This is a genomic window from Sphingobium algorifonticola, assembly GCF_004005485.1.
Classification (GTDB): domain Bacteria; phylum Pseudomonadota; class Alphaproteobacteria; order Sphingomonadales; family Sphingomonadaceae; genus Sphingobium; species Sphingobium algorifonticola.
In genome coordinates this window covers 168,210-280,783 of the sequence record NZ_RZUL01000004.1, presented here as the reverse complement: position 1 = coordinate 280,783, position 112,574 = coordinate 168,210, and the positions used below count along the sequence as shown (strand labels likewise).

General features: G+C 63.8%; 98 protein-coding genes and 2 tRNA genes (1 of these 100 only partly in view). 61 read left to right on the top strand and 39 right to left on the bottom strand.

Annotation, left to right across the window (positions count from 1 at the left end; translation table 11 throughout):
• Positions 1–94 precede the first annotated feature (94 nt).
• Both ENE74_RS13455 and ENE74_RS13450 read right to left on the bottom strand, forming a co-directional pair.
• Positions 95–1,141: an RcnB family protein gene (locus ENE74_RS13455; protein WP_127691423.1), complete on the bottom strand. Its 1,047-nt coding sequence runs from the start codon at positions 1,139–1,141 to the stop codon at positions 95–97.
• Positions 1,142–1,275: 134 nt separating this feature from the next.
• Positions 1,276–1,812, bottom strand: coding sequence for a (2Fe-2S)-binding protein (locus tag ENE74_RS13450; protein WP_127691422.1), 537 nt, complete (start codon positions 1,810–1,812; stop codon positions 1,276–1,278).
• 244 nt (positions 1,813–2,056) lie between these two features.
• Between ENE74_RS13450 and rpsU the strand changes: the two genes are divergently transcribed.
• The gene (rpsU, locus tag ENE74_RS13445; protein WP_104954164.1) at positions 2,057–2,263 is read left to right on the top strand and encodes a 30S ribosomal protein S21; all 207 of its coding nucleotides are present in this window, start codon (positions 2,057–2,059) and stop codon (positions 2,261–2,263) included.
• Positions 2,264–2,348: 85 nt separating this feature from the next.
• Positions 2,349–2,891: an FKBP-type peptidyl-prolyl cis-trans isomerase gene (locus ENE74_RS13440; protein ID WP_127691421.1), complete on the top strand. Its 543-nt coding sequence runs from the start codon at positions 2,349–2,351 to the stop codon at positions 2,889–2,891.
• A 114-nt stretch (positions 2,892–3,005) separates the two neighbouring features.
• Here the strand turns inward: ENE74_RS13440 and ENE74_RS13435 are convergent, their stop codons facing one another.
• The 6 genes from ENE74_RS13435 to pyrE form a co-directional block, all read right to left on the bottom strand.
• Entirely contained in the window at positions 3,006–3,638 is a 633-nt protein-coding gene (locus ENE74_RS13435; RefSeq protein WP_127691420.1) for a LysE family translocator, read from the bottom strand.
• A 137-nt stretch (positions 3,639–3,775) separates the two neighbouring features.
• Positions 3,776–4,834, bottom strand: a complete 1,059-nt coding sequence (locus ENE74_RS13430; RefSeq protein ID WP_127691419.1) for an AI-2E family transporter — start codon at positions 4,832–4,834, stop codon at positions 3,776–3,778.
• Positions 4,831–5,757, bottom strand: coding sequence for a signal peptidase I (gene lepB, locus ENE74_RS13425; RefSeq protein ID WP_127691418.1), 927 nt, complete (start codon positions 5,755–5,757; stop codon positions 4,831–4,833). Before lepB ends, ENE74_RS13430 begins: the two co-directional genes overlap by 4 nt.
• A 37-nt stretch (positions 5,758–5,794) precedes the next feature.
• The gene (acpS, locus tag ENE74_RS13420) at positions 5,795–6,196 is read right to left on the bottom strand and encodes a holo-ACP synthase (protein ID WP_127691417.1); all 402 of its coding nucleotides are present in this window, start codon (positions 6,194–6,196) and stop codon (positions 5,795–5,797) included.
• Between the two features lie 226 nt (positions 6,197–6,422).
• Positions 6,423–7,154, bottom strand: a complete 732-nt coding sequence (locus ENE74_RS13415) for a pyridoxine 5'-phosphate synthase (RefSeq protein WP_127691416.1) — start codon at positions 7,152–7,154, stop codon at positions 6,423–6,425.
• A gap of 1 nt (position 7,155) precedes the next feature.
• Entirely contained in the window at positions 7,156–7,734 is a 579-nt protein-coding gene (gene pyrE, locus ENE74_RS13410; RefSeq protein ID WP_127691415.1) for an orotate phosphoribosyltransferase, read from the bottom strand.
• Positions 7,735–7,968: 234 nt separating this feature from the next.
• Here pyrE and coxB point away from each other — a divergent pair, with 234 nt between their 5' ends.
• From coxB to ENE74_RS13365, 10 genes are all read left to right on the top strand, one after another.
• Positions 7,969–9,012, top strand: a complete 1,044-nt coding sequence (coxB, locus tag ENE74_RS13405; RefSeq protein ID WP_127691414.1) for a cytochrome c oxidase subunit II — start codon at positions 7,969–7,971, stop codon at positions 9,010–9,012.
• A gap of 20 nt (positions 9,013–9,032) precedes the next feature.
• On the top strand, positions 9,033–10,709 hold the full coding sequence (ctaD, locus tag ENE74_RS13400; RefSeq protein ID WP_127691413.1) for a cytochrome c oxidase subunit I: 1,677 nt from the start codon (positions 9,033–9,035) through the stop codon (positions 10,707–10,709).
• Positions 10,710–10,829: 120 nt separating this feature from the next.
• Entirely contained in the window at positions 10,830–11,765 is a 936-nt protein-coding gene (locus tag ENE74_RS13395) for a heme o synthase (protein ID WP_127691412.1), read from the top strand.
• Positions 11,762–11,890: a hypothetical protein gene (locus ENE74_RS18675; RefSeq protein WP_277601376.1), complete on the top strand. Its 129-nt coding sequence runs from the start codon at positions 11,762–11,764 to the stop codon at positions 11,888–11,890. The genes ENE74_RS13395 and ENE74_RS18675 overlap by 4 nt, the downstream gene beginning before the upstream one ends.
• Positions 11,890–12,459 carry a cytochrome c oxidase assembly protein gene (locus ENE74_RS13390; RefSeq protein ID WP_127691411.1) on the top strand — a complete coding sequence of 190 codons (570 nt, stop codon included), beginning with the start codon at positions 11,890–11,892 and terminating at the stop codon, positions 12,457–12,459. The genes ENE74_RS18675 and ENE74_RS13390 overlap by 1 nt, the downstream gene beginning before the upstream one ends.
• A gap of 56 nt (positions 12,460–12,515) precedes the next feature.
• On the top strand, positions 12,516–13,346 hold the full coding sequence (locus ENE74_RS13385) for a cytochrome c oxidase subunit 3 (protein ID WP_127691410.1): 831 nt from the start codon (positions 12,516–12,518) through the stop codon (positions 13,344–13,346).
• A gap of 21 nt (positions 13,347–13,367) precedes the next feature.
• A complete protein-coding gene (locus tag ENE74_RS13380) occupies positions 13,368–13,877 on the top strand; it encodes a DUF3291 domain-containing protein (protein ID WP_127691409.1) in 510 nt (169 codons plus the stop codon).
• 21 nt (positions 13,878–13,898) lie between these two features.
• Positions 13,899–14,534, top strand: a complete 636-nt coding sequence (locus ENE74_RS13375; protein ID WP_127691408.1) for an SURF1 family protein — start codon at positions 13,899–13,901, stop codon at positions 14,532–14,534.
• A 60-nt stretch (positions 14,535–14,594) separates the two neighbouring features.
• Complete coding sequence (thrC, locus tag ENE74_RS13370; RefSeq protein WP_127691407.1) at positions 14,595–15,995, top strand: threonine synthase; 1,401 nt, start codon at positions 14,595–14,597, stop codon at positions 15,993–15,995.
• On the top strand, positions 15,992–16,861 hold the full coding sequence (locus ENE74_RS13365; RefSeq protein ID WP_127691406.1) for a class I SAM-dependent methyltransferase: 870 nt from the start codon (positions 15,992–15,994) through the stop codon (positions 16,859–16,861). The genes thrC and ENE74_RS13365 overlap by 4 nt, the downstream gene beginning before the upstream one ends.
• Positions 16,862–16,866: 5 nt before the next feature.
• Here the strand turns inward: ENE74_RS13365 and ENE74_RS13360 are convergent, their stop codons facing one another.
• From ENE74_RS13360 to ENE74_RS13350, 3 genes are read right to left on the bottom strand one after another with little or no spacing between them, the layout of a single operon-like run.
• Complete coding sequence (locus tag ENE74_RS13360) at positions 16,867–17,514, bottom strand: heme exporter protein CcmB (RefSeq protein WP_127691405.1); 648 nt, start codon at positions 17,512–17,514, stop codon at positions 16,867–16,869.
• Positions 17,511–18,122 carry a heme ABC exporter ATP-binding protein CcmA gene (ccmA, locus tag ENE74_RS13355; RefSeq protein WP_127691404.1) on the bottom strand — a complete coding sequence of 204 codons (612 nt, stop codon included), beginning with the start codon at positions 18,120–18,122 and terminating at the stop codon, positions 17,511–17,513. Before ccmA ends, ENE74_RS13360 begins: the two co-directional genes overlap by 4 nt.
• Positions 18,119–18,526, bottom strand: a complete 408-nt coding sequence (locus ENE74_RS13350) for a metallopeptidase family protein (RefSeq protein WP_127691403.1) — start codon at positions 18,524–18,526, stop codon at positions 18,119–18,121. Before ENE74_RS13350 ends, ccmA begins: the two co-directional genes overlap by 4 nt.
• Positions 18,527–18,597: 71 nt before the next feature.
• On the opposite strand from ENE74_RS13350, the gene ENE74_RS13345 reads away from it, so the two are divergent.
• A complete protein-coding gene (locus ENE74_RS13345; protein ID WP_127691402.1) occupies positions 18,598–18,891 on the top strand; it encodes a 4a-hydroxytetrahydrobiopterin dehydratase in 294 nt (97 codons plus the stop codon).
• On the opposite strand, the gene ENE74_RS13340 is transcribed toward ENE74_RS13345, so the two are convergent.
• The gene (locus ENE74_RS13340) at positions 18,881–19,117 is read right to left on the bottom strand and encodes a DUF2188 domain-containing protein (RefSeq protein ID WP_127691401.1); all 237 of its coding nucleotides are present in this window, start codon (positions 19,115–19,117) and stop codon (positions 18,881–18,883) included. The two genes, ENE74_RS13345 and ENE74_RS13340, sit on opposite strands and share 11 nt — an antisense overlap.
• Positions 19,118–19,185: 68 nt before the next feature.
• On the bottom strand, positions 19,186–19,812 hold the full coding sequence (locus tag ENE74_RS13335; protein ID WP_127691400.1) for a DNA-3-methyladenine glycosylase family protein: 627 nt from the start codon (positions 19,810–19,812) through the stop codon (positions 19,186–19,188).
• Positions 19,813–19,917: 105 nt separating this feature from the next.
• On the opposite strand from ENE74_RS13335, the gene ENE74_RS13330 reads away from it, so the two are divergent.
• Positions 19,918–20,235, top strand: a complete 318-nt coding sequence (locus ENE74_RS13330; protein ID WP_127691399.1) for a 2Fe-2S iron-sulfur cluster-binding protein — start codon at positions 19,918–19,920, stop codon at positions 20,233–20,235.
• Between the two features lie 95 nt (positions 20,236–20,330).
• Here the strand turns inward: ENE74_RS13330 and rpoZ are convergent, their stop codons facing one another.
• Positions 20,331–20,675 (bottom strand): DNA-directed RNA polymerase subunit omega, encoded by a 345-nt coding sequence (rpoZ, locus tag ENE74_RS13325; RefSeq protein ID WP_127691398.1) that lies wholly within the window; start codon positions 20,673–20,675, stop codon positions 20,331–20,333.
• Between the two features lie 99 nt (positions 20,676–20,774).
• Here rpoZ and ENE74_RS13320 point away from each other — a divergent pair, with 99 nt between their 5' ends.
• Positions 20,775–22,040, top strand: coding sequence for a phospholipase D-like domain-containing protein (locus ENE74_RS13320; protein WP_420902593.1), 1,266 nt, complete (start codon positions 20,775–20,777; stop codon positions 22,038–22,040).
• A 98-nt stretch (positions 22,041–22,138) separates the two neighbouring features.
• Here ENE74_RS13320 and gltB read toward each other — a convergent pair whose 3' ends face one another.
• The 5 genes from gltB to ENE74_RS13295 form a co-directional block, all read right to left on the bottom strand.
• The gene (gene gltB / locus ENE74_RS13315; protein ID WP_420902592.1) at positions 22,139–26,671 is read right to left on the bottom strand and encodes a glutamate synthase large subunit; all 4,533 of its coding nucleotides are present in this window, start codon (positions 26,669–26,671) and stop codon (positions 22,139–22,141) included.
• A 2-nt stretch (positions 26,672–26,673) separates the two neighbouring features.
• On the bottom strand, positions 26,674–27,327 hold the full coding sequence (locus ENE74_RS13310; RefSeq protein ID WP_127691396.1) for a DUF2059 domain-containing protein: 654 nt from the start codon (positions 27,325–27,327) through the stop codon (positions 26,674–26,676).
• Positions 27,324–28,787: an NAD(P)-dependent oxidoreductase gene (locus ENE74_RS13305; protein WP_127691395.1), complete on the bottom strand. Its 1,464-nt coding sequence runs from the start codon at positions 28,785–28,787 to the stop codon at positions 27,324–27,326. Before ENE74_RS13305 ends, ENE74_RS13310 begins: the two co-directional genes overlap by 4 nt.
• 175 nt (positions 28,788–28,962) lie before the next feature.
• Positions 28,963–29,769: an undecaprenyl-diphosphate phosphatase gene (locus ENE74_RS13300; protein WP_127691462.1), complete on the bottom strand. Its 807-nt coding sequence runs from the start codon at positions 29,767–29,769 to the stop codon at positions 28,963–28,965.
• 74 nt (positions 29,770–29,843) lie between these two features.
• Positions 29,844–30,770 carry a complex I NDUFA9 subunit family protein gene (locus ENE74_RS13295; RefSeq protein WP_127691461.1) on the bottom strand — a complete coding sequence of 309 codons (927 nt, stop codon included), beginning with the start codon at positions 30,768–30,770 and terminating at the stop codon, positions 29,844–29,846.
• Between the two features lie 163 nt (positions 30,771–30,933).
• On the opposite strand from ENE74_RS13295, the gene ENE74_RS13290 reads away from it, so the two are divergent.
• The 7 genes from ENE74_RS13290 (at position 30,934) to ENE74_RS13260 (ending at position 37,936) form a co-directional block, all read left to right on the top strand.
• Positions 30,934–31,020: transfer RNA gene (locus ENE74_RS13290), tRNA-Leu, on the top strand.
• Between the two features lie 112 nt (positions 31,021–31,132).
• Complete coding sequence (locus ENE74_RS13285) at positions 31,133–31,951, top strand: class I mannose-6-phosphate isomerase (RefSeq protein WP_127691394.1); 819 nt, start codon at positions 31,133–31,135, stop codon at positions 31,949–31,951.
• Positions 31,952–32,087: 136 nt separating this feature from the next.
• Positions 32,088–32,972 (top strand): hydrogen peroxide-inducible genes activator, encoded by an 885-nt coding sequence (locus tag ENE74_RS13280; RefSeq protein WP_241241994.1) that lies wholly within the window; start codon positions 32,088–32,090, stop codon positions 32,970–32,972.
• Between the two features lie 108 nt (positions 32,973–33,080).
• Positions 33,081–34,820 (top strand): ABC transporter transmembrane domain-containing protein, encoded by a 1,740-nt coding sequence (locus ENE74_RS13275; protein WP_127691392.1) that lies wholly within the window; start codon positions 33,081–33,083, stop codon positions 34,818–34,820.
• Positions 34,804–35,856 carry an efflux RND transporter periplasmic adaptor subunit gene (locus ENE74_RS13270; protein ID WP_127691391.1) on the top strand — a complete coding sequence of 351 codons (1,053 nt, stop codon included), beginning with the start codon at positions 34,804–34,806 and terminating at the stop codon, positions 35,854–35,856. Before ENE74_RS13275 ends, ENE74_RS13270 begins: the two co-directional genes overlap by 17 nt.
• On the top strand, positions 35,846–37,291 hold the full coding sequence (locus tag ENE74_RS13265) for a TolC family protein (RefSeq protein ID WP_127691390.1): 1,446 nt from the start codon (positions 35,846–35,848) through the stop codon (positions 37,289–37,291). The genes ENE74_RS13270 and ENE74_RS13265 overlap by 11 nt, the downstream gene beginning before the upstream one ends.
• A 63-nt stretch (positions 37,292–37,354) precedes the next feature.
• Positions 37,355–37,936: a pseudouridine synthase gene (locus ENE74_RS13260; protein WP_127691389.1), complete on the top strand. Its 582-nt coding sequence runs from the start codon at positions 37,355–37,357 to the stop codon at positions 37,934–37,936.
• On the opposite strand, the gene ENE74_RS13255 is transcribed toward ENE74_RS13260, so the two are convergent.
• The 4 genes from ENE74_RS13255 to ENE74_RS13240 form a co-directional block, all read right to left on the bottom strand.
• The gene (locus tag ENE74_RS13255) at positions 37,914–39,065 is read right to left on the bottom strand and encodes a cupin domain-containing protein (RefSeq protein WP_127691388.1); all 1,152 of its coding nucleotides are present in this window, start codon (positions 39,063–39,065) and stop codon (positions 37,914–37,916) included. The genes ENE74_RS13260 and ENE74_RS13255 overlap by 23 nt on opposite strands.
• A gap of 120 nt (positions 39,066–39,185) precedes the next feature.
• Positions 39,186–41,453: an NADP-dependent malic enzyme gene (locus ENE74_RS13250; protein WP_127691387.1), complete on the bottom strand. Its 2,268-nt coding sequence runs from the start codon at positions 41,451–41,453 to the stop codon at positions 39,186–39,188.
• Between the two features lie 164 nt (positions 41,454–41,617).
• Entirely contained in the window at positions 41,618–42,889 is a 1,272-nt protein-coding gene (locus tag ENE74_RS13245) for an alkaline phosphatase PhoX (protein WP_241241993.1), read from the bottom strand.
• 247 nt (positions 42,890–43,136) lie between these two features.
• On the bottom strand, positions 43,137–44,282 hold the full coding sequence (locus tag ENE74_RS13240; RefSeq protein ID WP_127691386.1) for a DSD1 family PLP-dependent enzyme: 1,146 nt from the start codon (positions 44,280–44,282) through the stop codon (positions 43,137–43,139).
• A gap of 268 nt (positions 44,283–44,550) precedes the next feature.
• On the opposite strand from ENE74_RS13240, the gene ENE74_RS13235 reads away from it, so the two are divergent.
• The 5 genes from ENE74_RS13235 (at position 44,551) to ENE74_RS13215 (ending at position 52,123) form a co-directional block, all read left to right on the top strand.
• The gene (locus ENE74_RS13235; protein ID WP_241241992.1) at positions 44,551–47,184 is read left to right on the top strand and encodes a TonB-dependent receptor plug domain-containing protein; all 2,634 of its coding nucleotides are present in this window, start codon (positions 44,551–44,553) and stop codon (positions 47,182–47,184) included.
• Positions 47,185–47,308: 124 nt separating this feature from the next.
• Entirely contained in the window at positions 47,309–48,559 is a 1,251-nt protein-coding gene (locus ENE74_RS13230; RefSeq protein ID WP_206517718.1) for a sarcosine oxidase subunit beta family protein, read from the top strand.
• A gap of 15 nt (positions 48,560–48,574) precedes the next feature.
• A complete protein-coding gene (locus ENE74_RS13225) occupies positions 48,575–48,847 on the top strand; it encodes a sarcosine oxidase subunit delta (RefSeq protein WP_127691383.1) in 273 nt (90 codons plus the stop codon).
• Positions 48,844–51,639, top strand: a complete 2,796-nt coding sequence (locus ENE74_RS13220) for a 2Fe-2S iron-sulfur cluster-binding protein (RefSeq protein WP_127691382.1) — start codon at positions 48,844–48,846, stop codon at positions 51,637–51,639. The genes ENE74_RS13225 and ENE74_RS13220 overlap by 4 nt, the downstream gene beginning before the upstream one ends.
• Positions 51,623–52,123 (top strand): aminomethyltransferase family protein, encoded by a 501-nt coding sequence (locus ENE74_RS13215; protein WP_127691381.1) that lies wholly within the window; start codon positions 51,623–51,625, stop codon positions 52,121–52,123. Before ENE74_RS13220 ends, ENE74_RS13215 begins: the two co-directional genes overlap by 17 nt.
• Before the next feature lie 122 nt (positions 52,124–52,245).
• On the opposite strand, the gene ENE74_RS13210 is transcribed toward ENE74_RS13215, so the two are convergent.
• Positions 52,246–52,860, bottom strand: coding sequence for a TetR/AcrR family transcriptional regulator (locus ENE74_RS13210; protein WP_127691380.1), 615 nt, complete (start codon positions 52,858–52,860; stop codon positions 52,246–52,248).
• 218 nt (positions 52,861–53,078) lie between these two features.
• On the opposite strand from ENE74_RS13210, the gene ENE74_RS13205 reads away from it, so the two are divergent.
• Complete coding sequence (locus ENE74_RS13205) at positions 53,079–54,215, top strand: alpha/beta hydrolase (protein WP_164847475.1); 1,137 nt, start codon at positions 53,079–53,081, stop codon at positions 54,213–54,215.
• On the opposite strand, the gene ENE74_RS13200 is transcribed toward ENE74_RS13205, so the two are convergent.
• The 4 genes from ENE74_RS13200 to ENE74_RS13185 all read right to left on the bottom strand — a co-directional run bounded on the left by ENE74_RS13200 (position 54,212) and on the right by ENE74_RS13185 (position 60,464).
• Complete coding sequence (locus ENE74_RS13200) at positions 54,212–55,819, bottom strand: class I adenylate-forming enzyme family protein (protein ID WP_164847474.1); 1,608 nt, start codon at positions 55,817–55,819, stop codon at positions 54,212–54,214. The two genes, ENE74_RS13205 and ENE74_RS13200, sit on opposite strands and share 4 nt — an antisense overlap.
• Complete coding sequence (locus ENE74_RS13195; RefSeq protein ID WP_241241991.1) at positions 55,816–57,540, bottom strand: N-acyl-D-amino-acid deacylase family protein; 1,725 nt, start codon at positions 57,538–57,540, stop codon at positions 55,816–55,818. The genes ENE74_RS13200 and ENE74_RS13195 overlap by 4 nt, the downstream gene beginning before the upstream one ends.
• A 19-nt stretch (positions 57,541–57,559) precedes the next feature.
• A complete protein-coding gene (locus ENE74_RS13190; protein ID WP_206517713.1) occupies positions 57,560–59,527 on the bottom strand; it encodes a serine hydrolase domain-containing protein in 1,968 nt (655 codons plus the stop codon).
• A gap of 142 nt (positions 59,528–59,669) precedes the next feature.
• A complete protein-coding gene (locus ENE74_RS13185) occupies positions 59,670–60,464 on the bottom strand; it encodes a TetR/AcrR family transcriptional regulator (protein WP_164847473.1) in 795 nt (264 codons plus the stop codon).
• 209 nt (positions 60,465–60,673) lie between these two features.
• Here ENE74_RS13185 and ENE74_RS13180 point away from each other — a divergent pair, with 209 nt between their 5' ends.
• From ENE74_RS13180 to ENE74_RS13125, 12 genes are all read left to right on the top strand, one after another.
• The gene (locus ENE74_RS13180; protein ID WP_206517712.1) at positions 60,674–61,744 is read left to right on the top strand and encodes a dipeptidase; all 1,071 of its coding nucleotides are present in this window, start codon (positions 60,674–60,676) and stop codon (positions 61,742–61,744) included.
• Between the two features lie 32 nt (positions 61,745–61,776).
• The gene (locus ENE74_RS13175) at positions 61,777–63,795 is read left to right on the top strand and encodes a serine hydrolase domain-containing protein (protein ID WP_164847472.1); all 2,019 of its coding nucleotides are present in this window, start codon (positions 61,777–61,779) and stop codon (positions 63,793–63,795) included.
• A gap of 29 nt (positions 63,796–63,824) precedes the next feature.
• Positions 63,825–64,847 carry a dipeptide epimerase gene (locus ENE74_RS13170; RefSeq protein ID WP_127691374.1) on the top strand — a complete coding sequence of 341 codons (1,023 nt, stop codon included), beginning with the start codon at positions 63,825–63,827 and terminating at the stop codon, positions 64,845–64,847.
• Positions 64,847–66,148 carry a peptide MFS transporter gene (locus ENE74_RS13165; RefSeq protein ID WP_127691457.1) on the top strand — a complete coding sequence of 434 codons (1,302 nt, stop codon included), beginning with the start codon at positions 64,847–64,849 and terminating at the stop codon, positions 66,146–66,148. Before ENE74_RS13170 ends, ENE74_RS13165 begins: the two co-directional genes overlap by 1 nt.
• Position 66,149: 1 nt before the next feature.
• Positions 66,150–67,364, top strand: coding sequence for an alpha/beta fold hydrolase (locus ENE74_RS13160; RefSeq protein ID WP_164847471.1), 1,215 nt, complete (start codon positions 66,150–66,152; stop codon positions 67,362–67,364).
• 35 nt (positions 67,365–67,399) lie between these two features.
• Complete coding sequence (locus ENE74_RS13155) at positions 67,400–69,136, top strand: CocE/NonD family hydrolase (RefSeq protein ID WP_164847470.1); 1,737 nt, start codon at positions 67,400–67,402, stop codon at positions 69,134–69,136.
• A gap of 16 nt (positions 69,137–69,152) precedes the next feature.
• Complete coding sequence (locus ENE74_RS13150; RefSeq protein ID WP_241241990.1) at positions 69,153–71,075, top strand: CocE/NonD family hydrolase; 1,923 nt, start codon at positions 69,153–69,155, stop codon at positions 71,073–71,075.
• 153 nt (positions 71,076–71,228) lie between these two features.
• Positions 71,229–73,583, top strand: a complete 2,355-nt coding sequence (locus ENE74_RS13145) for a TonB-dependent receptor (protein ID WP_127691371.1) — start codon at positions 71,229–71,231, stop codon at positions 73,581–73,583.
• Between the two features lie 89 nt (positions 73,584–73,672).
• Positions 73,673–74,719, top strand: coding sequence for an N-acetyltransferase DgcN family protein (locus tag ENE74_RS13140; protein ID WP_127691370.1), 1,047 nt, complete (start codon positions 73,673–73,675; stop codon positions 74,717–74,719).
• On the top strand, positions 74,707–75,840 hold the full coding sequence (locus ENE74_RS13135) for a hypothetical protein (protein ID WP_127691369.1): 1,134 nt from the start codon (positions 74,707–74,709) through the stop codon (positions 75,838–75,840). The genes ENE74_RS13140 and ENE74_RS13135 overlap by 13 nt, the downstream gene beginning before the upstream one ends.
• Entirely contained in the window at positions 75,837–77,414 is a 1,578-nt protein-coding gene (locus ENE74_RS13130) for a serine hydrolase (protein WP_127691368.1), read from the top strand. Before ENE74_RS13135 ends, ENE74_RS13130 begins: the two co-directional genes overlap by 4 nt.
• The gene (locus ENE74_RS13125; RefSeq protein ID WP_127691367.1) at positions 77,411–78,343 is read left to right on the top strand and encodes a pyridoxal-phosphate dependent enzyme; all 933 of its coding nucleotides are present in this window, start codon (positions 77,411–77,413) and stop codon (positions 78,341–78,343) included. The genes ENE74_RS13130 and ENE74_RS13125 overlap by 4 nt, the downstream gene beginning before the upstream one ends.
• Positions 78,344–78,403: 60 nt before the next feature.
• Here ENE74_RS13125 and ENE74_RS13120 read toward each other — a convergent pair whose 3' ends face one another.
• Positions 78,404–79,531 (bottom strand): serine hydrolase domain-containing protein, encoded by a 1,128-nt coding sequence (locus tag ENE74_RS13120; protein ID WP_127691366.1) that lies wholly within the window; start codon positions 79,529–79,531, stop codon positions 78,404–78,406.
• 160 nt (positions 79,532–79,691) lie between these two features.
• On the opposite strand from ENE74_RS13120, the gene ENE74_RS13115 reads away from it, so the two are divergent.
• On the top strand, positions 79,692–80,174 hold the full coding sequence (locus tag ENE74_RS13115; protein ID WP_206517711.1) for a MaoC family dehydratase: 483 nt from the start codon (positions 79,692–79,694) through the stop codon (positions 80,172–80,174).
• Between the two features lie 41 nt (positions 80,175–80,215).
• On the top strand, positions 80,216–82,477 hold the full coding sequence (locus ENE74_RS13110) for a S9 family peptidase (protein ID WP_127691365.1): 2,262 nt from the start codon (positions 80,216–80,218) through the stop codon (positions 82,475–82,477).
• Between the two features lie 343 nt (positions 82,478–82,820).
• Here the strand turns inward: ENE74_RS13110 and trmB are convergent, their stop codons facing one another.
• Positions 82,821–83,516: a tRNA (guanine(46)-N(7))-methyltransferase TrmB gene (trmB, locus tag ENE74_RS13105; protein WP_127691364.1), complete on the bottom strand. Its 696-nt coding sequence runs from the start codon at positions 83,514–83,516 to the stop codon at positions 82,821–82,823.
• 75 nt (positions 83,517–83,591) lie between these two features.
• Here trmB and ENE74_RS13100 point away from each other — a divergent pair, with 75 nt between their 5' ends.
• Complete coding sequence (locus tag ENE74_RS13100) at positions 83,592–83,969, top strand: hypothetical protein (protein ID WP_127691363.1); 378 nt, start codon at positions 83,592–83,594, stop codon at positions 83,967–83,969.
• Between the two features lie 36 nt (positions 83,970–84,005).
• On the opposite strand, the gene ENE74_RS18535 is transcribed toward ENE74_RS13100, so the two are convergent.
• From ENE74_RS18535 to ENE74_RS13085, 3 genes are all read right to left on the bottom strand, one after another.
• On the bottom strand, positions 84,006–84,836 hold the full coding sequence (locus ENE74_RS18535) for an FG-GAP repeat domain-containing protein (protein WP_241241989.1): 831 nt from the start codon (positions 84,834–84,836) through the stop codon (positions 84,006–84,008).
• 103 nt (positions 84,837–84,939) lie between these two features.
• Positions 84,940–85,110 carry a hypothetical protein gene (locus tag ENE74_RS13090; protein ID WP_241241988.1) on the bottom strand — a complete coding sequence of 57 codons (171 nt, stop codon included), beginning with the start codon at positions 85,108–85,110 and terminating at the stop codon, positions 84,940–84,942.
• A gap of 139 nt (positions 85,111–85,249) precedes the next feature.
• A complete protein-coding gene (locus ENE74_RS13085; protein ID WP_127691362.1) occupies positions 85,250–85,465 on the bottom strand; it encodes a circumsporozoite protein in 216 nt (71 codons plus the stop codon).
• 218 nt (positions 85,466–85,683) lie between these two features.
• On the opposite strand from ENE74_RS13085, the gene ENE74_RS13080 reads away from it, so the two are divergent.
• The 5 genes from ENE74_RS13080 (at position 85,684) to ENE74_RS13060 (ending at position 92,360) form a co-directional block, all read left to right on the top strand.
• Positions 85,684–86,664 carry an ArsR/SmtB family transcription factor gene (locus ENE74_RS13080; protein WP_127691361.1) on the top strand — a complete coding sequence of 327 codons (981 nt, stop codon included), beginning with the start codon at positions 85,684–85,686 and terminating at the stop codon, positions 86,662–86,664.
• Positions 86,661–87,608: a methylenetetrahydrofolate reductase gene (gene metF / locus ENE74_RS13075; protein WP_127691360.1), complete on the top strand. Its 948-nt coding sequence runs from the start codon at positions 86,661–86,663 to the stop codon at positions 87,606–87,608. Before ENE74_RS13080 ends, metF begins: the two co-directional genes overlap by 4 nt.
• Positions 87,605–88,651 carry a homocysteine S-methyltransferase family protein gene (locus ENE74_RS13070; protein ID WP_127691359.1) on the top strand — a complete coding sequence of 349 codons (1,047 nt, stop codon included), beginning with the start codon at positions 87,605–87,607 and terminating at the stop codon, positions 88,649–88,651. The genes metF and ENE74_RS13070 overlap by 4 nt, the downstream gene beginning before the upstream one ends.
• Positions 88,652–88,693: 42 nt before the next feature.
• Positions 88,694–91,354, top strand: coding sequence for a methionine synthase (gene metH, locus ENE74_RS13065; RefSeq protein ID WP_277601375.1), 2,661 nt, complete (start codon positions 88,694–88,696; stop codon positions 91,352–91,354).
• Between the two features lie 67 nt (positions 91,355–91,421).
• Positions 91,422–92,360, top strand: coding sequence for a right-handed parallel beta-helix repeat-containing protein (locus ENE74_RS13060; protein WP_127691358.1), 939 nt, complete (start codon positions 91,422–91,424; stop codon positions 92,358–92,360).
• Positions 92,361–92,363: 3 nt separating this feature from the next.
• Here ENE74_RS13060 and ENE74_RS13055 read toward each other — a convergent pair whose 3' ends face one another.
• Positions 92,364–94,058, bottom strand: coding sequence for an alkaline phosphatase family protein (locus tag ENE74_RS13055; RefSeq protein WP_127691357.1), 1,695 nt, complete (start codon positions 94,056–94,058; stop codon positions 92,364–92,366).
• A gap of 95 nt (positions 94,059–94,153) precedes the next feature.
• Here ENE74_RS13055 and ENE74_RS13050 point away from each other — a divergent pair, with 95 nt between their 5' ends.
• From ENE74_RS13050 to proC, 8 genes are all read left to right on the top strand, one after another.
• Positions 94,154–96,202, top strand: a complete 2,049-nt coding sequence (locus ENE74_RS13050; RefSeq protein WP_127691356.1) for a protein-disulfide reductase DsbD family protein — start codon at positions 94,154–94,156, stop codon at positions 96,200–96,202.
• Positions 96,202–96,957: a TlyA family RNA methyltransferase gene (locus ENE74_RS13045; RefSeq protein ID WP_127691355.1), complete on the top strand. Its 756-nt coding sequence runs from the start codon at positions 96,202–96,204 to the stop codon at positions 96,955–96,957. The genes ENE74_RS13050 and ENE74_RS13045 overlap by 1 nt, the downstream gene beginning before the upstream one ends.
• Before the next feature lie 57 nt (positions 96,958–97,014).
• Entirely contained in the window at positions 97,015–98,088 is a 1,074-nt protein-coding gene (locus ENE74_RS13040) for an efflux RND transporter periplasmic adaptor subunit (RefSeq protein WP_241241986.1), read from the top strand.
• Between the two features lie 15 nt (positions 98,089–98,103).
• Positions 98,104–101,223: an efflux RND transporter permease subunit gene (locus ENE74_RS13035; protein WP_127691354.1), complete on the top strand. Its 3,120-nt coding sequence runs from the start codon at positions 98,104–98,106 to the stop codon at positions 101,221–101,223.
• Positions 101,224–101,280: 57 nt separating this feature from the next.
• On the top strand, positions 101,281–101,829 hold the full coding sequence (locus tag ENE74_RS13030) for a TspO/MBR family protein (protein WP_127691353.1): 549 nt from the start codon (positions 101,281–101,283) through the stop codon (positions 101,827–101,829).
• Between the two features lie 62 nt (positions 101,830–101,891).
• On the top strand, positions 101,892–102,179 hold the full coding sequence (locus tag ENE74_RS13025) for an accessory factor UbiK family protein (protein ID WP_127691352.1): 288 nt from the start codon (positions 101,892–101,894) through the stop codon (positions 102,177–102,179).
• Between the two features lie 137 nt (positions 102,180–102,316).
• Positions 102,317–102,823 (top strand): type III secretion system chaperone family protein, encoded by a 507-nt coding sequence (locus ENE74_RS13020; protein ID WP_127691351.1) that lies wholly within the window; start codon positions 102,317–102,319, stop codon positions 102,821–102,823.
• Between the two features lie 49 nt (positions 102,824–102,872).
• A complete protein-coding gene (gene proC, locus ENE74_RS13015; RefSeq protein ID WP_127691350.1) occupies positions 102,873–103,685 on the top strand; it encodes a pyrroline-5-carboxylate reductase in 813 nt (270 codons plus the stop codon).
• On the opposite strand, the gene ENE74_RS13010 is transcribed toward proC, so the two are convergent.
• The 3 genes from ENE74_RS13010 to ENE74_RS13000 all read right to left on the bottom strand — a co-directional run bounded on the left by ENE74_RS13010 (position 103,678) and on the right by ENE74_RS13000 (position 105,555).
• A complete protein-coding gene (locus ENE74_RS13010) occupies positions 103,678–104,601 on the bottom strand; it encodes a DMT family transporter (protein ID WP_127691349.1) in 924 nt (307 codons plus the stop codon). The two genes, proC and ENE74_RS13010, sit on opposite strands and share 8 nt — an antisense overlap.
• A gap of 69 nt (positions 104,602–104,670) precedes the next feature.
• Entirely contained in the window at positions 104,671–105,015 is a 345-nt protein-coding gene (locus tag ENE74_RS13005) for a hypothetical protein (RefSeq protein WP_241241985.1), read from the bottom strand.
• 45 nt (positions 105,016–105,060) lie between these two features.
• Positions 105,061–105,555 carry a MarR family winged helix-turn-helix transcriptional regulator gene (locus tag ENE74_RS13000; protein ID WP_127691347.1) on the bottom strand — a complete coding sequence of 165 codons (495 nt, stop codon included), beginning with the start codon at positions 105,553–105,555 and terminating at the stop codon, positions 105,061–105,063.
• A gap of 107 nt (positions 105,556–105,662) precedes the next feature.
• Between ENE74_RS13000 and ENE74_RS12995 the strand changes: the two genes are divergently transcribed.
• From ENE74_RS12995 to ENE74_RS12985, 3 genes are all read left to right on the top strand, one after another.
• Positions 105,663–106,757, top strand: coding sequence for a branched-chain amino acid aminotransferase (locus tag ENE74_RS12995; protein ID WP_127691346.1), 1,095 nt, complete (start codon positions 105,663–105,665; stop codon positions 106,755–106,757).
• Between the two features lie 58 nt (positions 106,758–106,815).
• Positions 106,816–106,890, top strand: a tRNA-Gln gene (locus ENE74_RS12990).
• Positions 106,859–107,584, top strand: coding sequence for a peptidylprolyl isomerase (locus ENE74_RS12985; protein WP_420902591.1), 726 nt, complete (start codon positions 106,859–106,861; stop codon positions 107,582–107,584). The genes ENE74_RS12990 and ENE74_RS12985 overlap by 32 nt, the downstream gene beginning before the upstream one ends.
• Positions 107,585–107,690: 106 nt before the next feature.
• Here the strand turns inward: ENE74_RS12985 and ENE74_RS12980 are convergent, their stop codons facing one another.
• Entirely contained in the window at positions 107,691–109,313 is a 1,623-nt protein-coding gene (locus ENE74_RS12980; protein ID WP_127691345.1) for an NAD(P)/FAD-dependent oxidoreductase, read from the bottom strand.
• Positions 109,314–109,471: 158 nt separating this feature from the next.
• Between ENE74_RS12980 and ENE74_RS12975 the strand changes: the two genes are divergently transcribed.
• Together ENE74_RS12975 and bktB are read left to right on the top strand one after the other, a co-directional pair.
• Positions 109,472–110,968 (top strand): diguanylate cyclase domain-containing protein, encoded by a 1,497-nt coding sequence (locus ENE74_RS12975; RefSeq protein WP_127691344.1) that lies wholly within the window; start codon positions 109,472–109,474, stop codon positions 110,966–110,968.
• A 165-nt stretch (positions 110,969–111,133) separates the two neighbouring features.
• Positions 111,134–112,312, top strand: a complete 1,179-nt coding sequence (gene bktB, locus ENE74_RS12970; RefSeq protein ID WP_127691343.1) for a beta-ketothiolase BktB — start codon at positions 111,134–111,136, stop codon at positions 112,310–112,312.
• A gap of 68 nt (positions 112,313–112,380) precedes the next feature.
• On the opposite strand, the gene ENE74_RS12965 is transcribed toward bktB, so the two are convergent.
• Positions 112,381–112,574 carry the end of an aromatic ring-hydroxylating oxygenase subunit alpha gene (locus ENE74_RS12965; protein WP_338142992.1) on the bottom strand. The gene runs 1,021 nt beyond the window's last position, so 194 of the gene's 1,215 nt are visible here — the last part of the coding sequence; its start codon lies off the right edge, out of view; the stop codon is at positions 112,381–112,383.

Here is a 112,574-nt window from a genome sequence, read left to right as displayed (position 1 = left end):
GGCCTTTGCCAGCGATTTTTGCAAGGAGGGTTGGGGCTTCATCTTCGTTCCTTCGTCACTGCGACGAAGCCCCAACCCTCCTTAAATCACAACCTCAAATCTGTGCCATTGGTGCTGACGGGGAACAGACGTCGACGACATAGCCGTCGCGCACATCGACCAGCAGCGCATCGTCGAAATAGCGGATCCAGCGCAGCGACCCGTAAGCAGGCGGCAGGCGATAGCGATAGGGATCGTCCAGCCAGTAATTGTTCGAATAGAGCAGGCTGTTCAGGAAAATCCCGACCGAGAACCGCTGATAGCCATAGCCCCATCCGCGCGGCGCATAATAGCGGCCGGGCCGGTATATCTGCCCGTAGCTGCGGCGATAGCTCTGCCAATCGTAACGGCGGTCGTTACGCCAGCCATTGTCCCAGCGCCGCTGGTTGGACCAGCGGGTGCGGCTGTCCAGGCGGACGCGGTTGTCGAAACGGCGTCCGTCGTTCCAGTTGCCGTTGCGATTCCAGTTGTCATTGCCGCGCCAGTTGCCGTTGCCCCGACCGTCGTTGCGCCAGTCGTTGCCGCGCCAGTCGTTGCCGCGCCAGTCGTTGCCGCGCCAGTCGTTACCTCGATAGTTGCGGCTGTCACGGCGGACTTCCCTTGCATCTTCGCGCACGTCGCGGCGATCCTCGCGCCAGTCACGGCGATCTTCGCGAATATCGCGGCGGTCCTCCGCCCGGTCGCGCCAGCCGTTGTCGCCGTTGCGGATGTCCCGCCGGTCTTCGCGCCAGTCGCGCCGGTCTTCACGCACGTCGCGACGATCCTCGCGGACATCGCGCCGGTCCTCGCGCCAGTCGCGGCGCTGGGCTGGCGTTGCCTGCTGCTGCGCGATTTCGGGACGGCGGACATTCTGCCGGGCATCGACGCGGATGTCAGGACGTGCCTGACGCATCTCCTGCCGCGCCTGCTGCCGCTCCTGCCGCATTTCCGGGCGGGCCTGGCGCATCTGCTGGCGCTGTTCCATCCGCTGCTGCCGCATTTCACCACCGCGACCGCGTTCGCGCCCGCCCATATTGTCATTCTGCTGTGCAAAAGCGGGGACCGTCGCGCCGAGCGCGGTTGCGGCCATCAGCCCGGCAAGCACCATCTGTCTTATCGTCATGTGCGTCGTCCTCACCGCAGGGCCGGGCTTGGCCCTGTGTGCACTCCTGATAGGGCCAGTGCCATGTCGCATCGCTGAATTACTGTGTCAGCATTGCGAAAGGATTCGCGCGCGCAACGATGGGTGATCCGGCATCACGGCGCGCGCAGAGCTGGAACGGCCCGGGCGGCATCCTGCGGCGTGATGCCGGGCGGCGGGGCGGCGGCCACCTGCTCGTCACCGCGCAGGATACGGGCCGCGCGCTTGATCGCTTCGTGAATCCGCGGATAACAGCCGCACCGACACAAATTGGTGATCGCCGCGCTAATCTGCGCATCGGACGGATCGCGGTTCTTTTTCAGCAGCACGGACGCCGCCATGATCATGCCCGGCGTGCAGAATCCGCACTGCGGCACATTATCCGCCACAAAGGCCTGCTGCACGGGATTGCTGCGATCAGGCGAAAGGGCCTCGATCGTCGTGACGAAGCGGCCCTCTGCCTGTGCAATGGTAATCTGGCAGGACCGGATCGCCTCGCCGTCGATGTCCACCGTGCACGCGCCGCAATCGCCGGTGCCACAGCCATATTTGGTGCCGGTGAGGTTGGATGCATCGCGCAGCGCCCATAGAAGGGGCGTATCCGGGTCCATCCGATACTGGACAGGGCGGTCGTTGACGGTAAAACGGGTCATGCCTCCATGCTGTATCGCAGGGGCAGGCTTTGCGGAACCCTGTGCTTTCGGGGCATCGCTTTCGGCTTTTCCTTGGGCCGGATCGCCGCCGGGGCTTGAAATATCGCGACTCTGCTGGTAACGCGCCCGACACACGGCGCAGACCCGCTCTGCGGCGACCCCTTATTGTTGCTTACGGCCGGCCCGGTGGGGCATCATGATGTCCCGGCGTCCGACCGTTGTTTGATTGGAGTTTGAAGGCCTCATGCAAATCATCGTCCGCGATAACAATGTCGACCAGGCACTGCGCGCCCTCAAGAAGAAGCTGCAGCGCGAAGGTGTCTATCGCGAGATGAAGCTGCGCCGTCATTATGAGAAGCCGTCCGAAAAGCGTGCCCGCGAAAAGGCTGCCGCCGTTCGCCGCGCGCGCAAGATGGATCGCAAGCGGGCGGAGCGTGACGGCGTCCGGTAAGGGCACCGCATGATTTCTTCAGGCGGGGTGCTTCTATGTCCTCGCCCTGCCGTTGCCCCGTCATTGCCAGAATAAAGGTTCGCTCATGTCGACCACCGCCGTTCCGCTGCGTCCCATTGCCAAGGGTTCCTTGACGAAGTTGTGGATCGGCGTCGCGACGGTCGTGCTCGCGGCGGCCGGTCTCGCTTATGCGGGCACCGGTTCGGTCGAGACGCTGGGCTTCGAAGTGCAGACCGAAGGGCAGGGGCCCAGCCCGACCGTGACGGACGTGGTGCTGATCTCCTACGTCGGCAAGCTGAAGGACGGGACGGTGTTCGACCAGAACCCGCAGGCCGCTCTGCCCGTGGACGGTCTTGTCCCCGGCTTCACGCAGGCGCTCTTGAAGATGAAGAAGGGCGGCAAATACCATATCAGCATCCCGCCCCAGCTTGGCTATGGCGCGGAAGCGAAGGGGCCGATCCCCGCCAATTCGACGCTGGAGTTCGACGTCGAACTGCTCGACTTCAAATCGCGTGCGGAAATCGAGGCGATGCAGCAGCAGATGCAGATGATGCAGGGCGGTCCCGGCGGACCTCCCGCCGGTGGCGCACCGATGCCCGGTGCCCCGGCGCCCGCGCCCGGCCAGTAGATTTCGCCAATTTCCGGGGGGAAAACGCCCTGCCGTTCATGCGGGCGGCAATATTCTCCGCCGGATTGTGATCTCAAAACGACGGGGCGCCAGCAGGCGCTATGCGGTTCGCTGTTACCCGGCTTTTTCTGTTGCCATTTTGACGGCCAGAAGGCCGAGCACGGTTCCCATGATCCACCGCTGAACGCGGGCGAAAGTCGGACGGCGTGTCAGAAACACAGCGATCGACGCAGCGGACAGGGCGATCATCGCATTCACGATCACGCTTATCGCAATCTGGACGCTCCCCAGTACGAGGGCCTGGGTCAGAACGCTGCCTTGTGCGGGATCGATGAACTGCGGCAGGAGCGAAAGATACATGACCGCAATTTTCGGATTAAGAAGGTTGGTGAGGAAACCCATCAGAAACAGCTTGAGCGGCCCGTCCCGCGGAAGATCCTGCACTGCGAAGGGCGATCGCCCGCCCGGCCTTACGGCCTGCCAGGCCAGCCAAAGCAGATAGAGGGCCCCGGCAAAACGGATCGCGTCATAGGCATAGGGTATCGCCATCACCAGCGCCGTGATGCCGAAGGCGGCGCATAGCATGTAAACCACAAAGCCCGTTGCCACGCCCCCCAGCGAAATGAGGCCTGCCGCCCGGCCCTGGCAGATGGATCGGGAGATCAGATAGACCATGTTCGGGCCGGGTGTCAGCACCATCCCGAGGGCGATCGCCGCAAAAGCGAACAGGGCAGGCAGGTCGGGCATTCATATCCTCAAACCGGGCGGCGAGCCCGGAAACCGCTCACCATCGCGAGGATGACGCAACAATATCGTCCAGTCCAGCATTTCTGCGGGTTTCAACGCCGCAACTTCCGCAACTTTGTGGCCCTCCAAACACGCCGTTATTCCGTCGCAGCCCCGCTCTTTGCCTTTGCGCGCTCTTCCAGCCACACCTTGATCATCGCCACGATCGGATCGGCCAGCGCCAGCCCCAATATGCCGAACAGGGCGCCCAGCAATATCTGCGCCGCCAGCACCAGCGCCGGGGCAAGGTCAACCGCGCGCTTGGCGACCATCGGCACAATCAGATAGCCGTCCACGATCTGCACCGCCAGATAAACGAATATCGCATAGAGGCCCGCATCCACTCCGCCCGAAAAGCCCACGAGAATGATGAGCACGCCGGAGATGATTGCGCCGATATTGGGCAGGAACGCCAGGATGCCGGTCAATACGCCCAGCAGCGCCGCCATCGGTACGCCGCCTGCCCACAGCAGCAGCCACGTGCCGATGCCTTCCACCAGCATGCCCAGCAGCCGTCCGGCCATCAGGCGACGGAGCGTCCAGCCCATCTTGTCCGATATCGCATAAAAGGCATCGCGCTTGTCGAGCGGCAGCATCCAGGCGACCCCGCGCTCATAGGGCTTCGGGTCGATTGCGATGAAGATCGCGAGCACCAGCATCATCGCAAGGCTCGTTACCGCGCCCACCGCAGTGGTCAGCGCCGCCGTCACTCGGCCCAGCGATCCCATGATCTGCGACCCGATCGACTTGAAGTCCGCTTGCGTCGGCGTGATCCCCATCTGCGTCGCCCATGCGCCGATGCGGTTGATCTGCGTCTCCACGATGCCGCGCATGGCCATTGCCTGCTCGGTCATCTGCGATCCGGTCAGCCATATGGTCCAGACGAGAAAACCGAACACGCCGATGATGACCGCCGCCAGCCGCCATGCCCGTCCGCCCGGATGAATGCGTCCCAGCAGCCGCGCACCGCCGTCAAACATCGTCGCCAGCACGATCGCACCCAAAATGAGCAGGATCGGCTGGATGAGCAGCCATGCGAGCGCCAGCGCGACCGCCAGGCCCAGCCACACGCCTGCCCGCTGCAATTCGGTCCGCACCAGCTTGCTGGTATTTTCCGCCGGGCCTGGTTGCTCGACGTGGGTTGTATCGTCGCTCATCGCGGCGTCTCCGTCGTCGCCATGTCGGGGCGCAGGCTGCTTCCGGCGCGGCCGCCGCGCAGCGCGGTGATCCAGCTGAACGGATTGATGGTGGCGGTGCCATCCAGCGAGAAGGTCACGAACTCCGCCCGGCCACCGATCGATTCCCACGGCACCGGCCCGCCCAGCCCCTTCTCGGCAAGCGTGGCGCGGCTGTCCGCGCTGTTGTCGCGATTGTCGCCCATCAGGAACACATGGTTGGCGGGTATGCGGACCGGCCCGTACCAGTCGAGCGCGCGCGATCCGACATCGATGATCCTGTACGTCTTGCCATTGGGCAGCGTTTCCTGCTTCACCGGAAGCTCGCACCAGCGGTTGCCCGCCTTGTCCTCCACCAGCGCGCCGGGAAACTGGTCAGGCGGGCAGGGGGCATTGGCGTCCACCGGAATGCGCAGCGGCGGGATCCAGACCTGCGGCACCGCTATGCCGTTCAGCACGACGATACCGTCGCGGACCTCCAGAATGTCGCCCGGCAGACCGATGACACGCTTGATATAATCCTCGTTCCGGTTCGGCGGGATGGCGATGACGATATCGCCACGCTCCGGCATCCGCCCCAGGATGCGCCCCTTGGTGAAGGGCAGCGGATGGAAGCTGAGCGATGCATAGGACCAGCCATAGGGATATTTGCTCACCACCAGCCGGTCACCGGTCAGCAGCACCGGCATCATCGATTCGGAAGGAATGTAGAAAGGCTTGGCGATGAAGCTGTGAAAGGCGAGCACCGCGGCGATCAGCACGAAGATGCTCTTGATTTCCTGCCACCAGTCAAATCCGGTGCGCGCTTGCGCGTCGCCCGGCGACGCAGCACCCTCGGGATCGTTTTCCTGCCCGCCGTCCTGCCCCGTTGTCGTATCGTCGGCAGTCATGTTGGTCGCGGTCATATCCGTCCCTGAAGTTTCGTCTGGTGTCACCACGCGCTTAATGCGGCAAGGCTTCGATAATTACAAACGCTTGCGCCCAGGGATGATCGTCCGTCAGCGTCAGATGCACCACGGGCCGGTGACCCGGCGGTATGAGGGCCAGCAGCCGTTCCTGCGCGCCGCCCGACAGTTGCAGGGTGGGCGCGCCCGACGGGCCGTTCACCACCCCGATGTCGCGCATGAACACGCCAGCCTTGAAGCCGGTTCCGACCGCTTTCGAGAAAGCTTCCTTCGCGGCGAACCGCTTCGCAAGCGTTCCGGCCTTGGTGAAGGGCCGCCGCGCCGCCTTGGCACGCTCGACATCGGTGAACACCCGGTTCTCGAACCGTTCGCCGAACCGATCGAGCGACGCCTGTATCCGCTCGATATTGCACAGGTCGGAACCGAGACCGACGATCATGACGGTCCCACCATGCCGTCACCCTGGCGGAGGCGAGGTGTCGGCGAAATTGGCAAACCCATATATGTTTCCGTCATTCCCGCGAAGGCGGGAACCCATCTTGCCAACCGCGCCTTAGCCTTGTGACGGGAGTTGGGTTCCCGCCTTCGCGGGAATGACGATGATTTTTGTTTATTCCTGTTCGCGGAGAACTCGCCTCGGCCAGGGTCACGAGCAAATGCAGGGTTCACCGCGCCGCATCCATCCGTGCGCGCATCTCGCCGATGCTGGCCGCCAGCCCGCCGAAAATCGCCTCGCCGATCAGAAAATGGCCGATGTTGAGCTCGGCAATCTGCGGGATCGCCGCGATCGGCCCCACATTGTCGAACGTCAGCCCGTGTCCGGCATGCGGTTCGATCCCGTTCTTCACCGCCAGCGCGGCGGCGTCCGCAATCCGGCGCAGTTCGTCAGCGCGGCTCTGGCCGTCGACATGGGCATAGCGCCCCGTGTGAAACTCCACGACGGGCGCGTTCAGGCGAATGGCGGCGTCGATCTGCGCGGCGTCCGGCTCTATGAACAGGCTGACGCGGATGCCCGCCGCCCGCAGCGCATCGACCATCGGGGCAAGCAGCGTGAACTGCCGCGCTGCATCCAGCCCGCCTTCGGTCGTGCGTTCCTCGCGCTTCTCGGGCACGATGCATGCGGCATGCGGGCGGTGGCGCAAGGCGATGGCCAGCATTTCCTCCGTCGCGGCCATTTCCAGATTGAGCGGCACGGTCAGTGCCGCCATCAGCGCGCTGATATCCTCGTCGCGAATGTGCCGACGGTCCTCGCGCAGATGCGCGGTAATGCCGTCCGCCCCCGCGTCCACCGCGATCAGCGCCGCTTTCACCGGATCGGGATGCCCGCCACCCCGCGCGTTGCGGATGGTCGCAACATGGTCGATGTTCACGCCAAGGCGGAGATGCGCGGCGCCCATGCTATTTCCGGCTGCCCGGCTTTGTCGTGGGGATCGCAGCCAGTTCGGGCGGGATGCTGCCTTCTTCATAGACCGGGAAGTTGATGCTGACGAGCGGGTAGAAAGGCACGCCCAGATCGGCCTCGCCTGCCGATCGGTCGACCAGCGCAGCCTCCGCGACGATCACGCCGCCATCGGCGATCACGGCTTCCATCGCCTGACGCGATGAGAGGCCCGTGGTCACTACATCCTCGACCATCAGCACCTTCTGTCCCGGTTTCACGGCAAAGCCGCGGCGAAACTCGAAACTGCCGGTCGGGCGCTCCAGAAACAGAGCGTCGACGCCTAGGGCGCGGCCCACTTCATGCCCGATGATGACTCCTCCCATTGCGGGCGACACCACGACTTCGATATCGTTGCGAAGGTCGCGCGGCAGCTTCTGTACCATGGCCCGCGCCAGCTTGCCGGCGCGTTCGGCGTTCATGAGCACGCGGGCGCATTGCAGATAATTGGCGCTGTGGCGGCCCGACGACAGGATGAAGTGCCCTTCCAGCAGAGCGCCTGCCGCCCTGAATTCCGCAAGCACATCTTCGTCGGTCATGCCATTTGGTCCCTTTTTGGCCGGGCGTATGCGGCCTTTGATGCCGTTTCGCGCCCTCATATGCTGGCTGGCAGATAGGGGGGGCAGGGACGCGTTGCAACAGCGAAGAAAATCGGCGTATAGGAGCTTGAGGCGTGGAATAACCATGCCTATAAGCCGCCATGAGCCAGACCATGACGGACCACTGTCCGCGTCGCGTCCGGCTGTCAGGGGTTACGAGGTGTCGAGACGCTTATGAAGATGGTGAAATCGGTCGTTCTTGCAGCTTTGCTGGTGTTTGCGCCTGCGTTCGGCCAATCGGCGCTGGCGCAGGACAATGCGACTGCCGCTGCCGCCGCACCTGCCGCCAATGCCGCCGTTGATTCGGCTGCGGCGACAAATGCGGCCGACGCCGCACCGGTCGCTGCGGCTGTTCCGGCTGTTGCTGCACCGCCGCGGATGAAACCGACCGAAGGCATCGGCATGCCCAAACCGGGCGAATATACGCTCCAGGAACAGTTTACCTCCACCGGTCGCGACGCCCGCTGGCTCCACGACATCATGCTGCTGCCGATCATCACGATCATTTCGGTCTTCGTGCTGGCGCTGATGCTGTGGGTCATGTTCCGCTATCGCCGCGCCGCCAATCCGGTGCCGTCGAAGACCTCGCACAACACCTTCATCGAAATCGCCTGGACGGTAATCCCGGTTTTCATTCTGCTGGCCATCGCCGTGCCGTCGCTCGGCCTGCTGGCTGACCAGTACAAGCCCGCGCCGAAGGATGCAGTGACCGTGAAGGTCACCGGCTATCAGTGGTACTGGGGCTATGAATATCCCGATGCGGGCATTGCAGAGTTCGTTTCCAACATGCTGCCGCCCGAAAAGGCGCTTGCCAATGGCGAGCCAAACCAGCTGGCCGTGGACAATCGTCTGGTCCTGCCCGCCGGGCGTCCGGTCAAGCTCATCATCACCGGGTCCGATGTCATCCACAGCTTCGCGGTGCCGTCGCTCTGGGTCAAGATGGATGCCGTCCCCGGCCGTCTGAACGAAAAGAGCTTCACGATCGACAAGCCCGGCGTCTATTATGGGCAATGCTCGGAGCTGTGCGGCGCGCGGCACGGGTTCATGCCGATCGCGATCGAGGCGCTGCCGCCCGCGCAATTCGACCAGTGGGTGCTTTCGCAGGGCGGAAAGCTGCCCGGTGCGGCGGCACCTGCCGCTGCCGCCGAAGCCACGCCTGCCGCCGCCGCGCCGAAGGTGGCCGCCAAGAGCGCGCCCGTCGCGCCCGCCAAGATTTGATTTGAAGGGGTCAGACTGTCATGACAACCATCACCGCAACCCCAGATGACTTCTCCGGCGCGCATGCCCACCACGACGATCATGCCGATCACAAGCCCGGCTTCTTCGCCCGCTGGTTCATGTCGACCAACCACAAGGATATCGGCACGCTCTATCTGATCTTCGCGATCGTCGCGGGGATCATCGGCGGTGCCATTTCCGGCCTGATGCGCGCGGAACTCGCGCAGCCCGGCGTGCAGTATCTGCAAGGCTGGGCCAGCATGATGATGGGCAGCGAGGCGAACCTCGACCAGGCCTATCACCTCTGGAACGTCCTCATCACCGCGCACGGCCTCATCATGGTATTCTTCATGGTGATGCCCGCGATGATCGGCGGTTTCGGCAACTGGTTCGTGCCGATCATGATCGGCGCGCCGGACATGGCCTTTCCGCGCATGAATAATATCAGCTTCTGGCTGCTGATCCCCGCTTTCCTGCTGCTGCTCGGCTCGACGTTCGTGCCCGGCGGCACGGGGCTCGGCGCGGGCACGGGCTGGACAGTCTATGCGCCGCTCTCGACCAGCGGTTCGGCCGGTCCGGCAGTCGATCTTGCGATCCTGTCGCTGCATATCGCCGGTGCCAGCTCGATCCTGGGCGCGATCAACTTCATCACCACCATCTTCAACATGCGCGCGCCGGGCATGACCCTGCACAAGATGCCGCTGTTCGTCTGGTCGGTGCTGGTCACCGCGTTCCTTCTGCTGCTGGCGCTGCCGGTGCTGGCCGCCGCCATCACGATGCTGCTGACCGACCGCAACTTCGGCACCACTTTCTATGATGCGGCGGGTGGCGGCGATCCGGTGCTCTACCAGCATCTGTTCTGGTTCTTCGGCCATCCCGAAGTGTACATCATGATCCTGCCGGGCTTCGGCATCGTCAGCCAGATCGTCTCGACTTTCAGCCGCAAGCCGGTGTTCGGTTATCTCGGCATGGCCTATGCGATGGTGGCGATCGGTGCCGTCGGTTTCGTCGTCTGGGCGCATCACATGTTCACCACGGGCATGTCGGTAAACGTCAAGATGTACTTCACCGCCGCCACGATGGTGATTGCAGTGCCGACCGGCATCAAGATCTTCTCGTGGATCGCGACCATGTGGGGCGGCTCGATGAGCTTCAAGACACCGATGGTCTGGGCGCTGGGCTTTATCTTCATGTTCACGGTCGGCGGTGTGACCGGCGTGGTGCTGGCCAACGGTGGCGTCGATGACGTGATGCACGACACTTATTACGTCGTCGCCCACTTCCACTATGTGCTCTCGCTGGGTGCGGTGTTCGGTCTCTTCGCCGGTTTCTATTACTGGTTCCCGAAGATGAGCGGCAAGATGTACAACGAGTTTCTCGGCCAGGTGCACTTCTGGGTGTTCTTCATCGGCGTGAACGTGCTGTTCTTCCCGATGCACTTCCTTGGCCTGTCGGGCATGCCGCGCCGCTATCCCGATTATCCCGAAGCCTATGCCTATTGGAACAAGGTGGCCAGCCATGGCTATGAAATCATGGCCGTCGGCATGGGCGTATTCTTCATCAACCTCATCTGGTCGCTGGCCGCCGGAAAGAAGGCAGCCGACAATCCCTGGGGCGAAGGCGCGACGACGCTGGAATGGACTCTGTCCAGCCCGCCGCCCTTCCATCAGTTCGAAACGCTGCCCGTCATCGACTGATTTCGGAAGGCTCTGAAGCGATAGCGATGCCCCGGTACGTTGCCGGGGCATCCTCCTTCCGGGTGGCGTCCCCGGACATATCCCGGCCCCGGTGGTCGGGATGACGCAATTGAGGATTATATGGCCAGTTCGCCGATCGACATGACCAGCATCGCGGCTTCGCAGCCCGTCGCCACCGTGCCTGCGCATTGGCGGGATTTTCTCGCGCTCACCAAGCCGCGGGTGATGACGCTGGTCGTGTTCACCGCGCTGTGCGGGCTGCTGGCGGCACCGGGCACCATCCACCCGGTGATCGCCTTTACCGCCATATTGTGCATTGCGGTCGCCGCGGGCGCGGCCGGGGCGCTTAATCAGTGGTACGAAGCCGACATCGACGGCATGATGAAGCGTACCGCGAAGCGCCCTCTGCCGGCCGGGCGCATGGATCGTCAGTCGGCGCTGCACTTCGGCGTCGGCCTGTCGTTTTTCTCGGTGGTTCTGATGGGCCTGGCGACCAACTGGTTTGCCGCCGCCATCCTTGCAGGATCCATCCTGTTCTACGTCGTCATCTACACCGCGTGGCTCAAGCCGCGCACCGCGCAGAACATCGTCATCGGTGGCGCGGCGGGGGCTTTCCCGCCGGTCATAGGCTGGGCGGCGGTGACGGGCGACGTGACTGCGTTGCCGATCGCCCTGTTCATGCTCATCTTCTTCTGGACGCCGCCGCATTTCTGGGCGCTCGCGCTGTTCGTGAAGCTCGATTACGCCAATGCGGGCATACCGATGCTGCCGGTGGTGTCCGGCGAAGTGGCGACGCGGCGGCAGATATGGTTCTACACCGCCATCATGGCTGTGGCCGCCATGGCACCGGTGCTGCTGCGCCTGACCGGCCCAGTCTATGGAACGGTGGCGTTCGTGTGCACCGCGATCTTCGCGGCCATGGCCTTTCAGGTCGGGCATCGTCGCGAGAGCGATCCGGCAAGGATGCTGCCCGAAAAGCGCCTGTTCAAGTTTTCCATCCTCTATCTGTTCCTGGTGTTCGGCGCGCTGGTGGTCGATCGCTGGTTGTTCGCATGACGCCCGACGAACAGAAGGAAGTGCGCGCCCGGCAGAAGTCCCGAGCCATCGTGACCGGGATCATTCTGGGCGGGCTGGTTATACTGTTCTATGCGATCACCATCGCGAAACTGGGTGCAAGCTGATGGCGACCGCGCCCGACCCGCGCCTCGCGACGCGCAACCGCCGGACGATGGGCATCATGCTGCTCGTTGCGGCGGCCATGCTCGGGCTGGGTTTCGCGTCCGTGCCGCTCTATCGCCTGTTCTGCCAGGTCACCGGTTTCGGCGGCACGACGCAGCGCGCCGACAGCATGGATGGAATCACTGCAGCGGCGGGCCACAGCCTGTCGATCCGCTTCGACTCCAACGTGTCGCCGGGCCTGCCGTGGACTTTCTATCCCGAACGCAAGACCGACACGGTGACCGTAGGCGCCCGCGACATGCAGGTGTTCGTGGCCAAGAATCTCTCGGACAAGCCCATCACCGGGACGGCGACGTTCAATGTCACGCCGACTCAGTCGGGCGCCTATTTCACGAAGATTCAGTGCTTCTGCTTCACCCAGCAGACGCTCCAGCCCGGAGAGGAAGTCCGCATGCCGGTCCTCTATTATGTGGACCCGAAGATTCTGGACGATCCGGACAACAAGGATGTGCAGGAAATAACCTTGAGCTACACCTTCTACCCGGTTGAGAACGGGAAAAAGCCAAGCTAAGGGATTTGCAACCGCCCATTGCCGTCAAGGCCGCAAGCAACAGGGAAGTCGATACAATGGCAGGCGCCAAGAACCACGATTATCATATCCTTCCGCCCGACATCGTGCCGTTCCTCGGCTCCATGTCCGCCTTGGTCATGGCGTTCGGCGGCGTAGCCTGGCTGCATCCGGATTCGATGCCGGCCCATGGCGGCTGGATATTCTTCGCGGGCCTCGCGGGCGTTCTCTACACCATGTACAGCTGGTGGTCGAAGGTGATCGCCGAAGCGCATGCAGGCGATCATACGCCGGTGGTTCAGCTGCATCTGCGTTACGGCATGATCCTGTTCATCGCGTCCGAAGTGATGTTCTTCGTGGGCTGGTTCTGGGCCTTCTTCGACTTTTCGCTGTTCCCCTCGACCTTGCCGCCGATCGACGGCCTTTTCCCGTCCAAGGGTGTCGAAGTATTGAACGCCTTCGAACTGCCGTTGCTCAACACGCTTATCCTGCTGTGCTCGGGAACGACGGTCACTTGGGCGCATCACGCGCTCATCCATGGCGATCGCGAAGGGCTGAAGAAAGGTCTGTGGGCGACCATCCTGCTCGGCGCGCTGTTCTCGTGCATTCAGGCCTATGAATATGCCCATGCCCCGTTCGAATTTGGCGGCACCCCGTACAGCTCGGGCTTTTACATGGCGACGGGTTTCCACGGCTTCCACGTGCTGGTCGGCACGATCTTCCTGATCGTCTGCCTCATCCGGGCCTACAAGGGTGACTTCACCCCGCGGCAGCATTTCGGGTTCGAAGCGGCCGCCTGGTACTGGCATTTCGTCGACGTGGTGTGGCTGTTCCTGTTTGTCGCCGTCTATGTTTGGGGCGGCTGGGGCGCGCCGGTTCACGCAGGTTAGGCCGGGGATCGGGGCCGGTCCGTGCGCAAAGACGAATGGCATCTGGCCCAGATCAACATAGGGCGTCTCGTTGCGCCACATGATGATCCGCGCGTCGCGGGTTTTTTCGACGCGCTGGATCGCATCAATGCTCTGGCGGAGGCGTCGTCGGGCTTTGTGTGGCGGCTGCAAAGCGACAGCGGCAATGCGACGGACATTGCAGTGGCACCCGATCCGCTGTTCATCATCAATATGTCTGTCTGGCAGGATGCCGAAAGCCTGTTCGGCTTCGTCTACCGCAGCGCGCACACCGAAATCATGGCGCAGCGCAAAAACTATTTCGAACGCTTCCCGACGGCCTATCAGGCGCTGTGGTGGATACGGGCGGGCGAACTGCCGACCGTCAACGATGGCTTGTCACGCTTGTGGATGCTCGATCGTTTCGGGCCGGGGCCGGATGCGTTCACTTTCAAGCAGCGGTATCCGCACCCCGGTCAGCCCGGCCCGCCGCGCGATCATGATCCTGATCCCTGGTGCATGGGGCGTGCCTGACCTACGCAGCGTACCGCGCGCATGATCCGTCGGCTGCCCCCGGTGGCGACGATCCTCGTGCTGTTGGCCGTGGCGCTGATGATCGGCCTCGGCTTCTGGCAATTGCAGCGAAAGGCGGAGAAGGCCGCCGCCATCGCTGTCCTGCGCGCCAATCCCGCAAAGCCGCCCGTCGCCTTTCCGGCTTTGCCTCCGGTCGATCCCGATCTCATGTTCCGGCAGTCGACCGTCAATTGCCTGCGCGTCACCGGTTGGCAGCGTGAGGCAGGTCGCGCGGCGGATGGCAGCACCGGCTATCGCCTGATCGCCTCGTGCGCGACGGGCGCCGAGGGGCCGGGGGTGCTCGTCAATATCGGCGTGTCGCCCCGCGCGGAGGGCGTGCCCGAATGGTCCGGCGGGCAAATAGGGGGCTGGATATCCCAGGAACCGGACCACCGTCCGCTGCTGTCCCGCCTGCTTTCCGAAGCGCCGCCCTTGCGTCCCATGCTGATCGCGCGACAGCCCGCAGCGGGCTTGAAGGCGGCGACGCCACCCGATGTCGACGCCATAGCCGACAACCATCTCGCTTATGCCGTCCAGTGGTTCCTGTTCGCGGGCGTCGCCTTGCTGATCTACGCCATTGCCGTTCGCAAGCGGCTTCGCCCGCCCGATCCGTCCTAAATTCCCATCTGTCCTAAATCCTTGCCCTTGGAGCCTGCGCCCGCTACCGACCCTGCCATCATGCATTATGTCAGCACCAGGGGGCGCGCTGCGGCGCTGGGTTTTGAAGATGTGACGCTGGCGGGGCTGGCGTCCGATGGCGGTCTTTATGTGCCGGAGGCATGGCCGCAGTTTTCGGCCGCGGATATCGCCGGGCTTGCCGGCCTGTCCTATGTCGAAACCGCCGTCCGGGTGATGCGTCCCTTTGTCGCCGGGTCGCTGACGGAAGATGAGTTGCGGGACCTGTGCACCACGGCTTACGGCCGCTTCAGCCACCAGGCGATCACGCCGCTGGTACAGCTCGATCATCGCCATTGGCTGCTGGAGCTGTTCCATGGTCCGACTCTGGCGTTCAAGGATGTCGCGCTGCAACTGCTCGGGCAATTGTTCGAGCGGTTTCTGGCCCGCCGGGACGATCATCTGACGATTGTCGGCGCGACATCGGGCGATACCGGGTCCGCCGCCATCGATGCCGTGGCCGGGCGCGACAAGGTCGATATCTTCATGCTGCATCCCGACGGCCGGGTATCGGATGTGCAGCGGCGGCAGATGACGACAGTGCGCGCGCCCAACGTGCACAACATCGCCATTGCAGGCAGCTTCGACGATGCGCAGGCGCTGGTGAAGCGCATGTTCAACGATGCGGATTTCTCCGCCCGGTTCAATCTCTCGGCCGTGAACAGCATCAACTGGGCGCGGTTGATGGCGCAGATCGTCTATTATTTCTATGCAGCCGTCCGCCTTGGCGCGCCGGATCGCCCCGTTGCCTTCTCCGTCCCGACCGGCAATTTCGGGGATGTGTTCGCGGGCTATGCGGCCGCGAAAATGGGTCTGCCGGTTGCCCGGCTGATCGTCGCCACCAATGTGAATGACATCCTGCACCGCGCGCTGTCCGATGGCGACTATAGCCAGGGCACCGTGGTGCCGACCGCGACGCCGAGCATGGACATTCAGGTCAGCTCCAATTTCGAGCGGTTGCTGTTCGATGCAGGCGGGCGCGATGGCGCTGCGCTGGCCACGCAGATGGCCGGTTTCGAAAGCAGCAAGGCGATGCGTCTCACCAATGCGCAGCGCGAAGGGGCGGCCGCCCTGTTCCGCTCCGCGCGGGTGGATGCCGACGGCATGGCGCTGGCGATGCGCTGGGCGCATGAGGCGGCCGGGCAGGTGCTCGATCCGCATAGTGCCATCGGCCTGTCCGCGGCGCGCGCCGATGACCTTGATCCCGCCGTTCCAGTCGTCACGCTGGCGACCGCCCATCCCGCGAAGTTCCGCGATGCGGTGGAGCGGGCGACGGGCATTCGCCCCGGATTGCCCGCCCGTGTCGGCAGCCTGTTCGAGCGGGAAGAAGCCTATGACCGGTTGCCTGCCACGTTCGAGGCGGTGACCGCCTATGTCGCGGACCGCGCGACCCCCCGGGCATGACGCTCCATACATTCGTTGGAGAGCCTTGGTCCGATTACGGGCTGATCGATTGCGGCCAGGGTCGCAAACTGGAACGCTATGGACCCTATCGCTTCATCCGGCCGGAACCGCAGGCGATGTGGGCACCGGCCAATGCCGACTGGGATGCCGACGCAGAGTTTGTTCCGGGATCGGACGATGAAGGCGGCGGCCGCTGGTTCTACGAACGGCCCGTGCCCAAAGAGGGCTGGCCGCTGACCTGGGATGACGTCACCTTTCAGGCGAGCTGCACGCCCTTTCGCCATCTCGGCTTCTTCCCGGACATGGCCCCGGTCTGGACCTGGATGCGCGCGCGGATCGCCGATCGGCCCGAGGCGCAGATCATGAACCTGTTCGGCTATACCGGTGTCGGTACGCTGGCGATGGCGGCATCGGGCGCACAGCTGGTCCATGTGGACGCATCGAAGAAATCAGTCGCCGCGGGGCGCGTGAATGCCGAACTCTCGGGCCTGCACGATCGGCCGATCCGGTGGATTGTCGACGATGCCGCCAAGTTTACGGCGCGCGAAGTGCGGCGTGGACGGCGCTATGATGGCATATTGCTCGATCCCCCCAAATATGGGCGCGGGCCGGATGGCGAAGTCTGGCGGCTGGAGGAGGATCTGCCCCGGCTGATCGCCGATTGTCGGCAATTGCTCGATACGGATAGCCGTTTCCTGTTCCTGACCGTCTATGCCGTGCGCATGTCCGCGCTGGCCATCGGCGAATTGCTGCGTCAGACCTTTGCCGACCTGCCCGGCACGGTCGAGGCAGGCGAGTTGGCGGTGCGCGAAGAAGCGCGCGGCATCGCTTTGCCTACGGCCATCTGGGCGCGCTGGTCGCGCTAGGGAGGCTACTCCCGCCCCGCCCGCATCGCGGCACCGGCAGCGAAGGGGGTGATGCCCACCAGCACGAGCGCACAGGCGGCCAGCAGCTTCAGTGCGCTACCGCTCTGGTCGTCCAGCGATCCCGCGCCGAAGATCAGCAGCGGGATCGCGAGCGGTAGCGCCAACAGACCCGCCAGGGCACCGCTCGACCGCAGGCTCGCCGTCAGTGCGCTGACCATGAGACCCAGCGCCGCGAGCGCCGGTGTGCCGATCAGCAGGCCCAGTTCGAGCGTGATGATCGTCGGCCCGTTCAGCTTGAGCAGAGCGGCGGCAGGCAGCACCGCCAGCATCAGCGGCGGCCCGAAACCCAGCCAGTGGGCGATCAGCTTGGCGATCGCGATCGCCTCGTCGCTCAGGCCGCGCAAGACCAGCTGGTCGAGGACGCCGCTGTCCCGATCCGGCGCGATCAGCCGATCGACCGGAAGCAGGCTGGCGAGCAATGCGGCGATCCACAGCATGCCGCCACCCGCGCGGGAGAGCAGCGCCGCATCCGGGCCAACGGCGAAGGGGAACAGTGCGGCCACGAGCAGCAGGAAAGCAACCGGCAGCCATATGCCGCCACTGCGCCATGCCATCGCGGCATCGCGCCGCACGAGGGCGAGAAGACGCGTCACGCAGCGTCGGCTTCGGCGTCGGGCACATAGAGGCCGATGTCGATGTCGCGCGCCCGGGGCAGCGGCAGTGGCTGATGCGAGGCCGCCAGGATGATCCCGCCCTGGTCCAGATGGCGCGCCATCACCTTATCCAAAAGGCCAAGGGACAGGGTATCGAGGCCGTTGGCAGGCTCGTCCAGCAGCCAGATCGGCGCGCCACTCGCCATCACGCGTGCCAGGACCGCGCGTTTGCGCTGGCCGGTGGAGAGCATCCGCACGGGCACATCGGCGAGCGACGCAAGGCGCAGCGCCGCCATCGCCCCATGCAATTGGTCGTCGGGTTGACCGTCGAGCTTCGTCCAGAACGCAAGCGCCCCTGCCAGCGAGGCCTGCATGTCAAGCGCCAGCATTTCATCGGCCAGAGCCATTGCGCCATGGCGCTCCACCGTTCCGGCATAAACCGGCAGCAGCCCGGCCACAGCGCGGATCAGGCTGGACTTGCCGGTGCCGTTGGGACCGCGCAGGACCACACTGTCACCTGCCCGAAGGTCCAGATCGATGCCAGTGAGCAGCATGCGCCCGCCGCGCACGCACGCCACGCCCGACAGCGTAAGCCGCGCATCGCTCATGCCGCTACCATCGCCTCCAGCGCATGCATGTCGTCATCCGACAGGCCGAAATGATGACCGACCTCATGCACCACGACATGCGCGACGAGGGATTCCAGGCTGACGCCGGTCTCCACCCATTCATCCAGCAAGGGGCGGCGATAGAGGTGAATGGTGGGCGGCAGATCCCCGGTCTGCGGTGCTTCGCCGATCGGACGGCCGGAATACAGGCCGGTCAGCGCGAAAGGATCTTCGATGTCCATTTCGGCAAGCACGGCGTCATCGGCAAAATCCTCGACGAACAGCACGACATTCTGCACATGCGCCGCGAAGGGATCGGGGAGGCGGGAAAGGACATCCAGGGCAATCAACTCGATCCGCGCCGCATCGGGCGCGACGTTCCCCTGTTGACCTTGATCCGCCATTGCTGCGACATAGGACAGTCTTCCGGTCAACGCCAGCGATGCCGTCGACCGCTTCCACAGGTGATGTCACGATGATCGAAAAACTTGACGATAGTGCGCGCGCCGTCGCGCTCAACGCTTTGCCGGAATGGTCCGCCGTGGCCGAACCGGATGGGATAGCCCGCACGTTCTCCTTCGCCAATTTCATCGATGCCTTCGGTTTCATGAGCCGCGTCGCGCTGCTCGCCGAAAAGGCCGATCATCATCCCGAATGGTCGAACGTTTATAATCGGGTGCACATCACCCTGACCACGCATGATGCCGGTGGCCTTTCGCAGCGGGACATCGATCTGGCGGGGCAGATCGACGCGCTGCTTACGGCTTAGGCGTGTCCGCTTTGGCGGGGCTGGTCCACAGCGGTTCGAAAGCCGTGCCTGTCATCAACAGAGCGGAAGAGGGATAGCCTGCCGCGTCGGCCTTCTGCGCGGTGTCGATTGCCATTTCCACGGCGATTTTGCGCGTCGCGAAGGGGCCGTAATAGCGGTTGTCCAGATTGATCTTCCAGGCACCATCATGCTGGATGACGATGTAGCGGGCAGGGGGCAGGGACATCGGGGCACCTTCATCATTACTGCGGTAAAGGTGGTGCCGCATTTCGGGATGGCAAGAGGCAGCGACGGTCAGCCGAGCACGTCCATCTTCGTGTTGTAGTGATGCCAGGCCATTATTGCCGCCGCGCCGCGATGTGGACGCCAGCGTTCGGCGACGGCGCGCACGGCCTTTTCGGAGGGACGCTCGGGCCAGCCCAATATCCGGCCGACCTCGATTTGCACGGCAAGATCACCTGCGGGCCAGATGTCGGGCCGTCCCTCCGCGAACAGCAGATAGATTTCGGCGGACCAGCGGCCGATCCCCTTCACCAGCACCAGCTTGGCGATCGCCGCCTCGTCATCGTGGGGCAGGGCATGCAGATCGAGTGTCCCGTCAAGCACCATTTCCGCAAGGCTGCGGGCATAGCCCTGTTTCTGGCGTGACAGGCCGCACGCGCGCAACGTATCGAAATCGCGGGCGATCAGAGCATCGGCTGCGCAGCCAGTGCCTAGCTCGGCTTCCAGCCTGTTCCAGACCGACGTCGCAGCAGCCACGCTCACCTGCTGCCCCACGATCGTCCGCAACAATGTTTCGTAGCCCGGCTGGCGGATGCGGACGGGGGGATAGCCGACCCGCGCGATCGCGGCGGCGAACCCCGGCTCGATCACCGCGATCGCATCCAGGCTGTCGCGAAGCTGCTCTGCCGTCGTTACCATCTGCGTTCCATTCCGTAACGGCGTGAAAGGCCTAACCTTGCGCGTATCGCTTGATTTTTGCCGCCCGAGCCGCAATAGCCCGGCCAGCAATCTGGGAGAGCGTATATGCCGAAGCTGATCGTGGTCAACCGCGCGGGCGAAGAGACAGAAGTAGAGGGCGATGCCGGCCTGTCTGTGATGGAAGTGATCCGCGACAACGGCTTCGATGAACTGCTGGCGCTGTGCGGTGGATGCTGTTCCTGTGCGACCTGCCATGTCTATGCGGACGAAGACTTCGCCGATCGCCTTCCTGCCGTCAGCGCCGATGAAGACGATCTGCTCGACAGTTCCGACCACCGGCGGGACAACAGCCGCCTGTCTTGCCAGATCGTGATGACCGATGCCCTTGACGGCCTGAGAGTGACGATCGCGCCTGAGGATTGAGCGCGGGCTATTGCCCGCTCTGTTGTGGACAACCAGCAAAAAGCCCGCCTGCGATTATGCAGGCGGGCTTTTGTGATTACGCAATGATGGAAGGATCAGCCGTCGTAATCCCCACCGATGTTCTGGTTGCGCGGCGGCGCAGCGGCAGTGAGCCGCAACGCTTCGGCCGACTGCGCCAGCGATCCGATTTCGTCAGGCGTGTCATCGTCGTCGATCTGCACTTTCTGAAGGCTGCTCAGCAGCGAATCGTGCAGTTCCTCCGGCAGGACTGTCTCCTCGGCAATTTCGCGCAGAGCGACTACGGGATTCTTGTCGCGGTCGCGGTCCACCGTCAGTTCGGCACCGCCGGATATTTCACGGGCGCGCTGAGCAGCAAGCAGTACCAGGTCGAACCGGTTGGTAACCTTGTCGACGCAATCTTCGACAGTAACGCGGGCCATCGGGCCTCCTGAATTGTTGACTATGGCGGAAAGGTGAAACCGCTAGCAGCGGCGGACGTATGTGTCAATGAAACCGGCGGGTACGGGGATGGCAAGGGTATGGCCAGCATGCTGCAAACGGGGCATGAGAGCATGATGGTCGAAAGGGCACTTCCCTCTGATGCCGACGCGCGGCCGTTGGCGGCGACGGCCTCTGGTGCCGACGGCATAGACCATGTGCTGGACGGCAACAGTTTGCGCGTTCTGGAGGACGGAGACGCGATCCAGGCTGCGCTGGTGGCGTTGATCGATGGCGCCAGCATCAGCCTGAAACTCTGTTATTACATCTTCGAAAGCGACCACAGCGGGACTATGATCCGTGATCGCTTGATCGCTGCAAGAGCGCGCGGCGTGACCGTGACGCTGATCGTCGATGCATTTGGTGGGGCAAGTGCAAGTCCGGGCTTTTTCGATCCGCTGGTGGCGGCGGGTGCGCGCTTCAGCTGGTTCGGTGCGCGCCGATCCACGCGTTATCTGATCCGCAATCACCAAAAGCTCGCGATTGCCGATGATGAACGGCTTCTCATGGGCGGGTTCAATGTGGGCGATGCCTATTTCGGTGGACCGCCGGAAATGGTCTGGCGCGACCTTGGTCTTTTGATCGAAGGACCGAACGTTGTGCCCATGGTACGCTGGTTCCGCCAGTTGTGGCGCTGGACGGCCAGCCGCAAGCAGAGCTTCCGCCAGTTGCGTGGCATGGTGCGCCGCTGGCGGTTGCCGCCCGGCACAGCGCCGGAGGCCGCCTTGCAATGGTTGATCGGTGGCCCGACGCGGCGGCTCAGCCCCTGGGCGCAGGTGGTCAAGCACGACATTGAGACGGGGCGACGCATCGACATGATCGCCGCTTATTTTTCGCCTGGGCAGGGCATGCTCCGTCGGCTGAGGCGGCTGGCACGACGCGATGGAGCGCGGATCATCCTGCCTGCCAAGTCGGACAATGGCGCAACCATCGCCGCCTCGCGTCTGCTCTACGGTCCGCTGCTCAAGCGCGGTGTTGCGATCTACGAATATCAACCATGCAAGCTGCATATGAAACTGATCGTGATCGACGACGCCGTGTACATCGGGTCGGCTAATTTCGACATGCGCAGCCTGTTCCTCAATCTGGAACTGATGCTGCGAATCGCCGACGCGGGCTTTGCGCGCGATGTGCGGGCGATGATCGACCGGCGGCAGGCGGAAAGCGAAGCCATTACACCGGCCGTCCATGCCGCCCGCCGCGGTCCGCTGACTCTGCTGAAAGGCTGGATCAGCTACCTGCTGGTTGGCGTGCTGGACTACACCGTGACACGCCGCCTCAATTTCCGTGATCCGAACGCGGACTGAACTGTGCAGCCGTTTTCCTGCGAAAGCAGGAATCCAGAGTTGTAGGGGTCATATCTGCCGCTTTGGACTCCTGCTTTCGCAGGAGAACAAGGTGCCATTTACTCCGCCGCCACCGCCGTTTCCGCATCGCTCAGCGGATGGGGCAGGCGCGTGAGCATTTCCTTGGGGCACACTTGCCAGAAATGGCCGCGCCAGCGATCCCAGTCGTCGAGCACGGTATGTGCCCAGCGACTGTCGGTGCGCACTGCATGTTCGGCGATCAGCGCCTTCAGCACCGCTTCCCAATGCGCGCTGTCGAGCCGCTGCCAAACGATGCTTTCCGGGTTGGCCCGCGCGGGGAAGCTGGCATCCTCGTCTAGGATAAAGGCCATACCACCGGTCATGCCCGCACCGAAATTGGCGCCGGTCCGGCCAAGGATAACCGCCGTGCCGCCGGTCATATATTCGCAGCCATTGGCACCGCAGCCCTCGACAACGACCTGCGCGCCCGAATTGCGGACGGCAAAACGTTCGCCCGCCTGGCCCGCCGCGAACAGCTTGCCCGCCGTAGCGCCATAGAGCACGGTGTTGCCGATGATCGTATTGTCCTTCGTCACCAGCGGGGAACTGACCATCGGCCGCACCGCGATGATGCCGCCCGAGAGGCCCTTGCCGACATAGTCGTTCGCGTCGCCGAACACTTCGAGCGTGATGCCCTTGCACAGGAACGCGCCGAGCGATTGCCCGGCGGACCCGCGCAGGCGCACGGTCAGATGCCCGTCGTTGAGGGCCGTCATGCCGAACTTGCTGGTGACTTCCGACGACAGGCGCGTGCCGACGGCGCGATGCGTGTTGCGCACCGTATAGGTCAGCTGCATTTTCTCGCCCCGTTCGAACACGGCCTTGGCATCGCGCAGCATTTGCGCGTCCAGGCTTTCGGGCACTTCGTTGCGGAAAGTGGACAGGCTGAACCGGCGTTCCTGGTCGCTGGCATCCACCTTGGCGAGGATGGGGTTGAGGTCCAGATCGTCGAGATGGTCCGCGCCGCGGCTCACCTGCTTCAGCAATTCAGTGCGCCCGATGACCTCATCCAGACTGCGGAAGCCGAGCCGCGCCAGGATTTCGCGCACTTCCTCAGCGATGAAAGTCATCAGGTTGATGACTTTTTCCGGCGTCCCGGTGAACTTGGCCCGCAGCCGCTCGTCCTGCACGCACACACCCACGGGACAGGTGTTGCTGTGGCATTGCCGCACCATGATGCAGCCCATGGCGACCAGCGACAGAGTGCCGATACCGAACTCTTCCGCGCCCAGGATCGCGGCGATCACGACATCCCGGCCGGTCTTGAGGCCGCCATCGGTGCGCAGGCGAACGCGATGGCGCAGGCCGTTGAGCGTCAGCACCTGATTGGCTTCGGACAGGCCCATTTCCCATGGCGTACCGGCATATTTGATGCTGGTCTGCGGCGATGCCCCTGTACCACCGACATGCCCCGCGATCAGGATCACGTCGGCATGCGCTTTGGCCACACCCGCAGCGACCGTGCCGATGCCTGCCTGACTCACCAGCTTTACGCAGACACGCGCGCGTGGATTGATCTGCTTCAGATCGTAGATAAGCTGCGCCAGATCCTCGATTGAATAGATGTCGTGATGCGGCGGTGGTGAGATCAGCATGACACCGGGGGTCGAATGGCGCAGCTTCGCAATGAACTCCGTCACCTTGAAACCGGGCAACTGACCGCCTTCGCCGGGCTTGGCGCCCTGTGCGACCTTGATCTCCAGCTCTTCGGCGGCGCCCAGATATTCGGCATGTACGCCGAAGCGGCCCGATGCGATCTGCTTGATGACCGAATTGGCGTTGTCGCCGTTCTGATAGGGCTTGAAGCGATTGGCATCCTCGCCGCCCTCGCCGCTCACTGCCTTGGCGCCGATGCGGTTCATGGCGATCGCCAGTGTCTCGTGCGCTTCGGGCGAGAGGGCACCCAGCGACATGCCCGGTGTCACGAACCGCTTGCGGATTTCGGTGGTCGCTTCGACCTCGTCAATCGCAACGGCTTCGCGCGCGAAGTTGAACTCCAGCAGATCGCGCAGATAGACCGGGGGCAAATCCCGCACGCCGCGTGAGAATTGCAAATAGCTGGAATAGCTGTCGGTCGCGACGGCCGTCTGCAACAGATGCATGAGCTGCGCGGAATAAGCGTGGCTCTCGCCGCCGTTGCGCTGGCGATAGAAGCCACCGATCGGCAGCTTCACGATGCTGGCATCGAACGCCGCCTCATGCCGCAGAATGGCGTTATAGTGGAGCGAGGCATAGCCTTCGCCCGAGATCTTCGTCGGCATGCCGGGGAACAGATCGTTCACCAGCGCGCGGGAAAGGCCGACTGCCTCGAAATTATAGCCGCCGCGATAGGAACTGATGACGGCGATGCCCATTTTCGACATGATCTTGAGCAGCCCTTCGCAGACTGCGGTGCGATAGCGATCCAGCGCCTCGTCCAGACTGATGCCGTCGAAGAGACCGCGCGCATGGCGATCGGCAATGCTTGCTTCGGCGAGATAAGCGTTCACCGTCGTCGCGCCGACGCCGATCAGCACCGCGAAATAATGCGTGTCGAGGCATTCCGCCGCGCGCACGTTGATCGACGCGTAAGACCGCAATCCCTTGCGCACCAGATGCGTATGCACGGCCGCGGCCGCCAGCACCATGGCAATGCCGACACGTTCCCCGCACACGCCTTCATCGGTCAGGAACAGCTCGGTGCGCCCTTCGCGCACGGCCTGTTCCGCTTCCTCGCGAATGCGGGCGATCGCCGCGCGCAGATTTTCCTGCCCGCCGTCGGCCGGGAAAGTGCAGTCGATTTCGGCAACGGCAGCACCGAAATGTGCTTTCAGCTGCGTCCACGCGCCGCATGTCAGCACCGGCGAATCCAGCACCAGCACGCGTCCCTGCTGGGCGTCATCCTCCAATATGTTGGCCAGGTTCGCAAAGCGGGTTTTCAGGCTCATGACATGCCGTTCCCGCAGCGGATCGATCGGCGGGTTCGTCACCTGGCTGAAGTTCTGGCGGAAAAAGTGGCTGATCGTGCGCGGCTTGTCCGAAATGACGGCCAGCGGCGTATCGTCCCCCATCGAGCCGATCGCTTCCTTCGCATCTTCGACCATCGGCGCCAGGATCAGCTCCAGATCCTCCAGCGTCATGTTCGCCGCGACCTGACGCCGTGTCAGTTCCGCCTTGTCCCAGGCGGGCAGCGCATCCGGTGCCGGGGCGGGCAGATCCTGCGCGAACAGGAAGTCTTTCACATAATCGGCATAAGGGCGTTCGGACGCGATCCGGTCCTTGATCTGGCGGTCATCGTACAGTTCGCCCTCGGCCAGATCGACGGCGATCATTTCGCCCGGACCGAGCCGTCCTTTGCGCAGCACCATCGTTTCGGGCACGACGACCATGCCGGTTTCCGATCCGACCACGAGCAGGTTATCCGATGTGAGCGTGTAGCGCAGCGGACGGAGCGCGTTGCGATCGACCCCGGCCACAACCCAGCGGCCATCGGTCATCGCAAGCGCGGCGGGGCCGTCCCAAGGTTCCATGACGGACGCCAGATAATTGTACATGTCGAGATGCGCCTGCGGCATGTCGCCCGTGCTGCCCTGCCAGGCTTCGGGAACGAGCATGATCTTGGCCGTCGGCGCATCGCGGCCGGCCCGGCAGATCGCTTCGAATACCGCGTCGAGCGCGGCGGTGTCCGAAGCACCCGCCGGGATCACGGGCTTGATATCCTCCGACTGCTCACCGAACGCGAGGCTCGCCATCTTGATCTCATGGCTCTTCATCCAGTTGCGATTGCCCCGGATGGTGTTGATCTCGCCATTGTGGGCCAAGGTGCGGAACGGCTGAGCGAGCCACCACTGGGGAAATGTGTTGGTCGAATAGCGCTGATGGAAAATCGCGACGCGGCTTTCGAACCGCTCGTCTTGCAGATCCGGATAGAATACGGACAGCGATTCAGCGAGGAACAGGCCCTTGTAGATGATCGACCGGCACGAGAGCGAGCAAACGTAGAAATCGTTGATTTGCGCAGCGATCACTTTCCGCTCGATCCGGCGGCGGATGAGATACAGGTCCTTTTCGAACTCGGTTATCTCCCGTTCCTCGGGCATCGGCCCGGCAATCATGATCTGCTCGATTTCCGGGCGGGTGCGTTGCGCCTTTTCCCCGATGACGGAGACATCGACAGGTACCTGCCGCCAGCCGTAGATCTTGTACCCGGCGTCGATGATTTCGCTTTCGACGATCGAGCGGCACGTTTCCTGAGCCGAAAGATCGGTCCGCGGCAGGAAGATCATGCCCACGGCCAAGCGGTTGGGCAAAGGCTTGTGCCCGCTGTCGGCGATGCAGTCGTCGAAAAAGCGCACCGGCAGGTCGACATGGATGCCCGCGCCATCGCCCGTCTTGCCGTCGGCATCGACAGCGCCGCGATGCCATACGGCCTTTAGCGCATCGATCGCGGAGGCGACGACGCGACGGCTGGGTTTGCCGTCCGTTGCGGCGACAAGGCCGACGCCGCAGGCGTCGCCTTCGAACTCCGGGCGATACATGCCGGTTTCGGCAAGGCGGTGGCGTTCGGCTTCGGTGGCGATCTGGTGCATCATCGTCATTCCTTGTCGCCAGTTGGCGCGGATTGAGGCTTTGGCGGCGGTGGCAGGTGCGCAGTCGCTTCCTTCACCTTCTCCATAATCTTCGGCATGGCCCCGATCATTTCCGGCACGGCTGCCGCCATTTCCTTCATCATTTCGGGATCGGCAAACAGCAGCAGATATTCGCTGGCAAATGCCTTACCCGATGGTGTCGCGAAAAAGGCGTTCATGTCGCCCAATTGCTCCACCGTGAACTTGCGGGCGAAGGCACGCGCCAGACCGCTGCGCACGCGCGGTTCCATCTTCCCCATGATATCGCCCATCTCTGTGGACATCACCCGCGTCATGATCTTCATCCGCTCGTCAAAGGCGGGGTCCTGTGCGCGCGCGACATCGCCCATCGTCTTGCCTTCGCCTTGCGCCTGGCCGACCTGATCGGGCCGCATCCCCATCATCTGCGCCATCATGGCATCCATCATCGCCGGAAACTGATCGCGCATCATGCGGACATAGACGCCATCAGGAACCAGTGCGGCAACGGCCGTCTGTGAGGCCGCGAGTCGCGCCGGATCAACCGGGGCGGGCGTCGTGGTGGGAGCATCCTGCGCCACGGCTGGAAGCGACGGCATCGCGGACAGCAGGGCGATGCCCAAAGCGAGGGATCGCATCATGCCGCCACCCTTCCGTTCCCCTCGGCACTGGCTTTGGCGCGCGCTTTCGCCTTCAGATACCGGTGCATGTGATCGGTCACATCCCGCCCGTCGCGGATCGCCCAGACGACCAGCGATGCGCCGCGCACGATGTCGCCTGCCGCGAATACGCCGTCCATGCTGGTCATCATCGTCTTGTGATCGACACGCAGCGTGCCCCAGCGGGTGACCGACAGTTCGTCCGCGCCGAACATTGTGGGCAGGTCTTCGGGGTCGAACCCCAGCGCCTTGATGACGAGATCGGCCTCAATGCTGTATTCGCTGCCCGGATCGGGTTCCGGCGCGCGGCGGCCCGACGCATCAGGCTGGCCAAGACGCATGCCCGTCACCTTCACGCCCGTTACATGGCCGGTGCCTTCGAACGCGATGGGGGCGGAGAGCCAGACGAACTCCACGCCTTCCTCCTCCGCATTGGCGACTTCGCGCTGCGACCCCGGCATATTCTCCCGGTCACGCCGATAGAGGCATTTGACGGACTTCGCGCCCTGGCGAATGGCAGTGCGGACGCAATCCATCGCCGTGTCGCCGCCACCGATGACAACGACATGCTTGCCTGCTGCATGGAGCGAACCGTCGGTATGTTCGGGAACGTCATCGCCGAAGCTCGCGCGGTTCGACGCCGTCAGGAAATCCAGCGCCTTCACGATGCCTTGCGCGCCCACGCCAGGCGCGCGAATGTCCCGCGCCTTGTAGACTCCGGTGGCGATCAGGATGGCGTCATGCTGCTTTCGCAGATCGGCCATGCTGGCGTCGCGGCCGACCTCGAACCCTTCGTGAAACACGACCCCGCCATCTTTCAGGCGCTGAACCCGACGCATGACGACATCCTTTTCCAGCTTGAAGCCGGGAATGCCGTACGTCAGCAGGCCGCCTGCGCGGTCATGCCGGTCGTAGACATGCACGTCATAGCCCGCCGCGCGGAGATATTCCGCCGTCGTCAGACCCGCAGGACCCGCCCCGATCACGCCGACCGACTGACCGCGCGGCTGGCCCGGGACCAGTGGCTCGACCCAGCCTTCCTTCCAGGCCGTATCGGTGATGAACTTCTCGACGCTGCCGATGGTGACGGCACCATGGCCCGAAAACTCGATCACGCAATTGCCCTCGCACAGGCGATCCTGCGGACAGATGCGCCCGCAGATTTCCGGCATGGTCGAGGTCGCGTTGGACAGTTCATAGGCTTCGCGCAACCGGCCCTCGGCCGTCAGGCGGAGCCAGTCGGGAATGTGATTGTGCAGGGGGCAATGGGTAGAGCAATAAGGCACGCCGCATTGCGAACAGCGCGAGGCCTGTTCCTCCGCATCGGGGACGGGAAAGCTGCTGCTGATTTCCTGGAAATCCGACGCACGCGTACCTGCATCGCGCTTTGGGGGATAAAGCTGTCCCTTGGTGACGAACTTCAGCATCGGCGTATCGGCCATATATCCCTCGCTCAGGCACCATCGGGGCGCATCGCGAGCGACATAATGCCGAAAATCGCCCGAGTCACGCGCTTTTCGGCATTTAAGTCAGGTAAACTGACCTATATCTCGCTGAGAATGAACGAAACGGGCACGGCGCCGTAACATTATTTCAAATAATGTATCCGTTCCGGTCCTATCTCATGATAAGCCATATCACCGCGGCGGTGCCGGCAATGATTCGATACCAGGCGAAGGGTGCGAAGCCATGCTTTGACACGATGCCGACGAACCATTTGATGACGAGCACCGCGACGACGAACGCGACAACGAAGCCTACGCCGATATCGCCCCAGTTTACGCCCCCGGAAAACAGGACGTCGCGCTTCTTTATCAGCTCCAGCGTGGTCGCGCCCAGCATTGTCGGGATTGCAAGAAAGAAACTGAACTCCGCCGCGGTGCGCCGTTCGACCCCGAGCGCCAGCGCCCCCATGATTGTCGCGCCCGACCGACTGACGCCCGGTATCATCGATATGCACTGGATAAAGCCGATGCCGACCACCCGCAGGATCGGAATGTCGGCGATGCCTACGATGGTTGCCGAGCGGATCAGCCGTTCCAGCACCAATATGGCGACGCCGCCCACGATGAGGGCGACGGCCACCGTCATCGGCGACCCCAGCATGACTTCGATCTGATCGTGCAGCAACAGACCGATGACGGCCGCCGGAATGAAGGCGATCACCAGATTGCGCAGGAATCGCCAGGATACCGGATTGCCCTGAACTAGCCCAACGGCGACGGCCCAGAATGTTCGCCAGTACAGAACGACGACGGCCAGGATCGCGCCAAGTTGAATGACGACGTTGAACATCGCCCATTGTTGCGCATCATAGCCCAGCAGTTCGCTCGCCAGAATAAGATGGCCGGTCGATGATACCGGCAGAAATTCGGTCAATCCCTCGACGATGCCAAGCAGGATGACCGTAAGCAGGTCCGTTATCACGGTTCAGCGGTTCCTTTGCAACGGCTGGGAACGGGGCGGCGTAAGGATAAAGCAGGCGCCATCGGCGCGCGTCAGGCCTCTGCCCGTCCGGCGAAGCGGCCATATTTGCGATATTGCACCAGCCATGCGTCGGCAACGGCGGCCATCGGCGTGGGTGCGATGCCGAGATCGGCGAAACCCTGCGAATCGGCGGCGACAACATTGTCGCGCGCCAGCATCTTGAGCTGGTCGCGAGTGATGGGGCCGCCGGGCACCATCGCCAGCGCCGCTGCTGCGGACGCAGGCACCGGAACGAACAACTTGGACCGGCCGATTGCGGTCGCGAGCCAGCGGTTGATCTGTTCCATGCTGAGCACTTCGGGGCCACCCAACTCGTAAGTCTTGCCGCCATGCGTCGCCGGATCGAGCGTGGCGAGGGCAATGGCGCGGGCGACGTCCACCACATAGACGGGTTGAAACTTCGTACCGCCGCTGATGACCGGCACGACCGGGGCGATGCGGATCAACTGGGCAAAGCGATTGAGAAACTGATCCTCCCGCCCGAAGATGATGGATGGACGGATGATCGTCGCACCGGGAAAGGCCGCCAGTACGGCATTTTCGCCTTCGCCCTTGCTGCGCCCGTAAGCGGACTCACTGGCCGCATCGGCCCCGATCGCCGAAACCTGGACAAACGCCTGCGCACCGCTGTCGGCCGCAGCCCTGGCGACCGTTTCCGCGCCCGCGCGCTGCACCGCGTCGAACTTTCCGTTCAATATGCCGACCAGGTTGATGACGGCATAAGCGCCCTCGACGGCGCGGGCGACACTGATGGGTTTGGTGATATCGGCGGACATCAGTTGCGTCTGGCCGAGGCCACCCAGCGGCTTGATCCGCACGGCGTTGCCGGGGTTGCGCTCTGCAATGCGGACGCGGACGCCGCGCGACAGCAGCTCCTGTGCGACATAGCGACCGACAAAGCCGCCGCCGCCGAATATCGTAACCAGCCTGTCCTGCATCATGGATCCCATATTGCAAATGCGAAAGATGTTGTGCCGGATTTCCCCTTGCCTCAGCCGCGCGCGCGAAACAACCGTGGCGCGCGCCGGACAACGCAAAAATATCGCTGGCGGGCGATTGACAGGATAAGGCCGCCCGACTATCCGCCGCTGCCTACCCCGTGCCCAGATGGCGGAATTGGTAGACGCACCAGCTTCAGGTGCTGGCGATCGCAAGGTCGTGGAGGTTCGAGTCCTCTTCTGGGCACCATGAATGCCGGAAACTGTCCGATGCATCCGGCAGCGAAGAGCAGGTCAAGATCAGAGCATGGGGGCGCGCAACCCAGGACGTTGCGCTGCAAATTAGAGCCGGATACGCTACCATGCCTGCCACGCCGCTGACGACCACATATGTTGCAAAGCCCTGGGGGCGTACGGATCTTCCCGAAGGCTTCGGACCTGTTGCCGGACGTGACAGGATCGGTGAGCTGTGGTTCGACGCGCCGCAGGGCAGGGCGCTCCCGCTGCTCGTCAAATATATTTTCACGAGCGAAAAACTGTCGATCCAGGTGCACCCCGATGATGCCCAGGCGAGGGCGAAAGGCCTGCCGGGAGGAAAATCGGAATGCTGGTACATTCTTGATGCACAGCCCGGCGCGACGCTCGGCATCGGCACGGTCCGTCCGCTCGATGACACGGCCTTGCGCGCCGCCGCTCTCGACGGCAGCATCGAAGGTCTGATCGACTGGAAGCCGGTGAAGCCCGGCGATTTCTTCTACATTCCCGCTGGCACCGTCCACGCCATCGGCGCTGGCGTTACCCTCGTCGAGGTTCAGCAGAACAACGACATCACCTATCGGCTGTATGATTATGGCCGTCCGCGCGCACTGCATCTGGACGAAGGCGTCCGTGTCAGCCGGGCGGAACCCTATCCGCTGCCGAACCGGAACGTCGCACCGGGACAGGCGCTGCGCCTGCTAACCGAAGGTGATGCGCCCTTCACGCTCGACATGATCGCGTGGGACGCCGGTTCGGCGGTGACGCTTCCGCCGACGATGCTGTGGTTCATCCCTTTGTCTGGTGCCGGGCTGGTGGACGGCAAGCCATGGCAGGGCGGCGAATGCTGGCTGCTTGAGGACAACCCCACTATTACGATTGCGAAGCCGACGACCGGATTCATGGCCTGGCAGGCAAACATCTGAGGCTGTTGCGCGGCGTCGCTTGGATGGGTGCTTGCTAGTCCGATGTCGACCGCCTTATGCTGCGGGTGCAGCGTCGCCGGAGCGCCGCCTGCCCATGATTTGAAAGGCACCGGCAATTTCTATTCCCGGCATAACGTTGCGGCAACTTCACTATTTCTGTGAACTTGCGGCGACCGGAAATTTCCGCAGGGCCGCCGATCGCGCGGGGGTTACGCAGCCGTCGCTGTCGGCCCAGATTCAGCTTCTCGAGGCCCAGCTTGGCCAGACGTTGGTGGAGCGTGGCCCTTCGGTTGCGGTGCTGACCCCGGTCGGACGCGAAATCCTTCGCCATGCACAGGCGATACTGGCCGATGTCCGGGTGCTCGGCGACGTCGCGCGATCCGATGTCGATGGTCTCGTCGGGACGATCCGGCTGGGTGCGTCGCCGACGCTTGGTCCTTATCTGCTGCCGCAAGTCGTGGCCCGGCTTCATCGCGACCATCCTGACCTTCGCCTTCATGTGCGGGAGGGCCTGCCCGACGATTTGCTCCGGGATCTGGCGTCGGGCACGCATGATGTGGTGCTGGCGCAGCTTCCGGTGATCGGGGAGCAGTATTTCGTGCGGCCCCTCTTTCACGAACCGCTGCTGCTGGCGATGGCGCAGGACGACCCGCTGGCGCAGCATGCGCGCATTAGCCCGGAGATGCTGGCCGGGCGCGGCTTGCTGACCTTATCGTCGCAATATCGTCTCAGTGACCAGATACAGGCGCTGGGGGAGATTGTCGGCGCGCCGGTATTGCGGGATTATGAAGGCACCAGCCTTGACGCGATCCGGCAGATGGCAGGCATGGGCATGGGCATCGCGCTGCTGCCCGCGCTCTACATCCGGTCCGAAATTCGCGATCATGACGATGTCACGATCCGGCCGATGGCGTCGCGCGTGATCGAGCGTGAAGTCGGTTTGGTGTGGCGGCGCAGCGCGGGGCGGGCGGAAGCCTATCGCCGGCTCGCCGATATTGTCATTGCTGTCGCGCAACAATAATCGATAGGAAAATCCTATCGATTATTGTTGCATTACCGATTTGAACCAATCGTGATTGCTTTATATTCAGGGGCCTGCGCAGGATCATGCGCATTATGTGGGTGATTGATGGCCATATCCTCCGGCGACGTGCGACTGCGTGACTTTTTCGGCTGGGCCGGACCGATCCTGGGTCCGGACAGTGCCTTTTTCCGGCTGATGGTTGTTTATGGCATCGGCATCGGCCTGCTGTCGCTGGCAACGCCGATTTCGGTGCAGATGCTCATCAATTCGGTTGCCAACACGGCTTTGCCTGCACCTCTGTTCACTCTGGCCGCCGTGCTGCTGGTGCTGCTGCTGATCTCCGCGCTGCTGGGAGCATTTCGCACGCATCTGATGGAGATGTTCCGCCGCCGCTTCTTCGCCCGTTTGGTCGCCGAAACGACATTGCGCGCGGTCCACGCACAAAATCCGTTCTTTCACGACGAGCGGCGCGGCGACCTGTTCAACCGCTATTTCGACGTGATGACCGTGCAGAAAGCGATACCTTCGCTATTGATAGGCGGCTTCACGATCATATTGCAGGCGACCGTCGGGTTCATCGTCACCGCATTCTATCATCCCTTTTTTTTGGCGTTCAACCTGGGCTTCATATTCGCCGTATGGCTGATCTGGCGCCTGTGGTCGCGCGGGGCGATGCGCACCGCGGTGGCGCTCAGCCAGCGAAAATATGAAGCCGCGCACTGGCTCGAAAGCGTCGGCGGTTCGAACGGTTTCTACAAGTCCAGCCGCCATCTGGATTTCGCCATGGATCGCTCTGAGGATGTGACCGCAGCCTATGTGAAGGGCCATGCCGCCCATTTCCGCTGTACTTTTCCCCAGAGTGTCGCGCTGCTGATGCTCTATGCTTTTGCCAGCGCCGGGCTGCTGGCCCTGGGCGGTTGGCTCGTGATCCAGGGGCAGTTGTCCATCGGGCAGCTTGTTGCCGCAGAACTGATCCTTTCGAGCATCTTTTACGGTGCCGCGCAGCTTGGCCCCTATCTCGACAGCTTTTATGATCTTGTCGCCGGGGTCGAGGAACTGTCGCAGATCCTTGCCATTCCGCAGGAACAGATACCCGAACCCAAGGCACAGCCGCCGCGGCCGGTCCATGGCGCGCTGGCTTTGTCGTCGGTGCGCGTGCGGCTGGGCAACGAACAGGCGCAGCTTGCCTTTGGCATTCCGGCAGGCAGCCGCCTTGTCGCCTGCGCGGCACCGGGCATGGATCGCCTGCTCTCGGGTCTGCTGAAACGGCATATCAAGCCAGACAGTGGCATCATCACGCTGGGCGGCGCGGACATCACGGCGCTCGATACCTATCAACTGCGCAGCGACGTGATCGTGCTCGACCGGCCGACGATCGTCGAAAGCAGCATCCGCGATTATCTGGCGCTTGCCTGCGCCGGGCAGGAGCCGACGCAGACAATGGACGCCCTGCGGCTGGTGGGCCTGGATCAACGCATCGCGATGCTGGCCGACGGCATGGATACGCGGCTGTCCTCTACCGGCTGGCCGCTGACATTGGTGGAAATGATGCAGCTCAAACTGGCCAGCGCCGTGCTCGCCGAACCGCGCATTCTGGTGCTCTCCGCGCTGTATGACATGGTGCCGGCCGATCGGATGCAGGCCGTGTTTGCCGCTCTGGCGGGCAAGCCGATAACGATCCTGTATTTCTCCGGCCGTCCGCATGACATTTCGCTGGACGGATGGTTCTGGCTCGGGCGCGATAGCCAGCGGATCATGACCGACCGCGCGCAGTTCGACCGTGTCCGCCTGGGTGGCGACCGGCCTGCCGACGATCAGGAGGCAAGTGATGCCCTTCCGCTCTGACCATTTGCCGCATTTCAAGACACTGGCGAGCATCCGGCCACCGCGCGTGACGCGGGTGCTTGCGTGGATGCTGATGCTGGGTATCGTTGGCAGCATCCTCTTCATGCTGCTCGTGCCCTGGGTGCAGACCGCACCGGGCGCCGGAGCAGTCATTGCCCTCGACCCGCGTGATCGGGTGCAGAATATCACGGCGCTGGTACCCGGCCGGATCGAACAATGGTATGTGACCGACGGCAGCATCGTGCGGCGTGGCGATCCGATTGCGCGCGTCAGCGACAACGACCCCAATCTGCTCGATCGCCTGCGTGCCGAACGCGCCCAGGCCGATGCGGAAATCGCGGCGGCGCAGCAGGCGATGCGCGTCGCACAGATGGATGTCGCCCGCATGCAGTCGCTCTATCGCGAGGGCCTGTCGCCACGTCGCGACTATGAACTCGCTCAGATCAAGGTGAGTGATTACGAGGCGAAGGTGGCGCAGGCACGGGCCGATCGGACGCGCATCGACGTCAGCCTCAACCGCCAGTCGGTGCAGATGATCCGCGCGCCGCGTGACGGACGCATCCTGCGTATCCAGGGCGGTGACAATGCCACGATGGTCAGCGCAGGCGATGTCGTGGCGACCTTCGCGCCCGAGGAATCGCAGCGTGTCGTCGAGCTGTATGTCGATGGCCGCGACGTGCCGCTGATCCGTCCTGGTCGTCGGGTGCGGCTGGAGTTCGAGGGCTGGCCCGCTATCCAGTTCAGCGGTTGGCCATCGGTCGCGCAGGGCATGTTCGACGGGCGTGTACGGGCGATCGACGTTTCCGCTTCCACCAATGGATTGTTTCGCGTCCTGGTCGAGGCGGCACCGGACCGGCCCGCCTGGCCACGCGAACCCTATGTGCGGCTTGGCGCCAAGGTGCGGGGATGGGTACTGATGGATACCGTCAGCGTCGGGTTCGAGCTGTGGCGGCAACTCAACGACTTCCCGCTTCAGTTCCAGCGGCCGGGTGACGCTGCCGATACGGCGACGATGAACATGACCGATGCGAAATAGGGCATTTGCGGTCCTCTGCGCCCTGGCGGCATCGCTTGGAACGGCATTCGCGCAGGACATCGCGCCACTTCCGGTCGCGCCGCCAGCAGCAGACGTGCCGTCCGGCCCGTTACGGCTGGAGGATGTTCTCGCTTCGTCACGCCAGCATGCGCCGCAGGTATTGGAAGCACTGGCGCGGGTGCGTGGCGCGCAGGGCAAGCGCCTGTCCGCCGAAGGTGCCTTCGACACGGTTTTTTCCGCCGATGCCGACACGCGCCTGTCCGGCTATTATGATGGGCGTTCGCTCGAAACCAAGGTGCTGCGGCCGCTCGAACAGCTCGGCGGCAATGTCTACGGCGGTTATCGTGTGTCGGACGGGCGCTTCCCGATCTATGAGGACAAGAGCTACACCAACCAGCTTGGCGAGATAAAGGCGGGTGTCGTGCTCGCGCTGCTGCGCGATCGGGCGATCGACGAGCGTCGCTTCAACCGGACGCAGGCTGACGTCGATATCGCGCTTGCCGATGCCGATCGTCTGCTGATCGCCATCGGTGTGCAGCGTCGTGCGCTCGATGCCTATAATCAGTGGGTGGCGGCAGGCCAGCGCCTCTCCGTCGTTCGCGATCTGCTGGGCCTTGCGCAGGATCGGCAGAAGGGGCTGGAACGGCAGGTGTCGGCCGGGTTGCGGCCGCGCATCATCCTGACTGAAAATCAGCAGAATATTCTGCGGCGTCAGACGTTGGTGGTGCAGGCGGAGCAGGCGCTGGCCGCGGCCGCCAACACTCTGTCGCTGTATTGGCGAGACAGTGCCGGACAGCCCATGGTGCCCACGCCCGCGCACCTGCCGCCGGCCTTGCCGACGCCCTTGCCCTTGCCGGCCGATCCCAAGGCGGGCCTGGCCGCCCGCCCGGATCTGCGGACGATCGACCTGCGCATGCAGGTGGCGCGGGAGCGACTGGCGCTGGATCGCAACGCGCTGCTCCCCCGGCTGGATTTCAATGCGGAGGCATCCCGCGACATCGGCGAAATAGGCGAGGGCGGCGTATCGCGAGAGGGCACCGAAACGCGCGTTGGCCTGACCTTCACCGTGCCGCTGCAACGCCGTGCGGCGCGCGGACGGATCGTCCAGACACAAGCGGAAATCGAAGCAGCGATGCGGCGCGGGCAGTCGCTGCGCGAGCAGATCATCGCGGAGATCGACACGATCGGCGTCGCGGTCGATGCTACCGGCCGCCTGCTGACGCTCGCTACCGACGAGCAGGCCCGGGCGCAGGACATGGCCCAGGCCGAACGGCGGCGGTTCGAGATGGGGGCCAGCGATTTCTTTCTGGTGAACCTGCGCGAGGAAGCGGCGGCCGATGCGGCACTGCGCAGGTTGGATACGGCCTATCGCCAATTGGTGGCCCATGCCGATCTTGTTGCCGTCAGCGCGGATGTGGCAACGCTGGGCTTGTAGCGGGATTGCGCACGTTGCGCGCACCTGCGAAAGACGACGGATGCCCGTTCAAAGTGCCCGTTGATGCCGCGCCTGATCCTTTTCAACAAGCCCTACGGCGTACTGTGCCAGTTTTCGGACGACGGCGCAGTGCCCGCCCGACCGACGCTGGCCCAATTCATCCCGGTTCCGGGCGTTTATCCGGCAGGGCGGCTGGATCGTGACAGCGAGGGCCTGCTGCTGCTGACCGATGACGGACAGTTGCAGGCCCGGATTGCCGACCCGCGTTTCAAACTGCCCAAAACCTATCTGGTGCAGGTGGAGGGTGTGCCCGATCCGGCGGCGCTGGACGCGCTGCGACGGGGCGTCATCCTAAAAGACGGGCCGACGCTTCCGGCGCAGGTCGATGCCCTCGCCGATCCGGCGCTGTGGCCGCGCGATCCGCCGATCCGCGTTCGGCAAAGCGTCGCGGACAGCTGGCTGCGCCTCACGATCCGCGAAGGCCGCAACCGTCAGGTCCGCCGCATGACCGCAGCGATTGGCTATCCGACATTGCGGCTGGTGCGCTGGGCCGTGGGCGACTGGACGCTGGAGGGAATCGCGCCCGGCCAATGGCAGGACGCAGACGGTTATACCGCGCGCGTCAGTCGTCCGAACCGAAGGTGACGGCACCCCCGTTGTAAAGCGCCGCAATCAGCGTTGCCACCGCCGGTAGCGTCAACCACTGCGGTTCGATCGGCAGGCTGGTCTGTGCGCACAGGCTGCGCGCGAACACGGCGGCTTCGGCGTGGCATTCGTGACAGTCGCCATCGACGAAAAACAGCACGCCGTTCTCGGCGCGTTCGACAAACGCAAAACGGCTGGCGGCATTGCGCGAAAGAGTCAGTGCGTTTCCCGCCATGCGATGCAACCAGTCCAGATCGACGGGTTCTTCCGGGCTCCAGTCGATATCGGGATAGCGGCGGGTGCTGGTGTAGCGACCGAACCACCGCGCGAACGCATCACGATCGTGCAGCGTCTGCGTGACCATGGCGTGCAATGCCCCGATGGCCTGCTGCGATATCTCGCCCGGATTGCCCGGCACCATGTCGTCGGGATCGCGATAGCGATCATCATCGCTCAGTTCGTCGAGAAGGGCGTCGGCCCAGTGCGCGATCAGTTCGCTGCGCGACGGCGCGCGAAAGCCGATCGAGTACGTCATGCAGTCGTCCCCGATGGCGATGCCGTTATGCGCGAGGCCGGGGGGAACATAGAGCATGTCGCCCGGCTCCAGGACCCATTCCTCAACCGGTTCGAAATCTGCAAGCAGGCGCAGATCGTCGTGCGCGAGCAGCGGGGTGTGCCGGTTGCAGTGCTGGCCGACCTGCCAACGGCGCTTGCCCAGCCCCTGCACCAGAAACACGTCATACTGATCAAAATGCGGACCAACGCCGCCACCGTCGGTCGCATAGCTGACCATCACATCGTCGATCCGCCAGTCGGGGATGAAGCGGAACGGCGCGATCAATGCCGCAACCTCCGGCACATGATGATCGACAGCCTGGACCAGCAGGGTTGAAGGCTGCTTGCCAAGCCGCCCGAACCGGCGTTCGGAAAACGGCCCCTGCTCCACGGCCCACGCGCGCGGCGTCCGCATGATGAGCCGCGCCTCGACATCCTCCTCGCAGGCCAGCCCCGCAAGCTCGTCCGGCGTGACGGGGTTTTCCCATGTCGTCCACGGATTGCGGACGAGCAGCGGTGCCTTCTGCCAGTGGTCGCGCAGGAATGCGGCTGTATCGAAACGGTCAAAATGCATGGAAGCTCGCCGAAGAGGGGCTGATGTGTAGAAGGCATATGCATGGCAAAGGTGCCGGGCACTCTTTCGCGTCAATCGCTCTTATCCGGCAACGTCTGCCCGACATCAAGCGACGGCAAGTCAGCGCCGCGCTTCGGCGGCCGCGATTGCCGAAAGATTGACGATGCCGCGTGAAGTGACCGTCGGCACCAGCACATGGAGAGGCTGCGACAGGCCGGTCAGCATCGGGCCGACGGCCAGCGCCTCGGTCGCGGCATGCAGCGTGGTGAGTGTGATATTGGCCGCATCGAGCGTCGGCATCACCAGCAGATTGGCGGCGTCGCGTAACGGCGAATCGAGCACCAGCCGGTTGCGCAGGGCAGGGGACAGGGCAGCGTCGGCATGCATTTCGCCATCGACGGCCAGATCGGGCGACCGGCTCCGCAACAGCTCGAGCGCAGCGCGCATCTTGCGTGCGCTTGTCGTCCCGGATGCGCCGAAGTTGCTGTGCGACAGCAGGGCCGCCTGCGGCTCTATCCCGAACCGGCGGATTTCCGCTGCGGCCAGTTCGGTCATCTCGGCGATTTCCTCGGCGCTCGGATTGGGCACCATGTGCGTGTCCGTAATGAACAGCGCGCCCGCGGGCAGGATCAGGGCAGTCAGTGCAAACACCCGGTGAATGCCCGGCTGCCGCTCGATGACGGGCAGGATGAGCTGTACCTGGCTCCACCATTCTGAATTGCCGCCCACTAGCGCGGCATCAACATGCCCGCTGCGCAACAGCATGGCCGCGGTGACGGCCGGGCGGCGATAGATGTTGCGCTCGGCCTCCGCCGCCGCGATGCCGCGTCGCGTCACCAGCGCCTGATAGGGGGCGACCATCGCGGCCAGCACGCCGCCGGGCACTTCGGGATCGACGATTTCCACATCGCTATCCAGGCGCCAGCGCAGGCCCAGATCGTCCATGCGCTGTTCGACGATCCGCCGACGCGCGACGATCACCGGCTTGCCCAGTCCCTCGTCAAGCACCGTCTGGATCGCGCGCAGCACCCGTTCGTCCTCACCCTCGGCATAAGCGATGCGGGCGCCTGACTGTCGCGCGGCATCGAACACCGGCAGCATCAATTGCCCCGACCGCCAACTGCTGCGTTCGAGCGCACGGGCATAGCCCGCGATGTCGGCGATCGGACGGCGGGCGACGCCGGTTCGCGCCGCGGCTTCCGCGACGGCAGGCGCAATCCGCAGGATCAGGCGGGAATCGAAGGGTGTGGGGATGATATAGTCTGGCCCGAAATGCAGCGCCGCGCCGCCATAGGCCTGCCGCACGCTTTCGTCAGCGGGCAGGCGCGCCAGATCGGCAATCGCTTCCGCCGCAGCGATCTTCATCGCTTCGTTGATTTCGGTCGCCCCCGCGTCCAGCGCCCCACGAAAAATATAGGGGAAGCACAGTACATTGTTGACCTGATTGGGATAGTCCGACCGCCCGGTCGCGACGATCGCGTCGGGCCGGTGCGCTTTCGCCACATCGGGCAGGATTTCCGGCTCGGGGTTGGCGAGCGCGAAGATGACCGGCTTTGGTCCCATCATCGCCAGCCATTCCGGCTTCAGGACGCGTGGCGCGGAGAGGCCGAGAAAAATATCTGCGCCGGTCAGCACGTCCGGCAAAAGCCGTGCGTCCGTCTTTCGCGCATAGCGGGCCATGTTCGGCAGCATGTCGTCCTGCCGCCCTGCGTAGATCACGCCATCCCGGTCGGTCAGCGTCACATTGTCCTGCCGCAGGCCCATGGACACGAGCAGATCGACGCAGGCCAGCGCCGCCGCACCCGCGCCCGATGTCACCAATCGCGCCTCACTCAGCGTCTTGCCCTGCAGAAGCAGCGCGTTACGCACGGCCGCCGCAACGACGATCGCGGTACCATGCTGATCGTCGTGAAAGACCGGGATGTTCATCCGCGCGCGCAGGCGTTGCTCGATCGCGAAACATTCGGGTGCCTTGATGTCTTCAAGGTTGATGCCACCGAACGTCGGCTCCAGCAACGCCACGGCCTCGACAAATTTGTCCGGGTCTTCGGTGGCGATTTCCAGATCGAACACGTCGATATCGGCGAATTTCTTGAAAAGGACGGCCTTGCCTTCCATCACCGGCTTGCCTGCCAGCGCGCCGATGTTGCCCAGGCCAAGAACCGCCGTGCCGTTCGAAATCACCGCAACCAGATTGCCGCGCGCCGTGTAATCGAGCGCCTTGTCCGGGTCGGCGGCGATTTCCTCGCACGGGGCGGCGACGCCGGGTGAGTAGGCGAGGGCGAGATCACGCTGTGTCGCCATCCGCTTGGTCGCCTCGATCGCCAGCTTGCCGGGCCGTGGATGCCGGTGATAATCGAGCGCACTGCGGCGAAAATCGTCGTCCAAATCCGGTCTCCGGGGGCCTGCGCAGCAACGGCGGGATGCGCTTTGCATGCCACTAGGCGGCTGCGGCCTGCGGGTAAAGAGTGTTTGGCGCGTGCATGGAAATCCGCGATGCGCCTGCGCGGACTTTGCCGGCGCCGCGCCTGTTCGGTGCGTTTCGGATGACCTCAGCCTGTCCTGCGCGGCGCGGCCCATGGTCCGCTGATCGCCAGCGTCATCGCTGGGCTGTACAAATTGACGAACAGCACCGACCCGTCGGGAGAAAAGCAGGCACCGGCCAGTTCCGTCTGCAACCGGCATCGGGCAATGGTGTAGAGGGTGCCGTCCCTGCTCACGCCGCGCAGGTGATTGTCGACGACGTCGGTATATTGATCTTCGCACACCACCAGATCGCCATTGGGCGCTACGGTCAGATTGTCGCCAAAGTTGAACATAGCCGGATCATCCGACTCGACGAAGTTCTGGAGGCTTCCTGGTGCATCGCGCTCGCCCGGCTTGCCCTCCGCACGGCTCGGCCGATAGCGGAATATCTGGCCGAGCTTTGCCGCACCGCCCGACGTGCAGCAGACATAGATTTCGCCATTGCCGAAATGCACGCCTTCGCCTCTGGCAAACAGGGTCGCGCCCGCGCGGTGTCCGCGCTGACGCAAGTCGTCCTGCGCACTGTCGACACCCGTCAGATCGATCCAGCGGGCGGGCAGGGATGTACCGCGTGGTAGCGCCGCGCCGCTCCAGTTGCGGCTGTCGTCCACACCGTCGAGCGCCAGCGCCTGTAGTCGCCCGCCTGCCGCCAGCCTGCCGGGCCTGTCGGGCAGGAAACGGTAGAACAGCGAATCGCTGCGATCCTCGGTCAGATAGACGATGCCGGTGGCGGGATCGACCGCCGCAGCTTCATGGTTGAAGCGGCCCATTGCGGTGAGCGGCACGGGATCGACCAGTCGCCCGGCCGCCGCGGGGACTTCGAAGACCCAGCCGTGGTCACGGCTGACGCCACTCCCGGCGCGCGTCACATCTTCCTCGCACGTGAGCCAGCTTCCCCAGGGCGTTACGCCGCCCGCACAATTGCGGATGGTCCCTGCCAGGCTCTGGTATTGCGCCTCTACCCGGCCCGATCGCAGATCGTAGATCATTGTCGAGGTGCCGCCGGGCAAGGCGCGGCCGTCGGCCGACCGGTCGTAGCTGGTCGGGACCGCGCGGGTGCCGAACGGGCCGGTGTCATGATGGCGGGCTTGCAATTCATGATTGCGGACCAGGATCACGCGACCGTTGCCGCCAGGGAAGCAGCCCATGCCATCGGCGCGGTCGCCCACGACATAGCCGTCATCCATCCGGTCGCCCATGCGCGAAATGATGCGATAGCTATAGCCTTGCGGCAGATCGAGCAGCCCCGCAGGATCGGGCACCAGTGCGGTTGACGGCGCCGCCGAACGCGCAGCCATGCCGCCCATCCGGGCGCATCCGGCGAGCCCTGCAAACGCTGTTGTCGCCATCCCGACCGTGAAACTTCGGCGATCGATCACCATATGCTGCACTCCGGCGCCGGAAACCGAAGACCGGCGGAATCGGCGCTACCCGTCCGGTTCAGGCACCATAGCCTCGCACCATCGGCTCCTGCTACGGCCTTTGCGGGAATCTAGCACGCGAAACATGGCAATGCAGTGACACCCGCGTAGAGGTGCCAAAATGTCAGCGCGCCCGCCCGCGCGCACTGACCGGCCAGATATCGACCAACGTGTCGCCGGACAGCAGGTGATAATGGTCATACAGGTTCACCGTCGGGTCGCAGTGCGGCACGGTTAGGGTCACCAAATCCCCCGGCGCGAGCGGCATCGCTCGCTCATCGCCGATCAGCGCGCCATGTTCATCCCCCATGAAAGCGAATTGCGCCTTGGCCGACGCGCCACCGCGCACAATCGCGACGCCCCCGTCCGTGGAAAGCGACTTGTAGCCGGCGTCGATCGTCACCCGCCCGGTCCGGTTGGCGCTGACGACGCGCGCATCGACGCCCAACGCGGTTTCGAAGGGGGTATCGCCGCGATCCGTCAGCGCACAGGCGAGATATTGTTGATCCATGAAAATGTACGACCCCGCCTGAATCTCCGTGAAGACACCAAGGTCCATGTCAATGCGGTGGGATCCGGTGCCGCCGCCGGTCACCAGCTCGGGAACGAATCCGGCATTGGCGAGCGCCGCCAGCACGGTTTGCAGATAGGCGGTGCGATCGGCAATCGCCGCCCGGCGCGCGGCATAATCCTCGATATGCTGCTCCGTACCGCAATAGAATTGGACGCCGCGGAGAGTGAGGTTAGGCAGCGTCGCGATCGTGTGGGCGAGTGCGACCGCTGCCTCGGGCGACACGACGCCGGTGCGCTTCATGCCCGGATCAACGTCGATCAGCACGTCGATCGTGCAGCCCGCCGCCGCCAGCGCCGCGTCTGTTCGCATGGCGACATCCGCATGATCCATTACCACCGCAAGCCGTTTCGCACGACCGGCGAGCGCGGCGAGCCGCGCGATCGCCGCCGAAGCCGCCACGGGCGAGGTGATGAGCACGCCCGCGATCCCGGCATCCGCCATCACCTCGGCCTCGCCGATCTTGGCGCAACACACGCCGCTTGCACCCGCCGCAATCTGCCGTCGCGCGATATCGACGCTCTTGTGCGTCTTGGCATGCGGGCGCAGCGCAACGCCTGCGCGCGCGGCGCGGTCTGCCATCGCCGCGATGTTTCGGTCGAGCGCGTCGATGTCGAGGACGAGCACCGGCGTATTCAGGTCGGCGCGCGCGCCCTGGCGTCCGATAAGGTGCGCGTGCAGCGCCACATCGTCGTTCATGTCAGCCTTTTCTCCATCCCTCGACGTTCCAGCCAATGCAATCACACCACATGCAGAGCAAAAAATAGAGCCATAGACCACCCTATGTTTTGCGTTGCGCATAAACATTGAGTGGTCTATGTTTATCACTTGCACATGACGGGGGCCAACGGTCAAGGGACGATCAACAAACGGGGGAAACATGATGGGACGGACGCACGATAAACGGGTTTCGTATCGCGTAGGCTGCGCGGCTGCCGCGCTGATAGTCGGGCTTGCACAGGCGCCGGTGGCGATCGCACAGACAGCACCCGATACCCCCGTGGAGGAAACGAAAAGCGACGCCGACATCATCGTCACCGGATCTCGGATCGATCGTCCAGGCTTTGACGCGCCCACTCCCACGACCGTGCTCAGTGCCGAGGATTTAAAGGTGGGCGACCGGCCGACGCTGGCGCAGGCGCTGACCGACCTGCCGCAATTCCGCATCGCCGGAACGCCCGTCACGACCACGGCGTCCAGCGTTTCGAGTTCCGCCTCGATCGACCTGCGCGGCCTTGGCGGCAACCGCACGCTGACGCTGCTGAACGGGCGACGGTACATCGGCAGTGCGGAATTGACGACCATTCCGCAGGCACTGGTCGGGCGGGTCGATGTTGTTACCGGCGGTGCTTCGGCTGCCTGGGGTTCGGGCGCAGTCGCAGGCGTGGTCAACATCGGCCTCAATGACAAGTTCAAGGGGTTGGGGCTGGGCATCAGCTCGGGTATTTCCTCACGCGGTGACACGGCGCGCTACACGTTTGACGCCACCTATGGCGCAAGCTTTGCCGATGGCCGCGGACGCTTCGTCATCGCCGGGGAATATGAACGTGAGGGCGGCGCGGGCGGGCGCAATGGCACCGAGCGGCCCAATCTCGATTCGGCACTGTTCCAGACTGCGACCGGCCAGCTCATCCTCGCCCGCGACGTCAATTTCATCGACGCCTTTCCCGGGGGCGTGATCCGCAGTGGGCCGCTGACCGGTCAGGCGTTCAACCCGGACGGCACGCTTAGCCCGATCGTGCTGGGCAGTCAGACGAACAGCAACTCCACGCTTGGCGGCAACAGCCGCAGCCTGTTCGATTATATTGCAGTGTCATCGCCCTATGACCGTTTCAATGTCTTCGGTCGCGTCACCTATGAGGTGGCCGACTGGGCGACGGTTTGGGCCGACGGTTCCTATGCGCAGATATCGGCCCCGGATCGGGAAAGCCTCGCCGAAAGCATCCGCGCATCGGCGGTCGCCGGCGGTTTCGTGATGTCGATCGATAATCCCTATCTGCGCCCCGAGGTGCGCGCCCAGCTTGCCGGGGGGCCGAGCACATTCCGCCTGGGCCGCATCATCGGCGACGCCGGACCGCTGGGACATATCCGGGCGTCGGGGCTGCGCGATTACATGGACGTCGCAGTCGGTGTGGACGGCGAATTCGGTGGCTCGTGGCGCTACAGCGCCTATTACAACCACGGTACGATATGGAACAACGACGCGCTGGGCAATCAGCGCATCGTCGCCAACTTCAACCGCGCGATCGACGTGGTCAGCAGCCCGACCACCGGCCAGCCGATCTGCCGCGTCGCACTCACCGATCCCACGACGGCCTGCCGCCCGATGAATATTTTTGGCGAGGGCAACATCTCGCGCGAGGCACTGGCCTATGCCTTTGGCGAAGCCCGGTTCCGCAGCGTCAGCAAGCTCGACGCAGTCGCCGCAAGCATAAGGGGTGAGCCGCTGTCGCTCTGGGCCGGGCCGATCTCCGTGGCGTTCGGCGTGGAAGCGCGCTGGGAAAGCCAGTCGAACACCGCCGATCAGGGCTCGCTCGATCGCATCTATTCGGTTGTGAACTATGCGCCGCTCGCGGGGTCGTTCAACGTCAAGGAAGTGTTCGCCGAACTGCTGGTTCCGCTGGTCAAGAACGAAGGGGCGATCGAAGTCGATCTGAACGGCGCGGCGCGCTATTCGGATTATAGCAACAGCGGCGGCATCTGGACTTGGAAGGCGGGCGCAACGGCGCGGATCGCCAGCGACATCCTGCTGCGCGCGGTGCGATCGCGCGATATCCGCTCGCCCAGCATCGGCGAATTGTTCACCACCCGGTCGAGCGCGATCTTCAACGTCTCCGATCCGTTCCGGGGCAATTCGGTCGTCGCGGTGTTCCGCTTCACCGGCGGCAACCCGGCGCTGACGCCCGAAATTGCCAGAACCACGACGCTGGGGGTGACTTATTCGCCGCGTTTCCTGCCCGGGCTGCGCCTCTCTGTCGACGCCTTCGATATCCAGATCGACGACGTCATCGGCGGGCTGAGCGCGCAGGATATTGTTACCCAGTGCTTCAACGGCGATCAGCGGCTGTGCGATGCCACGACGCGGGACGCCAACGGCGTGCTGACCAGCGTGTCCGCAACCAGCCTCAACCTGGCGAGTTACAAGACCCGCGGGCTCGACTTGGAGGCCGCTTATACCAAGACGTTCAGCGGCGACCATCGCGTTTCGGCCCGCGCCCTTGCTACCTTCGTCGATCGGCTTCTGATCGACGATGGCGTTAACGTCTATGACCGGGCAGGCGATGTTGGCGAGGTCAACTTCTCGATGCCGAAATGGCGCGCGACCGGAACGATCGCCTATGGCACCGGGCCATTCGATGCGACGTTGCGGGTCCGCTATGTAGACGGCGGCAATTACAACAGCCTGCTGACGATCGTGAACAACAAAATTGCCAGCCGGACCTATGTCGATCTCGGCTTCGGGGTGAAGGTCGGCAATCTCGATCTCGGCCTGCAAGTCAACAACCTTTTCGATCGCGACCCGCCCTTGGTCAACTATGCCAGCCCGATCTACGAGGTGATCGGTCGCTATATGTCGGCGACCGCGCGCCTGAAGCTCTGACCCGGTCTGGTTGCAGGGATCGTTCCGCCATGTCGATGCAGGCACTAGCCAGCGCCTGCATCGACACCATTTTCCCCACTGCCGGAGATGTCGGCAGCGCAAGGTGTTGCTGACAAAACTGATGATGCAGCGGTATTCGTTCCTCTCACTCGCCGGGCATGCGCTGCGCGGCCATCGTGCATGGCCGCAGGCGTGGCGATCGCCGCAGCCGAAGCCAGCCTATGACGTCGTGATCGTCGGCGGCGGCGGGCATGGGCTGGCAACCGCTTACTATCTCGCCAAAAACCACGGCGTGCGCAACGTCGCGGTTTTCGAAAAGGGCTGGATCGGCGGCGGGAACACCGGCCGCAATACAACGGTGGTGCGATCCAATTACCTGTTTCCGGAAAGCGCCAGATTCTACGATCACTCGCTCAAGCTGTACGAAGGCCTGTCGCGTGAACTGAACTTCAACATCATGTTGAGCCAGCGCGGCATGGTGACGCTGGCGCACAGCCGGCATGATATCGACGCCCAGCGCCGCTGGGCCAACGCGATGCGCATCAACGGCATCGACAGCGACCTGTTGACTCGCGAAGACGTTCGTCGGCTGGTTCCGCGGCTCGACTACGCGCCTGACGCACGGCTGCCGGTGCTCGGCGGCTTCACGCAACCACGGGCGGGCACCGCGCGCCACGACGCGGTCGCTTGGGGCTACGCCCGGGCCGCCGACGCGCTGGGGGTCGACATCATCCAGAATTGCGAGGTGACGGGATTCGACATCGGTGCGGACGGGGTACGCGCGGTCAAAACCAGCCTGGGCTTGATCGGCGTGGGTAGGGTCGGGCTGGCGGTCGCTGGACACTCCAGCGTGCTCGCACGAACGCTGGGCTTTCGCCTGCCGGTCCAGTCCTATGCCTTGCAGGCGATGGTGTCGGAGCCGATCAAGCCGTTGCTCGATACGGTCGTGTTGTCCCCCTCCGCTGGCATATATGTCAGCCAGTCGGACAAAGGCGAACTGGTCATCGGCGGCGGTCTGGATCTCTATGCCTCCTATGCGCAGCGCGGCAACCTGCCGACCGCCGAGCAGGTGATCGCTGGCCTCATCACCCTGTTCCCTTCCTTCTCGCGCTTACGGATGCTGCGGCAATGGGCCGGCGTCGTCGATGTGGTGCACGATTCGACGCCGATACTCGGCCGCTCGCCGGTGCCGGGCGTGTTCCTCAACTGCGGCTGGGGGACGGGCGGGTTCAAGGCGATTCCGGCGGGCGGATGGTGCTTTGCCCATTTGCTGGCAAAGAACGAGTCGCATCCGCTGGCGACCGGCTTCGGGCTGGACCGGTTCACGAGTGGCGCGCTGATCGACGAAGCTGCCGCGTCCGGCATCGCGCACTGAGCAGACGAGGCGACAATGCTTTCCTTGACCTGCCCCCATTGCGGCCCCCGCGACGAGACCGAGTTTTCATGCGGCGGCGAAAGCCATATCGAGCGCCCCGGCGTCGAAGCATCGGACGAAACCTGGGCGGACTATCTGTTCGTGCGGGATAATCCGCGCGGGGTTACCTTCGAACGGTGGCACCATCGCTTCGGCTGTGGTGCATGGTTCAACGTCGCACGCGACACGGTAAGCCACGAAATCAAGACGGTTTACCCGATGGGCGCACCAAGGCCAACGACACCATGACCCAAGTTTTGCGGCTCGCCAACGGCGGTCTGATCGATCGGACGCGCATGCTGCGCTTCCGCTTCGACGGCAGGGACTTCACCGGCCATTCCGGCGACACGCTCGCGTCCGCGCTGCTGGCCAACGGCGTGCACCTGGTTGGCCGCAGCTTCAAATATCATCGGCCGCGCGGTTTTGTAGGCATCGGCCAGGAGGACGCCAACGCGTTGGTCAGGGTCGCGACAGGCGATCAGGTCGAGCCCAATCTGAAAGCCGGGGAAGTCGTGCTGCGCGACGGGCTGGAGGCCTTCAGCATCAACTGCCGCCCAAGCCCGCGCCACGACCTCCGCGCTGTCCATCAGATCGCGGCACCGCTGCTGATCGCGGGCTTTTACTACAAGACCTTTATGTGGCCTAACTGGCACCTGTTCGAGGGCGCGATCCGCCGCGCGGCGGGGCTGGGCACCGCGCCCGAGGGGCGTGACCTGGATCGCTATGTCCACGCTTATGCCGATTGCGACCTGCTGGTCGTCGGCGCAGGCCCGGCGGGCCTGACCGCTGCGCTCGATGGCGCGCGGACCGGCGCACGCACCATCTTGGCGGAGGCGGATTTCGCGATCGGCGGCTCCGCCCTGTGGCGGGGCGGCAGTGACGCGGCGGAAGCGGCCACGGCGGCGGAGGCGGAGTTGCGCGCGCTGCCAAATGTCACGATCCTGAGCCGCACGCAGGTGTTCGGCTATTACGACCATAACGCCTTGGCAGCGGTCGAGTATCTCGCCGATCACGGCGCGCGCCAGCGGCTGTGGAAGCTGCGTGCGGGTCGCGTCATCCTGGCCAGCGGCGCGATCGAGCGTCCACTGGTCTTTGCCGGCAATGATCGCCCCGGCGTGATGCTCGCTTCCGCCGCGCAGGCCTTGGTCGGCCGGTTCGCGGTGCTGCCCGGCCGCCGTGCGGTGATCTTCACCAACAATGACAGCGCCTATGACGCAGCGGCCGCGCTGGCGGTGGCGGGCGCCGAGGTGACGCTGGTCGATTCCCGACCCGCCTCTGCCGCATCCGCGCCCGGCGTCCGCATCCTGCACGACCGTGTCGTTTCCGCCACGAAAGGCGTACGCCATGTGCGTGCCGCTATCGTGGCCGATCGCGCGGGGCGCATCAGCGAGACCCTGCCCTGCGACCTGATCGGCATGTCGGGCGGCTGGTCGCCCATCGTCCATCTATTCTCGCAATCCGGCGGCAAGCTGCGCTTCTGCGAAGAGATCCAGGGCTTCGTCCCCGGCGAGGCGGTGCAGCCGGTCACGGCAGTCGGTGGCGCCGCGGGTGCGCTCGGCACACTGGCGATCGAACCGCTGTGGGAAGTGCCCGGACGCGGCAAGAAGTTCGTCGATTTCGCCAATGACGTGACCGCACACGACATCGCCATCGCGATGCGCGAAAACTATGTCTCGGTCGAGCATCTCAAGCGTTACACGACGCTTGGCATGGGGGTGGATCAGGGCAAGACCTCCAACGTCAACGGGCTCGCCATTGCCGGTGCGCTCACCGGACGCGCGCCCGGAAAGGTCGGCACGACGAAGTTCCGCCCACCCTATTCCCCGATCGCGCTGGGTGCGCTGGCCGGGCCTCTGGTCGGGCCGTTGTTTCGCCCGCTGCGGCATCTTCCTGCCCATGACTGGCATGTCGCGCGCGGCGCATTGTTTGAGGAACATGGTGGCTGGTGGCGGCCATCCGCCTATCCGCATGTCGGCGAGACGCTGGAGGCGGCAGCAGCGCGGGAAGCGCGGGCAGCACGGACCGGAGCGGCGCTGTTCGACGGATCGCCGCTGGGGAAGATCGAGGTGAGCGGCCCGGATGCCGCGCGCTTCCTGGACCGCGTCTATGTGGGCACCGCGTCCACCCTGCGGCCGGGTCGCGCGCGCTATGGCCTGATGCTCAACGAGAATGGCGTGGTTATCGATGACGGCGTCTTTGTCCGCCTGGCCGATGACCGCTATCTGGTCCACACCACCAGCGGCGGGGCCGACCGCATCGCCGCGATGCTGGATGAATGGCTGCAATGTGAATGGCGTGACCTCGATGTCGTCGTCATGAACGTCGGCAGCCAATGGGCGACGTTGACGGTGAGCGGACCCAGCGCGCGCGATCTGCTCGCGGCACTCGGCACCGACATTGACCTTGCCGACTTCCCGCACATGCGGTTTCGCGAGGGGCGGGTGGCCGGGTTGCCGGCGCGCGTCCTGCGCGCGAGCTTCACCGGCGAGGCGAGCTATGAAATCAGCGTCGCCGCCGGCGCGGCCTCTGGGCTGGCGACCGCGATCGCCGCAAAGGGTGCCCCCTTCGGCCTGACGCCGATCGGGGTCGAGGCGATCATGATCCTGAGGATCGAGAAGGGGTATCTCGCGATCGGCGTCGATACCGACGGCACGACACTGCCCGACGATCTCGGCATGGCGGGCGGGGTCGCACGAAAGGGATCGGATTTCATCGGTCGCCGGTCGCTAGACCGTCCCGATGCGGTCCGGCCAGACCGGCTTCAGCTTGTCGGCCTGTTGACGGATGGACCCAGGCTGGCAGTCGGCGCACATGTGCTGCGGGAAGGCGGCGTGCCGGGCGTGTCCGATGGACATGTCACCTCCAGCGTCGATAGCCCGGCGCTAGGCCGACCGATCGCTCTTGCCCTCATCCGCGCAGGCCGCGCCCGCTTGGGCGAGACGGTCACACTGTACGACATGGGCATCCGGCACCGCGCGACGATTGTCGAACCGGTGTTCTTCGACCGGGAGGGTCAGCGGCTCAATGACGGACACAGCTGACATGATGGCATCGCTTGACTGGTCGGGCACCTCGATCCGCGTGACGCCACGTCACGGCCTGTCCGCTATCCGATTGAAGGCAACGAAGCGAGGCAGGACGCTCGCCGTCGATCTCGGCCTGCCTGCGACGGGCGGCGCGACGGAGGATGCGATCTGGATCGGGCCGGACGAATGGCTGTTGCTGGCGCGCCCGGCGGAGGAAGGTGCCATTGTTGCCCGGCTGGCCGCGCAACAGGCGCAGGGCGCGTGCTATTGGTCGGCGATCGGCGACGGGCTCGTCATCCTCGATCTGGGCGAGGCCGGGGGCCTGGTCAGCCAGCTCACCGGCCTGCCGCAAGCCTCATTCGCGCTGGGACGGGCGGCGCGCACGCGTGTCGCGGGCATCGCCGTCCTGTTCGCGGGCATGAGCTGGGGCACCAGGATGATCTTCGACCGGATGTACGATCGGCATATCCGGCGCTGGCTCGATGCGGCGGCGGAATGAGCGTATACCATCGCCCCCGATGCGGCCGGACCATGGCCTTGCCCATGGACAGCATCGCGATGGTACCAAGGCCTCATCCATCTCGAGGAGAGATGCTGACGCTGGGCGAGCAACGGGCGACGCTATGCGTGCCCGGTCAGCAGCTTGATATAAACTGGTCGCAACGCTTTGCGGACCGTTTTCGGCTCGCGCATCCGCATCGCATAATAGCCGACCTGATGATAATAGGCGATCCGCGCGCGAACCATCGCCTCGGGATCGGCATGGCCCATCTCAAGAAAGATGCCGTGCAGGATTTCGAGCCGCATATCATCGATGCGCCGCACGGCCGCCTCGACCATCGGCGAGGCGCGCGCCCAGTCCCGCACTGCGCTGTCATATCGCGGATCGAAATCGATCTCGCCCAGCCAGACCTCGACAACGCGCTCGAATTTCTTGTGCGGATCGATGTCCCCCGCTGCCGCCTCGATGAAGGCGCGGGTGTTCGATACTTCCCAGTCGGCCAGCAGCGCCGCCAGCAGTGCCGGCTGGTCGGCAAAATGCCAATAGAAGCTGCCGCTGGTGATGTTGAGCGCCTTGGCCAGCGGGACGATCTTCACCGCAGCGACGCCGCCTTCAACAAGCGCGCGACGCGCCGCGAGGATCCAGTCTTCGCGGTCGAGTCGCGTGCCGCGAGTGGCGTTGCCTTTGCTCTGCTCAGTCTTGGGGGCGGCCGGGCTTGTGCGGGATCGGGTCATACCCCCGCCAATTCGGGCAGATCGAACACGCCGTCAAGTGGGGCTTGGCAAAGGATGGAAGCGGAATCTCAGACAGGCGCAGCCTGCGAGATGCGCGCTTCAGCGTCGATCGGCCCCGGCGGCTTTGGGCGAATGGGTAACAGATAACGAAGAGGTGACTCGTGAATTTGACGAAACGTCGCAAGCTAAATGGTCGGGGTAAGGCCATCGCCTTGCTGATGCTCGGTTCCGCCACATCTGCCGCCTTCGCGCAGGGAGCGTCGCCCGAAAGCCCGCTCGGCGCCATCCAGACCATGAACCGCGAACTGGGCAAGATCGTTTCTGCCAACGGCATTGATGAAGCGAAATATGTGTCCTTGGGGGGTGCCCGCCAATGGATCACAATCAGGGGACAAGATCGCCGCGCGCCGATCCTCCTCTATCTCCACGGCGGGCCGGGCAGTGTCATCTCCGACTGGTCCTATATGTTCCAGCGGCCGTGGGAGGATTATTTCACGGTTGTCCATTGGGACCAGCGCGGCTTCGGGCGGTCGGAGGTCGATGGAGTGCGCCTCGTCGGCACGATCAACAAGGAACAATATGTCGCCGACACGATCGCGCTGATTGACCTGCTCCGGCGCGATCTGGGGCAGGCGAAGGTGATTGTCATGGGCCAGTCCTGGGGCACGGTGCTTGCGCTTGAGATAGCACGGCGACGGCCGGATCTGGTCCACGCGGTCGTTTCGGTCGGGCAGGTGGTGGATGAAAAACAGAATTTCGTGGAGACCCGGCGGCTCCTGATTGAGGATGCTCGTGCGCGCGGGGACACGGCGCTTGAGCGCAAGCTCAGTGATCTGGGGCCCATGCCGAGCATTGACGACTGGGACCGCTGGCTCGCGTGGTTGCGAGTTGTTCAGACAGAAAATCTGCGCCAGGGCCATTCGTGGCATAGCGCGCGGGAGCCGGCGGCGCTTGGTGCGCGCATCCTTGCCGGAATCTCGGTATCGCCAAACCTGGTGGATCATCCGGTCGAAAAGCCGACTGCACCCTTTCCAGGCGGACGCGCCGCGAAGGACAAGGAGATCAACCTGTCGATTGACGACTGGACCGCCGAAAAGGACATTGGCACGCGCCTTGCGGTCCCGCTCGTCATGATCAGCGGTCGCCACGACTGGCAGACGCCGATCACTCTGGCGCGCGCCTATTTCGACAAGCTGTGCGCGCCTTACAAGAAGTTCGTCGAGTTTCCCCACTCCGCGCATATCGTCCTGCTTGAGGAACCGGGTCGGACCTTGGTCACGCTGGTAAACGACGTGCTGCCTGCGGTGCGGGGCGACGTGCCGGAGGGGGCCACGACCTGCCCGCCGCCGCGCTAGCTTGAGTCAACGGTGGACCCGGCGGCCTCATCGCGCAGCGCGACCTTGTCTATCTTGCCGATCGGCAGCAGCGGCAAGGCTTCGCGGACCGCACACTGTTTGGGGACTTTGTAGTTCGCCAACCGATCGCGGCACCAGACGATAATCTCGTCCGGTGTTGTCGCCATGCCCGGCCGGGGCACGACGAAGGCGACGCCCGCTTCCTGCCAAAGTGGATCGGGCATCGGTACCACCGCCGCCAGCGCGACGGCAGGATGGCTTTCGATCACTTCCTCCACTTCACGCGGGTAGACGTTGTAGCCTCCAGACTTGAACATGTCCTTCAATCGACCAACGATCCGAAGCCGCCCGTCCGCGCGCCGTTCGGCCAGATCGCCGGTGCGAAAAAAGCCGTCCGGCGTAAACGCGGCGGCGGTGTCCTCCGGGCGGTTCCAGTAATGAAGGAAGTTGAGCGGTGAGCGCGCATGGATCTCACCCACCGCGCCATCGGGGACCGCCGCACCCGTCTCATCCGCGAGGCACACCTCAACGCCGGGAAAAGGGTGGCCGACCGAACTGAGCAGCACGTCCGGGTCGTCAGCGGGGGCAAGCGTGATCGGAGCGAGCGCGGTGATGGCGCTGGTCGTCTCGGTCATGCCATAATTTGTCGCGAGCCGGGCGCATTTGGCGGCCAATTGAAGAAGGACGTCGGCGGAGATGGCCGCGCCCTCCCACACCATCAGCTGAACGCTCGAAAAATCGGTCACCGCCCATTCCGGCGTTGCGATCTGGAGCGCGAAGACGCTTGGCACCGAAGCGATGAAGCTGATCCGTTCGCGGGCGATGATGCGAACCGATTCCGCCGCATCAAACTGTTCCATGAAGATCATCGCGCCCCCGGCGACGAGGCAGGGCGTCGCCAGATCGACGGTGCATCCGACATGGTTGATCGGCAGGAAGTTGAGGCTGCGATAGGGCGCGACGGGCCAGAGCCGGTTCTGTTCGATGCTGAAGCGAACGATGCCCTCATGATGCAGCACCGCGCCCTTGGGTCGGCCGGTGGAGCCGGAGGTATAGACGATCAGGCATGGCTGGCGGCCACCTGCTGCGGCGCGGCGCGCAGCGATTTCGGTGTCGCTAACGGCGCGGCCGTCGGCGATGAAGGCATCATAGCCGATGATGTCACCCGTGGTAGCGCCATCGAACGCGACTACCTGCCTCAGTTCGGGTGACGCAGCGCGCATCGCGGCGATTTCCGGTTGATAGTCGCGCGCGCCGACGTGCAGGCGGGTCAGCAGTATGCAGGGGCGAGCGTCACTGACGACATAGTCCAGTTCGGCCGCGCGATATTTGGGGTTCAAGCCCATCCAGATCGCGCCGATCGCGCTCGTCGCCAGAAAGGCGATCAGGTAATCGGGGGACGGCGTCTGGAGTGTCGCGACACGATCGCCGGGTTGGACGCCTGCGGCGATCAGTGCGCGGGACAGCGCGTCTACTGCGGCGTCAAGGTCGGCGTAGCTAAGCCGGCGATCCCCCAAGACCAATGCCTCGGCAGCCGGCGTGGCTTCAGCATACCATGCGACATAGTCACTGATCTTGGCGAGGGGCGGCGGCGTGCCGGTCATTTCGGACAGGCACCGCCGTCGGGCCAGCCGGTCCATCCGGGACCACGTACGACTCGCCCGGCTGCCGCGCCCGTCGGCTTGCCGTCCTTCAGCACGGCGACTCCGTTCACCCAGACACTATCCACCCCTGTCGAATATTGGTGCGGCCGCTCATAGGTGGCATGATCCTGGATAGTGGTCGGATCGAACAGCACGACATCGGCGAAATAGCCAGCCTTCAGAAGGCCGCGGTCGCGCAGCCGCAGGTTGGCGGCAGGCAGCGAAGTGAGTCGCCGCACCGCTTCCTCAAGCGGGATCAGCTTTTCGTCGCGGACATAGCGGCCAAGCAGGCGGGCTACGTTGCCATAGGTGCGCGGGTGCGTGCTCGATTTCAGGAACACGCCCTCCGCGGCCTGCCCTGGCGCATCCGATCCGAAGCTCATATAGGGAAGCTGCACCGCCTTGCGGATATTGTCCTCCGACATGATGCGGAAGGCAGCATCCACGCGGCTGCCATCCTCGACGATCAGGTCCATCGCCGCTTCCTCGACGCTGACGCCGCGGGCACGCGCCGCCTCGGCGAGGGTCTTGCCGATCAGCGGGCGCAGCGCCTCCGACTTGAAGCCGATGAGCAGGATGTTGTCGCCGGTGCCGCCGGTCAGCCGCAGCAGATTTTCATAGCCGGCGTCCTTCGCGCGCATATCGGCGATCACGCGCGCTCGCGTCGCTGGATCGCGCAGCCGCTTCGCCATCGCCTCCGCGCCGTCGGCCTGCACCCACAGCGGCAATGTTGCGGTCAAGCCCGTGGCACCGGCATCGTAGGTATACATATCGGTGGTGATGCGCAGCCCCTCTGCGCGCGCCGCCTCGATCTTGGCAATGACGCTCGCGAACTTGCCCCAATTGTCCTTGCCCGCGAATTTAAGGTGATAGATTTCCGCGCCCGCACCCGATTTCCGAGCGATCTCGATCAGCTCGTCCACCGCCTGCTCGATCCGATCGCCTTCCGATCGCATATGGCTGATATACATGCCGCCGCACCGGCCCGCTTCGGTCGTCAGCGCGATCAGCTCGGGTGTCTCGGCATAGCCTGCGGGCGGATAGATCAGCGACGATCCGACGCCCATTGCGCCGTCGCGCATCGCTTGGGCGACGAGGCCGCGCATCTCTTCGAGTTGCGCCGGAGACGGATCGACATCACCTTCGCCCAGCACCGCCAGGCGAACGGTGGTCGCGCCGATGAAGCTGGCGACGTTGGTGGCCACGCCGCGTTTTTCGACGGTGCGCAGGAACTCGTCCAATGTCGTCCATTCGATCAGATATTGGATGTCGCCCTGGTCCTTCAGCGCGGCCTCGCGCAACTTCGGGGTGAGCGGCCCCATCGACCAGCCTTCGCCCATGACGTTCAATGTCACGCCCTGGTTGATGTCGCTGACCACGCGACTGTCTACGAAGAACGCCTCCTGACTGTGACTGAGCATGTTGACGAAGCCCGGCGTGACTGCCTTACCGCCCGCGTTGACCACCTTCGTGGGGCGGCCCGGTGCACGCGGCCCTACATAGACGATGCGATCACCTTTGATCGCGATCTCGCCGGTATAGGGCTTGCCCCCCGACCCGTCGTAGATGGTGCCGTTCCGGATCAACAGGTCATAGGCTGGCGTGTTGCTGTCCCCGGCCGACACGCTGCCAGTGACAGCGGCGGCGGCAACGACGAACGCGCAGGCGTGGCGGAATTTCACAGGCCGTCTCCCAAGTTGATCAACGCGCCGTCGCGGCGGCTTCGGTAAAGATATAGTCATGCTGGCCCGCGCGGATGGTCAGCACGCGACGCCCTTCACGCTCCCCTGCGAGCAGTTCGAAGCCCTCGGCTCCAGCGTCGATCACAACGAACGAAAATGTGCCGTCGCTGTTGCGGCGCGAGGCCATGCGCGAGGTGAAGCTGGCAAAGGCGAATCGCAGCCCGTCGGCGTCGCGCGTGACGTGAAGCGCGCCAAGATCGGGGCTGACATAATGGTCGGCCAGCTTAGCCGCCTCGACTGGATCGGCTGGTACGGTCAGGCGGGCCTGTTCGGCGAGAAAACCGTTACGGGCAGTCGCCGCGGCAACCTTCAGCTCCTGCTCCGCCAGCGGCTGTCCGTCATAGACCACTTCGACCAGTCGACGCAGAAACTGACGCAGCATATATTGCCCGTAGTCCGAATTGGTCAGCAGCACAGCACCAACACCCGCGTCGGGCAACACGGCGAACTCCGCCTTGAACCCCGCTGTGCTGCCGCCGTGATGGACGATCGGCACGCCCCATTGACGGTCGATCATCAGTCCCATGCCATAATCATGGTTTGCGCCGATCGACACGATGGGCTTGCGCCGTTCCAGCAGGTGCTCGGCCGCCATCAGCCTGCCACCGCTGGGCAGCGCGCCTGCGGACAATTCTACCCCGACATAGCGGATCATGTCATGCGCCGACGACCAGAGCGCCCCCCCGGGGCGATAGGGAATGATCGAATTGTTGAAGCCCGCATCGGCCGGGGCAATGGCGGCGTTTCCGGCGCGGTCATAGGCATGGGGGCTGGCAGAATCGCGGGCACGCGCACGGGTGTAATCAAAGGTGCTCTCGCGCATTTCGAGCGGGTCGAAGACATAGGTCTGCATCGCCCGGTCGAACGCCGCGCCAATCTCCAGCTTCGGATAGGCGGCATGCCCGGCGATGAAGCCGGCGGCCGATGCCATCAGATTATTGTACTGGAACACTTCGCCAAAGCCGGTGGTCGGCTCGGTCGTCGCCAGTTCCCTGAACGAGGCGGAGGCGGGTGTGCCAAGCGGGGTATTAAGAATCCAGGTGACGTCCTTACGCGGCAGGCCGGTGCACGCGCACACCAGATGGCGCACCAGCACCTTGTCGGTTGTTTCGGCGCTGCCCAGGCGGAAGTCAGGATAGACCTTGGTGACCTTATCGTCCCAGCCCAGCTTGCCCGCATCGACCATCTTGGCCAGGAGCAAGGTGGTCAGCGCCTTGGTGTTCGATCCAATCATGAAGCGGGTATGCGCATCGACTGGATCGGGCTTCCCGACCTCGCGCACGCCGAAACCGCCCTCAAAGACCACCTTGCCCTGGTCGATCAAGGCCAGGCTCGCGCCAGGGACGTGCAGTTCGGCCATCGCCGTCTGTACAAAGCCTGTCAGCGCCGCGATCCGCCCCGAATCGAGCCGATGCGCCTGCCGCCCCGCGAAACTTTCCTCGGTGAAATCATGAGTCCGCAGCGTCTGCATCATTAGCCGAACCGCAGCGCCGCGCTTTTCGGCAGCGGCGCTTTGTGCGTCGATCAGCAGCACCGTCCATCGCCCGGCCTTGCGATGCGCGACGGCGTGGCGGAGCATCGCATCGCCGGGCGGGGTATCATAGACGACGGAAACGACCTCGTCCCATCCGGCCCGCGCGGCACCGGCAACGGTGCGTTGGAGCGGTGGCGGCGCGTCGCGGCGATAAGCGCGCCACGCCTTTTCCTGTGCCGCAGCGGCATCGGTGGCGGGCCCGACATCGACCAGCGCGACTCGGGCATCGCCCTCTGGACTGACCATCACGACCAGTCCGTCGCGATCTTCCATCCGCCAACCCGGCGGTACGGTGAAGCTGCCATCAGTCAGTCGCTTGACGATGGCGGTTGTGGGGGTGGCGGCGGCATCGGCGGCGGGCACCGCAGGCGGTGCCTCCTGGGCAGCGGCCACCGATGATGCCAGGAGGACGCCCACCCCGAAAGTCAGTCGCAACAGCACCGTGCATCCCCTTAAATATTAAAACTGGGCCTATACCCAATTCATGCTGCCGGGCCGAGCAACTTTTGTCAATCGCGCGACCATGGCATCACATTCAACCGGGTGTACGAAGGGTCTCGGCCGTCATGCCACGGTGCGGACGGACTTGCGTGCGCACAGGCTCCGGTTCCTCGCCCGCAGCGGGCATCCATTCGAGTTCGCGGCAGTAAATGCTGCGATACCACAGCTTGGTCAGGAACAGCGCCAGGGTTTCCGGGTCACGTTCCAGCGTGCCTGCAGCGGTGCTGAGTCCGGCGCTATTCTCGACGAAGATCTTGCGGAGCAGGCCATCGACCATCAAGCCTAGGCCGCTCACCGCCAGGCGGAGTTCGGCCTCAGACCCAAGTGCGGGCTTCTCATGGCGGATAAGAGCGCGGCACGCCCGCTCGACCCAATTGTCGTTCCAGTCGTTCCACATCCGGCCGAATTCGGGAATCTCGTCGCCGAACTGGATCAGGCAGCGCATGAGCCCGGGATTGGCGACGACGCTGCGGCTATAGTCGAGATTCCCATAATAGATGCTTTCCGCCGCATTGGCGTGGGGCGGGCGGTCCGCTTGCTGTGGTTTGCCCAGCACATTCAGAAACTCGCCCAGCACTTCCTGGGTAATCTCCTGCTTGTTCTTGAAATAGACGTAGAACAGTGCGTTCGACACACCGGCATGTTCGTTGATGTCGGTGACGCGCAACTCACGATAGCCGACCGTCTCAAGCAGGACGACGGCGGCTGCCTTCAACCTATCGCGCGTACGTTCACCCTTACGCTTGCCGTCGGCTTGGGCGGCAGCGGTCAGGTGCCTGGAAAAGCTAAGCGAATCATCCGCTTTCGTCTTCTTTGCTGCGCGTGACACCAACTTGCGGCTCCTAATCAGTCCGTCGCCAATGCCATATAGCATGCTCCGGGTTTGTCGAGACTGCTCCCTGCAACCCTGCAACAGAATTAAAACTGGGTCCAGTGTCAGATTTATTTTGACATGAACATCGATCGGGATAGTCTGCGGCGATGCAAGGAGCTTGCCGCCCCGACCGGCGAAGGTAGGGGCATGGGATTGAGGAGCACATGTTGGCCGATACAGGCGAGATCGACATGACGGGACCACCGGCGATGGTTGACGCAACCCGGCTTGGAGCGGCGCGCGAGTTGGTTGCGCGCCACCTGGTCTGGGACAATCACGGCTGTATGCCGCTGCGCTGGGCGGACGACAGCTTCCTGCCGCAGCTTGCGCGGTATCGTGCGGCCGGGGTAAATGTCGCGAGCCTGAACGTCGGCTATGGCGAATTGGGGATCGAGGACACCGTCCGGATGGTTGCCGCGTTCCGCCACTGGTTGAAAGCGCGGCCGGACGACTATGTCCTTGCAACCAGCGTCGCCGACATCCACCGCGCCCGCCGCGAGGGCAAACTCGCCGTCACCTTCGACATCGAGGGGACGCGCGCGATCGGTGACCAGATCAGTCTCATCCAGCTTTATCACGATCTTGGCGTCCGCTGGATGCTGATGGCCTATAATCGCCGCAATCTGGTGGGCGACGGTGTGCATGACGAGGACGCGCCGGTTGGGCTGACCCCGTTCGGACGCGACGTAGTGGCGGAAATGGAGCGCGTCGGCATGGTCGTGTGCTGCTCCCACACCGGCGCGCGCACCGCGGCCGATGTGTTGGCGGTGGCGCGCAAGCCGGTCATCTTCTCGCATTCCAATCCGAAGGCGGTGTGGGATCACAAGCGCAATATCAGCGACGATCTGATGCGCGCCTGCGCCGACACCGGCGGCGTAGTGGGCATTACCGGGGTCGGCGCGTTTCTGGGTGCGAACAATGATGTCCGGTCGGAAACCTTTGTCCGGCATATCGACTATGCGGTCAATCTGATCGGTGTCGACCATGTCGGACTGGGTCTGGATTTCGTCTTCGACCGCGAAGAACTGCGCCGTGCGCTGGTGGAGATGCGCCACACATTTCCCGATGATCCGGCCTATCGCACGGTACCGGACTTTGTCGCACCCGAGCAGATCGTGGAGATCGCGGCGCTGCTGATGGCGCGCGGCTATGCCGAAGCGGACATTGCGAAAATCCTGGGAGGCAATCATCTGCGCGTCGCCGAACAGGCATGGAGCGGTGAGGCAGCGGCATGACCGCGATGACAAGACAAATGAGGGGGACCGGAATGCGTAAGCTAGCCATGGTGTTCGCGATGATCGCGGCCATGATCGTTTCAACTGCTGCGACGCCGCCGGAGGCGCCGACCAGCCTGCAACCCAAGCCGCTGGCACCGGTGCAGGCCAAGATGCAATCCGCAGCTGCCGAGCGGCCCGCCCCAACGATCGGTGCGACACCGGCGGCGCCGTTGACCGCACAGGATTTATCGGCCTGGCTCGACGGCTATGTCCCGCTGGCACTTCAGAAGGGCGAGATCGCCGGCGCGGTCGTCGTTATCGTCAAGGACGGTCAGATACTCGCGGAAAAGGGCTATGGCTTCGCTGACATCGACGCGCGTCGCCCCGTCGATCCGCGGCGCACTCTGTTCCGCATCGGATCGGTGTCTAAGCTGTTCACCTGGACTGCCGTGATGCAGCTTGTCGAGCAGGGCAAGATCGACCTTGATGCCGACGTCAATCGCTATCTCGATTTCAAGATTCCGCCGCGTAACGGCAAGCCGATCACGATGCGCAACCTGATGACGCACACGCCAGGGTTTGAAGAAGCGATCCGCGCCCTCATCATCACCGATCCCAAGGGCATGTCGCTGGAGCGCGGCGTCAAAACCTGGACGCCGACGCGCGTGTTCGACCCGGGTACGACGCCAGCCTATTCCAACTATGGCGTGTCACTGGCCGGCTATATCGTCCAGCGTGTGTCCGGCCAGCCCTTCGACGACTATATCGAACAGCATATCTTCAAGCCGCTGCAGATGAGCCGCACGACCTTCCGCCAGCCGCTGCCAAAGGGCTGGGAGCGCGACATGTCAAAAGGGTATCAAAATGCGTCGCTGCCCGCCAAGCCGTTCGAAATCGTGACGATGCCGCCCGCGGGCAGCGTGTCCGGCACCGGGTCCGACATGGCCAATTTCATCATCGCGCATCTTCAGAAGGGGCGGTTCGGCGACTCGCAGATCCTGCGCCCGGAAACCGCACGCATGATGCACGACACGCCTACCGCGCTGATGGCGCCGCTGAACGGCATTCGACTGGGCTTCTTCGATTCCAACATCAACGGCCGCCGGGTGATCGGCCATGGCGGTGACACCCAGTATTTCCACAGCAATATGTTGCTGTTCGTCGATGACGGGGTGGGGATGTTCCTGTCGGTCAACAGCTCCGGCGTGCCCAACGGCGGCTTCCGTCAGAATTTCTTTGAGGCCTTTGCCGATCGCTATTTCCCCGCCACGCCGCGCGACGGCCAGGTCGATGCGAAGACTGCGGCCGAACATGCCGCCCTGATCGCCGGAAACTATGTCAGCCAGCGCGGTGCCTTTTCCAATTTCATGGCCGCGGGCGGGCTGATCGGCCAGCTTACCGTCAGCGTTAACCCAGATAACACGATTTCGATCTCGCTGTTGCGTAAGCCGAGCGGCCAGCCGCGCAAATATCGCGAAATTGCGCCGTTCCTGTGGCGCGAAGTTGGTGGTCATGACCGGATCGGCGCAATCGTGAAGGACGGACGGGTCGTCCGTGTCTCTTCAGACCTTCTTTCCGGCATCATGGTGTTTGATCGCGCACCGGCATCGATCAATTCGGCGTGGCTGGTCCCGGCTGTGCTCGCAGCGTTGGGGGTTCTGGCCATTACCCTGGTCGCTTGGCCCATTGCCGCGATACTACGTCGCCGTCACAAGATTCCGTTCGGGTTGACGGGACGGCGCAAGGCCGCGTTCCTGCTCGTTCGCGTCTTTGCCATTCTGGCGCTGGGTGCGGTTGTCGGCTGGTTCGCCCTTCAGGACATGTTCCTGGGCGAGACCGGATATGACCGGATTGCCAAGCTCGACACGCTGATCCTCGCACTTGAGGCGCTCACGCTGGTCGGCTTTGTCGGCGGGCTGATCGTCGCTGCGTGGAACCTGGTTGCGGCATGGCAGGGCAAGGCAGGGTGGACGACCCGACTCTGGTACCTGCTCGTCACCCTCGCGTTTCTGGCGCTCAGCTATTTCGGGCTGATGGGCAAGCTCATGAACTTTTCCGTCAACTACTGACGGCAAACAGCACATTTCGAGAGGATATCATGTCGAGCCTTCGCCTCACCGTGGAAACGGCGGACTTGGCGCTCAAGTCGCCGTTTCGCATCTCCGGCCATGTGTTCAGCACATCGCCCATCCTCACCGTCACGCTGACGCGCGGCGACATATGGGGCCGGGGCGAGGCGGCCGGCGTCTATTATGTGGGCGACACCCCGGCCAAGGGCGCAGCGCAGATCGAGCAGGTCCGCGCCGCGATCGAGGCTGGCATCGACCGCGACGCCTTGCGCACCCTGCTGCCGCCGGGCGGGGCGCGTAATGCGGTGGACGCCGCCCTTTGGGAACTGGAGGCGCGCGAGACCGGCCGACCGGTCTGGGCGCTGGCTGGGCTGGATGAGCCGAGACCGCTGCTGACGACGGTCACGCTGGGTGCGGACGATCCCGCCGTAATGGTCGAACGCGCGACGGGCTATGGCTTTGCCCGCGCGCTCAAGCTGAAGCTGACCGGCGAAACCGATGCCGACATCGCGCGCGTACGTGCCGTGCGCGCGGCGCGTCCCGATGTTTGGATGGGGGTCGATCCCAATCAGGGCTACACCCCCGACACGATCGAGCGGCTGATCCCGGTGCTGGTCGCGTGTGGAGTCTCGCTCCTCGAACAGCCGTTCCGCCGGGGTCATGAAGCGGAACTGGACGGGTTCGACCGCGTCATTCCGGTCGCCGCGGACGAAAGCTGCCTCGACTTGGCCGAACTGGAGACGCTGCCTGGCCGCTTCGACGTGGTGAATATCAAGCTCGACAAGTGCGGCGGCCTGACCGAGGGGCTTATGATCGCCCGCCGCGCGCAGCAACTGGGCTTGAAGGTGATGGTCGGCAACATGGTGGGCAGCAGCCTGGCGGCCGCGCCGGGCTTTATCCTCGGCCAATTGTGCGACATCGTCGATCTGGATGGTCCGCTGTTCATTACGCAGGATGTGGTGCCCGGCGTGCGCTATGACGACGGTCTGGTGTGGAGCCCGGCCGAACTGTGGGGCGCGGACGCGCGGATCGCCGCGACGGCAGGGGCGTGATGGCGACGGCGGCATCGTCGCGTGACTGGTTCGGCCAGCCGCGCGGCCTGACCGTCCTGTTCCTGACCGAAATGTGGGAGAAATTCTCCTACTATGGGATGCGCGCGCTGCTGGTCTATTACATGACGAAGGAGCTGTTGTTCGCGCCCGAACGCGCCTCCTATGTCTATGGTCTCTACACCGCTCTCGCCTATTTCACGCCGATCTTTGGCGGTTATCTTTCCGACCGGTGGCTGGGGCGCCGACGCGCGATCCTGATTGGCGGGACGACCATGGCGATCGGCCATTTCCTGATGGCGTTCCCGACGCTGCTGTTCCCGGCGCTGGCGGTGATCGCGATCGGCAACGGCCTGTATCTGCCCAACTTGCCCAGCCAGGTCGATCAGCTCTACGCCGGCGACGATCCCCGGCGCGGATCGGCCTACAACATCTATTATGTCGGGGTGAATCTGGGGGCGTTTCTGGCACCGTTGGTATGCGGCACGCTGGGCGAGGTTTACGGCTGGCATTACGGGTTCGGCGCGGCCGGTATCGGCATGGTTGCAGGGTTGGCGATCTACGTCACCGGCGGCGCGTATCTGCCTCGCGACCGGCACGATCGATCGCCGACCCCCGCGATGCCGGGCGCGCCCCCTGAAGCCGTCATCACTGACGCCGATGAGACGGATGGCTTGCGCGCGCGTATTCCGCTGATGCTGGGGGTGATCGGCGCGGTGATCCTGTTTCGCGGTGCCTATGAACAAATGGGCAATTCCGTTGCGCTGTGGGCCGACAGCGACGTCGATCGCGTGATTGGGGCCTTCACAGTGCCTGCTACGTGGTTCCAGTCGCTCAACCCACTGCTCGTCTTCTTGCTGACTCCGCTGCTGGTGCGGCGTTGGACCGGCGCGGCGCGTAGGGGACAGGAGCGATCGCCGCTGATGAAAATGGCGCAGGGTGCGGCGGGCCTGGGCATCGTCTTTCTGGCAGTTGCGCTGGTGTCGCTGCTAGCGGAAGCGCAGGGTTTCCGCCCGCCGCTCATCGTCCTGATCGGCTTCATCATCCTGTATACCCTGGCCGAACTGTTTATCCTGCCGGTGGGGCTGGGGCTGTTCGGACGGCTGGGGGGAAATCGCTTTCGTGCGACCGCCATCGCCGCATGGTTCTTTGCCGCCTTCGCGGGAAACCTGCTCGCCGGCTATGTCGGCGGCTTCTGGTCGCAAATGGATCGCTTCTCGTTTTTCGTGGTTCTCGCGACGCTTTGCGCTCTGGCGTCTGCGATCCTGTTCATCCTTTCGCGCAATTTCGTCGGAGACCGCTGACATGTCACGCACCGTTCTGTTCAGGTTGACCGCTGCCCTCGCCGGGTTGATGTTCACCCTAGATGCCCATGCACAGGCCGCCGATCCGCCGCCGCCCAAGACGGGTGAGCAGGTGCGCGAACAGATCCGCACCGCACTGACCGACATCGGCCGCATCGTCGCGCCGAACGGCATCGACGAGAAGCGGTATATCGATCTGGGTGGCGCGCGGCAGTGGATCATGCTGCGGGGTCAGGACAGGGCGGCGCCGATCCTGCTGTTCCTGCACGGCGGGCCAGGCAGCCCGATCTCCCCCGCGGCCTATGCCTATCAGCGGCCGTGGGAGGACTTCTTCGTGGTCGTCCACTGGGACCAGCGCGGTTTCGGGCGATCGCGCGGCACAACGCCGGCCGAGACGGCAAAGTTAAAGGGTACGCTGAACCGCACGCAATATATCAGGGACACCATCGAACTGATTGAGAAGCTGCGCGCAGAATTCGGTCAGCGCAAGATCGTGCTGGTGGGCCAATCCTGGGGCACGGTGCTGGCGCTGGAGGTGGCGCATCGTCGGCCCGACTTGCTCTATGCCGTGGTGACGCAGGGACTGGCTGCGAACTGGATGGCGAGCCCGCGGTTGCTCTACGACCATCTGCTGCGGGAGGCGGACGCAAAGGGTAATGTCGCCGAGGCGAAGCGACTGCGCGAACTGGGGCCGCTGCCCGAGACTGTCGAACCGCAGAAGATGTTCGACTGGGCGCGCCGATTGGGCGTCGGTTTTCCAGACGCAAACACCTGGCACAACATCCGGGGGCCGGGCGACAGTTGGGGGCGGCGAATGGATGCGCTCGAATATGTGTCGCCCGACTATTCCGCTGCAGAATATGCCGCCGATCACGCCGCGCAACAGGCCGACGGCGCGGGTTTGCTGGCGCGATACCAGGAGGCCATGGCGCCGGTATTACCCTGGGATGCCGAACGCGATGTCGGAACGCGCATCAAGGTGCCCTTCATCGTCATGCAGGGCACGCATGACTGGCAGACATCACGCGATCTGGCGAAGGCTTATTTCGACAAGGTTTGCGCGCCATACAAGAAATGGGTTGAGTTTCCCCATTCGGCGCACGCGCTCAATATCGAGCAACCTGGGCTGTCGGTGGTGGCGCTGGTCAACGACGTGCTGCCGGCGGTGCGTGGCGAGGTGCCGAAGGGTGCCGTGCGCTGCGGGAATGCAAAATGAGGCGCTCACTGTCAGCGCTCGCATGCCTTGCATGCATGGTCTCGACAGTGCCCGCGGTCGCGCAGGTCGTGCCCGATTCGGCTCTGATCAGGCTGAGCTTTGATACCCGCGTACCGATGCGCGACGGCAAGACGCTGTCCGCCACGCTCTATCGCCCGCGCGATCAGGTCGGGCCGGCACCCTGCGTCATTTCCATCACCCCCTATATCGCCGACGCCTATCACATTCGGGGGACGTATTTCGCGGCGCGAGGCCTGCCGTTCCTGATGGTCAATTCGCGCGGACGGGGAGATTCGGACGGCACCTTCCAGCCATTTGAGGGAGACGGCCGGGACGGCTACGACGCTGTCGAGTGGCTTGCGGCCCAGCCCTATTGCAACGGCAAGGTGGCGATGTGGGGCGGCTCTTACGGCGGGTTCAATCAATGGGCGACGGCGCGCGAAAGCCCGCCGCATCTCGCAACAATCGTCCCGGTCGCGTCACCCTATTTTGGCGCGGATGCGCCCGGACGCAGCAATATTCCGATCAACTACATGCTGCAATGGATGCTTTACACGAAGGGGCGAACTGTCCAGACCAACGCCTTCGCCGATCCCGGTTACTGGAACGCGATCTGGCGGGAACGGTTTGAGACGGGCAAGTCGTTCGCGACCTTGGCCGACCAGCCCGATCACCGCGAGCCGCTGTTGAAGGAATGGGCGGCGCATCCGCATATGGACGCCTATTGGGATCGGAAAAATCCAACGGCGGCAGAATATCGCGCGATGGCCATACCCATCCTGACGATCACCGGCAGTTACGACGATGACCAGCCGGGGACGATCGCCCATTATCGCGCCTTCATGGCGGCTGCATCGCCTGAGGATCGCGCGCGCCATTATCTGGTGATCGGCCCATGGGATCATACTGGCACCCGGACGCCGAAGCCTGACTATGGCGGCGTCCCCTTTGGCGCCGAAAGCCTTGTCGATCTGCCGGCGCTACACGTCGACTGGTATCGCTGGACGATGGCGGGTGGGGCGAAACCCGCGTTTCTCAAAAAGCGGGTCGCGTGGTATGTGATGGGTGCCAACCGCTGGCGCTATGCCGATAGTCTCGATGCGGTGACCGCCGAGCACAAGCCATTCTATCTCGATTCCACCGCGAATGCGGATCGCGTCCTGGGTTCGGGCAGACTCGATCCCGCGGCGCCGGGTCAGGGACGACCGGACAGCTATGCCTACGATCCCCGCGATGTTTCGCTGGCTGGGTTGGAGGCGTCGCTTGACCAGTCGTCGTTGGTCGATCAGCGGCTGGTCCTAGCGCGGGACGGCAAGCAACTCGTCTATCACAGCGCGCCGTTCGACAAGCCCACGGAAGTTTCCGGCTTTTTCCGTTTCTCCGCCTGGATTTCCATCGATCAACCGGATACCGATTTCCAGGCATCGGTGTATGAAATCACGCCCGACGGCGGCAGCATCCTGTTGTCGATGGATTATCTGCGCGCGCGCCACCGCGAAAGCCTGCGAACGGAAAAGCTGGTGACCACGACCGCGCCGCTGCGATACGACTTCGATCGCTTCACCTTCGTCTCACGGGAGGTCGCGGCGGGCAGTCGGCTGCGGCTGGTGATCGCGCCGGTCAACAGTATCCACCTTCAAAAGAACTACAATGCGCCAGGGCCGGTCGCGATGCAGACGATCGCGGATGCGCGCACCGCGACAGTAAGGCTGCTGCACGATCGCGCGCATCCCAGCGCGCTGTTCGTGCCGATCGGGCGGGTAGGGGACTGACATGGGGAAGCGCGCGATGATGCACAGATTTGCTCGCCCGACATGGATAGCCGGGATCATCGTCGCGGCAGCATGTACGCTTAGCTTCACGGCGCCCGTGCTTGCGCAGTCGACGAGCGACATTCCCGCGGATTTCAAGCCGGTGGCAATGCCGCAGGACTACGTCCGCCGCGACGTGATGATCCCGATGCGCGACGGTGCGAAGCTTAACACCACGATCTTGATCCGCAAGGATGCGAACGCGGCGCCGCTCATCCTCGATCGCACGCCGTACAATGCGAAAAAGCTGACCAGCCTGTCGCAGGGCCCGGCCTTTGCCACAACGCTGCTGCCTTTTCATGCTGACCTGATGCGGGCGGGCTACATCATCGTTCTCCAGGACGTGCGCGGCAAGGATGGGTCGGAGGGTGACTATGTCATGGCCCGCCCGCTCAACCCCGGCGGCGTCGACAATGCGACGGACGCTTATGACACCATCGACTGGCTGGTGAAGAACGTGCCCGAATCAAACGGCAGGGTCGGCACGATCGGCATAAGCTACAATGGCTATGCCGCGCTGATGAGCCTGATCGATCCCCATCCGGCGCTGCGCGCATCGGTGCCAATCGATCCGATGGTCGATGGCTGGAAGGGCGACGACTGGTTCCACAATGGTGCGTATCGCCAGTTCATGACGGAATGGCTGTATCGGCAGACCACCACCAAGGGCTCGGCGCTGCGCTGGCCCGACACCGCGCTTGACAGCTATGACGGCTGGCTGGCGCGCGGGTCGGCAGGGGGCACCGCCCGCGCCTTCGGCATCGACAAGCTGCCTGCCTGGCGCAAGATGGCGGAGCACCCGGCCTATGATGCGTTCTGGCAGGATCAGGCGCTGGACCGTGTGCTGGCACAGCGCGGCATTTCTGTGCCGACGCTGCTCGTGCACGGAAGTTGGGACCAGGAAGATATCTATGGTGCGCCCGCCCTGTTCGAGGCGACGCGTGGTACACCGTCCAGCGACAAGGTCCGGCTGGTGATCGGCCCGTGGAACCATGGCGGCGCGGGGCTGGGCGACGGAGCGAGCCTTGGCCCGATCAAGTTCCGCAGCGATACCGCTTATTGGTTTCGCTGGAACGTGATGATCCCGTTTTTCGACCAGCATCTGAAGGACGGTGCACCTGCCGCCGATATCGCGCCGGTAACGGCGTTCGAGACAGGCACCAACCAATGGCGACAATTCGATCACTGGCCGCAATCCTGCGCGTCTGGATGCGCCGCGTCGTCCAAACCGCTCTACCTCCGCTCCGGTGGCACGCTTGCCTTCACCGCGCCGGCGCCGCGCGAAAGCGGGTTCGACGAATATGTTTCTGACCCCGCCAAGCCGGTAACGTTTCGACAGCGGCCGATTGAGTCGCTCGGCGGGCCGAAGGGGGAATGGAAGAACTGGCTGGTCGAGGATCAACGCTTCGCCGCGAGTCGGCCGGATGTGCTGACTTATGTGAGCGAGGTTTTGACCGAACCGGTACGGATCGCTGGCAAGCCGGTGGCGAATCTCTTCGCGTCCACAAGCGGTACCGACAGCGACTGGGTGGTAAAGCTGATCGACGTCTATCCGGCGGAAAATCCGGGTGACGCCAACCTGGGCGGCTATCAGTTGCCGATAGCGATGGATGTATTGCGCGGCCGCTATCGCGATGATCCCGCCCGGCCAAAGCCGATCCCGGCCGATGCGACGGTGCGCTACCGGCTCGACTTGCCCCATACCAGCCACGTTTTTCTGCCGGGCCATCGGATAATGGTCCAGATCCAGTCGAGTTGGTTCCCGCTCTATGATCGCAATCCGCAGCGTTTCGTCGATAACATCATGTTCGCGCAGCCCAACGACTATATGAAGGCGACGCAGCGCGTGTTCCACAAACTTGGCGCCGCCAGCCATATCGAGCTGCCGATTGCGCCCTGAGCTGGTTGAATTATAGCCCGAAATCAGATCATTCTGCTCGTTGCGACATAGAAATGAAAGTCTTGACCAAAACTCTTGACTAAAAATGGGATTGGGCCCAGTTTCAGTAGAAATACATAGAGACGTCAATGGCGAAACAGGGAGACTCATATCGTGGCAATCAAACTGAACAGGCTGACGATGACCGCGCTGGGGGGCGGCGCGGCGTTTCTGGCCCTGCTGGCCCCGGCAAGCGCATTTGCGCAGGCATCGACCGCAACCCAGGCATCCGACGCTGAGACTGCGAATGGCGGTGCAATCATCGTCACGGCCAACAAGCGCGAAGAGCGGCTGGTCGATGTCGCGTCCAGCGTCAGCGTCGTCTCTGGCGCCGACCTCAATTACCGCAACCTGCAGCGGATCGAGGATTTTGCAGCGCAGGTGCCCGGTTTCAACTTCCAGCCTGGCGGCGTCCGGCAGGTGCGGCTGGTGCTACGTGGCCTGAACTCCGGCGGCGCGGGCGCGACGACGGCGGTGGTCATTGATGAGACGCCGCTCAGCTATCAGTCCGGCTTGGCCAATGGCGCGGCCGACACCGCGAATTTCGACACCTATGACATGGCCCGTATCGAGGTGCTGAAAGGGCCGCAGGGCACCTTGTACGGTGCGACGTCACAGGGTGGCCTCCTGAAATATGTTACGACCGCGCCGGAACTGGATCGCATTGCGCTGAGCAGCGAAATCGGTTCCGAGGTGATCGATGGCGGCGGTGCGGGCTATTTCGGCCGCGGCATGATCAACGTGCCCATCATCAGCGACACGCTGGCGGTCCGCGCTACCGGCTATTACCAGAAAGTGGCTGGCTATATCGACAATCCGACGCTGAACCGCAACAACGTCAACGGGGGCGAACGCTGGGGTGGCCGCATCTCTGCGCTGTTCAAGCCGTCCGACGCCTTCTCGCTACGGGTGACCGCGGCGCGCCAGGAGCAGGAATTCGACGATAGTGGCTTCCTGGAGGTCGTAGGGTCGAACCTGACGCCGGGCAACCCGCCCGCCAACCAGTTCGATCTGGCCAATAACGGCCGGTTCATCCTCAACACCAATGTCGGCAACCCCAGCCGCAACGTCTATGAATATGTCAACGCCACCGCGACACTCGACGTTGGCTTTGCCGAGTTGCTGTCGTCGACCAGCTTCGGGCATCTCAGCACCGACTTCATCGCGGACTTGTCGTTCGGCAATCCGGCGGTGGGTGCGCCGCTCACCTTTTCGACGCTGCTCGGCGGCATTTATGGCCAGCCGGTCGCCGTCACGCAGGTGCAGAGCAACAAGTCGGATCGCAGCAACCAGGAAATCCGTCTGACCTCCAAGCCGGGCAGCCGGGTGTTGGGAATGGCGGTCGACTGGCTGGTCGGCGGATTCTACGCCAATGAATCGGTGATCTTCCCGCAGGGCTTCGATGTCCGCAGCCTCGCGACTGGCAATGTGCTGACTGTGCCGTTCGCCGGCGGCAGCCTGCTGGCCCCGGCGAAATACAAAGAATATTCGGGCTTCGCCAACGTCAACTTCCACTTGACCGATACGCTCGAGTTGGCGCTGGGTGGCCGCTACACGGAAAACAAGCAGTCGGCGCAGACGACCTATTTTGCAGGCTTCGCTACCGGACCGGCCGACGAAGTAACGCCCACTACCCGGTCGAAGGAGAATAAGTGGACCTATTCGGCAGCGGTCAGCTGGAAGTTCAATCCCGACTCGCTGCTCTACGGCCGTGTCGCGTCCGGCTATCGCCCTGGGGGCATCAACCGCATCACGCCGGGCAACACCTTGCCGCCGGACGTGCCCACGACCTTCGACGCCGATAATACGGTCAACTACGAGCTGGGTGTTCGTACTGCGCTGTTCGACAAGCGCGTGAACATCGACATTGCCGCCTTTTACATCGACTGGACCGACATCCAGATCCTGACGACGTTCCGTTCCACAACCACGGGCCAGAACGTGACGCTGACCGGCAATGCCGGAACCGCGCGCAGCCGGGGCCTGGAGTGGAACATCGGCTGGACGCCAACGCCCGGCCTGCGTCTGTCGACGGTCGGTGCCTACACCAACGCGGAACTGACCGAGTCGCGCCCGCTGCTCGGGGGCAATGACGGCGATCAGCTGCCGTTCGTTCCCAAATGGACGAACACGGTGAACGCCGATTATGAAACGGCTCTATCCGGGAACGTCACTGGCTTCATCGGCGGAAGCTGGATATTCAGCAGCGGCGGCTTCACGGGCTTCACCGCTGATCCGGCTCCCGGGCAGCCGACGTATCCGGACCATATCAAGCTGCCGAGCTATCACCTGTTCAATATGCAGGCCGGCCTGCGGTTCGATGAGTTCGACTTGTCCTTCTATATCCGTAACTTGACTGACGACCGTACGCTCACGTCATACAATCCTTCGGGTGGTGCAGGCTTCACCGGCACCGCGCAGATACTGCAACCGCGCACCTTTGGGGTCAGGGCGGCTGTCCGCTTCTAACCGCGCGGACGCGCACGCCTCGCCAGATCGGCGATGGCGTGCGCGCGCCTGCTATGAAATAAGGCTCGAAGGGTAAGGGAAGCCTGAGCATGACCGATTCAGTCCACGCGGCCGACGCTTGCGCACCGCTCGCGCTGCCAACCCCCTATCTTCTGTTCCTGGGCGATGTGCAGCACCGTGGCTATGCCAAGACGGCGTTTGGCCTGCGCGATTGGGCCGGAGAACTATGCATCGGCGAATTCTCTCTGCCCGACGCGACGGTATCGACGGGCCTGCCGTCCCTCTGCCTTGGCGAAGCCTATGCGCAAGGGGCGCGAGGCTTCGTGATTGGCGTGGCGAGCCAGGGGGGCGCGATCCAGCCCAATTGGGTGCCGACCCTGATAGCGGCCCTGGAGCAGGGCTTCGACATCGTCAGCGGGATGCATTCAAACTATCGCGACATTCCTGAACTGGCCGATGCGGTGGCGCGCACTGGCCGCCGGGTGATCGAGGTGCGTCGGCCACCCGTCGGCCTGCCGACAGGCACCGGCGCGAAGCGGACGGGTCGGCGGCTGCTGACCGTCGGCACCGATTGCGCGCTGGGCAAGAAGTACACCGCCCTGGCGCTCACTCGCGCCTTCCGGGCGCGCGGCGTCGATGCAGACTTCCGGGCGACCGGTCAGACCGGCATTATGATTGCCGGGTCGGGCATTCCGATCGATGCCGTCGTCTCAGACTTCGTTGCGGGCGCGGCTGAACTGTTGTCGCCCGATGCTGCCGCCGATCACTGGGACGTGATCGAAGGGCAGGGATCGCTCTATCACCCCGCCTATGCCGGGGTGTCGCTGGGCCTGCTGCATGGCAGCCAGCCCGATGTCATCGTGCTTTGTCACGAGCCGGGGCGCAAGACAATCATCGGCACGACCGATTTTCCGATTCCCCCGCTAACGGAAGCTATCGCGCTGAACGTGACGCTGGGGGCGCTTACCAATAGCGGCATCCGCTGTGCCGGTGTCAGCCTCAACACCGGCGGCTTGGATGACGCTGAAGCGGCGGCCGCGATCGCCGCTGCCGCGCGTGAGACCGGGCTGCCTGCGGCCGATCCCGTGCGCGGCGGTCCTGATTTCGAGCGGTTGGTAGACGCATGTCTGGCGTGAACGCGGGCACCGCCGGGGGCACTAGCGGCTGGTTCCAGCGTTACGTTCTGCCGGGTTTCGCCTTCAAGGCACTGGTGATCGGCGGCGGCTATGCCACCGGGCGTGAGCTTGCCGAGTTTTTCCTGCCTAGCGGCCCTTGGGGGGGCGTGCTCGGCATGGCGCTTGCCGCAGCGATCTGGAGCGCTGTTGCCGCCGCCACCTTCGCCTTCGCCCGCGCGACCGGCGCGCAGGATTACCGCAGCTTCTTTCGCGAGTTGCTCGGGCCCGCCTGGTTCCTGTTCGAAATCGGCTTCGTCATGCTGATGATCATCATGCTGGCGGTGTTCGGCGCGGCGGCGGGCGCAATTGGCGCCGCATTGTTCGGCTGGCCGACGATTGTCGGCACGATGCTGCTCGTCGTGTTGATCGCGGGTTTTGCCGCATTCGGGACGGAGGCGGTGGAGGATTTGTTCAAATATGTCTCTTTCCTGCTCTACGCCGTCTATGCTCTGTTCCTGGTGCTGGCGCTGACCAGCTTTGGCGATCGCATTGCGGCGACCTATGCCACGGCTGCGCCCGCGCCGGGCTGGATCGCAGGTGGCCTGACCTATGCAGGCTATAATATCGTGGGCGCCGTGCTGATCCTGCCGGTGGTGCGGCACATGCGCAATCAGCGCGACGCAGTGATTGCCGGGCTGCTGGCGGGGCCGCTGGCGATGCTTCCGGCGCTCTTGTTCTTCATCTGCATGGCAGCGTGGCCGGAGGTGACGGGTGTGGCGCTGCCGTCCGATTTCCTGCTGGAACGGCTGAATCTGCCGCCGGTGCGCTGGGCGTTCCAGATCATGATCTTCTCCGCCCTACTCGAAAGCGGCACCGGCGTCGTCCATGCGTTCAATCAGCGGATCGCAGGAGCGTTCGGGAAGGGGGGTGATCTGCCGCCGCGCAGCCGTCTTATAATCTCGCTGGTGTTGCTGACCGTCGCCGTCTTCCTCGCGGATCGCATTGGCTTGGTGGGGTTGATCGCAGGGGGCTATCGCTATCTTTCGTTCGGGTTCCTGGCAATCTATGTGCTGCCGTTGCTGACGATCGGCCTGTGGCGGCTGTCGCGCGGTCCAAGGGTGACTGCGGGTGCGGCGGCATGAAAGCGGGCGCGCGCATGTGGTTGCTGGTGGTATTGCTGCTGGCGTTGCCAGCGTCCGTTGCGGCCGCCCCGCCCGAGACGCTGGATGCGACAGTACGCGAACTGATGGCAAAAGGGGCTGGCCCCGGCATCGCCGTCGGCATCATTGAGCGCGGTGAGGTCACTTGGGCCAAGGGCTATGGCACGAAGCGGGCAGGGACCGACGCCCCGGTCACCCCGGCCACACTGTTCGAGATTGGTTCGACGACAAAGGCCTTTACCAGCGCGGCGCTCGCGCTGCTGGTCGATGAAGGGCGGATTGGCTGGGACGATCGTGTGATCGATCACCTGCCCGAGTTCCGCATGTACGACCCTTGGGTCACGCGCGAGATGACGGTGCGCGACCTGCTCGCTCACCGCAGCGGCCTGGGCGCGGGCGCAGGCAATTTGGCGATCTTGCCCAACACGGACCAGAACCGCGGCGAGATCGTCGCGGCACTGCGCCACATCAAGCCGACAAGCAGCTTTCGCAGTGCCTATGCCTATAACAATCTGATGTATGTGGTGGCGGGTCAACTGGTCGAGCAAGTAAGTGGTGTCAGCTGGGAGGTATTCGTCCGCGACCGCCTGCTTCGCCCGGTGGGAATGAGCCGAACGCTGACAACGCTGGCGGATCGCGCGAATGAGCCTGATCGCGCGCAGCCGCACCGCCGTTTCGGCCCGCCTATGTCAGGCATGGGACCACTCACATCGTTCGCCGAGTCCGACGGCATCGGCCAGAACCTTGCCCCTGCCGGCGCCATTGTCAGCTCGGTGGACGATATGTTGCGCTGGGTCCGCGTCCAACTCAGGGCGGGCGACGTCGGGGACGGCACGCACCTTTGGAGCGCGCCGCGCGCGCGCGAAATGTGGGCGGTGGTCATGCCGATCCCCGTGCCCGTTCGCGAGGGGTCGCTGGCCGACGCCGCACCGCGCTTCGCCGGCTATGCGCTGGGTTGGTCGGTCCAGGATTATGGCGGCGAACGCGTAGTCCTGCATGCCGGTGGCACCATGGGTCACACCTCGCTGATCGTGTTGCTGCCGGACCGTGATGTCGGCTTCGTGCTGCTGCAGAACAGCGTCGAGATCGGGTTGCTGCGCGCGCTGCAATATGTGCTGCTGGATCATTATATCGGGCGCCCGGCCGCCGATTGGCCGCAGCGAATGGCCGAAGCCCAGGACGCGGCCAATCGGAAGGCCGTGGAGGCACTCGCCGACTTTCAGCCACCGGCCCGTCCTGCTCCTGCGACCCTCCCGGTCGTCCGCCTTGCCGCCGACTATGTCGATCCGTGGTACGGCAAGGTTGCGGTGACGATTGTCAGCGGTCAGCCGCAGATCAATATGACGCGCACACGGGGGATGCGTGCGGCGCTGGCCCACTACAGTGGCGATACCTATGTCGCGCGCTGGGACAATCGCATGATCGAGCCGTCGTATGTCAGCTTCGTGCCAACGCGGGACGGCAGAGTCGCGCAGATGACACTGCGTGCTGCATCGCCGCTCGGCGACTTTTCGGGCGATTACGAAAGCCTGGACTTGCGCCCGGTCCATCCGTGAGCGCGCCGCTCCACATCGATACCCCGCTGATCGAATCGGGCGTCTTCCGCGCACCCGGCGGCGGGACCGTCCTGTTCAAGATGGATGCGTTGCAGCCTTCGGGCAGTTTCAAGCTGCGTGGCGTCGGGCGGCTGTGCGCGGCGGCCGCCGTCGACGGGGCGCGAGCGATCGTCTGTCCGTCCGGCGGCAATGCCGGCTTTGCCGCCGCTTACGCTGGACAACGCCTGGGTATGGCCGTTACCGTCGTCGTCCCGGAAACCACCTCGCCAGAGGCACGTAACGCGATTGCCGCGGCTGGCGCCGATGTCCATGTCCATGGCGCGGACTTCGACGCGGCAGACGCCCAAGCCCGCCAGGTGGCGGCGGCAACCGGCGCGGTGCATGTCCATCCGTTCGATCACCCGCTGCTGTGGGATGGCCACGCCACGCTGATCGACGAAGTGGTGCGTGCTGGCGCTACGTTCGACTGCGTGGTGACATCCGTTGGCGGTGGCGGCTTGTTGCTCGGAATATTGGCCGGGCTGGCGCGCAATGGTCTTGGCGATATCCCGGTAATCGCAGTGGAGACAGAGGGAGCGGCGTCGCTGCACGCGGCTTTGGCGGCGGACCGGGTTGTGAGCCTGCCCGCCATCACTTCGATCGCAACGTCACTTGGCGCGCGCTCCGTGTCGCCCGCGGCATTCGACGCAGCGAAGCGGAAACTGGTCATCCCGCTGCAGGTCAACGATGCCGACGCAGTGGCGGCGTGCCTGCGGTTCGCCGACGCACACCGCGTCCTTGTTGAGCCTGCCTGTGGCGCGGCGATCGCTGCACTCACTGCGCGGGCCGATGTCCTCACGCGCTTTGAACGGCCGCTGGTGGAGATATGCGGCGGAATTGGCGTCTCGCTAGATCGTCTCGCGGACTGGCGCGCCCATCTGGCGAACTGAGCGGCAGCATATTGCAGTAACACCGCAACAGACGCCGATTCGAGGAAGCCGAAAAAGACGCTACCTTATGCCGCTTTCCGCCAGAACAGAATCAACACGGTTCAGCATGTCCTTGATTCCGTCATTCCGACCGCCGGTGTTCGCGTTGACTGCGACGGCGATCGCCGTGTCGATATCCGGGCAATACATGGCCCAGGTCCCGAAAAAGCCGCCATGCCCCCAGCAGCGGTGCTTGCCCAGCGGATAGACCATCATCAGTGGTGCGTGCGGCATCTCCCCCGCCTGGCGCGGCACGTCCGGCGCGATCAGCGCCAGGGCCAGCGTCTCCCTACGATCGAAGACAGAGCCAAGCGATAGCGCGCGGAAATAGCGGGCCAGGTCGCGCGTGGTCGAAACTATGCCGCCACCGCCGAACAGGTCGAACGAGGGGTGATGCCCGGCCATATCAGTCCCGGCGAGATATTGATGCGCGATCGCTGGTGCGCCGTCGGGCAGCGGCTCCGCCGTCTCGAACCAGCTATGGCCAATGCCCAGCGCGGCAAACTTGTTCAGTCGGCGCACCGCCTGGGGCAGGGCTTCGCCGGTCGCGCGTTCGATGATCTCCCCCAGAATGATGTAGCCGGTGTCGGAATAGTGAAACGCTTCGCCCGGCCGGTTGACGGGATCGCCTTGTGTCATGGCGAAGGCAATCTGTTCACGCCGTGTCCAGATATGCCCGGGCTCTTTCACCACCTGCGCGGCAAAGCTGCCATTGGCATAGTTGAAGATGCCGCTCGAATGTTCGAGCAGGTGGCGGACGATGATGTCGTCGGGGCTGTAGCCGTCCTGGCGCAATTGTGCCGCCGTCTCGGCGCTGATGAGGCGAGTGATGGGGTCCGTCACCGCGAACCGTCCGTCCTCGATCAACTTAAGGACGGCAGCGGCGACAAACACCTTCGTCACGCTTGCGATCCGAAAGGCGGGCGGCGATTTGAGCGGCGTGCCCTTCTGGGTGAGGCTACCCGAGATACCGGTCCAGTCAATTCCGTGGCGCGGAGACAGGATCGAAAGGGAAATGCTCGGCAGTTCAGGATGCGTCCGCTGCGTCTCCGCCACTGCGGTGTCGAGAGCGGCGTCGATGCTGCTCTGCCGTGCATATGCGGGCGTCGTGGCTATCGCAAACGCCAGGACCAAGAACGGTAATCGCATATCTTCCCTCCACCATTTCGGTCCATCCTGCCGCGTAGACCGATCGTCGGCAACAAAAAATATAAAACTGGGTCTAATCCCATAAAACTTGACAGTCGCCGACAGTCGGGCGCATCATCATGCAACCGCGGGATTGAAATCGCGGCAGATAGGGGATTGTGTGCAGGGCCTCGACAAGATCATCGAATATTATGCGCCCGCTGAAGGCCAGTTGCGCGTATCAGACTGGCTTGTGCTCGATCAGGACAGGCTGACGACATTTGGCGAGGTAACGCTCGACCCTGATCCGTTGCACGTTGATCCGGATTTCGCACGCGAGCATGGACCGTTCGGGACCACGATCAGCTTCGGGTTCCTGACGGCGTCGCTGCTTACCTATTTCTTCCGGCAAAGTCTGCGCGGCAGCGCGCCTGGCTATGCGCTGAATTATGGCTTTAATCGCCTGCGGCTGCCCCAGGTGGTTCCGGTGGGATCACGTGTGCGCGGTGTATTCGGCCTGTTGGGTGCCGAGGACCGCGGTGCCGGCAAGGTGCTGATGCGGTACGATACGCGAGTCGAGATCGAGGGCGAAGACAAGCCGGCATTGGTCGCCGAATGGCTGACCATGTGGGTCGATGACGGCATCGTCCGTAAAAAGGGCTGACCGTGCGGCGTGTGACGGTGCAGCGAGCGGGGGAAAAAGGCATGCGCAGGTTGTTGATCGTCGCTGGACTGTACCTGATGCTCGGGCTTCCGCAGGCCAGCCACGCCACTGGCGAGGACTGGCGGCTTACGGCGGAACGGGTGTTCGCCGACCCTGATTTGTCCGGTCCCACCGCACGGGGCGTCACCTTCTCCCCCGACGGGCGCAGTGTGACTTATCTTCAACCAAAGGCGACCGATCAGACCGCGCTGGACTTGTGGATCGTGCCTACGGACGGACGCGGCGCGCCTCGTATGATCGTCGATTCCGCTGCGCTTGAGGCCAAGGTCGGGCCGATCAGCGAGGCGGAACGCGCGCGGCGGGAGCGGCAGCGTATCTTCACCCACGGCGTTGTCGAATATCGCTGGAACGATCAGGGCACACAGTTGCTCGTGCCGGTGGCGGGCGAGCTTTATGTCGCTGATCCGCGTACAGGCACGGTGGAGCGCAGGGTCGCCCGCAACGGCGATGTGGACGCGACGGACAGCCGCTTTTCGCCCAAGGGCGAATATATCAGCTTCGTTCGGTCCGGCACCGTATTCGTCACGTCGGCACGGGGTGGCGCGCCGCGTGCGATCACGCCGAGCGGCGAAGGGGCGGTCCAGTATGGCGCCGCCGAGTTCGTCGCGCAGGAGGAATTTGCCCGCGACACCGGCTATTGGTGGAGCCCCGACGATCGCGCCATCGCCTATACCCGCGTTGACGAAAGCCACGTGACCAGCGCGAGCTGGGCAGATGTGGGTGAGAAGGGTGCGACCGTCCGCACGATGCGCTTCCCTTTTACCGGCACCGAAAATGCGCGCGTCGATCTGTTCGTGCAGCCGCTGGTCGGCGATGCACCGGTCAGGATCGACCTTGGCACCGATCCCCATTTCTACCTGACGCGGGTCCATTGGTCGGTCGATGGCCGCACGCTCTATGTCCAGAAACAAAGCCGAGACCAGCAAACGCTTGAGCTGATCGCCTTCGATCCCAAGACCGGGCAGGGGCGTGTCCTGCTGACCGAGCGGCAGAAGCCGTGGGTGAACATCGACCTGGATTTCACGCCACTCGCCGATGGCGGATTCCTGTGGGTTTCGGAGCGGAGCGGATTCCGTCACCTCTACATTTACGACGCTGCTGGCCGACTGGTGCGGCAGGTGACGTCCGGCGACTGGCCGCTCGCCGGACGCGACCGCGACAGGGGCATTGTGGGCGTCGATGAACGCCGCGGCATCGCCTATGTTCTGGGTTTCCGCGAAACGCCGACCGAGCAGCATCTCTACGCTGTGAACTACCGCAGTGGCGGCCCCCTCACTCGCATCACCTCAGGTGCTGGCTGGTGGACGGTGTCCATGAATCGGAGCGCAACCGCCTTTATCGGGAGCTATTCCAGCCCTGATACGCCACCGCGAGTCGCGATTCACGCCGCCGATGGCCAACGGCTGCGCTGGCTGGTCGAGAACAAGCTTGATGCCGGGCATCCCTATGCACCCTATGTCAAGGGGCTGCCCAAGCCGGAGTTTGGCCGCATCGCTGCGGAGGACGGGCAGGCGCTCGAATATGTGCTGCTCAAGCCCGCCGATTTCGATCCGGCGAAGCGATATCCGGTCATCGTCCAGGTTTATGGCGGGCCGGGTCGGCAGAAGGTCGTCAAGAACTGGCGCACGCCGGAGGAGCGGATCTATCTCGACGCGGGATTCCTGCTGTTCCAGCTCGACAATCGCGGCACGCTGAACCGCGGTCTCGCGTTCGAGGCACCGATCGCTGGTAAGCTTGGCACGCCAGAGGTGACCGACCAGATCGCCGGGATGCGCTATCTCCAGACCCTGCCCTATGTCGATCCACGGCGGATCGGGGTCACCGGCTGGTCCTATGGCGGCTATATGACCATCCGCATGATGACGCACCCGGACAGCCAGTTCGCCGCCGGTGCCGCAGGCGCGCCGGTAACCAACTGGCACCTTTACGACACGCACTACACCGAACATTATATGGGCAAGCCGCAGGACAATGCTGCTGCTTATGACGCCGCGTCGCTCGTGCCGCGCCTTGACCAGCTTCGCGGACGGCTCCTTTATATGCATGGCTTGGCCGACGACAATGTGCTCTTCGACAACGGCGCCCTGTTGATCGCCCGCCTGCAGCAACTGTCGATCCCGTTCGACCTGATGGTGTATCCCGGGCAGCGGCACAGCATCATCGGGCCGGAGCAGAAGCTGCACCTGTGGCGTACCTACCTCGAATTCTTCAAGCGCAATCTTGGTGCGCCGGAGCCGCATTAGGGCGGACCCTCTGTAGCCCCGTTGCCCGCCTATCCGGCAACCTGCCGTACCCTTTGCAGTCCGAAGCAAAGCGATCGCTACAGGGGGAACAAGCAAGGGCGACAGCTTCGCGCCGCCGCTGGCTGTTGAATGCAAAGTGGGTCAATCCTCGGGGCTACAAGACGGAATAGGCGCCTTACTTCGTCGCGAGCGGTGAAGGTGGTGCATGGCGAGCGATGACGACTGTCGTGCTAAAAAGTATTCACCGGGCAATCATCGGAACGGAAACGGTCACTGGCAGAAGGCTGTGTGCTTCGGTCTATCCTGCGCAAAAAGCCGTCGTTCTGTGTGGTGTATCGTTGACCTAAACTCGCCGGTATCGGAAGTACCACACTTCATGCCCCTTGCGTCGGGCCTTCGCCTCGTAGCGTGTTTCCGGCCAGCCGCCCGGGCGTGTCATGAAGTCCTTTGGTTCTTGCGCCAGCCATTCGAAATCCTGGCGGTCCTTCATGATCATTAGCGCCCATCGCAGATAGACCGGATGGTCGGTGCCGAAGCGGAACTCGCCGCCCGGCTTCAGCTTCGCGGCGATCATGTCGACTGGGCCTTTGTTCATCATGCGCCGCTTGGCATGGCGCAGCTTCGGCCAGGGATCGGGATGGAGGAGGTAGACGAAGCTGAGACTGCCGTCGGGGATACGGGCCAGCACTTCGAGCGCGTTGCCCATATGCAGGCGCACATTGCCAAGCTGTCCGTCGCGCACATGGCCGAGCGCGCCGACCACGCCGTTAAGGAACGGCTCGCAGCCGATGAACCCATGATCGGGCAGCATGTCGGCCCGATAGGCCAGATGTTCGCCCGAACCGAACCCGATTTCGAAATGCAGCGGCCGATCATCGCCAAACAGCCGGTCGGCGGTGATCGGCCCATCTTCGGGCACGGCGATCGCGGGCAGCAGCTGTTCGATCAGTTCGGATTGTCCGATGCGCAGCTTATGTCCTGCGCGGCGGCCGTACAGGCGATTGAGCGTTGTCGGGTCACGGCTGAGGAGGGCTGGCATCGCCAAGGCGCTTAACGGCATGGCGTGAAAGTGCAAGCCGCGATAAGCTGATTTCACGCGAGGGAGGCAGGCGCCATGGACAATCCGGACAGTCTCAAGATTGCCTATGCAGCCAACATTCTCATCCTTGTGCCGGTCTGCTACGCGATGCTGAGCGGGCCGGGCGGCACGGGGCAGGTGTTCCAGGGGCAGGTCACGGAAAGTGCCGGATTGCGGCTGCTGGTGGGCAGCCTGTGGGCGGCGATCCTGATGGCATCGGTTGGCGGGTTTTGGGCGCCCGCATTTTTCGCGCCGCTGTTGCTTATCCAGATTGCCTATAAGGCGCTCTGGCTGGCGTTGTTCGTGCTGCCTTTGCTGGTGTCGGGGCAGTCGGCCGCGGTTCCCTGGGGCATCACGCTCGTCTTTGCGGCGATCGTGATGACCTATCCATTGCTATACTGGCGCGCGATGTGAGTACGCGATCATCCCGGCGGGGCTTGCTCGATCACCCTATTTGCACGGCTTACCCTGATATTCCTTGCGGTTAGGCATATAGGCGCTGCCGTTCCAGCGCAGAACGGGGAAGCAGAAGCCCGGACCGCCAACCAGCAGGTCGGGCCAGCCGTTCAGGCCCCTGGTCTTCAGAAACTCGGCGATGCCGGTCTGGCGTGTGACAAGCGTCCAGCGGCCGTCACTCTGCTGGCTGACAATCCAGAAGGCGGTGCCGGTATTGCCGTAGCAATAGGTGCCGCCTTCGGTGACGATCGCATCGGGGCGGCCGTCACCGTTGATATCACTGCGGCTTTCGATGGCACCTGGGGTATATGTCGCCGTTCCCGGATCGTCGCAGTCGCTTCGCCATGTGTTGCCGCGCCGTTTGAACCCTGCGGCGAGAAAGATCGCCGCATCGGTCGAGGGTGCAGCGCGCTGCGTGGTTGCGGCGGCGGAGGGCGCCGTGGTCGAGACGACGCCCGTGGGTGCAGCTATCGGGGCGGTATAGGCCGTGCCGTCATGTCGCAGCGGCCACGTTTTCCCACCATGTTGCCATTCAAGATCAATCCAGCCTCGCGTGGCGGTGGCCAGAGCACGAACCGAGCCGGTCCGGCCGATCAATTGCTGCCATTGCCCGTCAGCCCCCTTCGCGGCGATGCTGAACCACGCCTTTTCCGGCAGATAGCAGGGGCCGCGATCGATAAACAGGGCTTCGGGCCGCTTGTCGCCGTTCAGATCCAGGAATGTGATGGTCGGCTTGGCCGGGGCGCGGCACGCATTGCTCGGCTGGTCGTTCACGATCGGAAAGCGGCCCGCTGCATAAAGTTGCGCGGCTTCAGTGCGGTTCATCGGTGGCATGCGTTGTGCGCCCGCGGCGCAGGTGCCGCACAATAGAACGGCCATAGCCATGGGGAGGGCCGATCGGAGACTCTTCATGCCATATGACCCGTTTTCATGATGCCGGGCTTGCGTCTGCTGCCTGCGGACTGGCGCGGCTGTCGAGCATATCGGCCGCGTTGTTCAGTGCATCGGCCTCGCTGGCGGACACGCCGCTGCCATCACGACCCGATCCACCGCCGTCGCAGGCTGCCAGCGCCACACTCGCTACGATCAATGTGGCCATCCGCCAGGGGATCAAGGCAGTCAACGGCAACACGAGCGCAGTTTTTCGCACCATTTTTGCACCCTGAAACCAAAAAGGAGCCGCTCCGTACCCGGAGCGACTCCTTTTTCATCGTCATCCGTTGCCGGACGACAACGCATTACATCGCGTTCGAAGCGTTCGCCGCGTTCGTGGCATTTGCTGCCGCGTTGGTCGCGTTCTCGGCCGCGTTCATCGCGTTCTCGGCTGCATTGGTCGCGTTTTCCATGGTGTTTTCCATGGCGTTGTTCGCAGTGGTGTTTTCAGCGCCACCGGAGCAGGCAGCAAGGCCAAGCGAAGCGGCAAGAACGAGCGACAGAGAAATAGACTTGGACATGGGCAAACCCCTTTGAAGATGAAACCGTGCAGGTCCGCTAAATGGTAAGCTCACCCCCCGAAGCCTGCAACCGTGATATCTAGTGGTTTGCCGTGGTTAAGGCAATCCCTATCCTGCACTGCACAAATTAGGGCCGCGTGACCGTCGGAAAGACGACATCTGTAACATGCCGATCATTCGTCATTGACCAATATAAAGAAATCTTTATATAGATCGACATGACGTTGCTCGATCTCTTCCACGCGCTCGGCGATCCGACTCGTTTGCGGATCGTGCATCTGCTGCGCGCGATGGAACTGGCCGTCGGCGAAATCGCGCAAGTCGTTGGACAGAGCCAGCCTCGCGTATCCCGGCATGTCCGCATCCTTGTGGAGGCGGGGCTTGTCGAACGCAGGAAGGAAGGCAACTGGGTGTTTCTCGCCCTGAGCCGGGCCGAGAGGCTGGTGCCGCTTTTTGCGATGTTCCATGCGGTGACGCCCTCGGACGGCGAAGCCTTGTGGCAGGCGGCAGATCTTGCGAGACTGGCCGCCGTGCGCAGTGACCGAGCCCGCGCCGCCGACGCCTATTTCGCCCAGCATGCCGAGGAATGGGATGCGATTCGCTCGCTCCATGTCGCGGAAGGCGAAGTGGAGCGCGCCATGCAGGCGATGCTTGGCGGCGGAAGCATCGGCCATATGGTTGATATCGGCACCGGCACCGGCCGCATGATCCAGTTGTTCGGCGAGGCCGCTGACCATGTGACGGCGATCGATCGAAGCCCGGACATGCTGCGTCTGGCGCGCGCCAAGCTCCCGGATGACGCGGGTGACCGCTATCGTTTGCTGATGGGTGATTTTGCCGATCTGCCGCTGGCCGATGCGTCGGCCGATACCGTGATTTTCCATCAGGTTCTGCATTATGCGCAGGCCCCCGACGCGGTGATTGCGGAAGCGGCGCGTGTGCTGCGCGCTGACGGTCGCTTGCTGATCGCGGACTTCGCGCCGCATCAGCGGGAGGAATTGCGGGTGCGCGATCAGCACGCCCGGCTGGGCTTTTCGGACGCGCAAATGCACGTCTGGTTCGCCGATGCGGGACTGGAGATGGTGGACGAGCGCACGCTGCCGGGGGGTGAACTCACGGTGAAATTGTGGCTGGGGCGCAGGCGGACGGCGCAAATCGTGTCGCTGGAGCCGCGCGTGATCGAAGGACATAAGGCATGACATTGTCATTACTGCAGATGGAAGAGGCGCGCCGGGCGCTCGATGTGCCGTTGTTCGCGGACCTTTCGGGCGACGCGCAGGTGAGCTTCGAGTTTTTCCCGCCCAAGACCGAGAAAATGGCCGCGCAACTCTGGGCCAGTGTCGAAACATTGACGCCACTCGCGCCGCGCTTCGTGTCCGTCACTTATGGTGCAGGCGGGTCCACCCGCGAACGGACGCATGCAACCGTGGCGCGGATCGTGCGCGAAACCGGCCTGTCCGCTGCTGCCCATCTGACATGCGTGGGTGCCTCCAGAGACGAGATCGCCCAGGTTGCCGATGCCTATTGGCAAGCCGGGGTGCGGCATATCGTCGCCCTGCGCGGCGATCCGCCGGAGGCGGGACAGGTGTTTGTGCCGCATCCGCATGGCTATGCCAGCGCCGCCGATCTGGTGAAAGGTCTCAAGGCATTGCATCCTTTCGACATTTCGGTTGCCGCCTATCCCGAAACCCACCCCGATGCACTCAGCGCGCAAAGCGATCTCGACAATTTGAAGCGCAAGATGGACGCCGGGGCCAGCCGCGCGATCAGCCAGTTTTTCTTTTCGGCCGATGCTTATTTCCGTTTCCGCGACGCGGCGACGGCGGCCGGGATCGATGCGGAAATCGTACCGGGGATACTGCCGGTTTCGAATGTGGAACAGACCCGCAAGTTTGCCGCCATGTGCGGCGCGACCATCCCGCCGTGGATGGATCGCCTGTTCGAAGGACTGGACGATCACCCCGCGACGCGTCAGCTCGTCGCGGCGACGATCGCGGCCGAGCTGTGTCGGAAACTGTATGCAGGCGGCGTCCGTCACTTTCATTTCTATACGCTCAACCGCGCCGAACTCAGCTACGCCATCTGTCATCTGCTGGGATTACGGCCGGGCGCCGCAGCACCGGTAAAGGAGCTTGTCGCATGACCATCCGCGAAACGTTCCTTGCTGCCGCGCAGAAACGCATCCTGATGACCGACGGTGCGTTCGGCACGGAAATCCAGAACTGGAAGCTGACCGAGGCCGACTATGCCGGAACGCTCGCGCTGGCCAAGGATCAGAAGGGCAATAACGACATCCTCGCTCTGACGAAGCCGGAGGTGCCGGAGAAGATCACGCAGGATTATCTCGATGCCGGGTCGGACATGGTTTCCACCAACACTTTCAGCGCGAACCGGATCAGCCAGGCGGATTATGCCGCCGAGCATCTGGTGGCCGATATCAACATCGCGTCGGCGCAGATCGCCCGTCGCCTTGCGGATGCCGCCGCCACGAAAGACGGCAGGCCGCGCTTCGTCGCGGGCGCGATCGGCCCCACCAACAAGACGCTGTCGCTTTCGCCCGACGTCAATGATCCGGGTTTCCGCGAAATAGATTTCGACGAACTGACGGCCGTCTATCGCGAGCAGTGCGATGCGCTGATCGCAGGCGGGGTGGATTTCATCCTGATCGAGACGGTGTTCGACACGCTCAATGCCAAGGCCGGGATCATGGCTGCGATGCAGGCGGCGGACGCAGCGGGCAAGGATGTGCCGATCATGCTGTCGATGACGCTGACCGACCTTTCGGGCCGCAACCTGTCCGGCCACACGGTCGAGGCGTTCTGGTATGCGGTGCGCCACGCAAAGCCCGTCACTATCGGGCTCAACTGCTCGTTCGGCGCGGAGCAGCTTCGTCCCCACGTCAAGACGCTCTCGGCGATCTGCGACGCGCTGATCATGGTCTATCCGAACGCCGGCCTGCCCAACGAGCTTGGCGCCTATGACGAATTGCCCGAGGAAACCGCGCGATTGGTGCGGCAGTGGGCGGAGGATGGTCAGGTCAATGTGCTGGGCGGCTGCTGCGGATCGACGCCCGCGCACATCGCCGCCATAGCGGAGGCGGTGCGCGATCTGCCGCCGCGCGCCATCCCGAAGCCGCCGGTGCGGACGGCGCTGGCCGGTTTGGAGCCGATGTATATTGCTGCGTGAAAACAGGGCGTCATCCCAGCGCAGGCTGGGATATCATGCCTCTTGGCCAAGACTTCTCATCACCAGACCCCAGCCTTTGTTGGGGTGACGAGTATTATCATGACACAAACCACCGCCCAGTTCGTCAACATCGGCGAACGTACCAACGTTACCGGATCGGCCAAGTTCAAGAAGCTCATCATGGCGGGAGATTATACCGCTGCGGTCGAGATCGCGCGGCAGCAGGTGGAGAACGGTGCGCAGATCGTCGATGTCAACATGGACGAAGGGCTGCTCGATGCCGAGTTTGCCATGACGACCTTCCTCAAGCTGATCGCGGCCGAGCCCGACATCGCCCGCGTGCCGCTGATGATCGACAGTTCCAAATGGAGCGTGATTGAGGCGGGGCTGAAATGTGTGTCCGGCAAACCGATCGTCAATTCGATCAGCATGAAGGAAGGCGAAGCGGCGTTCCTGCATCATGCGCGCCTGTGCATGGCTTATGGTGCTGCGGTCGTCGTCATGGCCTTCGACGAAGTGGGGCAGGCCGACACGAAGGACCGCAAGGTCGAAATCTGCGCTCGTGCCTATGATCTGCTGGTGGGCATCGGCTTCCCGCCCGAAGATATCATCTTCGATCCAAACATTTTCGCCGTCGCCACCGGCATCGACGAGCATCGCCGCTACGCGATCGACTTCATCGAGGCGTGTCGCGAAATCAAGGCGCGTTGCCCGCATTGCCATATCTCCGGCGGTGTCTCGAACCTCAGCTTCTCCTTCCGGGGCAACGAACCCGTCCGCCGGGCGATGCACAGCGTGTTCCTGTATCACGCCATTCAGGCCGGAATGGACATGGGCATCGTCAATGCCGGGCAGCTCGATGTCTACGACGCGATCGACCCCGAATTGCGCGAAGCGTGCGAGGATGTGATCTGGGATCGGCGCGAGGATGCGACCGATCGCCTCATTACTCTGGCCGAGAAATATCGCGGCACCGATGCCGTGGCGGAAAAAGCGGCTGAGGCATGGCGCGGCTGGGCCGTCGAAAAGCGGCTGGAACATGCGCTGGTCAAGGGCATCGACTTGCACGTGGTCGAGGATACCGAAGAGGCCCGCCTGCGCTTTGCAAAGCCCATAGAAGTGATCGAAGGGCCGCTGATGGACGGCATGAATGTCGTCGGCGACCTGTTCGGTTCGGGCAAGATGTTCCTGCCGCAGGTCGTGAAGTCCGCACGCGTCATGAAGAAGGCCGTTGCACACCTGCTGCCCTATATCGAGGCAGCGAAGGAACCGGGCGCCAAGGGCAAGGGCAAGATCATCATGGCGACCGTGAAAGGCGATGTGCATGACATCGGCAAGAACATCGTCGGGGTGGTGCTGCAATGTAACGGCTTCGATGTCGTCGATCTGGGCGTGATGGTCCCGTGGTCCACGATCCTTCAGGCGGCAAACGAGAATCAGGCCGACATGATCGGCCTGTCGGGCCTCATCACCCCCTCACTGGACGAAATGGTGACCGTTGCCGAGGAAATGCAGCGGTCCGGCATGACGATGCCGCTGCTGATCGGCGGGGCCACCACGTCGAAAGTGCATACCGCGCTGCGCATCGATCAGGCCTATGACGGGCCGGTCGTCCATGTGCTCGATGCCAGCCGCGCCGTCGGTGTGGCGACGGCCCTCGTCAGCGAGACGCAGCGGGACGATTTCGTCGCGAAGACGGCGGACGATTATGAGCATGTGCGCCTTGCGCGCGCCGGCAAGGGACAAAGCGCGCTTATCAGCCTCGACGATGCCCGCGCCAATGCGTTCGAGATCGACGAGGCTCTCAAGCCCCCGCCGCCGGTCAAGCCCGGCCTGCATGCGTTCCCCGACTGGGATTTGGCGGATCTGCGGGCCTATATCGACTGGACCCCGTTTTTCCGCGCTTGGGAACTGGCAGGGAACTATCCCGCGATCCTGACCGATCCGGTAGTCGGCGAAAGCGCGAGCAGCCTGTTCGCCGATGCGCAGAAGATGCTCGACCGCATCATTGCGGAAAAGTGGCTCATCGCAAAGGGTGTTGCCGCACTCTGGCCGTGCCGCCGCGAAGGGGATGACGTCATCATCCACATCGAGGATGAAACGCACATCCGCATGCCTTTCCTGCGTCAGCAAATCGCCAAGCGCGAAGGGCGCGCCAACATGTGTCTGGCTGATTTCATCAGCCATGACGGTGACTGGATCGGCGGCTTTGCCGTGACGGCTGGGCATGGAATCGAGCCGCATCTGGCAAATTTCAAGGCGCATTACGACGATTATTCGGACATTCTGCTGAAGGCGCTTGCCGACCGGCTGGCCGAAGCATTCGCCGAGCGCCTGCATCAGCATGTCCGTACCGACCTCTGGGGCTATGCCGCGGGCGAGCAACTTGACAATGATGCACTTGTGCGGGAGCAATATCGCGGTATCCGGCCTGCACCGGGCTATCCGGCCTGCCCGGATCACAGCCAGAAGCCTATCCTTTTCAAGATGCTGGATGCAGTTCATACCACCGGCATCACCCTGACAGACAGCTTTGCGATGCTGCCCACCGCTGCCGTGAGCGGCTTCTACTTCGGTCATCCGCAATCGGAATATTTTGGCGTGGCGCGGGTCGGGCGGGATCAGCTGGAGGATTATGCCGCACGTCGGGGCGTGGATATTGCGACGGCCGAACGCTGGTTGCGCCCCAATCTCGACGGATAAGATCGCGTCGCAGGAAAGATGGTTAAGCTGTTGGCAATACTCGGTTGATTCGCGCTATGGCAGTGGCATGAAAATGCCTGCCATTGCCCTGATTGTCGCCATCGCCATGGCATCGACCGCGCTTGCCCAGCAGCGCAGCGGTCCGTTCACAATCGCCGAAACCGGCGCAGGCTATGCAACGCTGTACGACGCGGTCAACGCCATCGGCGCGCGGCAGGGCACGATCGTGATCGCCCCGGGCAGCTATGGCGACTGCGCGGTGCAGGAAAGCGGCGCCATCACCTATCGCGCGGCGACGCCCGGCAGCGTCGTGTTCGATGGCGGCATCTGCGAAGGCAAAGCGGCGCTGGTGCTGCGCGGGCAGGCGGCGCGGGTGGAAGGCATCGTCTTCCAGAACATGCGCGTGCCCGACGGCAATGGTTCGGGCATCCGGCTGGAGCAGGGCGATCTCGATGTCGTCAACAGCCTGTTTCGCAACAGCGAGGAAGGCATATTGACGCATGATGATCCCGCGCATGCCATCCGCATCGACCGGTCGACCTTTTCGCGCCTTGGCCGCTGCGACCGCGATCTCGATTGCGCGCACGGCATCTATGTCGGGCAATATGGCAGCCTCACCGTCACCCGATCGCGCTTCGAGGCGGGTAATGGCGGCCATTATGTGAAGAGCCGATCTGCGCGCGTTGCGATTACCGACAATAGTTTCGATGACAGCAACGGGCGGTTGACCAACTATATGATCGATCTGTCCAACGGATCATCGGGTGTCATTTCCGGCAATGAAATGGTGCAGGGGAAGAACAAGGACAACTGGTCCGCCTTCATCACCATCGCGCCCGAAGGCCGCATGCACAGTTCCGCTGCGCTTGATATTCGTGACAACAGGGCATCGTTCGTTCCCGGCGTGCGGCGGCAAAGCACCTTCGTCGCCAACTGGACCGATGATGCAGTGCGTATCGGGCCGAATGTGCTTGCCGCGGGTCTCAAGGTCACCGACCGCCGCTGACATTCACTGTCCCGCGCAACTGTCCCCCGCCGTCACATCCAGATCCAGGCACCGGCCGTCGATCTCGCCTTTGGGCACGGCCAAACCAATCTGCGCTGCAAGTGTCGGCATAATGTCGACCGTCTCGACACCCAGAGGCTGCTCGAACGGCGTGATGCCCTTGCGCCAGAACAGGATCGGCACTCGCCGGTCATAGTCCCACGGGCTGCCATGTGTCGCGACCGACCCCCTGCTGCCATCGGCGATCGGCGTGACGCGTGGTTTCAGCAGGACGAGAAAGTCGCCCGACCGGCCAGGGAAAAAGCTTGCGCGCGCAATCTGGGCCAGCGACCAGTTTTCCGGCGGACCGGACGGGGACGGCGTTGCCGCAAGGTCCTGCGCGGTGAACACCGCCTGCACCTGCGGATGGGCGCGGATCATGCTGACGGCCGCCGCCTGCACCTTGGCGCGCTGATCCGGCGTCAGGGCGCGCGATACATAGAAATCGCCGAAAGGACCGTCGGCGTAGAGCAGCGGGGCGGGCAAGCCCAATTGGGCCGAAAGCCGCTGGTTCAGCGTCACGGGCAAAAGCGCGGCATCGACCCGCTGCGCGTCCGGTGCGCCGTGCGCGCGATTGCGCTCGGGCATGTCATGGCCACCATGATCGGCCGTCAGCACCACTGCATAATCGATGCCGCTTTTATCCAGCCGGTCGAAGAACGCACCCAGTTCGCGATCGACGGCGGAGAGTTGCAGGCACATTTCGCCGCCTTCCGTGCCATAAGTGTGACCGACGTGATCGGTCGCCGATAGTCCTATGGCAATGCTGTCGGTTTGCGTCTGCTTGCCCAGTCCCAGGCTTTCGATCAGCGCGGCGGCGAGCACCAATGTACTTGCGTCCTTTTCCGGCGATATGTTGAAGGCGCGCAGGTCTCCGGCCGCGCGCGCGAACTGACCGGCGCCCACGCTTTTCCCGTTCCCGACGTCGATTGCGATCGCCTTGGGGGCGCAATAATCGGGCAACTCCATTGGCGGCCGGTCCTGTCCGATCAGCTTGGCGATCCCGGCGTTCACCTGTGCGACCAGCGGCGTTTCCGCGATGCCCTTGTAGCTGACGAAGCTCTTGCCGCCCCACCACCATGTCTGGTCAGCGGTCGGGCCGCCCATCATGATTGCGGCGCGATCCTTGCCCGCGACGGACACTACCCGCGCCGCCGGATTGGCGCGTTTCATGCGATCGCCAAGCGTCGGCACCTTGAGATGAACCGGCGATGCCACATAATTCTCGCTGCTGCTGCCCGGTTGCGTCTCGTCCTCGGCGCAGTAGATCGCCTTGTCGGCGCGGGCCGTCGAGAGGTCGAAATAACTGTTGGCGATGATGCCGGTGCGCGACGGCCGACTGCCGGTCAGGATCGTGCTGTGGCCCGGGCATGTCTCCGTTGCGGCGTGGCTCTGATAGCCGCGCGGAAAGACGACGCCTTGCGCCAGACGCGCCAGACCGCCGGTAAAGTGCGGACGATATTCGTCGAACAGATCACCGGACAACTGATCGACGGCGATGGTCACGATCAGCTTGGGCCGGGGCGCAGGCAGGCTGGTGGCCTGCTGCGCCGGCGCGACGGAAGACGCAAGGAGGGCAAGAGCGCATGCACTGGTGAAACGAGGTCCGATCAAAATGTAACTCCTGCATGCGAAGCGGCGTAGGATAGTGCGGTACATCAAACCCCCTTCTTTCCGTTCCGGAATGAAAGTAAAGCCCTGCACCATCATGCGCGCGTACCCCCATCGAGCCGCGCCTTGCACAAGAGTAGTCCATGCGAACAATTTATGTCCTGCTGATGACGCTGACGCTGCTGGTTACCGGCGTGCCGGCGACTGCGCAGATCGGCGCATTCGGCGGGGCGGAACCCAATATCGCCGCATCGCTGGTGGCCGAGAGTGCCGCGCCTGCGCCGGGCAAGCCAGTCACGCTGGCCTTCGTCATGACGCCCCGCGCCGGATGGCATGGCTATTGGGAGAACCCCGGCGACGCCGGAATCGGCATGTCGGTCAAATGGACGCTGCCTGCGGGCGTGACCGCCGGGCCGCTGCGTCATCCAGTGCCTGAGACCCTGATCATATCCGGTCTCATGAACTATGTGTATGAAGGGCAATATGCCATTCTCGTCACGCTGAATGTCCCCGCGACGGCGAAGCCGGGCGATCGCCTGCCGATCCGGGTGCGCGGTGACTGGCTGGCCTGTACGCGGGAAATCTGTGTGCCCGGCGGCGGCGATCTCGCGCTTGACCTGACCGTGGGCAGCGGCACCATAGCGGCGGCCGATCGTTCCCGGTTCGACCAATTTCGCGCGCGCCTGCCGCGCCCGCTCGGCAGCGAAGGGCGATTTGCCGTCGAGAACGGCCAATTTCGACTAGCCATTCCCTATCCGGCGAGCGCGTCACTGGCCGATGCCTATTTCTTTCCGATGAAGGATGATGCTTTCGCCTATGCAGCGCCGCAGACGATAACGCGGAGCGGCGACATGGTGATCGTTGAAGGTAAAGCGGCGGGCGGCCCCGCTGCCACGGCCATCAGCGGGATATTGCGGACAGCCGACCATGTAGGTTTTGCCGTTCGCGCTGTCCCCGGAACCGTCGCTTCTGCCGGGGATGGTGCGGAAGGCACAGGCGTGGGAGCCATTCTCCTCGCGCTCGGCGGTGCGCTGCTTGGCGGCTTGCTGCTCAATATCATGCCATGCGTATTCCCGATTTTGAGCCTGAAGGCACTGAGCCTTGCGAAGGCAGGCGGCGATGCGCGAGCGGCGCGGCGCGAGGCGCTGGCTTATGCCGCCGGTGTCGTGGTCACCTGCCTCGCGTTGGGTGCCGTCCTGCTGGCGTTGCGCGCGGGCGGCGCGAGTGTCGGCTGGGCATTCCAGTTGCAGGATCCGCGGATCATCCTGCTGCTGCTTGTTCTTGTCACCGCCATCGCGTTCAACCTCGCCGGACTGTTCGAATTGCAGGCCGTCGGCGCTGGCGGCGCGCTGGCGGCAAAGGGAGGCGTGCAAGGCAGTTTCTGGACCGGCGTGCTCGTTGCTTTTGTCGCGACGCCTTGTACCGGACCATTCATGGCGGCGGCGCTGGGGGCTGCGCTGGTGCTCCCTGTGGGCGCTGCTCTTGCCATTTTTGCCGGGCTTGGCCTTGGCCTCGCGCTGCCGTTCCTGCTCATCGGCTTCATGCCGGCGCTGCGCGCGCGCATGCCCCGGCCGGGCCCATGGATGAAGCGGTTTCAGCGGTTGTTGTCGATCCCGATGTTCGTGACCGCGCTGGCGCTTGCCTGGCTTCTTGGCCAGCAAATGGGAACGGGCGGCATGACGATCGGGCTGGCGACGGCGATGGCGGCGGCGTTGCTCCTGTGGTGGCTCGGCGGGCGGCAACGCGCCGGGCGGGGCGGGCTGGGGCTGGTTGCGCTCGGCATCGCGGCCTTGCTGGCAGGTGGCATCGTCACCCTGCCGCAAAAGGGCGTGGCTCAGGCGTCGTCGTTGTCCGGGGATGGGCGTACGGTGCCGTTCGACGAGGCGCGGCTTGCGCAGTTGCGCGCGCAAGGCAAGCCCGTGTTCCTCTATTTCACCGCGGACTGGTGCCTTACCTGCAAGGTCAACGAGGCCGCCGCGATTGATCGGGCGGATGTGGCCGAGGCGTTCGAAAAGGCGGGCGTCGTCACGATGGTCGGTGACTGGACGAATAGCGATCCGGCGATCGGCCGCTTTCTGGAGGCACAAGGGCGGTCCGGCGTACCGCTCTATCTGTTCTACCCCGTCGGCCAGAATGCGCGGGCCTTGCCGCAGGTGCTGACCCCCGCGATACTGACGGCGCTCGTCGGCTGATGGCCAAGGCGCGGGCGGACCAGATGCTGGTCGATCGCGGCCTGGTCGAGAGCCGCACGCGGGCGCAGGCGCTCATTCTTGCAGGCGTGGTCTATTCGGGCGAGCGAAAGGTGGAGAAGGCGGGGCAGCAACTCCCTGCTGACGCGCCGCTCGACGTGCGCGGCCGCGATCATCCCTGGGTGTCGCGCGGCGGCGTCAAGCTGGCGCATGCGCTCATGCATTTCGGGTGGGACGTTGCGGGCGCCGTGGCCATGGACGTAGGCAGCTCGACCGGTGGCTTTACCGACGTGCTGCTGACCAACGGGGCGTTGCGCGTGTATGCGATAGACAGCGGAACCAACCAGCTGGCTTGGAAGCTGCGCACCGATCCGCGCGTTATCGTGCACGAACAGACGAGCGCGCGCCTGCTGACGCCGGACCATATCCCAGAACCGATTACCCTGTTCGTCTGCGATGCGAGCTTCATCGCGCTGGCGAAGGTTCTCGAAAGACCGTTGACGTTCGCTGCGCCTCAGGCGCGTCTTGTGGCGCTCATCAAACCTCAGTTCGAAGCCGGGCGGGATGAAGTGGGCAAGGGCGGCGTAGTGCGCGATCCCGTAGTGCATCAGCGGGTATGCGACGCAGCCGTTCAATGGATCACCGGTCTGGGATGGCAGGTTGCGGGCGTCATCCCCAGCCCTATCACCGGCCCGGAAGGGAATGTCGAGTTTCTGATGGCGGCTTCGCTCACATCGTGCGTTGATACGGTAACGTGATGCGGCGGCCATGGTGCCGCGGTTGCATCGCCCTGTAAGGACGTATAGCGCCACCCCATGCTTAGATTCACGCTATCCTGCGCCATGCTGCTGACGGTTGCCGCATGCGGCAAAGAGGCGGCCCAGCCCAAACGGCCGCCTGCCCTGGTGGAAGTGCAGCCGGTGCGTGTCGATAGCTTTTCCGACATGATCGAAGCGGTCGGCACCGCCGTTGCAAACGAACAGGTCGTGCTGTCGGCACCTGTTACCGAACGGATCGTTTCGCTCAACTACAGCGACGGCGGCTTCGTGCGGCGGGGCGAGGTGATCGCCCGGCTTGCCCAGTCGCAGGAAGCGGCGGAACTCGCCGGGGCACAGGCGCGCGCGCGCGAGGCGACCCAGCAACTCGAACGCATCCAGCAATTGCGCCAGCGCGGCTTTGCTACCGGCGCAAGCCTCGATGCGCAGGTAGCCGCCGCCAACGCCGCCAAGGCCTCTGCCGCGCAGGTACAGGCCGCGATCAGCGACCGGGTGATACGCGCGCCTTTCTCCGGCTATCTGGGCCTGCGCACGGTTTCGCCCGGCGCGATCATCGCGGCCGGCACGCCGATCGCGACGGTCAGCGACATTTCGCGCATAAAGCTCGACTTCACCATTCCCGAAACGCAGCTTTCATTGTTGTCCAGGGGGCAGACGCTGCGTATTCTGTCGTCGGCTTATCCCGACCGGATTTTCGAGGGGACAGTGGCAACGATCGATTCGGTGGTTGATCCGGCAACGCGTTCCGTCGCCGTGCGGGCGATCCTGCCCAATGGCGACCGGATGCTCAAGCCGGGCATGCTTCTGACCGTCAAGCTGCTGGCGCGTGAACGGCGCGCCCTGTCCGTCCCCGAGCTTGCGGTGATCGGCGAAGGCGACCGGCAGTTCGTGTATCTGGCGCAGGATGGCAAGGCAAAGCGTGTCGCGATTACCAGCGGCGTGCGGCAGGACGGGAAAGTCGAAGTGCTCTCGGGCCTGAAGGCAGGGCAGCAGATCGTCACCGACGGGGTCGTGAAACTGGCCGACGGTGCGCCGATCCGGGTGCAGGGCGAAGGCGGGCAGGGCGGACCTTCCGGCGGCAGCGGCGGTTCCCGCCCCGCCACCGCGCGTTAGGCGAGGGGACGGGCTATGGTACTTTCCGACATCTCGGTCCGTCGTCCGGTCTTTGCCGCGGTTCTTGCAGTCCTGCTCTGCATCGTGGGGCTGGTCGGCTATTTCAGCCTGTCGATCCGGGAATATCCCGATACCGATCCGCCCGTGGTTTCGGTCCAGACCGCCTATACCGGCGCAGCCGCATCGGTGATCGAGACGCGCATCACGCAGGTGATCGAAGATGCCGTCGCCGGTGTGCAGGGCATCCAGACGATCACGTCGGATTCGCGCGACGGCCAGTCCAATATCAACATCGAGTTTGACCCCACCCGCGACATCGATTCGGCGGCGAACGACGTGCGCGATCGTGTCGGGTCGGTCACGGAGGATTTGCCGGAGGACGTGCTGGCACCCGAAATCCGGAAAGTCGATGCCGATGCCCGTCCGATCATCGTGTTTCTCTTCTCCCGCCCCGGCTGGACGCAGGTGCAGATCAGTGACTTCGTTGATCGCAACATTTCCGATCGCTTTTCCGCGATCAACGGCGTCGCGCGGATCAACATATTCGGCGAGGCGCGCCCTTCCACGCGCGTATGGCTCAATCCCGAACGGCTCGCCGCCTTCGGGTTGACCCCGGCCGATGTGGAAAATGCGCTCCGCAGCCAGAACGTCGAATTGCCGGCGGGGCGGCTGGAATCGCGTGATCAAAACGTCACCTTGCGCGTCGATCGCCCGTTCGGAAATAGCGATCAGTTTGCGGCCCTCATCGTCGGGCGCGGCACCAACGGTTATCAGGTGAAGCTGGGGGACGTGGCCCGCATCGAACAGGGTGCCGAAAATCCCTACAGCGTGTTTCGTGCCAATGGCGGCACCGGCGTGGGGGTGGGGCTGGTCCGGCAATCGGGCGCCAACACGCTTGCCGTGGCGGACGAGGCGAAGCGCATTGCCGAGGAAATCCGCCCGACCTTGCCGGAAGGCATGACGTTTCAGGTCGGCCTGGACGAATCGCAGTTTATCAGCCGCGCCATCGAAAATGTCTATCGCACGCTCGCTGAAGCCGCGATTCTCGTCATTCTCGTCATCTTCCTGTTCCTGGGGTCGATCCGCGCGACGATTATCCCGGCCGTCACGGTGCCGATTTGCCTGCTGGCGACCTGTGCGATGATGTGGCTCCTGGGTCTGTCGATCAATCTGCTGACGCTGCTTGCCTTCGTTCTGGCGATTGGTCTGGTGGTCGATGATGCCATCGTCGTGCTGGAAAACGTCTATCACCGTATCGAGCAGGGAGAGGACCCGCTGGTCGCCGCGTTCGTGGGTACGCGGCAAGTCGGCTTCGCGATCATCTCGACCACGTTGGTTGTCTGCGCGGTGTTCGTGCCGGTCATGTTCCTGGCGGGGCAGACCGGCTTGTTGTTCCGGGAACTCGCGATCACGATGATCGCGGCGATCGCCTTCTCCGGCTTCATTTCGCTCAGCCTCGCACCGATGATGTGCTCCAAACTGCTCCGGAACAGCGAACGCGGGCGGCTCGCGAAATGGGTGGATACGCGGTTCCAGAAGATCGAGACGCGCTATTCGGGACTGCTCGACCGATGCATACGCCGACCGGGCATCACCCTGATCGGCGTCGCGCTGTTCATGGCCGTTGGTGCGGGATGCTTCCTAACGCTCAGTTCCGAACTCGCCCCCGCCGAGGATACCGGCGTCGTCGAAACCAATGTCAGCGCCGCGGAGGGAACTGGGTTCGACAAGATGGTCGAATATATGACCACGCTTGAAAAGCGCCTGCTAACACTTCGCGAGGAAGGCACGGTTGCGACCATCCTGGTCCGAGCGCCAGGTGGTTTCGGCCAGAGCGATGATTTCAACAGCGGCGTCGCCAATATCTTCCTGCGGCCTTGGGAGCAGCGGACAGTAACAACCAACGAATTGACCGCCCAGGTCACGAAGATTCTCGCCGAGCAGCCGGGAATCCGTGGCAATGCGCAGCCGCGTTCCGGCTTGGCGCGTGGGCGTGGACAACCCATCAATCTGGTGCTGGCGGGATCGACGTACGAAGGCCTGGTGGCCGCGCGAGACCGGATCATGGAAGCGGCGGCCAGCTATCCCGGCATCGTCAACATCGACAGCGATTTCAAGGAAACCAAGCCGCAGATGCGTATTGTCGTGAACACCCAGCGCGCCGGCGATCTGGGCGTGTCTGTCAACGACGTGAGCCAGGCGTTGCAGACGATGCTCGGATCGCGGCGTGTATCGACCTATGTCGATCGCGGTGAGGAATATCGCGTGATCGTTCAGGCGGATCGGGACGGCCGCGCAACGACCAGCGATCTTGCGCGGGTCAATGTCCGTGCGCGCGATGGCACGCTGGTGCCCTTGTCGGCGCTGGTCACGACGGGCAGCATGGCCGGACCGCGCCAACTCAACCGCTACAACAAATTGCGCGCGATTACGCTGACCGGCGGTGTCGCCCCCGGCTATTCGCTTGGCGATGCGCTGGCGTTCCTGGAGAACGAGGCGCGACAATCGCCCGAAGTGGTGGCGATCGGTTATCGCGGGGAGAGCCAGTCGCTGCGGGAAACCGGCAGTTCGATCTGGCTGGTGTTCGGCCTGACCATCCTCATCGTTTTCCTGCTGCTGGCGGCGCAGTTCGAAAGCTTCATCCATCCGGCGGTGATCATCGCGACGGTGCCACTGGCGGTCGCGGGTGGCGTGGTCGGGCTGGCGCTGACGGGCGGATCGATCAATCTGTACAGCCAGATCGGTATCGTGATGCTCGTCGGGCTGGCGGCGAAGAACGGTATTCTGATTGTCGAGTTCGCCAACCAGTTGCGTGACGAGGGGCTGGAGATCGCCGATGCCATTCGGCAGGCCGCAACCCGCCGCCTTCGGCCGATCATGATGACGTCGATTGCCACCGTCATGGGGGCAGTGCCGCTGGTGATTGCGTCGGGGGCCGGGGCGGGTGCGCGCAACAGCATCGGCGTGGTCATCGTGTTCGGCGTGTCTTTTGCCACCGTCATCACGCTGTTTCTCATCCCGTTGCTCTATTCGCGGGTTGCAGGACGCACGGTTTCCCCGCAAACCGTATCGCGTCGGCTGGATTCGGCACTGGGGGACGCGCCCGGCGCGGCATCCCCGCATCCCGCCGAATAGGACGGGTCGCTGTTATCGTATGCCGGTGGCAGGACAATTTGGGAGGATGGGTCGCGGATGAATGAAATCGCGTCGAAGGGTCAATTGCGGCTCTCCTTTCTGCGATGGGCGTTGTTCGTCGTCCCGACCATTGTCTTCCTCGGTTTCATGGCCGGGCGCATCGCTAATGCGGGCTACGGCAACCGCTGGTTCGATGCGCTGACAAAGCCGGATGTCATGCCGCCGGGATGGGCCTTTCCGGTCGCGTGGAGCATATTATATGTGATGATGGGGCTGGCGCTGTCGGTGATACTCGACGCGCGCGGGGCGCGGGGCAAGGGGCTGGCCGTTGCGGTGTTTCTTGCGCAACTGGCCTGCAACCTCATCTGGTCGCCGCTGTTTTTCGCCGCGCATCAGGTGACGCTGGCTTTCTATGTCATCGTCGCGATGCTGGCCCTTTCAATCGTCGCCACGATACTGTTTGGCCGGATTCGCAAGGCCGCGGCGTGGCTGATGGTCCCCTATCTGTGCTGGCTGGGCTTTGCGGCCAGCCTGAATTATGAGATCGGTCGGCTTAATCCCGATGCGGAAACCCTTGCCGCTCCGGCATTGCGTACCCAGATATAGCGTGTTGGTGGCATAAGCCACCGCGTGCGGACCTATGCGTCCATCAATGCGACAGGTGACCTATGCAAAGTGAAAACCGCTTCTTCGACGATCTGGCCAAGCTCATCAACGGCGCTGCGGGCACTATTGCCGGGGCAGGGCGGGAGTTTGAAACGACCGCGCGTGAAAAGGCGAGAGAATGGGTCGGTGGGCTCGACATGGTGTCCCGCGAAGAGTTCGACGCCGTAAAGGCCATGGCGGCGACGGCGCGCGAAGAAGTGGAGGTGCTCAAGGCGCGTCTTGACGCTCTGGAAGCCCAGGCTCCCTCGGCCGCTGCGGTGAAGAAGCCGCGCAAGGCACCGGAAGCCTGAGCGGCTTTTCGACAGCTTATCCACAGGTCGTCCACAACAACCTGTTTCATGCGTCAGCTTGGCAGGGCCACGGCTGTCCTTTCGCGCGCAGCGATGCTAGGACGGGGCGATGTTGATGACAAATAGATACAAGTGACATGATGGATAGCGACGAATATGAGAGTGGCGGTCAGGAAGCTGCTCCGATCGACATGCTTGCGGCCTATTTCGAAGCGCATGGCTGGTCTTTCGAGCATGCAGGCGACGATGAGATCGCTGCCACCACGCAGGGCAGCTGGGCGCAATATGAACTGCGCGCGATCTGGCGCGAGGAAGACCAGGTGCTCCAGCTTCTGGCGCTGCCCGATATCAAGGTCGCTGATGACAAGCGCGCCGCGATTTACGAGACGATCGGTCTGATCAACGAACAGTTGTGGCTCGGTCATTTTGAGCTGTGGTCGTCCAGTGGCATCGTGCTGTTCCGCCATGGGGCGCTGTTGGGGCAGGGCGAAACGATGACTCTCGATCAGGCGCAGATACTGGTGGAGACGGCGCTCGACGAATGCGAACGCTTCTATCCCGTATTTCAGTTCGTCCTGTGGGGTGGCAAATCGCCGAGCGAGGCCATCAGCGCGAGCCTCATCGAAACGCGCGGTGAAGCCTGAACGCCGGTTTGCCGCACCCGATCGTCGCCCGTAGCGGAGTGTCGCGCCCATGACATCTCGATGGCCGGAGCATCTGTTTCTTGTCGGCTGCGGCAATATGGCCGGAGCGATGCTGCAACGGTGGATCAGCTGCGGCCTCGATCCCGCGCGTATCACGGTATTGCGGCCAAGCGGGCGACCGGCCGCCGATGGTGTGGCGGTGGTAAAGACAATGCCTGCGCACCTGCCTGTCGGCACGACAGTGATGCTCGGGCTGAAGCCACAGCAATTGGCCGATGTCGCACCCGCCCTCTCGCCCGTGCTCAACCATCAGACGCCGTTGCTGTCGATACTGGCGGGCACCACGATTGCGCAGTTGCGCGCGCTGTTCCCAGGTGCCGCGGATGTGGTGCGCATCATGCCCAACACGCCGGTAAGGACCGGGCAGGGCGTTTGCGCCCTGTATGCCGACAGCCAAACGTCGCCAGACACGCTGGCCAAAGTAGCGGACATGCTCGCACCGCTTGGCCTCGTGGAACCGATTGCGGACGAAACGCAGTTCAATCTGGTCACCGCGCTATCAGGCTGCGGCCCGGCCTATCTGTTCCGCTTCATCGACGCGCTGGCAACGGCAGGCAAGGCACTGGGGCTGGAGGCGGCGCAGGCTGACCGGCTCGCGCTCGCCACCGTATCCGGTGCCGCCGTCCTCGCAGTCGAGGCACAGGAAAGCGCTGCGGTTCTGGCCGACCGTGTGGCCAGCCCCGGCGGCATGACGCGAAAGGGCATGGACGTGCTCGACCGTCCCAACGGCCTTGCTCAGCTGATGACGGAAACGATTCGTGCCGCCCGCGATCGCGGTGCGGAGATGGCGGCACTCAAGTAACGGCGTGATCGCCCGGTTCGACAGACCGCCTGCGGAGCCGTATCTCACTCACAATCACGCCGAGGACGATCAGTCCCGCACCCAGCAAGGCGCTCGGCGGCAGCCGCTCGCCCGCCATGCGCCCCACCACTCCGGCCCATACCGGTTCGCCCGCGTAGATGAGCGTGGCGCGTGTCGCGGATACGCTGCGTTGCGCCCAGTTCATCACAAGTTGGATGACGGCGCTCATGCCCCCAAGGCCGCAGGCGCATGCCGCCAGCAACCAGGAAAAAGCCGGAATGCTCTCACCGGCCACCGGCATCATGGCAAAGGCAAGGAAAGCCGTGACGGCCAGTTGCACCACTGTCACGCGGACGATGTCGACCTTGCCTGCCCAAAGGCTGATCAGCACGATTTCGATGGCGATCGCAAGGGTGCTGATCAAGGTCAGCGTTTCGCCAAAGCCAAAACCCAGGTCCGGCTTCGGTCCGGCGAGCAGCATGAGGCCCGCAAAGGCAAGCGCCACGCCAAGCCAGCTCGTCAGATGTGGACGTTTGCGCAGAATCAGCCACTGGAGCAGCGGGACCAGCGGTACATAGGCAGCGGTGATGAATGCGGACGTGCTGCTGGGAATATACTGCAGGCCCCAGGTCTGGAGCGTGTAGCCCAGAAAGATGCCGACGCCGATCGCCGTTCCCGCGATCCATTCCTGGCGGGTCATACCGGCGATGCGCCCGCGCACGATCAGCAAAGTCATGATCGTCGCGGTGCCGAACCGCAAGCCGACGAAAAACAATGGCCCGCTCGTCGACAGGCCGGTCTGGACAATCAGAAACGTGCCGCCCCACAGCATCGTTATCCCGACCAACGCGAGTTCGGCACGTCCAAACAGCATGACCGGCTTTGCTGCCGAGTCGGGTGGGGAGGATGCGACCATCGGCCGCTCCTCCCCTTCCTGTCATGCGCCGTCAAGCTGCTTTGACGACGCGATGATGACGTTGGAATGTCAGTCCTTGATGTCGCGACCGGCCTCTTCGACCGCAGCACCGACGTCCTTCTTCGCGTCCTTTGCGCCGGCCTCCACGTCATCGCCGACACGGTCAGCCGCTGCCCCGATTTCGTCGCCCATATTGTCGATCGCGCGCCCGGCCTTGTCGGCCCCTGCCGCTATCTTGTCGTCAGCGTTGTTGATGCCGCTTTCGATATCGTTGCCCACGGCGTCCCCGGCCTGTTCGACCTGATCCTGGGCCTTTTCCGAGCAGGCCGAAAGGCCCATGACAGCAATGGCGCCTAGGCTGGCGATGATGGTCTTGCGCATGTCCGCTCCCTTGTGAAATGCAGTGTCCCGCATCAATCACCGAAGCGGCAATAAGTTTCATCACCGCAATGGATCGTGTCAATTGCCCGATCGCAGCCCGGCGACCATCGAAAGATCCGCTTCCGGGATCAATCCTTCCAAGACCCTCCAGAAGCCGGTGACCGACCCTTGCCCTGCTTGCGTATAGGCTGCCGCCATGCGCTCGCGCAGCGCCCGGAAAAGCTCCGCCTCGAGCGCGGTGCCGCTCGTTGTGAGACGCAGCAGCTTCTGCCTGCGGTCCTGCGTGCCGGTGCGCGTTTCGATATAGCCCCGCTCGATCAACTCGCTCAGCACACGGCCGAGCGACTGCTTGGTGATCGCCAGCAGCTTGAGCAGTTCGCTGACCGTCAGGTCCGGCTGGCGCGAGATGAAATATAGCGCGCGATGGTGCGCCCTGCCCAGGCCCAGGGGCGCCAGTCCCGCATCGATCGAATGGGTAAGGTTGCTGTAACCGAAATAGAGCAATTCCACCCCCCGGCGAATTTCGTCCTCTCGCAGGAACAGGGGGGAAGCGGGCGGGGATGGGACAGCCATGTTGACGTATATAGACCATGAGACTAGGTTCCCGCAACTCCATCCCCGACGGCATCCGGCGTCCGCGCAAAGGGGCACGAGTCGAGAGGCGAAAAGGCAGGCATATCATGAATAGCGTGACGCTGGACTTCAGGATCGAACCCAATGCGCATCCGGTCGCGCGCGACGTGCGCGAGGGACTGCTTGTCGATCCCGGCTTTGGCCGTATCTTCACCGATCATATGGTGACCATCCGTTATTCGGTTGAAAAGGGGTGGCACGACGCGCTGGTGGGCGCGCGTGGCCCCATTCTCCTCGATCCTGCGGCATCGGTGCTGCATTATGCGCAGGAAATCTTCGAAGGGATGAAAGCCTATCGGCTGGCGGATGGCGGCACGGCATTGTTCCGTCCGCAGGCCAATGCCCGGCGCTTTCGCGAATCGGCCATCCGCATGGCCATGCCCGAACTGCCGGACTCGCTGTTTCTCGATTCCGTCCGGCATCTGGTGGAAACCGATCGCGACTGGATTCCTGCGGGCGAAGGCGGGGCGCTGTATCTGCGGCCGTTCATGTTCGCCAGCGAGGTGTTTCTGGGTGTTCGCCCGGCGCGTGAATATCTCTATATGGTCATCGCCTCATCCGTGGGCGCTTATTTCAAGGGCGGCGCCAAGGCGATCAGCATCTGGGTGTCGCAGGATTACAGTCGTGCCGCACCCGGCGGCACCGGCGCGGCGAAATGCGGTGGCAACTACGCCGCCAGTCTTGTCGCGCAGGCGCAGGCGACGGAAATGGGCTGCGATCAGGTCGCGTTTCTCGATGCTGCCGAACGGCGGTGGGTCGAGGAACTGGGCGGCATGAACCTGTTCTTCGTGTTTGATGATGGCACAATGCTGACACCGCCGCTTTCGGGCACGATATTGCCTGGCATCACGCGCGATTCGATCCTTACGCTTGCGCGTGACCAGGGGCTTTCCGTAGCCGAAGCGCCGTACAGCTTCGCCGACTGGCGCGCCGATGCGACGAGTGGACGACTGGTTGAAACCTTTGCCTGTGGCACCGCCGCGGTGGTGACCCCGGTCGGCACCGTGCGTTCGGCCGAAGGCGATTTCACGATCGGCAGCGGCCATCCCGGCCAGATGACGGAGCGGATGCGCGCCGCCTTGACGTCCATCCAACGGGGAACCGCACCCGATCCGCACGGCTGGGTCAGCCGGCTGGACTGATGGTGTATCGGGGGCTTGCTTTCGTCATTTGCCGGACTATAGCTCCCCGACCACATATTGGGGCGTCGCCAAGCGGTAAGGCAGCGGCTTTTGATGCCGCCATGCGCAGGTTCGAATCCTGCCGCCCCAGCCACTCTCGATTGCCGGCGTCACTTTTCTCCTCGTTGATGCGGGTCGGTATCACGCTCGTGGCCCTTGCCATCGCATCGCCCACGACGCTGCTCGCCAAGGCGGAGCCACCGGTGGTCCGGGTGCGGATCGAAACGTCGGCAGGCAATATCACGGTCGCGCTGGATGCACGGCGAGCGCCCCGCACGACCGCCAATTTCCTTGCCTATGTTGACGACGGACGGTTCGACGGCACCACTTTCTATCGCGCGGCGCGGCGCAAGAGCGCGCCGGGCTACGGCCTGATCCAGGGCGGCATCGATACCAACGCGCGGCGCAGCCTGCCGCCGGTGGCGCACGAACCGACCAGCCTGACGGGCATCCGCCATCTCGATGCCACCATCTCCATGGCACGCGGTGGCAAGCCGGGCACGGCCATGGGCAATTTCTTCATCACCGTCGGCCCGATCCAGAGCATGGATGCGCGCGGCGCCTACCCCGGCTATGCGGCGTTCGGCACTGTCAGTGGCGGGATGGGCGTGGTGAAGAAGATACTGGCGATGCCGACCGGAGGAGGCACCGGGCCGATGCGCGGCCAGATGCTGCAACCGCCGGTGCGCATCATCCGCGCCGTTCGGCTGGATGGCGTCGCGAAACCCACCGGCGTACCCAAGCCATGGCTTCTCGACGCGCCTTGGCGAAAGGCCAAGCGGCGCTAGAGTAATGGCGCGCAGAATAGCTCATTTCAGACGCAGAAATCAGTAAAAAACAAAAGATTAGACCGCACTTCTGATTCCACCACAAGGAAAAGGTCTAGGATGTCGTCTACCGAGCCATGATGCTCTGCGCGACGGCTTCGGCAACCTTGATGCCGTCCACCGCCGCCGACAATATGCCACCGGCATAGCCCGCGCCTTCGCCGGCGGGATAGAGGCCACAGGTGTTCAGGCTCTGGAAATCCTTGCCGCGCGTAATCCGAATGGGCGAGGATGTGCGCGTTTCCACGCCGGTCATCATGGCGTCGGGATGGGCATAGCCAGGGATTTGCCGTCCAAATACGGGTAAGGCTTCGCGCATCGCCGCAATCGCGAAATCGGGCAGGCACAGCGCCAGATCGGTCGGCGTCACGCCGGGCTTGTACGACGGCAGGACTTCTCCGAACGCGCTCGATGGCTGTCCGGCCAGAAAGTCTCCGAGCCGCTGGCCCGGCGCGGCATAGGTTGATCCGCCCGCGACAAATGCCTGCGATTCCCAGTGGCGTTGGAGCGCGATGCCCGCCAGCGGTCCGTCGGGATAGTCGCGTTGCGGATCGATGCCGACGACCAGACCGGAATTGGCGTTGAACTCCGCGCGCGAATATTGGCTCATCCCATTGGTCGCGACGCGCCCTTCCTCGGATGTCGCGGCGACGACGCGTCCGCCGGGGCACATGCAGAAACTGTAGACCGTGCGGCCGTTGGCGCAATGATGCGACAGGCTGTAGGCGGCGGCACCCAGGTCGGGATGCCCCGCGCAGGCACCGAAGCGCGCCTTGTCGATCCAGGACTGGGGGTGCTCGATCCGCACCCCGATCGAGAACGGCTTGGCCTCGATGAAGACACCGCGATCGTGCAGCATATGGAAAGTGTCGCGGGCACTGTGGCCGATGGCGAGCACGACCTGATCGGCCTCGAGATAATCGCCGTTATGGAGATGAAGGCCGCGCATATGGCGCGTTCCGTCATGGTCCGTTTCGATGTGGATGTCCTCTACCCGCTGACCAAAGCGATATTCGCCGCCAAGGCCTTCTATCTGCCGCCGGATGCTCTCGACCATCGTTACGAGGCGAAAGGTGCCGATATGCGGATGTGCCTCGGTCAGTATTTCCGGCGGTGCACCCGCCTGCACGAACTCGGTCAGGACCTTGCGGCCCAGATGCCGCGGATCCTTGATCTGGCTGTAGAGTTTGCCGTCGGAAAATGTGCCCGCGCCGCCTTCGCCGAACTGGACGTTGGATTCAGGATCGAGGACGCCGCGCCGCCACAGCCCCCATGTATCCTTGGTCCGTTCGCGCACCACCTTGCCCCGGTCCAGGATGATGGGACGAAACCCCATCTGCGCCAGGATCAGCGCGGCGAACAGGCCGCAGGGTCCGGTGCCGATCACGACAGGACGCGGCCCTGCAAAATGGGCCGGCGCACGCGTCGCGAACCGATAGGTCGTGTAGGGTGTCGGCCGCACATGCGCGTCATCGGTCATGCGCGCCAGAACGGCCTTTTCGTCGGCCAGAGCCACATCGACCGAATAAACCATCAGGATCGCCGCCTTGCGACGCGCATCATGCGCACGCCGGGCGATCTGCCAGGATAGTATCTCGTCGATATCGACCCCAAGTCGCGCGCAAATGGCCTGCGGCAGGGCGTCGGCGGGATGGTCGAGTGGCAGTTTGAGTTCATTGAGGCGGATCATCGCGTCGCCTTAGCGGTTCCGGTACGGTGATGCCAGCCAGAGGGCCAGCGAGAGGGGAGGAAGGCAAGCTGCGGGGGCGCGTGAAAAGGATTGCACGGCTCGTCGCAAATCCTTCAGCGTAACGCCTTTTTTAACCCTATCGACTCTATTGGTCCGGGATGGACCGCACCGCTCACAGACTGATCCCATCGGACGAAAACTATCGATTGCATATCCTTTCGGAGGCAAAACTGCTGGATTCCCCGCCCGAACCAGCCTTTGATACGCTGGTGGTTCTCGCGCGGAGGTTGACCGATGCGCCGGTTGCGCTGATTTCGCTGGTCGATGCTGAACGGCAGTGGTTCAAGGCGCGATGCGGCATCGCGGCGAAGGAAACCCCGCGCGACATATCCTTTTGCGATCATGCAATCGCCGCAACCGACATCATGATTGTCGAGGACGCGTCCGCCGATCCGCGGTTCGCCCAAAACCCGATGGTCACCGGCGCGGAGAAAGTCCGCTTTTACGCAGGGGTTCCTCTCCGGCTGAACGGCCGGGACGGTGGCCGGTCCGCCGCAATCGGAACCTTGTGCGTGATCGACACCGTGCCGCGCACACTCAACGCCGCCCAGATTGAGGCGTTGCACGATCTCGCCCGGATGGCGGAGACACTTATCGAAGGGCGCCGCTTGGCCATCGAGGCGGTGGAACAGGCGCATCAGCAGCATTGGATCGCCCGCCAGCTCGCGCATGAACAGAGCAAGTTCAGCCAGGCTGAGCGAATGGCCGGCTTGGGATATTGGCGGCTCGATCTGCGTGACGAGGCATTATACTGGTCCGACAATGTCTACGCCATTCACGGCCTGCCAGTGGGTAAGGCGCCGCCACTCAATGCAGCGTTCGATTTTTATCCGCCGCATGCACGGGCGAAGCTGTCGGCCGTCATCGCCCAGACGATAGAGACTGGCGCGCCGTTCGAGATCGAAACGGATTTTCTGACGGCGCAGGGCGAATTGCGTCGCGTCCGCAGCATAGGCGAGCGCGAGGACGACAATGGTGTGCCGGTTGCGGTGTTCGGCGTCTTTCAGGATGTGACCGAACAATATCGACTGTCGCAGGTGCTGCGTCAGTCGGCACATCGCGATGCTCTGACGGGTCTCGCCAACCGCGCGGCCTGCGACGAAGTGCTGGATGACCGCATTCTCCAGGCGCGCCGAAACGATACGGGTATGGCGGTCATGCTGATCGATCTCGACGGCTTCAAGGCCGTCAACGATGCGCAGGGGCATATGGCCGGGGACGAGTTGTTGCAGGCGGTCGCCGCGCGATTCCGCTCGGATCGCTATGCCGACTGTTTCATCGCGCGACTGGGCGGGGATGAGTTCGTTCTGGTGCTGGACCACATCCACAGCGTCACAGAGATGGAAAAGCTGGCCCGGGACATTCTGGACGACTTGAGCCGCCCCGTCGTGACGCCTGAATGCACCGCAGTGATTTCAGGCACGATCGGCATTGCGAGGCTCCATGCGGACGACGGCAAGCGCGACCTCATGCGCCGCGCCGATCAGGCGCTCTATGCTGCGAAAAACAGCGAACGAGGCACCGCGCGTATCCATGGCAGCGGCCGCACCATCCGCGCGACCGCTGCGATAGCGGACATGCGCGCGCTGGCCTGAGACACCGACTGTTCCGACAGCCGATGCGGGCGACCTCGTCTCACGCGGATCATGCACGATACTGGCAGGATTACGGGGTTGCTCCCACTTGGGCAGCCGCTATGGCGGCCCTGACCGTGCGCGCGATCAGTCGCGCCCGATCCCATGTGCAGAGGGAGAGAGCGAATGGATGCTGTATATATTGTAGCCGGGGTACGGACTGCGATTGGCGATTTCGGCGGCAGTCTGAAAGATCATGCGCCCGCTGATCTGGGTGCGCTCGTCATTGCCGAGGCAGTTCGGCGCGCCGGGCTTACGCCTGCCGATGTGCAGCATGTCGTGATGGGGCAGGTGATCCCGACCGTGCCGAAAGATGCCTATATGGCCCGCGTCGCCGCGGTGAATGCCGGTGTTCCGGTCGAATCCCCTGCGCTGACGCTGAACCGTCTGTGCGGATCGGGTGTACAGGCGATCATATCGGCGGCGCAGATGCTGGCGCTTGGCGAGGCGGATATTGCCGTCGCGGGCGGCGCGGAAGTGATGAGCCGGTCGCCGCATTATGTTTCGGCGGCGCGCTTCGGGCAGAAAATGGGATCGGTCGAGATGGTCGATGCGCTGATCGCGACGCTCTCCGATCCGTTCGAAGGCTTTCACATGGGGATCACGGCGGAAAATGTCGCTGCCGACCATGGCATCACGCGCGAGGCGCAGGATGCCGCTGCCGCCGAAAGCCACGTCCGCGCGGCGCGCGCGCAGGCGGAGGGGCGCTTTGCCGACCAGATACTGCCCGTGGAGATCAAGACTCGCAAAGGCGTCATCAGCTTCGACACGGACGAGCATGTGCGTGGCGAGACGACGGTGGAAAGCCTTTCGGCACTCCGCCCCGCGTTCAAGAAAGACGGCACCGTCACGGCCGGAAACGCCAGCGGCATCAACGATGGCGCAGCCGCGCTGGTGCTAGCGACGCAGCAGGGGGTGGACGCGAAGGGCCTGAAACCCGTGGCGCGCATTCTGGGCTGGGGTCACGCGGGGGTCGATCCTTCGCGTATGGGTATCGGCCCGGTCAAGGCGGTGCCGATCGCACTGGACCGCGCGGGCGTGATACTCGATCAGATCGATGTCATCGAATCGAACGAGGCGTTCGCAGCGCAGGCCTGCGCCGTATCGACCACGCTCGGCTTCGATCCGGCCAGGGTCAATCCGAACGGATCGGGCATTTCGCTCGGCCATCCGGTCGGCGCGACGGGCGCGATCCTGACGGTCAAGGCCATCTATGAACTGGAACGGACCGGCGGGCGCTATGGTCTCATCACCATGTGCATCGGTGGCGGGCAGGGGATCGCGATGGTGATCGAGCGGGTGTGATCGGGCGCGGTCCGGCATTGCTCGCCGCCTGATCTGCTGTTCTCCTGCTTTCGCAGGAGAACAATAGTTTACAATTCCGGCATCACCTTGTTCGGGTCGTCGCTCAGATAATAGTCGATGGTCCGGTGGAAATACTGGTTTCCGCGCTCATTGCGGCCGAAGATCACCGTCGGAACTGCGCCGGATTCCATGCCGCGCTGCACTTGCAGGCCAACGCCATAGTCTTCCCGGTCCACGACGTCGCTCAGCCAGTCCATCATCC

Excerpts from the sequence above, each read along its gene's own strand:
- ENE74_RS13455 (WP_127691423.1), bottom strand. The coding sequence starts at position 1,141 with ATGACGATAAGACAGATGGTGCTTGCCGGGCTGATGGCCGCAACCGCG.
- ENE74_RS13450 (WP_127691422.1), bottom strand. The coding sequence starts at position 1,812 with ATGACCCGTTTTACCGTCAACGACCGCCCTGTCCAGTATCGGATGGAC.
- rpsU (WP_104954164.1), top strand. The coding sequence starts at position 2,057 with ATGCAAATCATCGTCCGCGATAACAATGTCGACCAGGCACTGCGCGCC.
- ENE74_RS13440 (WP_127691421.1), top strand. The coding sequence starts at position 2,349 with ATGTCGACCACCGCCGTTCCGCTGCGTCCCATTGCCAAGGGTTCCTTG.
- ENE74_RS13435 (WP_127691420.1), bottom strand. The coding sequence starts at position 3,638 with ATGCCCGACCTGCCTGCCCTGTTCGCTTTTGCGGCGATCGCCCTCGGG.
- ENE74_RS13430 (WP_127691419.1), bottom strand. The coding sequence starts at position 4,834 with ATGAGCGACGATACAACCCACGTCGAGCAACCAGGCCCGGCGGAAAAT.
- lepB (WP_127691418.1), bottom strand. The coding sequence starts at position 5,757 with ATGACCGCGACCAACATGACTGCCGACGATACGACAACGGGGCAGGAC.
- acpS (WP_127691417.1), bottom strand. The coding sequence starts at position 6,196 with ATGATCGTCGGTCTCGGTTCCGACCTGTGCAATATCGAGCGGATACAG.
- ENE74_RS13415 (WP_127691416.1), bottom strand. The coding sequence starts at position 7,154 with ATGGGCGCCGCGCATCTCCGCCTTGGCGTGAACATCGACCATGTTGCG.
- pyrE (WP_127691415.1), bottom strand. The coding sequence starts at position 7,734 with ATGACCGACGAAGATGTGCTTGCGGAATTCAGGGCGGCAGGCGCTCTG.
- coxB (WP_127691414.1), top strand. The coding sequence starts at position 7,969 with ATGAAGATGGTGAAATCGGTCGTTCTTGCAGCTTTGCTGGTGTTTGCG.
- ctaD (WP_127691413.1), top strand. The coding sequence starts at position 9,033 with ATGACAACCATCACCGCAACCCCAGATGACTTCTCCGGCGCGCATGCC.
- ENE74_RS13395 (WP_127691412.1), top strand. The coding sequence starts at position 10,830 with ATGGCCAGTTCGCCGATCGACATGACCAGCATCGCGGCTTCGCAGCCC.
- ENE74_RS18675 (WP_277601376.1), top strand. The coding sequence starts at position 11,762 with ATGACGCCCGACGAACAGAAGGAAGTGCGCGCCCGGCAGAAGTCCCGA.
- ENE74_RS13390 (WP_127691411.1), top strand. The coding sequence starts at position 11,890 with ATGGCGACCGCGCCCGACCCGCGCCTCGCGACGCGCAACCGCCGGACG.
- ENE74_RS13385 (WP_127691410.1), top strand. The coding sequence starts at position 12,516 with ATGGCAGGCGCCAAGAACCACGATTATCATATCCTTCCGCCCGACATC.
- ENE74_RS13375 (WP_127691408.1), top strand. The coding sequence starts at position 13,899 with ATGATCCGTCGGCTGCCCCCGGTGGCGACGATCCTCGTGCTGTTGGCC.
- thrC (WP_127691407.1), top strand. The coding sequence starts at position 14,595 with ATGCATTATGTCAGCACCAGGGGGCGCGCTGCGGCGCTGGGTTTTGAA.
- ENE74_RS13365 (WP_127691406.1), top strand. The coding sequence starts at position 15,992 with ATGACGCTCCATACATTCGTTGGAGAGCCTTGGTCCGATTACGGGCTG.
- ccmA (WP_127691404.1), bottom strand. The coding sequence starts at position 18,122 with ATGAGCGATGCGCGGCTTACGCTGTCGGGCGTGGCGTGCGTGCGCGGC.
- ENE74_RS13350 (WP_127691403.1), bottom strand. The coding sequence starts at position 18,526 with ATGGCGGATCAAGGTCAACAGGGGAACGTCGCGCCCGATGCGGCGCGG.
- ENE74_RS13345 (WP_127691402.1), top strand. The coding sequence starts at position 18,598 with ATGATCGAAAAACTTGACGATAGTGCGCGCGCCGTCGCGCTCAACGCT.
- ENE74_RS13340 (WP_127691401.1), bottom strand. The coding sequence starts at position 19,117 with ATGTCCCTGCCCCCTGCCCGCTACATCGTCATCCAGCATGATGGTGCC.
- ENE74_RS13335 (WP_127691400.1), bottom strand. The coding sequence starts at position 19,812 with ATGGTAACGACGGCAGAGCAGCTTCGCGACAGCCTGGATGCGATCGCG.
- ENE74_RS13330 (WP_127691399.1), top strand. The coding sequence starts at position 19,918 with ATGCCGAAGCTGATCGTGGTCAACCGCGCGGGCGAAGAGACAGAAGTA.
- rpoZ (WP_127691398.1), bottom strand. The coding sequence starts at position 20,675 with ATGGCCCGCGTTACTGTCGAAGATTGCGTCGACAAGGTTACCAACCGG.
- ENE74_RS13320 (WP_420902593.1), top strand. The coding sequence starts at position 20,775 with ATGGCCAGCATGCTGCAAACGGGGCATGAGAGCATGATGGTCGAAAGG.
- gltB (WP_420902592.1), bottom strand. The coding sequence starts at position 26,671 with ATGATGCACCAGATCGCCACCGAAGCCGAACGCCACCGCCTTGCCGAA.
- ENE74_RS13310 (WP_127691396.1), bottom strand. The coding sequence starts at position 27,327 with ATGATGCGATCCCTCGCTTTGGGCATCGCCCTGCTGTCCGCGATGCCG.
- ENE74_RS13305 (WP_127691395.1), bottom strand. The coding sequence starts at position 28,787 with ATGGCCGATACGCCGATGCTGAAGTTCGTCACCAAGGGACAGCTTTAT.
- ENE74_RS13295 (WP_127691461.1), bottom strand. The coding sequence starts at position 30,770 with ATGCAGGACAGGCTGGTTACGATATTCGGCGGCGGCGGCTTTGTCGGT.
- ENE74_RS13285 (WP_127691394.1), top strand. The coding sequence starts at position 31,133 with ATGCCTGCCACGCCGCTGACGACCACATATGTTGCAAAGCCCTGGGGG.
- ENE74_RS13275 (WP_127691392.1), top strand. The coding sequence starts at position 33,081 with ATGGCCATATCCTCCGGCGACGTGCGACTGCGTGACTTTTTCGGCTGG.
- ENE74_RS13270 (WP_127691391.1), top strand. The coding sequence starts at position 34,804 with ATGCCCTTCCGCTCTGACCATTTGCCGCATTTCAAGACACTGGCGAGC.
- ENE74_RS13265 (WP_127691390.1), top strand. The coding sequence starts at position 35,846 with ATGCGAAATAGGGCATTTGCGGTCCTCTGCGCCCTGGCGGCATCGCTT.
- ENE74_RS13260 (WP_127691389.1), top strand. The coding sequence starts at position 37,355 with ATGCCGCGCCTGATCCTTTTCAACAAGCCCTACGGCGTACTGTGCCAG.
- ENE74_RS13255 (WP_127691388.1), bottom strand. The coding sequence starts at position 39,065 with ATGCATTTTGACCGTTTCGATACAGCCGCATTCCTGCGCGACCACTGG.
- ENE74_RS13245 (WP_241241993.1), bottom strand. The coding sequence starts at position 42,889 with ATGGCTGCGCGTTCGGCGGCGCCGTCAACCGCACTGGTGCCCGATCCT.
- ENE74_RS13240 (WP_127691386.1), bottom strand. The coding sequence starts at position 44,282 with ATGAACGACGATGTGGCGCTGCACGCGCACCTTATCGGACGCCAGGGC.
- ENE74_RS13230 (WP_206517718.1), top strand. The coding sequence starts at position 47,309 with ATGCAGCGGTATTCGTTCCTCTCACTCGCCGGGCATGCGCTGCGCGGC.
- ENE74_RS13225 (WP_127691383.1), top strand. The coding sequence starts at position 48,575 with ATGCTTTCCTTGACCTGCCCCCATTGCGGCCCCCGCGACGAGACCGAG.
- ENE74_RS13220 (WP_127691382.1), top strand. The coding sequence starts at position 48,844 with ATGACCCAAGTTTTGCGGCTCGCCAACGGCGGTCTGATCGATCGGACG.
- ENE74_RS13215 (WP_127691381.1), top strand. The coding sequence starts at position 51,623 with ATGACGGACACAGCTGACATGATGGCATCGCTTGACTGGTCGGGCACC.
- ENE74_RS13210 (WP_127691380.1), bottom strand. The coding sequence starts at position 52,860 with ATGACCCGATCCCGCACAAGCCCGGCCGCCCCCAAGACTGAGCAGAGC.
- ENE74_RS13205 (WP_164847475.1), top strand. The coding sequence starts at position 53,079 with ATGCTCGGTTCCGCCACATCTGCCGCCTTCGCGCAGGGAGCGTCGCCC.
- ENE74_RS13200 (WP_164847474.1), bottom strand. The coding sequence starts at position 55,819 with ATGACCGGCACGCCGCCGCCCCTCGCCAAGATCAGTGACTATGTCGCA.
- ENE74_RS13180 (WP_206517712.1), top strand. The coding sequence starts at position 60,674 with ATGTTGGCCGATACAGGCGAGATCGACATGACGGGACCACCGGCGATG.
- ENE74_RS13175 (WP_164847472.1), top strand. The coding sequence starts at position 61,777 with ATGCGTAAGCTAGCCATGGTGTTCGCGATGATCGCGGCCATGATCGTT.
- ENE74_RS13170 (WP_127691374.1), top strand. The coding sequence starts at position 63,825 with ATGTCGAGCCTTCGCCTCACCGTGGAAACGGCGGACTTGGCGCTCAAG.
- ENE74_RS13165 (WP_127691457.1), top strand. The coding sequence starts at position 64,847 with ATGGCGACGGCGGCATCGTCGCGTGACTGGTTCGGCCAGCCGCGCGGC.
- ENE74_RS13160 (WP_164847471.1), top strand. The coding sequence starts at position 66,150 with ATGTCACGCACCGTTCTGTTCAGGTTGACCGCTGCCCTCGCCGGGTTG.
- ENE74_RS13155 (WP_164847470.1), top strand. The coding sequence starts at position 67,400 with ATGGTCTCGACAGTGCCCGCGGTCGCGCAGGTCGTGCCCGATTCGGCT.
- ENE74_RS13150 (WP_241241990.1), top strand. The coding sequence starts at position 69,153 with ATGATGCACAGATTTGCTCGCCCGACATGGATAGCCGGGATCATCGTC.
- ENE74_RS13140 (WP_127691370.1), top strand. The coding sequence starts at position 73,673 with ATGACCGATTCAGTCCACGCGGCCGACGCTTGCGCACCGCTCGCGCTG.
- ENE74_RS13135 (WP_127691369.1), top strand. The coding sequence starts at position 74,707 with ATGTCTGGCGTGAACGCGGGCACCGCCGGGGGCACTAGCGGCTGGTTC.
- ENE74_RS13130 (WP_127691368.1), top strand. The coding sequence starts at position 75,837 with ATGAAAGCGGGCGCGCGCATGTGGTTGCTGGTGGTATTGCTGCTGGCG.
- ENE74_RS13120 (WP_127691366.1), bottom strand. The coding sequence starts at position 79,531 with ATGCGATTACCGTTCTTGGTCCTGGCGTTTGCGATAGCCACGACGCCC.
- ENE74_RS13110 (WP_127691365.1), top strand. The coding sequence starts at position 80,216 with ATGCGCAGGTTGTTGATCGTCGCTGGACTGTACCTGATGCTCGGGCTT.
- trmB (WP_127691364.1), bottom strand. The coding sequence starts at position 83,516 with ATGCCAGCCCTCCTCAGCCGTGACCCGACAACGCTCAATCGCCTGTAC.
- ENE74_RS13100 (WP_127691363.1), top strand. The coding sequence starts at position 83,592 with ATGGACAATCCGGACAGTCTCAAGATTGCCTATGCAGCCAACATTCTC.
- ENE74_RS18535 (WP_241241989.1), bottom strand. The coding sequence starts at position 84,836 with ATGAACCGCACTGAAGCCGCGCAACTTTATGCAGCGGGCCGCTTTCCG.
- ENE74_RS13090 (WP_241241988.1), bottom strand. The coding sequence starts at position 85,110 with ATGGCCACATTGATCGTAGCGAGTGTGGCGCTGGCAGCCTGCGACGGC.
- ENE74_RS13085 (WP_127691362.1), bottom strand. The coding sequence starts at position 85,465 with ATGTCCAAGTCTATTTCTCTGTCGCTCGTTCTTGCCGCTTCGCTTGGC.
- ENE74_RS13080 (WP_127691361.1), top strand. The coding sequence starts at position 85,684 with ATGACGTTGCTCGATCTCTTCCACGCGCTCGGCGATCCGACTCGTTTG.
- metF (WP_127691360.1), top strand. The coding sequence starts at position 86,661 with ATGACATTGTCATTACTGCAGATGGAAGAGGCGCGCCGGGCGCTCGAT.
- ENE74_RS13070 (WP_127691359.1), top strand. The coding sequence starts at position 87,605 with ATGACCATCCGCGAAACGTTCCTTGCTGCCGCGCAGAAACGCATCCTG.
- ENE74_RS13060 (WP_127691358.1), top strand. The coding sequence starts at position 91,422 with ATGAAAATGCCTGCCATTGCCCTGATTGTCGCCATCGCCATGGCATCG.
- ENE74_RS13055 (WP_127691357.1), bottom strand. The coding sequence starts at position 94,058 with ATGTACCGCACTATCCTACGCCGCTTCGCATGCAGGAGTTACATTTTG.
- ENE74_RS13050 (WP_127691356.1), top strand. The coding sequence starts at position 94,154 with ATGCGAACAATTTATGTCCTGCTGATGACGCTGACGCTGCTGGTTACC.
- ENE74_RS13045 (WP_127691355.1), top strand. The coding sequence starts at position 96,202 with ATGGCCAAGGCGCGGGCGGACCAGATGCTGGTCGATCGCGGCCTGGTC.
- ENE74_RS13040 (WP_241241986.1), top strand. The coding sequence starts at position 97,015 with ATGCTTAGATTCACGCTATCCTGCGCCATGCTGCTGACGGTTGCCGCA.
- ENE74_RS13035 (WP_127691354.1), top strand. The coding sequence starts at position 98,104 with ATGGTACTTTCCGACATCTCGGTCCGTCGTCCGGTCTTTGCCGCGGTT.
- ENE74_RS13030 (WP_127691353.1), top strand. The coding sequence starts at position 101,281 with ATGAATGAAATCGCGTCGAAGGGTCAATTGCGGCTCTCCTTTCTGCGA.
- ENE74_RS13025 (WP_127691352.1), top strand. The coding sequence starts at position 101,892 with ATGCAAAGTGAAAACCGCTTCTTCGACGATCTGGCCAAGCTCATCAAC.
- ENE74_RS13020 (WP_127691351.1), top strand. The coding sequence starts at position 102,317 with ATGATGGATAGCGACGAATATGAGAGTGGCGGTCAGGAAGCTGCTCCG.
- proC (WP_127691350.1), top strand. The coding sequence starts at position 102,873 with ATGACATCTCGATGGCCGGAGCATCTGTTTCTTGTCGGCTGCGGCAAT.
- ENE74_RS13010 (WP_127691349.1), bottom strand. The coding sequence starts at position 104,601 with ATGGTCGCATCCTCCCCACCCGACTCGGCAGCAAAGCCGGTCATGCTG.
- ENE74_RS13005 (WP_241241985.1), bottom strand. The coding sequence starts at position 105,015 with ATGCGGGACACTGCATTTCACAAGGGAGCGGACATGCGCAAGACCATC.
- ENE74_RS13000 (WP_127691347.1), bottom strand. The coding sequence starts at position 105,555 with ATGGCTGTCCCATCCCCGCCCGCTTCCCCCCTGTTCCTGCGAGAGGAC.
- ENE74_RS12995 (WP_127691346.1), top strand. The coding sequence starts at position 105,663 with ATGAATAGCGTGACGCTGGACTTCAGGATCGAACCCAATGCGCATCCG.
- ENE74_RS12985 (WP_420902591.1), top strand. The coding sequence starts at position 106,859 with ATGCGCAGGTTCGAATCCTGCCGCCCCAGCCACTCTCGATTGCCGGCG.
- ENE74_RS12980 (WP_127691345.1), bottom strand. The coding sequence starts at position 109,313 with ATGATCCGCCTCAATGAACTCAAACTGCCACTCGACCATCCCGCCGAC.
- ENE74_RS12975 (WP_127691344.1), top strand. The coding sequence starts at position 109,472 with ATGGACCGCACCGCTCACAGACTGATCCCATCGGACGAAAACTATCGA.
- bktB (WP_127691343.1), top strand. The coding sequence starts at position 111,134 with ATGGATGCTGTATATATTGTAGCCGGGGTACGGACTGCGATTGGCGAT.